This is a genomic window from Streptomyces spectabilis (genome assembly GCF_008704795.1).
Taxonomy (GTDB): Bacteria; Actinomycetota; Actinomycetes; order Streptomycetales; family Streptomycetaceae; genus Streptomyces; species Streptomyces spectabilis.
The window spans coordinates 1,258,774-1,374,116 of the sequence record NZ_CP023690.1 but is presented as its reverse complement, the minus strand read 5'-3'; the positions used below and the strand labels follow the sequence as shown (position 1 = coordinate 1,374,116).

The window sequence follows — 115,343 nt, the reverse complement described above, 5'->3', positions numbered from 1 at the left end:
CGCCGCGTCCGTGCACCATGGAGCGCATGAGCGTCACCATCGACATCGCCGGGCTCCCGCAGGAGCGCATCGTCTTCGGGCCGTCCCCATTGGCCGAGCTGAGCGCCGCCCTGCACGTGCTCTCCGAGCCGGGGCACCACCCGGGCCTGCACGGCTGGGCGACGACGACCACGGCGGGCCTGGCTCCGGACCTGCTGAGCCGGATGTCGGAGGCGGAGTTCCTGTGGCGGTCCACGCGGTCCGACATCCTGCTGCCCCAGGGCTCGATGCCGCCCGCCGCGCTGGCGGAGGAGCTGGACGCGATGGACGGGCTCGACGACGAGACGTACGTCGAGGCCGCTCTGGAGATCAACGCCTCCGGCTGCACGCTGCGCGGGGACGGCGGCGGCTCCCCGCTGGTGGACGCCGCCGCCCGGGACGCCGCCCTGGAGCGGGCCTCCGCGCGCGGCCCCCGGCAGCTCGACTTCGCCCACCACCTGCTGCGGGACCCGGCCGCGGTCCGCACCTGGATCCGGCGCCTCCTGGAGGACTGCGAGGAGGCGTTCTTCGCCGACGTCTGGCAGCGCGTGCGTCCTCAACTCGCCGCGGACGCGCGCGAGAAGACGGAGCTGCTGCGGCGCAAGAGCCTGGCGGACGCGCTCCACGCGGTGTCGCCGACCGTGACGATCCGGGACGACGCGCGAGGGCGGCGCATCCACGTCGACAAGCTGGCCCACGGGCGCACGGAGGCCACGCAGCCGGGCGTCGACCCCGGTGTCACGTTCGTGCCGAGCGCGTTCGGCTGGCCCCACCTGGTCGTGCGGTACGCGCCGGGGTGGCGCCCCGTCGTCGAATACCCGGTCGCCACCTCGGAGGTACGGCCGGGACCCGGCACGTCGACGCTGATGGAGAAGCGCCTGGCAGCGGTGGCCCACCCGGCCCGGATCCGGCTGTGCTGGGCCCTGGCCCGCGCCCCGTACACGACGGGCGAGCTGGCGAAGGGCTTCGGCATGACGGCGCCCGAGGTGTCGCGCCACCTGAAGGCCCTGCGCGAGGCCGGCCTGCTCACCACGCGACGGCACGGGAGGTACGTGCAGTACCAGCTGGACGTCACCGTGGTGGCACGGCTCGGCAGCGACTTCCTGGAGTCGCTCCTGCGGTGAGGCGAGGGCCTCGCCCGCGTCGGCTTCTTCGCGTACGCGACGGGGCGCGGTCGCCGTCGAACGCCATGCCGCACCGTCCCAACGCATCGCCCTCCCCGGGGCGTTAAGGGACCATGAGGCGTGAGCCAGTGTCGGTGAACGCCTTGGGGGCAGGACCATGGCAGTGGAGTACCGTTTGCTCGGGCCGGTCGAAGTGCTGTGGGAGGGCCGCCCCCTGCGGATGGGCGGCCCCAAGCCCCGCGCCCTGCTGGCGGCGTTGCTGCTGCGCGCCGGGCACGTCGTACCCGCCGACGCGCTGGTGGACGTCGTCTGGGGCGAGGAGCCGCCGGAGACGGCCCGGGCGCTGGTCCAGTCGTACGTCTCGGCCCTGCGGCGGGCCCTGCCGGAGGCCCGGCGGGGGGAGATCGAGACCCGCGCCCCGGGGTATGCGATCCGGCCCGAAGCCGGGGCCGTGGACCTCCAGCGGTTCGAGGAGGCGGCCGCGACCGGTCGGCGGGCTGCCGCGCGGGGCGACCACGCCGACGCCGCCCGGTGGCTGCGGGACGCCCTCGCCCTGTGGCGCGGCCCCGCGCTCGGCGGGGTCGGGGAGGTGCTGGCGGGCGAGGCGGCCCGCCTGGAGGAGGCCCGGCAGGCCGTACGCGAAGAGCGCGTCGCCGCCGAACTCGAAGCCGGGGGGCGGGAGAACGAGCTGATCGTCGAGCTCAAGCGGCTCGTCGGCCGCCACCCCACCAGGGAGCGGCTGCGCGGCCAGCTCATGCTCGCCCTCTACCGGGTGGGGCGGCAGGCCGACGCCCTGGCGCTGTTCGAGGAGGGGCGCGCCGTGCTCGCCGAGGAGCTCGGCATCGATCCCTGCCCCGAACTCGACCGGCTGCACGGGGCGATCCTGCGGGCCGACCCCGGGCTGCTGCGGGCCGACGGCGGCACGGCGGCCGCCGACCTCGCCGCGCCGCAGCCGCCCGGCCCGGCGTGGCCCGTGTGTCTGCTGCCCCCGGCCATCGGGGACTTCACCGGACGCAAGGCCGAGATCGCCGAGGTCGTCGAGGGGCTCACCGCACCCCGGGACGCGACCCCCGTCGTGGTGGTGTCGGGACCGGCGGGCGTCGGCAAGTCCGCCCTCGCGGTCAAGGCCGCCCACCTGGCCATGGACGCCTTCCCCGACGGCCAGCTGTACGGCGAACTCCAGGGCACCGGAGCCCCGTTGCCGCCGGGCGACGTCCTCGGGAGGCTCCTTCGCGCGCTGGGCGCGGCGCCGCCCGATGACCCCGCCGAGCGCGCCGACCTGTTCCGCGGCCTGGTCGCGGGGCGCCGACTCCTCCTGGTCCTCGACGACGCGGGCAGCGAGGCGCAGGTGCGGCCCCTGCTGCCGGGCAGCGCGGGCTGCGGCGTCCTGGTCACCTCGCGGGCCCGGCTCGGCGGCCTCGACGGCGTCCGGCGCACCGATCTCGCGGTCCTGGACGAAGGGCGCAGCCTTGAGCTGCTGGCCCGGGTCACCGGCCCCCGGGGCGCGACCGCGGACCCCGACGAGGACGCCGCGGCCCGGCGCATCGTCACCCTGTGCGGCGGTCTGCCACTGGCCCTGCGGATCGCCGGGGCCCGGCTCACCACCCGCCGCCACTGGACGCCCCGCGTCCTCGCCGAACGCCTTGAGGACGAGCGGCGGCGCCTCGACGAGCTGGCCGTGGGCGACCTGGAGGTGCGGGCCAGCCTGGGTCTGAGCTACGCGTCGCTCGACCACGACGCCCGCACCGTGCTGCGCCGCCTGGCCGCCCTCGGGCCGTGCGACATGGCCCCGTGGACGGTGGCGCTGCTCGTCGACGGGGCCGAGGATGCCGCGGAAGAGGTCCTGGAACGGCTCGTCGACGCGCAGCTCCTCGACTGGACGGGAACCGACTCCGCGGGCCAGTCGCGCTATCGGGCCCACGACCTGGTGCGGGTGTACGCCGCGGAGCGCGCCGAGGCCGAGGACACGGCCGAGGAGCACACGGCGGCCGTCGGCCGGGCGCTCGCCGCCGGCCTTCGCCTGGTGGAGCGGGTCGCGGAGGAGGCGCCGTCGGGAATCGTCGTCCTGCGGCCCTATCTCGGCGGAGCGACGAGCGTCAACCGTTCCGCGGGCGGGGCCGCGGCACCGTGGAACGGGACCGGTGCGCGCGGCAGCGGACCGGCCGCCGACGTCGGGGCGGCGACCACGCGGCGGGCGCTCGCCGATCCGTACGCCTGGTTCGAGGCCGAGGCCGACACGCTCGCCACGGCGGTCGAGCGCGCGGCGGCCCTCGGCCTGCACGCCCTCGCCTGTGCCGCGGCGACGGTCCTGTGCTCCTCGTCGTTCGCCGTCGGCAACCGCTTCGACGCCTGGTGGCGCAGCCACGACGCCGCGCTCGCCGCGGCCCGCCGCGCCGAGGACCGCGCCGGTGAGGCCCTGCTGCTCATCGGCCTGGGGCAGCTGCGGTTCGAACAGGACCGGTACGCCGAGGCGCAGGAGTACTTCCGGCAGGCCGAGCCCCTGTGCGCCGCCGTCGGCGATCTGCGCGGCCGCGCGGCCGCTCTCACGGGCCTCGGCGGGAACCTGCGCGAACTGGGCCGACTGGACGGCGCCGACGACGCCCTGAAGGGGGCCGTCGAGGTCTTCCGACGCCTGGGCGACGAGGCGGGCGTCGGCCTCGCCTGCCGGCTCCGGGGCTCCGTACGCCTCGAACTCGGCGACCACGAGGGGGCGACGGCGCTCCTGCACGCGTCACTGCGCGCCTACCGGAGCCTGGGCAGCCGCCGGGGCGAGGCCCTCACGCTGCGCACCCTGAGCCTCGTGCACCGGTCGCTCGGGGCGTACGAGGAGGCCGAGCGGCAGGCCGGACGGGCGCACGAGATCCTCGCGGGCCTCGGCGACCCGCTGATGGCGGCGTACGCCGAACGCGCCCGCGCCAAGGCCCGGTTGAGGCTCGGACGCAACCGCGAGGCGGAGGCGGAGCTGCTCGGCGCGCTCGACGTGTGCCGGGCGTACCGGGACCGGTTCGGCGAGGCCCTGACCTTGCGCACGCTCGGCGAGTGCGCCCTGGCCGACGGGCGGCACCACGAGGCGGAGAAGCGGCTCACCACCGCCGTGCGCCTGTGGGAGGCCCTGGAGCTGCGGCTGCCCCGGGCCAGGACGCTGCGCGACCTCGCGACGGTCCGGGAGGCCCTGGGCGACGGGCGGGGTGCGGCGTCGCTGCGTACGGAGGCGGAGTCCGTGTTCACGGAGTGCGGCGTGGACGCGCGGTGACCGTAGACGCCTCCCGCGGCGGTAAAGCGCTGCAAGGGGCGTTGCGGAGGGATTGCAGCCGACTTGCAGAGGCCTCGGCGAACCTTGGTGACGTCGGAGGGAATCAGCCTCCGGCAGCAACGGGGAACCAACGGGGAAGGACCACCGATGTCCAGCACGACGAATCGCACCACGGCCGCCTCGGCGCCCGGCTCGACCTCCCGCCCGACCACGCCCTTCGTCCGCCGCCCGGCCGTCATGCTCCTCGCCACGGCCCTCGCCGGCGGCGTGGTCGCGGCCGGATCGCTGACCGCGTCCGCGTCGGCCGCACCGGCCTCCCTGCGCGGCACCATCGTCAAGAAGGCCGTCGTCGAGAAGAACGACCCGAAGCACAACCGCGAGGCCGCACGGAACTGCAACTTCTACAGCGGGTACTGGAAGACCAGCGGCGACGACGTCTGCCGCCAGTCGACCGGCGGCGTGAAGTGGCGCTCCAACGAATGGTGCGCCGACTTCGCCCGCTACGTCTGGAAGAAGTCGGGCGCCAGGACGAAGAAGACCACGCCGTTCGCGGGCTCCTTCTACCGGGCCGCCAAGTCGCACGGCACCGGCAAGTGGCACAAGCGCGGCTCCTACGTGCCGAAACCCGGTGACGTGGTGCTCTACGACTGGGACGGCCGCAAGCCGAGCCTCGGCAACAACGGCTGGGACGTCGACCACGTCGGCGTCGTCGTCAAGTACAAGAAGAGCGGCAAGAAGCTGACGACGATCGAGGGCAACACCACCAAGACGGCCAGTGGCGGCGGCAAGGAAGGCGTCTACAAGCGCGCCCGCCACAACACGGCGTCCGGCCGCGTCGTCGGCTACGTCTCACCGGTCAAGAGGTAGCGCCCGCCGTCCGCGCACCGGACCACCGCTCCACGGGGGGTGCCCCGGGGAGAGAGCCGCATCGGCCTCTCCCCGGGGCACGGGCGCGCACCGGCTGCCCGCGCGCGGCACGCCTTGCCCGCGCGCGGCACGACTGCCGTACGCGGCACGACGAAGGACGTGACATGCCCCCGATCATCCTGATGAACGCGCCCGAAGTCGCCCGCATCCCCGTCGCCGAGTGCGGAGAACCCCTGGTGGACCTGCGGGAGTCACCCGTTCTCGACGTGGACCGGCGGCAGGCGGACCCGGACGGCTCCTACGCCATGGTGCGCGAGTCCGTCGCCGCGCGCCTCGCGCGGGCGGCACGCCTGCTGCCCGACGGACTGCGGCTGCTGGTCACCGAGGGATACCGCCCCCTCGCCCTGCAGACCCGGTACTTCGACGCGTACGCGGCCGAGCTGCGCCGGGCCAACCCGCACTGGCCGGACGACCGGCTGCGCGCCCGGACCAGCCGCTCCCTGGCGCCTCCCGAGATCGGGCCGCACGTCGCCGGGGCCGCCGTGGACCTCACCCTGTGCACCGCCGACGGCCACGAACTCGACCTCGGCACACCGGTCGACGCCAGCCCGGAGGCGAGCGCCGGAGCCTGCTACACCGACGCCCCGGACATCTCCGGCCGGGCGCGCCGCAACCGGCTCGTCCTGTGTACGGCACTCACCACGGCGGGTCTTGTCAACTACCCCACGGAGTGGTGGCACTGGTCCTACGGCGACCGCTACTGGGCCCTGCTGAGCAGAGCCCCGACCGCCCGGTACGGCCCGGTGTGAAGGGGCCGCGCCCCCCGTCGCGTCAGAGGGCGAAGCCGCCGTCGATTCCCAGGACCTGGCCCGTGATGTACGCGGAGCGGCTGGACACGAGGAAGGACACGAGGTCCGCGACCTCGTCGGGGGTGCCGGGGCGGCGCAGCGGGATCCTGTCGAGCTGCTCCTTGCGTCGCGCCGCGCCGAGGCCCTCGGTCATGTCCGTCGTGATCATGCCGGGTGCCACGCAGTTGGCCCGTACGCCGAAGCGGCCGAGCTCCTTCGCGGTCGACTTGGTGAATCCGATGATCCCGGCCTTCGACGCCGCGTAGTTCGACTGGCCGATGCTGCCGTGGACGCCCGCGACCGAGGAGACGGTGACGATGGCGCCGTGGTCGTGCCGCATGAGCGAGCGCGCCGCGGCACGGCAGATGTGGTAGGTGCCGTCGAGGTTCGTGCGGACGACCGCTGCCCACTCGTCCTCGGCCATCCGGGCGAGCAGCTGGTCGCGTACGACGCCCGCGTTGGCCACGACCACGCCCAGCGGCCCGAGTTCGGCCTCCGTCTCGGCCACGAGGTCCTCGGCCTGCCCCGGGACCGAGACGTCGGACTTGCGGGCGAGCACCCGCGCCCCGGCCCGGCGGGCCTCGGCCGCGACCTCGTCGGCCCTCTCCGGGCTGGACAGATAGCAGAAGGCCACGTCGAAGCCGTCGGCCGCGAGGCGGAGCACGACGGCCCGCCCGATGCCGCGCGATCCGCCGGTCACCACCGCGACCGGCCGCTCTCCCCCGGCCATCAGGCCGCCCCGACCTTGGCGGAGACGATCCGGTGGATGACGGTGAGCGTGGTGAGGGTCTTGATCTCCTCTTCGTCGATCTTGATGCGGTACTTCTTCTCGATCTGTACGGCGACTTCCATGGCGGTGAGGGAGTCGACGTCGAGTTCGTTCTTGAGGTCGGCGTCGTCGGTGACGTCGTCGAGGGGGAGTTCGAGTTCCTCGGCGACGAGCGCGCGCAGGTCTTCGAGGTCGACGCCGGCTGTCCGGTTGCCTGACACGTTGCGGTCCCTTCCGTCCGTTGATGCCCGCTCGGGTGATTCAAGTGACTCAAGTGATTCGGGTGACGGGGTGTGGTTCAGACGACGAGTGCTTCTCCGCCGTCGACTCCGATGACGTTTCCGGTGAGCCACGACGAGTCGCTGGAGGACAGCGTGACGATCGCCTCGGCCACGTCCTCGGTGCGGGTGAGGCGGCCGCCCGGATTGACGTCCCGGCAGTGGGCGATGAGCTTCTCACTGCCCGGGATCTTCCGGAGCGCGGGGGTGATCGTGGTGCCGGCCCGGATCGCGTTCACCGCCACGCCCCGGGGGGCGAGTTCCACCGCGAGGTGGCGGACATGGGCCTCCAGCGCGGCCTTCGCCGCCGATACGGGCGCGTAGCCGGGCAGCACCCGGGTCCCGCCCGCGCTGGTCATGGCGAAGACCTTCGCCCCGCGCGGCAGCAGCTCCGCCCTCACCAGGTCCTGGATCCAGTACACGAGGCTGTGTCCCATCACCTCGACCGTCATCGAGAGCTGCTGTGGCGAGACCTCTTCCGCCCGCTCCTCCTGGTCGTCCGGGGCCGGGAGGAGGTTCGTCAGCGTCCCGTAGGCGACCGAGTGCAGGACGACCCGGAGCCCGGCCCCGGACGTCAGGTCACGGATGACGGGGACCAGCTCCGCGCGGGCGTGCTTCGCCGCGACGTTGCGGTTGAAGAAGTGGGCCTCGACGCCCAGTTCGCCCAGGCTCTCGGCGTACCGCTCCGCCTGCTCCCGGCCCTCGGCCAGGTCGAAGTGCACCCCGATGATGTGGCAGCCCGCACCCGCGAGCGCCCGCGCGGTCTCCCGGCCCATGCCGCTGGAGACGCCGAAGACCAGAGCCCAGGATCCTTTGAGGGGCACGAACATCCCTTTCCTCCCTGCCGATCGGTGCCGAGACGGTCGGCGGCCGTGGTCATCGGGGCGCGACGGTCAGCTCGGCGCAGGCGAGCGTGCCCTGGGCGGAGGCCGCAAGGACCGCGCGCCGGGCGGGGGCCGGGTGCTCCTGCGCGAACAGACCCAGGACGCGCCGCAGCGGGGCGAGGCAGCCGGCCTGCGCCGGGGACGGGACGACGACGACCTCGCACGCGCCGCCGAGGCGGTCGAGCCACCGGGCGGCGGCCGCGCCCACCGGGGAGTCGTCGAGGACGGCGTCGATCCGGCCCGGCGGGTCCTCGCCCACCAACGGGCCGAGGACGGCGGCTGCGTCGGCCGCCGCCGCGCCGGGATCCAGGAACGCGCCGCGAGCCCTGCACGTGCCGTAGCGCGCGCTCGCCCCCGCCGCGGGCTCGCAGTGCAGCACGACGGCGCCCGCCTCCGTCCGGGGGCCGGTCGCCTGGGAAGGCGAGAGGGCCTCCTCGACCGCGCCCACGAGCACCGCTGCCGCCCGGCCCGCGGCGACGGCGCGGGCCGCGATCCGCAGGGCCTCGATGCCCGCGGTGACCGGGGAGTTCACGGTGAGGTTGAAGCCGGTGATGTCGTGCTCCATCGAGAGGCGGCCGGCGAACGAGCTCATGGCGATGAAGGGGCTGCTGGACGGCGACATCGCGTCGGCGCCCTCGCGCATGATCGTGTGGTCCAGCTCCTCCAGCAGCGCGGCACCGGTGTTGTTGACGGCCACCGCCGCGGCCCGGAGGTTCCGCTCGGTCCGCGCGAACCGGTCCCCGGCGTCGCCGACCGCGAGCCTCGACGCGGCGAGGAGGTACTTGCACGCGTCGGGCAGCCGCCGGTAGCCGCGACCGGGCAGCGCCACGTCCGCCCGGAACCAGCCGGGGGACACCTCCACGGCCGGTGCGAGCGCCCCCTCGGGCCCCAGGACGCCCGGTGCCACGATCCCCAGTCCCGCGACGGCCAGTTCACCGGTGTTCACCGTGCCTCCTGCGGGGCGACGTCCCGGACGACGAAGGACGTGTTGTTGCCGCCGAACGCATAGGTGTTGACCAGGACCGCGGGCGCGTCCAACGGCACGGAACGCTCCTGCGGAAGCCAGACGTCGCACTCCGGATCCTGGTCGATCACGACGTTCGCCGGGCTCTGCCGGTGACGCAGCATGAGCGTCGCCGTGAGGCAGGCGAACGCGCCCGCCGCACCGGTCGTGTGACCGATCATCGCCTTGAGCGAGAAGAGGGGCAGCTCGCGCGTCCGCTCGCCGAACACCCGGTGCAGGGCCCGGCTCTCCACCACGTCGTTGAGCGGCGTTCCCGTTCCGTGGGGAATGACGCAGCCCACGTCGGCGCCGCTCACGCGGGCGTCGGCCAGCGCCTCGGTCATCGCGCGCACGACCTGGTCGCCCGAGGGGTCGGGAGCCGTCGGATGGTAGGCGTCGCAGCTCCAGGCCGCACCGGCCAGCTCGGCGTACGGCCGGGCGCCGCGCCGCCGGGCGTGCTCGGCCGCTTCGAGCACGATCATGGCCGAGCCGTCGCCGAACATCGTTCCCGCCCGGTTCCGGTCGAACGGCCGGCAGCGCACCGGATCCGCGGCTCCCAGCCGGTTGAACGCGCCGATCCCCGCCCGCGTGATCCCCTCGGCCCCACCCACCAGGACCGTGGCCGCCTCACGCGCACGGATCATGTCAAGGGCGATCGTGAGCGCGTAGCCACTGGCCGAGCAGGCGTTTCCCACACTGGTCAGCGCCGCCCGCGAGCCGATCGCCGCTCCCACGACAGCGGCGGCGGGCGTCAGGGTGGTCCAGGCCGTCCGCCCCGCGCTGCGCCGGACCTCCTGCATGTCCGCGTTGCCCAGCTCCACCCCGAGCACCACGGGCACGGCGTCGCGCGTCCCGTACGCGAGGCCGGCGTCGGTGAGCGCCTGTTCGGCCGCGGCGACCGCGAGGCGCGGGCTGGTCCCCAGCTCCGTCCCGGCGTGGCTCGCGGGCTTGGCGGGCACCTCCGCCCGGTCCACCAGATACATCTTCGTCGTCCGCATGTTGAGGTGCGGCAGCGGCACCTCGGCGGGCTCCCCGCCGCCCGCGAGCAGCCCGGCCCAGTGCGCGGCGACCCCGGTGCCCAGGCACGAGACGGCGCCCAGGCCGGTGATCACGACGCGCCGGTCGACGGTGAACGGGTCCATGGGGCCCTGGAGCGTGTTCATGTGTCCCTCCCCCGCGGGAGCGTGAGTACCAGTGCCGAGACCGACGTACCGTCGCTCTCCCCGGTCCCGGAGCCCGCGACGGCGAGCACCGCGCCGGCCGCATCGGCCGTGTTGTTCGCGTTGTCAGCGTTGTCAGCGTTGTCCGTGTGCTTCTCGTGCTCCAGTTGCTCCACGGCCAGCGCGCACTGCGCCACGCCCAGCGCGCCCGAGCACCGCCCGAACCGTGCGGTCGGCTCGTCGCCGACGCGTCGCGGGACCGCCGTGGCACCCGCCGCCTCGATGGCGGACCGCTCGTCGTCCGCCCTGCCGTAGCCTGCGATCTCCGCGCGGATCCGCGCACCGCGGCGCGCGGCGTGCGGCACGGGCTCGATCACCAGGGCCACGGCGCCGTCGATCCACCGGCTCCCGCCGGTCTCGCGGTGCAGCCGGGCCACCGCCGGGGTGTCCGGTTCGACGCCGATCACCAGGGCCGCCGTGGCCCGGCCCGCCACGATCAGATTCCGTGCGGCGGCCACGGCGTCGAGCCCGCCCGAAGCGCCGTTGCACAGCGTCAGGTTGGGGCCGCGCATGCCGTGCTCGATCGCGATCCAGGCGGCCGACACGGCGCTCGACAGATGCGGTACGCGCATCGGGCTGATGTCCCTGCTGCGGCCGGTGGCGATCGTCGTGACCAGGTCGCAGACGGGGTCCAGGTTCCCGAAGTTGCTGGAGACGACCACCGCCGCGCCGTCGAGCTCCGGGGCGCCGAGGAGCCCGGCGTCCTCAAGGGCCCGCCACGCCACCCGCACCGCGAACCGCGACGACCGGTCCTTGTGCCGCATGCCCCGCCCGGCGAGCGCGGTCGCCGGGTCGAAGCGGGGACCCGCCACCGCCCAGCCCACACCGGTGATCGCGGTCCGCACGGCGGCCGGAGCACTCATCGCCCCGCTCCTTCCACGATCGCCACGGCGTTGATCCCGCCCATGCCGACGGCGTGCACCTGCGCGGTGCCGAACGGCCCCGTGGCCGGCCGGCCGGACACGACCCGCAGCTCCCCGGCCTCCTCGATCGGGTCGGTGAGACCGCTGATCGCGGGCACGGTCCCGGAGCGGATCGCCTCGAGCGCCACGACGAGGTTGAGCAGCCCGGCCCCGCCGGAGATATGGCCCATGCCGCCTTTGATCGCGGTCACGAGCGGGCCGGGATCAGCGGCCTTGAACACGTCCCTCAGCGCGACCGCTTCGGCCAGGTCGCTCTGCGCCGTGCCGCTGCCGTGCACGATCACCAGGTCGATGTCGTCGGGGGCGACCGACGCGCGCCCGTGGGCCTCCTCGACGGCCCGGACGATCCCCGCGGAGTCCGGCGCCGTCGGGTGGGCCGCGTCGCAGTTCATGCTGACGCCCAGGACCCGGCCGTGGATCCGGCCGGGGTGCGCACCGGCGCGCCGCAGCACCACCGCCACCGCGCCCTCACCCATCACCATGCCGCGCCGGGACCGGTCGAAGGCGCGGATCGTGTCCGGCGGCGGGAACTGGATCCGGTCGAACCCGCCGAACGAGCTCTCCGGGATCGAGTCGGTGCCCGCCACCACCACCGTGTCCGCCTCGCCGAGGGCGATCAGGTCGGTGGCCATCCCGAGCCCGTACAGCGAGGCCGCGCAGGCGCTGGCGACCGTGGTCACGTCGCGCAGGCCGACGGCGGCGCGCAGAGCCGCGGTGAAGTGCAGGTCGGCGGGGGAGAGGGCGCCGCCGTACCGCCACCACAGCTCGGCGGTCCGCAGCTCCCGGTGCGTGGTCCCGACAAGGACCGGAAGACCGGGGTCCGGGTGCGGCAGGCCCGCGTCGGCCAGGGCCTCCCGGACGACGCGGACGAGCCAGCGCGTCGCCCGCAGCGGTTCGTCCACATCCGGGCGCGCCCGGTCCGGCACCTCGTACGCCGCCTTCGCGCGGTACTTGGACGTGTCGAAGGCCGTGAGCGGTGCCGGTCCCGACCGACCGGAGCACAGCGCGCGATGGATACCGGCGACGGTGTCCCCGAGGGCGCAGAGCGCGCTCATGCCGCTGATCTCCCAGCTCATGTCCCGCCGCCTTCGCCGGAGCGGTGGCGGAGCCGGAAGCGGGCCAGCTTCCCGTTCGCGGTCGCCGGGAGCGCGTCGATGACCTCGACGCGCGACGGCCTCTTGTACGGCGCCAAGTCCGCGCGCAGCGCCGCTCGCACCGCCTTGCGGGCCCCGTCCGGGCGGCCCGGGTCCCGCGCCACGACGTACACCGTGGCCTGTTCGAGCCCGGAGGCGTCGGCGCTGCCCACGACCGCGCAGTCGGCGACCTCGGCGACGCCCCGGACCACGCGCTCGATCTCGGCGGGCGCGATCCGGTAGCCGCCGAGCAGCAGCATGTCGTCGGCGCGGCCGACGTGGCGGATGTCGCCGCCGGTCGCGCGGAACGCGATGTCACCCGTGTAGACACCGCCGTCGGCGAACACGCGGGCGGTGTCGTCGGGACGGTGGAGATAGCCGAGCGCGGCCGACTCGGTGGCGAGGTGCAGACGGCCGGGGACCTCGTCGGCGACCGGCCGCCCGGCGTCGTCGCGCAGGGTGGCGGTCACCCCGGGGACCGGGAAGCCGATCGATCCGGGGCCCGCGGCCCCGCCCCTTCCCACCTCGGCGGCGATGACCGTGTGCAGCACCTCGGTCGCGCCGAACCCGTTGACCAGCGGTACGCCGAGCGCTTCGGCGATGCGGTGGGCGAGGTCGCCGGGCAGCTGCTCCCCGGTGGCCACGGCAAGGCGCAGCGAGCCGGTCCGCACCGCCTTGCCCTGCTCGGCGAGGCGCAGCAGCCCGGCGTAGAGCCGCGGCACGGAGAACAGCACCGTCGGCCGGTACTCCTCCAGCGCCGCCGCCACGCCGTAGGGGTCCGCCTGCCCGTCGAGCAGCACCGAACTCGCGCCCGCCGCGTACGGGTACAGCAGCGAGTTCCCGAATCCGTACCCGAAGGACAGCTTCGCCGTCGACAGGACGACGTCGTCAGGGGTGAGCTCCAGCACGCTGCCGAGGCCGCGCAGGACCGCGTGCACCGCCCGCAGGCAGTGCCGTACGCCCCGGGGCCTGCCGGTGCTGCCCGAGGTGTACTGCACGAGGAGCTCGTCGGTGGCGCCGAAGCGGGCCGGTGGCGGCGCGGCGCGACCCCCGCGCTCGGGGCGCGGTGCCCCGGGCCCGGAGTACCGGGTGAATCGGGTGAGCGGCCCGGTGCGCCCGGCCGCGCGTCTGTCCGCGTCGATCGCGGCCAACTCGGCCCGCAGCGCCGCCTCGTGCTCCGGGGCGACGTCGACGTCGGCGAACTCCGCCTCGCTGTCCCGCACGACGAAGCCGATCTCCGCGGCCCTGAGCAGCGGGTGCAGCACGATCGGCACGCACCCGTGCCACCACAGGCCGAGCACGGCGGTGACCGCCGCGACGCGGTCGTCGGAGACGACGACGGCACGGCCGCCGGGCCGCACCCCGGCGGCCCGCAGGCCCCCGGCGTACTCCGCCACCGCACTCCGCATGGCGGCGTAGGTGACCTCACCGACCCGGCGGTCCACGGCGCAGCGCCGGCCGCCGGGACGGTCGAGCAGCAGCAACTCGACCGGGTTCGTGACTCCCGTGGTGGGGTCCATGGCTCATGACACCCGATGCCGATCGCGCAGCAGCCGCAGCACGTCCCCCACGCTGTCCATCCGAGCGGCGTCCGCCGGGGCGAACTCCGCGTCGCAGGCGCGCTCCAGGGCGACGACGAACTCCGCCTTGTGGAGCGAGTCCATGTCGAGGTCCACGTAGAACGACGTGTCGGTCCCGACATCGGCGACGTCGATGTCCAGGACGCCCGCCACCAGCTCCCGCACGTCCCGGTCGGTCAACACGGCACCCTCTTCGTTCTCCTTCACCGTCTGGCCTTCCTGATCGCTTCGGTGACGAGCGACTCGCTCGTCACCGTTCCGGCTTGTGTCAGCGAGACGCGCACGTCGGCGGAGCGTTCGTCGATCGTGTCGAGCCTGGCCTCGGCGCACACGTCGCCGGGGCGCGTCGCCGTCAGATACGTCACGTCGAGGCGGGTCGTGGCGAACACCATGTCGTCCTCCAGGAGGCTGAACATGGCGAACCCGGCGGCCTGGTCGTGCAGACAGGAGACCAGGCCGCCGAAGGCCACGTCCGGTTCCACGCAGAGGTCGTCGGGAATGCGGAAGTGGACCGCCACGAACCCCGGCCGCCACTCCATCGCGGCGACGCGGAGCGAGAGGCGCGCCACATAGGCGGGCACCGGAGTGGTGCCCGCGGCGATCACATCGAGCATCTTCTGCCGCATCGTCACGGCGCCTGACGGCGACGGTCCGTCCACGTGCGCTCCTGCCTTCCCCGTCATGAAGCCGGACCGTTCCTGTCGGCGCCACTGCGGCGCGCGATGAGCCAGACGAGCGCGGACGCCAGCGCGAACGCCGTCACCACCACGACGAGGCCGAGCATCATGTCGGTCCGCAGCGCCGCGTAGTCGAGGTCCGTCAGCTGTCCGTGGAACCCCCGGAAGAACGCGAGCCCGATCACGGCCACGCCCAGGGAGGAACCGAGTTGCTGCGCGGTGGAGAGCGCCCCCGAGACCGCGCCGGAGTCGTCGTCGCGCACCCGGGCCATCACGAAGTTCAGCAGCGGCCCGAGGACGAGCCCCAGCCCCAGACCGGTGCACACCATCGTGGGCGCCATCGCCCACCCGATGTTCCGCCCCGAGCCGTTCAGGGCGAGGGTGGCGATCATCAGCGCGCTGCCGACGACGCAGACGCCACAGCCGACGAGGATCGTGCGGGGCGCGCCGAAGCGGGACACGACGCGCGCCGACCACAGGGACGTGACCGTGCTCCCCACCGCGTACGGCGCCATCGCCGCGGCCGTGGCGAGCGCGCCGTAACCCAGGCCGTACTGAAGGGTGATGGAGAAGTACAGGAAGAACGGCACGACCGCGGAGAAGTACACCAGATACAGGGCCAGGGCCAGCCGGAACGCCGGATCGGCCCACAGGCCCGGCCGCAGCAGCGGGAACTTCCCCCGCCGTTCGAGGGCCGACTCCAGCCGGAGGAAGACCACGAGCAGCGCGGGCGCGCACAGGAGCAGCAGCCAGCCCCACAGCGGCCAGCCCTGGTCACGGCCGATCGTGAGCGGCACGAGCAGTGCGACGAGGAGCAGGACGACGGTGAGCGAGCCCGCGTGGTCGAGCCGCAGACGCAGCCCTTTGTGCGCGGGGACCATACGGGGGGCGAGGGCGATCAGGACGATGCCGACGGGGATGTTGATCAGGAAGATCGGGCGCCACCCGAGACCGGCGACGTCCGCGGAGATGAGCAGCCCGGCGATGATCGGACCTGCGATCGTGGCGCAGCTCACCACCGCTCCGAGCAGGGCGAACGCGCGCCCGCGCCGTTCCGCGGACACCACGATGCGCAGCGTCGCGATGATCTGTGGGTACAGCACGGACGCGGAGAGGCCCTGCCACACCCGGGCGGCGATGAGTTCGCCCGGACCCTGCGCCAGGCCGCAGGCGAGGCTCGCCAGGGTGAAGGACACGGCACCGATCACGAACATGCGCCGTCTGCCGTACAGATCGCCGAGCCGGCCGCCGGTGATGAGCATCACCGCGTACGCGACCACGTAGCCCGCGACGACCAGTTGCACCTCCGGCACCCCGGCCCCGAGGTCGCGCTGGAGGCTCGGCATCGCGACGTTCACGATGGAGGTGTCGGCGAGCAGCATGAAGGCGGCGCCGAGCACGAGCGCCGTCGCCCTCCTCTCCGCCGGCAGGAAGCGGTGGGGCACCTGCGCCGCCGACGTCACCGGGCCGCTCATCCGCGGGCCTCGTGCGGTAAGAGCCGGTGGCGGCGGACCTTCATCGTGCCGGTGAGCGGGAACTCCTCCCACGGCCGGTGCTCGACCCTGGTCCCCTCCGGCAGGCCCGCCTTTGCGCGGGCGCTCCGCCAGCGGTCCTCGTCGACCGGTTTGCCGTCGGCCGTGGCCGCCACCGCCGTGACCGTGCCCCCCACGGCGACGATCACGACCTCGGCCAGCTCCGGCAGTTCGTCGAGCAGGACGTCCTCCGCGCGGAGCGTGCTCGGTACGCCGGGCACCCGGTCCACTCGCCGGTCGTACAGCTCCAGGTGTCCGTCCGGCCTCAGCGCGCCGACGTCGTGCATGGGCCACCAGGCGTCGCGTCCGGGCAGGGGCGGACGGCCGATCATCGACTCGGCGCGCGCGGGGGTGCGCACCTCGATGTTCCCCGGCGTACCGGCGGGAAGCTCCGCTCCGGCGTCGTCCACGACGCGGACCTCCATGCCGGGGAAGGCCGCGCCGACGTCGCGGGAGTGCGGACGCCCCGGCTCCCGGAGGTCGGCGCGCGTGGTCATCAGGAGCGTGACCGGGCCGGTCTCGGTCTGCCCGTAGGCCTGGATGAAGGTCGGGTTCGGCCGCTCCGACGCCTCGAGGAGGGTCCGCAGGGTGCGCGGGTGGATCGCGTCGAAACTGCTGATGTAGCGCTCCACCGTGGTGAACGGGTTCGGCGTCTCGCGCGCCAGCGGCTCCCAGCGCAGGAACATGTTCGGCTGGGCTTCCAGCGTCTCCGGCCGGTACCGCAGGAGCGCCGCGCGCACCGAGGCCGGGTCGGGGGAGGAGATGCCGAGGAACGGCACCCCCGTGTTGAGCGCCGTGAGGAGTCCGGTGGACATCCGTACGTGCACGAAGGACAGGCACTTCGCGCTGATTCCGGTGTAGTCGAGGGAGCGCACCACGCGCATCTGCGGGGCCACGTGGGCGTACAGGGAATCCACCGTGTGCACGAGGAGCTTGGGCGTCCCGGTGGTGCCGGACGAGTGCGTGATGAGGGTCGGGTCCGTGCCGGGACGGCGGGTGACCCGGTGCGCCGCCGGCTCGTTGAGCTCGACCGCCCCCGGCAGCTCGGCGTCGGGCGTGAGCGTGAGGACGCGGGTGACGATCTCGCCCAACTGCTGTTGCCCGGGCCGCAGGACCGCGGCGCCTTCGGTGTCGGTCACCAGGTGGGGCCGCTGGAGTTCCCTGAGGCAGCGCAGGAGATCGGGCGGCTCCATCGCCACCGAGAGGAGCGCGGGCAGCGCTCCTACGCGCACGACGGCGCACTGGATCGCCTGGATGTCGAGGTGGTTGGACTTGACCAGGGCCACGACCGCGCCCGGCCGCACTCCGGCACCCCACAACCGGTCGGCGTAGTCGGCGACCACGGCCGCGAAGTCGCTCACGTCGTCCGGGGCCCGGCAGGCCGAGACCCACGGAGTGTCCGCGCACAGGGGGGTATCACCATGGTGTTCAGCGGCGCTCTCCGCCAGTAGGCCGAGATCTGCGATCGGGAGCACGGCATCCTCCTCCGCTAGGACCACTCTTTTGAAGTAGCACGATCCGGCGTCCCGCGCAGGGAGTGCCAAGGGGAGTTCACCGTCGGCCGGTCGACGACGCACAGATCCGCGCGCCCGGCCAGGACGATGGTGTCGACGTCGGCGGCGGCGACGGAGCCCGCCGCGATCACGGCGAACTCGCCCTTCCGCCCGGCCTGGTTGCGGATCCGGTCCGCGTACGCGTCCCGGTCGTCCCGCGTTCCGGCCACGACGTGCACCGAAGCCGCGCCGTGCGCGGCGAACTCGTTCGCGATCTCCGCGACCGCGTCGGCGTCCGCCCCGGCCGGGAACCACCGCGCGGGAGCGATGCGCAGGCCGACCGGCCGCTCGGCGGGCCACTCGGCGCGGATCGCCCCGAACACCGCGAGCGGACGCCGGAGCCGCTCCCGCAGCGAGGCGCCCCGGCCCCGCCCGGCGGCCGAAGGGGACAGGCACGGGGCGAGCAGACGGTCGGTGGCGCAGTCCAGTTCCAGCAGATCGAATCCGGCGGCGGCGCGCCGGGCCGCGGCGGCGAACGCGCGTTGCAGCGCGCCGAGGGGCTCGGCGGAGCCGTCGGGGCCGTAGTGGCCGAGCTGGACGCCGATCTTCGCCGGGGAGTGCGCGTGGACGAAGTCCACCACCCGCCGCCACCCGGCCTCCTGTTCCCCGGTGTGCAGTCCGGGCCCGTCCGTGCCTGTGGGGGAGACGGCCACCGGGCCGGTCAGGACCAGGCCCGCCCCGGCGAGGGCCGCGCCGCCCAGGTACACCAGGTGGAGGTCGCCCGGCACACCGTCCCGGGCGGGGAACACCTCGTCGGGGCGGACCACGACGCGGTTGACGACGTCCAGGCAGCCGAGCGTGAACGGCTGGAGCATCGGCGGGGTCTCCCGGCCGCCCCCGCCCGCCGTGTCGGCGAACCACCGTTCGGCGCGGGCGACGAATCCGGGGTCGCGGCGGCGCAGGCTGGCGTAGGAGACCCGGCGGCTGCGGGTCAGGAGGTTCACCGCGAACTGCTGCGGGTCCTGGTGGGTGTAGCGGTCGACGTTCTCGAACCACTCCCGGCTGGCCCGCGCGGCGCGCTGGAGGGAGCGGACGGCAGGGCGGCGCTCGGCCTCGTACGCGGCCAGGGCCGCTGCCGCGCCCGGCTGCTCCTGGAGGCTCCTGGCCAGGGCCGACGCGTCGTCCATCGCGAGCTTGGTGCCCGAGCCGATGGAGAAGTGCGCCGTGTGCGCCGCGTCACCGATCAGTACGACGTTGCGGTGCCGCCAGGTCTCGCACCACACCGTGGGAAAGCGCAGCCAGCGCGAGTTGTTCCCGTACAGCTTGGAGCCGTTCAGGATGGTCTTGCACAGCTCGGCGATGATGCCGATCGACCGCTCGTCGCTCTCCCCGGGGGCGGACGGCGAGGCGGCGGCGTCGGCGAACCCGGCCGCGCGCCAGGCGTTCTCGGAGAGCTCCACGATCAGGGTGCCGGCGTGACGGGAGTCGGGGTAGGCGTGGATCTGCAGGGCCCCGCCCGGGGTGTCCACGACGTAGAACGCGAACGAGTCGAGCTCCAGGTCGGTGCCCAGCCAGATGTACCGGCACTTCCCGGTCTCGATCGTGGGCCGGAAGGCTTCGGCGTACCGCTCCCGGACCAGGGAGTTCGCCCCGTCCGCCGCCACCACGACGTCGTGGTCGGCGGCGAGGGCGTCCACGTCGGTGATCGCGCTGCCGTGGCGCACCGGGACGCCGAGCCGGGCGCAGCGCCGCTGCAGGGCCATGAGCAGCGCGGCGCGGCTCACCGCGGCGAACCCGTTCCCGCCCGCCGTGAACGTGGTGCCGCGGTAGTGCACGTCGATGTCGTCCCACCGGGCGAGCATCGGCCGCAGCTCGGACACGACGGCCGGATCGGCGTGCTCGATCCCGCCGAGGGCCTGGTCGGACAGGACCACTCCGAAGCCGAACGTCTCGTCGGGCGCGTTCCGCTCCCAGACCGTGATCTCGTGCCCGGGGCAGAGCTGACGGGCCAACACGCTGAAGTACAGGCCACCCGGACCACCACCGATCACCGCGATCCGCACCCCGACCCCCTGCTCGACGGCGCGTTCATCTAGGCCCCGCGGACCGGAGCCGAGGCCGCCGACGTCGCCAGAACGTCCTGGATCATCTCCGGCGGGACGGTGGCGTCGTCGAACCAGCGACCGCCGAGCGGCCGCGGAACGGGCATGATCTGGTCGTTCGTATAGGACAGGACCTTGCGGTTGTACACGCGGATCTCGTCCCGGAGCGCGGCCGGCAGGCGCTGGTCGAGCAGCAGTGCCCGTTCCATTTCCCCGAGCAACTCCCGCGTCTCGTCGATGGTCCTGAGAACGGCCTTGCAGAATCCGGTGGGGAGCACCCCGTACTCGCCCTTGATCTCCACCAGGCGGGTGATCGCCTCGTACGAGACGTCCTGGAGCCGGCGCCTGTCAAGCCAGCGCGTCCCGTAGTTCAGCCGCCGGTGCCACAGCGGTTCGACCATGGCCCGGCGGTGCTCTTCGAGCGTGCGGTGGTAGATGTGGTAACCATGCTTTTCCGGCTCCTCGAAGAACTGGGACCCGGGGTCGAGGAACGGCACCATCGGGCAGATGAGCGGAAGGGCGGCCCAGCCGCCGAACTTCCGGATGAGGCGCTCGGAGTACGCGATCGTGTCCATCACCGATTGCCGGTCCTGATAGGGCATGCCGATGAAGAACCAGATCATGATGCCTTTCACACCGGCATCGAGGGCGCGGGGTATCCATTCCTCCATCTGCGCCATGGTGTAGTTCCCGCGGCCGGCGGCCTTGCTGATCCTCAGGTCGTGGGACTCGGGGGAGAGCATGATGTAGGAATCCGTTGACTCGCCCATCTTCTTCAGGATGTCGGGCGGTGTCAGGCTGAACTGCTCGAAGTGGACGCTCTTGTATCCGAGCTCTTTCACGGCGTCCAGGTACTGGTGCATCCGCGTGCGGTTCTCGGAGTAGCACTGGAGCGCGTAGATCGAGGTGCGCTTCGCCGCCTCCTTCATGGTGCGGAGCTCTTCGACGACGAGGTCGTTGTCCTTCTGCACCAGGGTCTTGCGGACGCCCATGATGTTGCGGTACGCGAACCGTGACCCGCCGCACCAGCCGCAGTCGTGGGCGCAGCCGGTGTTGGGCAGGGTCATGATGAGCTTGGACGCCGACGGGCCGCCGTCGGCCGCCTCGCGGTAGTACGACCAATCGTTGCGCACGTTGTTGTAGTCGCTGTCCGGCGTGTGCGAGAAGCCGGTGGCGATGACCTCGCCGTCGACCTTGTACAGCAGGTTCGGAATCGAGCGGAAGTCCCTGTCCCCCCGCCGGACCCTGCTGACGAGTTCGGTGACCGGGTCGAGGGTGTCGTATCCCTGGACGACGACGTCGACGCTCGGGTACGCGATCAGTTCCTCGGCGTAGTAGGTCGCCGAGATGCCGCCGAAGATGGTGAGCGCTTCGGGGTGCACCCGCTTCACGAGGGCCGCGAGCTCGACCGAGCCGTGGCAGTGGGCCATCCAGTGCAGATCGAATCCGAAGATCGGTGCCTCGAAGCGGGCCAGGAGCCGCTCTACATCCAATTCGGGATGTATGAGCATGAGTGACGCCATATTCACGATCTGAGTGTCGAACCCGCTGTCGGCAAGGCGCTGCTTTATCGAGAACCAGCCGATGGGATAAATCTCGTAGACCGAGGTGACATTGACGCTGTCGCTGTCGCTCAGATAGGCGAACAGCATGTCGTCACGCTCGCGGAAGTCAAAGACGCTGGGTGCGTGTAAGAGGAAGAGATCGGCCTCGAGCCGCGATGTTGATGGCTGTTCCGTGAGAGTCATTCACGGCCTCCCTGGCTCACCGTTAGCCAGTGCAAGATTCACCATGGTTTCCAGCGGCTGTAAGGTTTGTCAAGAGTCGTACGACTGGCGTCGCAATAGATCTTGATTTTCCGCTTTCCGTCCTGTGCCGTAATGCCCCTGGACGGTTTTCGGCAGGGTGATTTCCGGCATGGAGGAATGGGTGAATCCGCTATTTGCTTCCGTGACGAGCGGAGTTACCGGGTGCGGTGGGCCGTCACCGGGTGTAGGTGCGGATGCGGTAGCGAAGGCCGGAGGTGGAGGACTGCCAGCCCTTGTCCTCGGTGACCTTCCACGTCGGGTCCGGCGTCGGGGCGTAGGTGTCGCCGGCCACCGCCGTGTCGACCTCCGTCACCGACAGCGTCGTGGCGTACCGCATGGCCGCACGGTAGATCTCGCCGCCGCCCATGACCCACGTCTCGGTGGGGGCGTGCGACTCCAGCGGCTCGGCCGCGCGGTCCAGGGCCTCGGCGAGGGACCCGGCGCGCTCCGCGCCTTCGGCCGCCCACCGCGGATCGCGCGTCACCACGACGTTGCGCCTGCCGGGCAGCGGGCGGAACCGCGGAGGCAGCGAATCCCACGTCTTGCGGCCCATCACCACGGGATGACCGAGGGTGGTGGCCTTGAAGTGCGCCAGGTCCTCCGGCAGCCGCCACGGGATGGCGTTGCCCGCGCCGATCACGCCGTCGAGGGTCTGCGCCCAGATCAGCCCGACGTTCATACCGCGACCGGAGCCTTGATGGCCGGGTGGTGCTGGTAGTCCTGCACCTTCACGTCGGTGAAGGCGTAGTCGAAGAGCGACTCGGCCCGGCGCAGCTCGAGGCTCGGGAACGCGAGCGGGGTGCGCGAGAGCTGCTCGGTCACCTGCTCCACGTGGTTGTCGTAGATGTGGCAGTCGCCGCCGGTCCAGATGAAGTCACCCGGCTCCAGGCCGACCTGCTGCGCCACCATGTGCGTGAGCAGCGCGTAGCTGGCGATGTTGAACGGGACGCCGAGGAACAGGTCCGCGCTGCGCTGGTACAGCTGGCAGGAGAGCTTGCCGTCGGCGACGTAGAACTGGAAGAAGGCGTGGCACGGGGCGAGAGCCATCTTGTCGAGCTCGGCGACGTTCCACGCGGAGACGATCATCCGGCGGGAGTCGGGGTCCCGGCGCAGCGTGTCCAGGACCTCGCTGATCTGGTCGATGTGCCGGCCGTCGGGGGCGGGCCAGGAGCGCCACTGCGCGCCGTAGACCGGACCGAGGTCGCCGTTCTCGTCGGCCCACTCGTCCCAGATGGTGACGCCCTGCTCCTGCAGCCAGCGGACGTTCGCGTCGCCGCGCAGGAACCACAGGAGCTCGTACACGATGGACCGGAGGTGCACCTTCTTGGTGGTGACCAGCGGGAACCCCTGCGAGAGGTCGTAACGCAGTTGGTGCCCGAAGACACTCCGGGTACCGGTGCCCGTCCGGTCGGCCTTCGCCGTTCCGGAGGTGAGCACTAGCCGCAACAGGTCTTCGTACTGGGTGTCCGCCACAGCCGAGAAGTCTACTGGCCCCCGAGGTGAGCTCGATGACCATGCCCCGGGGCGTGCCCCGGGCGCGCCGGTCTAGGCGGTGACCACCGACGCGTACACGGGGGCCGCGCGGTGACAGTGGGGCCATGAACACTGTCATGGACCGGGCGGAGATCGTTCTGTGGGTTCGGCATGAGGACGGCCGGTGGTCGGGCAGGGCGGTCTGGGTGGTCGCGCTCGACGGCGACGCGTACGTCAGGTCCGCGTTCGGACGGCGCAGCGCGTGGTACCGGCGGGTGCTGCGGGGCGCCGAGACGGCCGTGGAGGCGGGCGGAGCGCGGGTGCCCGTCGTGCTCGGGGCGGTGGCCGACCCCGAGGTCGTCCGGCGGGTCTCCGGTGCCTACCGCGCCAAGTACGGGCTGAGCTGGCCCGGCCCCGTGGAGTCGATGAACGGGCCCGGGGCCGCGGCCACCACCATGCGGCTAACGGATCTCGGGCAGGTCCCGGAGCTGTCTGCGTGAGGTGAGCCCGAGCTTGCGGAAGATATTGCGCAGATGGGCGTCGACCGTCCGCGGGCTGAGGAACAGCTTCGCGGCCACCTCCTTGGAGGTAGCGCCGTCGGCGACCAGGCGTGCGATGTGCGTCTCCTGCATCGTCAGCTGGTCCGTCGCCTTCGACGCCCGGCTGCGGGCCTGCTCGCCGGTGGCGCGCAGCTCACCGGCGGCGCGCTCGGCGAACGCCTCCATGCCGAGTTCGGACAGCGCCCCGTGGGCGAGGCGCAGCGCGGACCGGGCGTCACGCCGCCGGCCCTGGCGGCGCAGCCACTCCCCGTACAGCAGATGTGCCCGGGCGCGGTAGACGACGAGGGCGCCGTCGTCGAGCAGGGCGATCGCCTCCTGGTACGCGGACTCGTCCCCGGTGACCAGGGCGCGCGCACAGGCCTCCACGCCCAGGCCCCAGGCCTGCCGGCCCGCCTGGGTGCGCTGCCGGAGCGTCGCGTGGGCCGCGGCGGCGGTCTTCGGCTCGCCGCACCGCACGGCCGCCTCGACCAGCTCCGGCAGGGCGAGGCCCGCCGTGCCGACGGCGCCGTACGCGAAGGCCTGCTGTGCCGCCTTCAGCGCGGCCGGGTAGTCGGCCAGGCCGTTGCTGAGCACGGCTGTCGCCCACTGCACGCTGAGGCTCATCCGGTGGTCCACCGACGCGAACAGCGTCAGGGCCTCCTCGCGCCGCCCGCGCAGCGCGGCCAGGTGCAGGCGCGGATAGACCAGCGGGGCCGCGCCGGTGGCGTCGGCGATCGCCTCCTCCTCGGATATCAGCTCCATCGCCGCACCGAAGTCGCCCCGGTGCACGGCCGCGGTGGCCTGCATGGCCAGGGCGATGGGCAACGCGTGGAAGGAGCCCGCCCCGCGCCCGGCCGCGGCGGCGCGGGCGGCTATGCCGTACAGGGAGTCGAAGTTCCACAGCTCGGTGGCCAGCATGAAGCCCAGCGAGGGCCGCCTGGCCCACACCTCGGCGCCGACGTCGCCGACCACCGGCCCGAGGATGTCACCTGCCCTGGCATGGCCGTCGCGGACCAGCCTGATGAGACCGCTCAGGACGGCGGGTGTGCCGGAGGGGGGTGGGAGGGGCGCTTTCGCCCTGGGGGGCGCTGGGGCGGGGCGGGGCTCAGCGGACACCGCCGGGGCGGGTGGCTGCGGGCTGGGGGTCCCTGGGCCGGGGCTCCCCGCGTTGGGTGCCGCCGAGGCGGGGGCTTCCGGGCTTGGCATCCCCGGGCCGTGCGTCCCCGGGGCGGGTGCCGTCACGCTGGGTGTCGCTGAGTCGGATGTCTCCGGGATGGGCGTCTTCGGGCTGGGTGTCCCTGGGGCGGGTGCTTTCGGGCTCGGTGTCCCCGGGCCGGGTGCCGCCGCGTCGGATGTCTCCGGGCCGGGCGTCCCCAGGCCGAGCGCCCCGGAGCCGGGTGCTGTCACGCCCGGTGCCGCTGGGTCGGGTGTTTCCGGGCTGGGCGTTCCCGAGTCGGGTGCTTCCGGGCTGGGGGTCCCCGAGTCGGGTGCTGCCGAGCCGAGTGCTTCCAGGCTGGGTGGCCCCGGGTCGGATGCCGTCACGCCGGGTGTCGCCGAGTCGGATGTCCCCCGGCTGGGCGTTCCCAGGCCGGGTGCTGTCGCGCCGGGTGCTTCCGGGCCGTGCGTCCCTGGGGCGGATGTCGCCGAGTCGAGTGCTTCCGGTCCGGGCGCCGTCACGCAGGGTGCCGCTGTAACGGATGTCTCCGGGCCGTGCATCCCGGGGCCGGGTGCCGCCACGCCGGGTGCCCCCGGGCCGTGCGTCCCAGGGCCGGGCGTCCCCAGGCCGGGTGCCGTCGCGCCCGGTGGCGCCTCCGTGCGTGAGTCCGGCTCGTCCCCCCGCGACGCCTCCCTGACCGCCTCCACCACCTCCTCGAAGCCGCCGAGCAGCAGCCCCATCTCGATGGCGTCCAGGGAGCACTCGCGTGACCAGGCCGGATCGGTGGTCGCCAGGCGGGCGGCGGCCCGCAGCAGGTGTGCCGTCGGGCCTTCGTCGCCCCGGCGGCGGGCGAACGACAGCCTGCCGCGGAGCAGGTCGGCGCGGGCGGCCTGGCCCGGATCGTCGGTCCGCACGGTGGTGAGCAGGTCGGCCGCCGTGTCGAAGTCGCCCACCGAGAGCTTGGCCCGGACCGCGGCGAGGGTCCGCTCGGTGCGCTGGACCGGGCTGATGGTGAGCGCGGCCGAGCGCTCCAGGAAGGCGGCCGCTGCCGCGACACCGCCGCGCTCCTGGGCACGGGTGGCGGAGGCCTCCAGCTCGGCGGCGACCTCCTCGTCGGGCCCCGCGCTGGCCTGGGCGCGGTGCCAGGCCCGCCGGTCCGGGTCGGCGACCGGGTCGGTCACGGCGGCCAGCGCCTCGTGCGCCCCGCGCCGCTCCTCGGGCGTCGCGGCCCGGTACGCGGCCGAGCGGGCGAGGGGATGGCTGAACCGGATCCGGGTGCCGAACTCGACCAGGGGGACGGCCGCCGCGGCCGCAGCGGCGTCGATGCCCAGGAGCTCGGCCGCGCGCCACAGCAGCCCGGGGTCGCCGATCGGGTCGGCGGCGGCCACGGTCACCAGCAACCGGGCCGCCGGTGGCAGGAGTTCGAGCCGGGCCCGGAAGCTCTGCTCGATCACGCCCGGTATCGAGTCGGGCTGGGCGAAACCGCCCGCCATCCCGGCGAGCCCGGCGGTCCTGGGCAGCTCCACGAGGGCCAGGGGGTTGCCGCGCGCCTCGGCCAGGATGCGGGCGCGCACCCGCTCGTCCAACGGCGCGCGGACCGCCGCGGCCAGCAGCGCGCGGGCATCCGATTCGCCAAGTCCCTTGAGCGCGTGGGCGGGAAGCCCGTCCAGCTCGGGCAGCCGGCTCGGCTCGCGCACCGCGAACACGAGCGCGATCGACTCGGCCGAGACCCGGCGGGCGAGGAAGGCCAGGGCCTTGGCCGACGCCCGGTCCAGCCACTGCGCGTCGTCGACGACGCACAGCAGCGGGCGCTCCCGCACGGTCTCCACTAGGAGACCGAGCGACGCGACGCCGACCAGGAACGGATCGGGCGTGCCGGTGCCGAGCCCGAAGGCGACCTCCAGCGCCTCGCGGTGCGGCGCGGGCAACGCCCCGACGCGGCCCGTGACCGGTGCCAGCAACTGGTGCAGCGCGGCGAACGGCAGCTCCATCTCGAACTCCGCGCCGGACGCCCGCATGACGAGGAAGCCGGTCGCGGCCTCCTCCGAGCGCCGCAGCAGCGCGCTCTTGCCGATGCCCGGCTCGCCGCGCAGGACCAGGGCGCCGCCCCGGCCCTCCCGTGCCGCTCGGAGCAGGGCGTCGAGCCGGCGCACGTCGTCCTGACGGCCGATCAGCACATCCGCGCATGTCTCGGGCATGTCCGAAAACCTATGCGGTCGCCGACCTCAGGGGAATCCGGGAAGCCCCCTGATCGCCTAGGGGTTTTCCCACAGAGACACCACGAAGGCGCCTCTCAGCAGGGCTACGTACAGCGTCACGTCTAGGCGATGACTACCGACGCGAGCGCCGACCGTCCGCTGCGAGGGTCGAGCCATGACCCGCACCGCACCGCAACGGACCACCACCATCGGCTGGATGCCGCTGGCGGTGCTTGCCACGGCCCAGTTCCTGGTCGTGCTGAGCACGTCGATCGTGAACGTCGCCCTGCCGCAGATCCGGGCCGGTCTCGATCTGTCGGACACGGGCCAGGCGTGGACGGTCAACGCCTATGTCCTGGTCTTCGGCGCGCTGCTGCTCCCGGGCGGGCGCGCGGGCGACGTCCACGGCCTGCGCCGCGTCTTCCTGCTGGGAACCGGGCTCTTCGCCCTCGCGTCCCTGAGCGCGGCCCTCGCACCCACGACGGCGGTGCTGATCGCTGCCAGGGCGGTGCAGGGCACGGGCGCCGCACTCCTCGCACCCACGGCGCTCGCCCTCGTCCTGACGCTCTACCCCGACAGGGAGCGGCGCGGCACCGCGCTCGGCGTGTGGGGCGCGGTCTCCGGGGCCGGCGGCGCGGCGGGCGTACTGCTGAGCGGGCTGCTCACCAGCCTGTACGGCTGGCGGGCGGTGTTCGTCGTGATGGTGCCCCTCGCCCTGGCCGTCCTGGTGGCCACCCGGCTGCTGGTCGAGGCCGACCGGCCGCGCGGCGGAAGCCTGGACGCGCCGGGCGCGGTGACGCTCACGGCGGGCCTCGGCGCGCTCGCCCACGGCCTGTCGGGCCCGTGGCCGCTCGCGGTGCTCGGCCTGGCGCTGCTCGGCCTGTTCGCGGTGGTCCAGCGCCGCGCCGCGGAGCCGCTCCTTCCGCCGCGCATGAGGGCGGTGGCGGCGCCCAACGTCCTGATGGCCCTGCTGGGCGCGGTGTGGCTCGGCCTGTTCTACTTCCTGCCCCTCTACCAGCAACGCGACCTGGACTACTCGCCGTTGGAGGCAGGTCTCACCCAGCTTCCCCTCGCCCTCATGATCACCCTCTCGTCCTGGGCCACGGGCAGGCTCTCCGGCCGCGCCGTGCTCCCCGCGGGCCTGCTGGTCCTCGGGGCAGGCCTCGCCTGGCTGGCCCGCACCCCGGCGGACGGCACCTTCCTCGTGGACCTGCTCGGTCCGACGCTCCTCGTCGGCAGCGGCCTCGGCGTGGCCTTCGTCCGGCTCACCGCGCTGGCCTCCACAGGGGTCGCGGCCGCCGACAACGGTCTGGCCGGCGGCCTCGTCAACGCCACCCGGCAGATCGGCGGAGCCGTCGGCCTGTCCTTCCTGACCCTGCTGCCCTCCTTCGGCGCGGCCTTCCTGGCCTGCGCCGCCCTGACGCTGCTCCTCTGCGCCCTCTCGGTGCTCCTGACGCGAAAGGCATGACCCATGACCCTCGACAAGCCGTACGTCAGCGGCCACTTCACCCCCGTCACCGACGAGGTCACCGGCCGTGATCTGAAGGTGCGCGGCACCCTCCCGCCCGAGCTGAACGGCCGCTACTTCCGCAACGGCCACAACCCCAAGCCGGGCATCACCCCCACCCACTGGTTCCGCGGCGAAGGCATGATCCACGGCGTGCGCCTCACGGACGGCCGGGCCGAGTGGTACCGCAACCGCTGGGTGCGCACCCCCTTCCTGGACGGCGTGCCGTTCACCGGGACCGAGCTCGACGTCAGCGCCGCCGCCACCAACATCATCTTTCACGGGGGCCGCTACCTGGCCCTCCAGGAGGCCAACCTGCCCTGGGAGGTCGGCGCCGACCTCGACACGATCGGTGTGTACGACTTCGGCGGCAAGCTCACCAGCGCCATGACCGCGCACCCCAAGGAGGACCCGCAGACCGGCGAGCTGCACTTCTTCAGCTACAGCCCCTTCCCGCCGCATCTGACCCACTACGTCGCCGACGCCTCCGGAGACATCGTCAGGTCGCAGGTCGTCGACGGCGCGGGACCCTCACTGATGCACGACTTCGCGATCACCCGCGAGCACGTCGTCTTCATCGACTCGCCGGTGGTCTTCGACCACGCCGAGCACTCCGGCATCCCCTACCGCTGGCACGACGACGTCCCGCTGCGCATCGGCGTGATGCCGCGCGCCGGGGGCAGGACCAGCTGGTTCGAGGTGGCCGACCAGGCCGCGCTGCTGCACGTGGCGGGCGCCCACACCGACACGCGGGGCCGGATCGTCCTCGAAGCGCCGCGCTTCGACCGCTCCGCCTGGGAGAGCTCGTGGAAGTGGTGGGTCGGTGCCCCCGGCTACGGCACCAGCCCCGACGCCGGGTCGACGCTCCACCGGTGGACCGTCGACCCGGCCACCGGCAAGGTCACCACCGAGCCTCTCAACGACCTGGTCACCGAGTTCCCGTCGATCAACGACGCCCGCACCGGGTCGGCCCACCGCTACAGCTACGCCATCGCCTTCCCCGGCGCGGGCCTCTCGGGCTACCACACGGTCAAGTTCGACTCGCTGACCGGCAAGGAGAAGCTGCTCGCGCACGGCGAGGGCCGGATGCCCGGCGAGGCCGTCTTCGCGCCCGCCGCGGGCGGCACCGCCGAGGACGACGGCTATCTGCTCACCATCGTCAGTGACTTCAAGGCCGACGCCTCGGAGCTGCTCGTCCTGGACGCGGGCGACCTGAGCACCGTGGCCGCCGTCGAACTGCCCCGCCGGGTGCCCGCCGGGATCCACGGCCACTGGATCCCCGACTCCGAACTGCCCGCCTGACCCACCCCTCAACTCACACAGACGCCACGGAGGAACCGCCATGACGCACTACCCCACGACCATCGACGAGAAGGCCCCCGTCGTCGCCGACCACACCTTGCGGATCGCCGCGCCGCTGGAGCGGGTCTGGCGGCTGCACACCGGCATCGGCTCCTGGCCCGAGTGGCAGCACGCCATCAGCGAGGCCCGGCTCGACGGCCCCGTCGCGCCCGGCACCACTCTCCACTGGAGGACGGCGGGCCTGTCCATCGACTCCACCGTCTACGCGGTCGACGCCCCGCACCGCATCCTGTGGGGCGGCCCCGCTCACGGCATCACCGGCGTGCACGAGTGGACCTTCACCGAGGACCGCGACGGCGTCGTGGTCCGCACCCGCGAATCCTGGGCGGGAGCCCCGGTCGACGCCGACCGGGACAACCTCGCCGCCGCCCTCGACGGCTCGCTCAAGGAATGGCTCGACGCCCTGAAGAAGACGGCGGAGCGATAGGCGGGCCGGGTGTCAGGGGCCGTAGACCAGCGTCCACTGCTGGTTCGGCCGTCCGTCGGGGGAGTGGATCACGACGGGCGCCTCGTTCGCGCCGCCCCAGGCCCGGTCCGGCTCCAGGACGCGCCCGAAGAGGTTCGCGATGGTCGCGGGCTCCGCGCTGTGCGCCGGGTGGACGTACCATAGCTGGTCCTCGTTGGTGAAGCTGCGGTCGCAGTCCGACAGCCAGGTCGCCCAGCGCTCCGGGCCCTGGGCCCAGCCCGCGAGACACCGGCCGTCCCCGCGGGTCGCGACGTGGTAGGCGCCCCGGCCGTCCGCGATCAGGTCCCAGAGCTGGTACGGCTCCGACGTGCAGTTCCACACCCGCATGCGGTCGTCGCCCGCGGGGAAGCCCAGACAGCGCCCCACCCCGTGGTTCTTGATCTGGAACGGCCCCACGCGCGGGGCCCGTTGTTCGGGGGCGGGGCGGTCGGCGGCTCCCGCCCCCGGTGCGGCGGCCGTCGCGAAGATCGCGGCCAGGGCGGCGGCGAACACGGCCGGACGCTTGTGCGCTCTCATGTGATTCCCCTGTTCGACGGATCCCCGAGGCCGTGAGCGCTCGCCATGGTGCCGCGCGGCGGGCCGCCCGGCCGGGGGCGCGGCCGTCAAACTCCCCGAAGGGATGGCGGGGGAGCCGCCGCCCGGCCGGGAAGCGCTCCGGCGCGCGGGGGGCGGCCCTCTCCGGCGGGCCGGGCCTCGGGCCGTCCTCGGCCTCATCCGAAGGGAATCCGTACGACCGACTGGTTGCCGGTGCCCAGGGTGCTCGGCCCGTTCCCGATGGCGTTCCAGACCTCGACCCGTACCGTGCCGCCGCGCATCGTGCCGTGTTCGCCGGTGGCCGACTTCAGGCCCTGGCCCTGGGTGTAGTGCTCGTACCCCGGCACCGGGTCCGTCGCGAAGTAGCGGTAGGTCTCCGTGCGGTCCCAGGAGCCGTCGCCCGTGCGGTCGTAACTCACCCGCACCTGCTGGCCGTTGGCCACGGTGGAGCCCGCGTCGACGAGCAGGTCGAACTGGGTCGCCCCGCCGTTGTGGGCGCCGTTCACGCCGGTCGCGGTGAACGTCTGCGGGGTGTTGGGGGCGCCGTCGTGGTTGGTGCCGCTCGCCGACGCGAGCGTGGTGGCGGACGCGGTGCCCGTGGCCTCGCCGAGCGTGCCGCCGGGGCGCAGGTGCAGGGTGGACGGCGTGCCGGGGCCGGGGTCGCCGCCCCCGCCGCCGCGCGTCCACACCGCCACGTAGTCGACGAGCATGGACCGGCCCGGCTCCGTCGCCGCGACCGGCGTGGCGCGGCCCGCGACACCGTCGGGGAAGCCGCCGCCCATCGCGACGTTGAGCAGGACGAAGTACCCGGCGTGGCCGGTCATGTCGGCCCACGCCCGGGCGCCCACGCGGTTCTCGTCGACGCTGTGGAACAGCTGTCCGTCGACGTACCAGCGCAGCACGTTCGGGCTCGCCGACCGGTCCCACTCGAAGCGGTACGTGTGGAACGCGGACTGGCACGAGGCGCCCGGGCAGGCGCGGCTCGCGCCGATGCCGTTGGTCTCGTCGCACGGGCCGCCCGGGTTCACGCCGCAGTGCAGCACGCCCCACACGGAGTTGATCCCGTTCACGTTCTCCATCACGTCGAACTCGCCGATCGACGGCCAGTTCCAGTAGTTGCCCCGGTAGGGCGCGCCGAGCGCCCAGAAGGCGGGCCAGTAGCCGAGCGCCTGCTCGCCGGTGACGTTCGGCATCTGGATGCGGCCCTCGATGGCGAGGGTGCCGCCCGCCGGGGCCTTGAAGTCGGCGCGCCGCGTCTCGACGCGGCCGGACGTCCAGTTCCCCGCGCCGTCCCTGAGCGGTGTGATGCGCAGGTTGCCGCCGCCGTCGAGGGCCAGGTTGTCGGGGGACGAGGTGTAGCTCTGGACCTCGCCGGTGCCCCAGTTCGCGGGCCCGCCGGGGTAGTTGTGGCCGGTGTCGACCTGCCAGTTCGCGGCGGAGGGCAGCGAGCGGGCGGGCCCGTCGAAGTCGTCGCTCCACTGGAGGGTCCAGCCGGGGGCCGGGGGGACGTCGGCGTTCGCCGCGCCCGGGGCGAGCAGCGGGGCGGTCAGGCCGAGGGCGGCGAGGCCGGTGAGCAGAGCGGTGCGGAGCGGCCTGCGCGGGAGAGAGCGGAAGGGGGCGCGTCTTGCTCGCATGGGGCACCTCGGAGGGTGGGGGAGGGCGCCCAGTGAGGGCGGCCGGTTCTGAGAGCGCTCTCAGAGTTGTTTAGTTGTGGCCATGCCATGCGTCAATGGGGTGCGCCCGTCAACTTCCCGAAGGCGTACGGGAGTCGGCGCGGGGTCGGCCGTATGGACGGCGTCGCGCCGTGGGCGCTTCCGGGGGTGCCCCCTCAGGCACTTCGGGAAGGGGAAGCGGCCTCCCAGGCGGCCTCGATCATCTGGAAGATCTCGTCGAGGGCGGCGTCCGGATCGGCTGCCTCGCGGGCCAGCGAGTAGGCGTCGACCACGAACCTCGCGATCGTCCTGCAGGCCGTCGCGCTCTGCGCCACGCCGGGGTCGGCGGCGAGCGTCGTGGCCAGCGACTCCGCGTGGCGCAGCCGCATCGACTCCTCGTACTCCCGCAAGGCGCGCGACTCGTTGATCATGCTCCAGATCGGAGTGGTGCCCTCCCCTGTGCAGTGCCGCACCAGGGTCTGGATCTCGCGGTGCAGGGCGGGGATCAGGGGCTGGTCCGGCGCCCGGCCGGCGGCCGCCTGCGTGAGGCGCTGTTCGAAGTCGTCGTCCTGCTCGAAGACCAGGGCCTCTTTGGAGGCGAAGTGGGCGAAGAGGGTGGTGACGGCCACGTCGGCTTCGGCGGCGACCTCTCGGATGCCCACCGCGTCGTAGCCGCGTTCCAGGAAGAGCCGCAGGGCGGCGTCGGCGATCTTCTGGCGGGTGGCGGCCTTCTTGCGCTCGCGGCGGCCGGGCGTGACGGTCATGGGCCGAACGCTACCAACCGCGGAGGCAGTGCGGCCGCAAATGAGTAACCGATATGAAAAGCTAACGGTTAGTCCTATGGCTGCTGCGCCATGGCCTTCTGAACCCGTCACCGCCCAGTCCCACGGTCGGGCGGACCGAGCCCCTCACGAAGTGCCGCTGAAGTACCGGGCACGTACTCTTGGCGGCGTTGACGTGTACTGGAGAGGATGTAACACATGGCTAGGGCTACCGCGCGGCACATCTTGGTCAAGACCGAGACCGAGGCCTTGCAGCTGAAGCAGCAGATCGAGGGCGGAGCGGACTTCGCCGAGCTGGCGAAGAAGCACTCCTCGTGCCCCTCGTCGCGCGACGGCGGGAACCTCGGCTCGTTCGGCCCGGGCCAGATGGTGCCCGAGTTCGACCAGGTCGTCTTCTCGGCTCCGGTCGGCGAGGTCCAGGGCCCGGTGAAGACCCAGTTCGGCATGCACCTCGTCGAGGTCACCAGCCGCCAGGACTGACGCGGTGGACCGGGTCGCGCCGTCGCGGCGCGGCCCGGTCCTGTCGTCGGCCGCGGTCCGGGGCAGTCTCCCGCCCGTGTATGATTTCGGTGCAACTCCGGTGCAGGGCACAGGAGTCACGCGTCTGTGGTCCAAGGAAAGACGCCCATCATCCGATGGGAAATGTAGGTGCAAGGCCTGCCGGGCGCTCCAAGGCGAAGGCCCCCTCGTCGAGGGGGCCTTCGCCGTTTCCGCACGCGCTGGACTGGTGCGCGGCGCGCGGGCGACGGAGCCGGTGACTCCTCACCCGTCGGCCTGCGCCGCCGTCGCGGGCAGTTCCACGGTGACGCGGAGGCCACCGGCAGGGCGCGGGGTGAGGGTGAGCGCCCCGTCGTGTGCGTGGGCGATGGTCTGGACGATCGCCAGGCCGAGGCCGACCCCCGCGTGGTCCGTGTGGATGCGCTCGGTGCCGCGCTGGAACGGCTCGGTGAGCGTCGAGGCCAGCTCCGGGGCGACCGGCTCACCGGTGTTCTCGACGGTGAGGGTGACCGTCCCGGGGCGGACGGCGGTGCGGACCCACACGGTGCCCCCTGCGGGCAGGTTGTGGACGATCGCGTTGTGCACGAGGTTCGTGGCCAACTGCAGCAGGAGCACGGGTGAGCCGACCGCGGGGGCGATGTCCCCCTCGGTCTCGACGGTGACCCCGTGCTTCTCCGCGAGGGGCAGCAGCGTTTCGGTGGCGTCCTCCGCCACGAGGGACAGGTCGACGCGCTCCCGGGTGAAGGACCGCTGCTCGACCCGGCTGATCACGAGCAGTGCCTCGGTGAGGTCGATCGCCCGGGTGTTCACGGTGTGGAGGCGGTCGATGAGTTCGCCGGTGTCGTGGTCCGGATCGGTGCGGGCCACATCGAGGAGCGCCTTCGAGATCGCCAGGGGGGTGCGCAGCTCGTGAGAGGCGTTGGCCGCGAACCTCCGCTGCTCGGCGACGTGCGCTTCCAGTCGTACGAGCATCGCGTCGAAGGCGTCGGCGAGTTCGCGGAACTCGTCGTTGCGGCCGGGCAGCCGGACGCGGTGCGCGAGCGATCCGCTCGTGGCCCTGCGGGCGGCGTCCGTGACACGGGTCAGGGGGGCGAGCATGCGGCCGGCGAGGAACCACCCGCCGACGAGACCGAAGACCAGCAGGAACGCCAGGACGGCGGCCGCCTTCGGAACGAAGGCCTCCAGCAGGGCGGACCGGATGGGGAAAGGACCGCCGTTGGGCCTGTCATCGGGGTTGTAGAGCTTCGCGCGGTCGGGGACGTACCGCAGGAGGAACACCCACACCGCCCCCATCAGCAGGGCGCCGGCCACCATGAGGAACCCCGCGTAGCTGAGGGTGAGCTTGACGCGCACGCTCACACCAGGCTGCCTATCCACGGTCTCGCTCCTCGCGTCCGGTGCCGGGTGCGGTGTCGATGCGGTAGCCGACGCCCGGCACGGTGACGATGATCCAGGGTTCGCCGAGCCGCTTGCGCAAGGCCGAGACGGTGATGCGCACGGCGTTGGTGAACGGGTCGGCGTTCGCGTCCCACGCCCGCTCCAGGAGCTCCTCGGCGCTGACGACACCGCCTTCGGCCGCGACCAGGACGTCGAGCACGGCGAACTGCTTCCTGGTCAGCGCGACGAAGCGGCCGTCCCGGTAGACCTCTCTGCGGAACGGGTCGAGGCGCAGCCCCGCGATCTCCCGCACGGGCGGCCGGCTGTGGGCACGTCTGCGGTCGAGTGCGCGGAGCCTGAGCGCGAGCTCGCGCAGTTCGAAGGGTTTCGTGAGGTAGTCGTCGGCGCCGAGCTCGAACCCGGACGCCTTGTCGTCGAGACGGTCGGCCGCGGTCAGCATGAGGATCGGCATGCCGCTGCCGGAGGCGACGATGCGCTTGGCGACCTCGTCACCGGACGGCCCGGGAATGTCGCGGTCCAGGACGGCGATGTCGTAGGCGTTGACGCCCAGGAGCTCCAGCGCGGTGTCGCCGTCGCCCGCGATGTCGGCCGCGATCGCCTCCAGACGCAGGCCGTCGCGGATGGCTTCCGCCAGGTAGGGCTCGTCTTCGACGATCAGCACACGCATGGAGCCCACGGTACGAGCCCGCCCCTATCGCCGGTGTATCGAAATCCGCATACGCGTCGGCAACGCCGCACTTCCTTGACTGACGGCATGAATCGGACATCGATACCGGCACCGCCGTCAGCACGGACACCGGGGCGCGGGAGGTGGCGGCCCCGTGTCCTCGGCCTGATCCTCGTCATCCTGATCCTCGTCTCCGCGGTGGTCGCCGCGGTCCTCGGCCACCGAGGTGCGACGTCCTCGCCCACGGGGCGCGGTGAGCACCGTGGCGCGCTCGGCGAGGCCGACGGCGTCGTCCCCGACGGCGTGACCGTCTTCGACGACGCGGTTCCGGCCGTCGCCCACCTCGATCCGCCCTTGCTCAAGGCCCTCCGGCGGGCCGCGACGGCCGCCGGGGACGCCGGAGTCCGGTTCTCCGTCAACAGCGGCTGGCGCTCCCCGGCGTACCAGAACGAGCTCCTTCGCAAGGCGATCTCCCAGTACGGCTCCGAGGACGAGGCCGCCCGATGGGTGGCCACGGCGGCGACCTCCCCCCATGTGTCGGGCGACGCGGTCGACATCGGGGGCTCCGCCGCGACGGCATGGCTCGTGAAGCACGGCGCCGGGTACGGGCTGTGCCAGATCTACGAGAACGAACCCTGGCACTACGAACTGCGCCCCGAAGCAACCGACCGCGGCTGTCCGCGCAGGTACGCCGACCCCACCCAGGACCCGAGGACACAGCAGTGACCGGCGAGGAACAAGGACAGACGATGACGCGGGCGAACACGGCGGAGACCCGGCAGGGAAGCCCCGACCGCAGCGACACCGGCTCGGTCGCCGCACGCGCGCGCATCCACCGGACCCTGCGCGGCGCGCTCCGCCCGGAGCCCTGGAAGCGCGGCCTCGTCCTCGCGGCGCTGGCGCTGCTGCTCGGCCTGCTCATGCTGCTGCACGCGCGGATCACGGACCGCGGGGGCCTCGGCAGCCTGGTGGAGACCTTCCTGCCCTGGTTCGGCCTGTTCGTCCCCGTGCTCCTCGCCGGGGCGCTGTGGCGCCGCTCCGCCTCCGCGGTGGCCGCGCTGGTGCTGCCGGTCGTGGTGTGGCTGAGCCTCTTCGGCGGGACGCTCCTCGACAAGTCCCATGCGGGCGGCGACCTCACCGTGGCCACCCACAATGTCGGCGCCGACAACCCCGACCCGGCAGGCACCGCCCGCGACCTGGCCGCCTCCGGCACGGACGTACTGGCCCTCGAGGAGATCACCCCACAGGCGAAGCCCGTGTACGAGAGGGAACTGGCGAAGGGCTACCCGCACCACGCGGTCCTCGGCACGGTCGGACTGTGGAGCAAGCTGCCGCTTTCGGACACCCGGCCGGTGGACATCGAGACGGACTACGGGCCGCTGGCGGACACCAAGCCGGTCGACAGAAGGACGGCCGAGAGCCGGGCGCTGCGCACCACGGTGGCCACGGACCGAGGGCCCCTCGCCGTGTACGTGGCCCACCTCGGGTCCGTACGCGTCTTCCCGAAGACCGGCTTCTCGACGGGCGGCCGGGACAGGAACGCGCGGGCGCTCGGCGAGGCCGTCGCCGCCGAGCGGAACGAGCGGGTGGTCCTGCTCGGCGACCTGAACGGCACCGTGGACGACCGTGCGCTCGACGGCGTCACCTCGCGGCTGCGCTCGGCCCAGGACGCGGCCGGGGACGGCTTCGGCTTCACCTGGCCGACGAGGTTCCCGCTGGCGCGCATCGACCACGTCCTGGTCCGCGGCGTCACACCGGTGAGCGCGTGGGTGCTGCCCGCCACGGGCAGCGACCACCGGCCGGTGGCGGCCGGAATCGACTGGTGAACACCGCGGGTCTCAACCCCGTGGAAGTCGGCCCTGCGCCGGATCGGCTGTCGCGTCCGGGGTGTCCCACCAGGGGCAGGTGTCACGCAAGGTGTACCGGCCCGAGCCCGTGGTCCAGTCCATATAGCCGGCGCAGAAGTCGTTGAGACCGTGGACGAAGGCGGTCACGTCCGGCCGCCGGCCGAGAGAGGTGCGGGCGAGCCGCTCGGTGAGCCGGTCGAAGTTCCGTACTTCGGCGGCGAACATGTCCGAGGCCGTGGCGAGTGCCGCGGGCAGAGCGCACCGCCGGGTACGGGCGATGAGGGTGACGACGTTCTCGGTCTGGTCGCCGCCGGGTCCCAGGTCCTTGTACAGCGACAGGACGTCCTGGGAGAGGGTGGTCCGCCGCATGTCGCTGTCGACCACGGCCTTCAGCGGGGGCTCCTCGATGACGTCGCTCAGATCGATGCCGAGGCTGATCTCGGTGTACCGGTGGTCCATGCGCTGCCCGAGCGAGTAGTAGCGGATGGCCATGTAGTCGTCGATGTCGGTGAATTCGCCGTGGGCCGCCAGGTGGTCGTCGACGCGGGCGCAGCCTTCCAGATAGCGCAGGTGGTCCTCGGCCAGACGGCGGAGCAACGGGGGCGGCACATAGGCCGACAGGCTCTTCCAGACGTGGGCGAACAGCGGCCCCCAGCGCGGTTCGGCCTGTGCGGCCCGCTCGGCGAAACCGGAGTCGAAGCCGGCGGCCAGGCCGGAGAGCAGCCCGCGGCGCCGGTCGGCGTCGCCGAACCCGGGCCGGTTGGCGTCGAAGTCGTCGTCGCCCTCGATGTCGAGGGCGATGATGGTGGTGATGTCCCACAGGCGGCGCCGGTCGCAGACGGGCCACGCGGCCGCCCCGAGGCGGGGATAGTCGGCCGCCATGACCTGCCGTTGCCGCTCGGCGGTGGGAAAGCGGTCGGTGGACAGGAACCACTGGTGCCAGTCCCGCCGGATCTCGCCGTAATGAGGGGACACCCTCATCGGGTACGGGCTGCGCAGGAGCACTCCTTGCGGGACCTCTTCGCGGGAGAACACGCGGCCCATGGGGTTCCTGGCCTTTCGCAGGGAGCTCAGGCGGAGCCCAGGCGGACGGTGAGGCCGGTGCGGGTGGGCTTGCGCCGCTCGTCGGGGGCCCCTTCGGCCCACAGGGAGCGGACGTGGCTGAGGTGGCGGGTCATGCACTTCTCTGCGGCCTCGGCGTCGCCCGCGACCATCAGGTCGAGGAGTTCGATGTGCTCCTCGGCCGAGGGGAGGAGCTGGTCGCTCTCGTCGAGGGCGGTGAGGCCGTAGAGCCGCGAGCGCTTGCGGAGGTCGCCGACGGTTTCGACGAGGCGGTCGTTGCCGCCGAGGGCGAGCAGGGAGAGGTGGAATCGGCGGTCGGCCTCCAGATAGCCGATGAGGTCGTGTTCGCGGGCGGCGCGGACGATCTCCTGCGCGACCGGGCGCAGGGCCTCCAGGTCCGCGCGGGCGGCGGAGCGGGTGATCCGGCCGATCATGGGGACCTCGATGAGGGTGCGGATCTCCGTGTACTGGTCCAGGTCGCGTTCGTTGACCTCGGTGACCCGGAAGCCCTTGTTGCGGACCGGCTCGACCAGGCCCTCGCGGGCCAGGTCGAGCATCGCCTCGCGCACGGGCGTCGCGGAGATGCCGAAGTCCTCCGCGAGGCCCGGCGCCGAGTACACCTCGCCGGGGCGGAGTTCACCGGAGATCAGTGCCGCGCGCAGGGCGTGGGCCACCTGGTCGCGCAGGCGCTCCCTGGTGGTGATGAGGTTGCGCTGCTTGAGGTGGCCCATGGTCGTGGTGTCCCTTCGTGACCGTCGCTCGCGACGACCCGCGTGCGGCTTCACGGTGCTCGCTCGCACCACGCCCACGCGCCGTCGGTCGAGTGGATCACCAGCGTACAATGTCACGTTGTTTTCACGGGGACAGTGCGGGAGTCAAGGTGTACGTGCGGCTCGACGTATAGAACTCGAGTGCCGCGTGCCCCTGTTCGCGCGGGCCGTGGCTGGAGGCCTTGGTGCCGCCGAACGGCAGGTGGAAGTCGACGCCGGTGGACGGGGCGTTGACGCGGATCATGCCGGAGTCGAGCTGGTCCAGGCCGTGCAGGGCGGTGTCGAGCGACGCGGTGTGGACGGACGTGACCAGGCCGTAGGGCGTGGAGTTGGCGATGCGGACCGCGTGCCCCAGGTCGTCGGCGGCGAGCAGCACGGCCAGCGGCCCGAAGACCTCCTCGCGCAGCAGCCGGTGGCCGGGCGGCACGTCCGTGACGAGGGCGGGGGCCGCGTACCAGCCGTCGCCGTGCGGGGCGCGGGCCCGCACGAGTTCGGGAAGCCCCCGGCTGCTCCCGGTCACCTGGTCGCGGGCCCGTTCGTCGATGAGCGGGCCGCAGGCGGTGGCCGGGTCCGCGGGATCGCCGACCGTCACGGACCGCAGCCGCTCGGCGAGGGCCTCGCGCAGCGGGCCGACGGCCGCGCCGACCGCGATGACGCGGCTGGTCGCGGTGCACTTCTGGCCCGCGTACCCGGCGATGGCGGCGGCGAGGTGCGCGGCGGCGGTGGCGATGTCCGCGTCCGGCAGGACGATCGCCGCGTTCAGGCCGCCCATCTCCGCCTGGACGGGGATGCCGCGCGCGGCGGCGCGGGCCACGACGGCCTGCCCGACGACGGTGGAGCCCGTGAAGGAGACGGCGTCGGCCGCCGAGACGACCGCGTTGCCCTCGCTCGCGCCGCCGGGCAGGACCGTGAACACGCCGTCGGGAACGGCCTGTTGGACGATCTCGGCGAGGCGCAGGGCGCAGGCGGTGGCTTCCGGCGCGGGCTTGAGGACGACGGCGTTGCCGGTCGCGAGGGCCGGGGCCGCCTTCCAGCTGGGGATGGCGAAGGGGAAGTTCCAGGGCGTGACGAGACCGGCGACGCCGTGCGGGCGGCGGCGCGTGAGCAGCAGCCCGGCGCCGGTGGCCGGTTCGTGCACGGAGCCCTCGGCCGCGTACGGGGCCTCGGCGTAGTAGCGCCAGATCGCGGCGGTGCGCGCCACCTCCGCGCGGGCCTCCGTCAGCGGCTTGCCCACTTCGCGGACGGCGAGCGCGGCGAGCTCGTCCGCGGCCGCCTCGACGGCGGCGGCGATGGCGCCGAGCGCGCCCGAGCGGGCCGCCGCGCCGCCCAGGCGCCAGCCGGGCTGCGCGGTACGGGCCCGCTCGACGGCGTCGACGGCGGCGAACGCGCCGGGCGCCGCGGCGCGCACCACCACGTCGGAGGGATCGGCCGGATTGCGCGAGACAACCGGGTCCAGGGCGGTGATCACAGCAGGAACCCTCCGGGGAACGGGTCGTCGGGGTCGAGGAAGTACTGGGCGGTGCCGGTGATCCAGGCACGTCCCGTGATGCGCGGCACGACGGCGGGAACCCCGCCGACCTCGGTCTCGGCGACGAGCCTGCCGGTGAACTCCGTACCGATGAAGGACTCGTTGACGAAGTCGCTCTCCAGCGGCAGGGCGCCGCGCGCGTGCAGCTGCGCCATCCGCGCGGACGTCCCGGTGCCGCAGGGGGAGCGGTCGAACCAGCCCGGGTGGATGGCCATCGCGTGCCGCGAGCGGCGTGCGTCGGAGCCGGGAGCGGCGAGGTAGACGTGCTTCACACCCGCGATCTCCGGCTGGACCGGATGGACGGGCCGCTCGTCGGACGCGTTGATCGCGGTCATGACCGCGAGGCCCGCCGCGAGCAGGTCGTTCTTGCGGGTCCGGTCGAACGGCAGGCCCAGGGCGTCGAGTTCGACGAACGCGTAGAAGTTCCCGCCGAACGCGAGGTCGTACGTCACGGACCCGTACCCCGGCACCTCCACCTTGCGGTCGAGGCCGACGCAGAACGCGGGCACGTTGGTGAGCGTGACCGACCTCGCCGCGCCGCCCTCGACCGCTACGTCGACGCTGACCAGGCCCGCCGGGGTGTCGAGCCGCACCGTGGTGACGGGCTCGGTGACCGGGACCATGCCGGTCTCGACGAGGACGGTGGCCACGCCGATGGTGCCGTGGCCGCACATGGGAAGGAGCCCGGACACCTCGATGTACAGCACGCCGTAGTCGGCGTCGGGGCGGGTGGGCGGCTGGAGGATCGCGCCGCTCATCGCGGCGTGGCCGCGCGGCTCGTACATCAGGAGGGTACGCAGATGGTCCAGGTGCTCGATGAAGTGGAGCCTGCGCTCGGCCATGGTGGCGCCGGGGATCACCCCGACGCCCCCGGTGATCACACGTGTGGGCATGCCCTCGGTGTGCGAGTCCACGGCGTGGAAGACGTGACGCGTACGCATGGAAGAAGCTCCCCGGGGTCAGTGGTGGCCGTCGGCGACGGCCTTCTCCGTGGCGGCGCGCACCTGGGCCCCCGCCGCGTCGGACAGCGGGGTGCGCGGCGGCCGGGTGGGGCCGCCGCGCCGCCCGACGATGTCCATGGACGCCTTGATGGCCTGGACGAACTCGGTCTTGGAGTCCCAGCGCAGCAGCGGGTGCAGGGACCGGTACAGCGGAAGGGCCGCCTCCACGTCGCCGGCGGTCGCGGCCCGGTACAGCGCGGCGCAGGAGGCGGGGAAGGCGTTGGGGTAGCCCGCGACCCACCCGACGGCACCGGCCACGGCGAGTTCGAGGAGGACGTCGTCGGCGCCGATCAACAGGTCGAGGTCCGGGGCGAGTTCGGCGATCTCGTACGCCCGGCGCACATCGCCGCTGAACTCCTTGACGGCCACGACGTGGCCCGCGCTGTGCAGCTGGGCGAGCAGGGCCGGGGTCAGGTCGACCTTGGTGTCGAGGGGGTTGTTGTAGGCCACGACGGGCAGCCCCGCCCCGGCCACGTCGGCGTAGTGGGCGCGCACCGCGCGCTCGTCTGCGCGGTAGGCGTTGGGCGGCAGCAACAGGACGCTGCCGCAGCCCTGTTCGCCCGCCTGCTCGGCCCAGCGGCGGGCCTCGGCGCTGCCGTACGCGGCGACGCCGGGCATGACGCGGGCCCCGTCGCCCGCGGCCTGGACGGCGGTGCGGACGACGCGGGCGCGCTCGTCGTCGGTGAGGGTCTGGTACTCGCCGAGCGAGCCGTTCGGCACGACGCCGTCGCAGCCGTTGTCGAGCAGCCAGCGGACGTGCTCGGCGTACGCGTCGTGGTCGACGGACAGGTCGTCGCGGAGCGGCAGCGCGGTGGCGACCATGATGCCGCGCCACGGCCGCTCGGGGGTCCAGGAGGAGGCGGGGGAGTGGGTCGTGGTCATGAAGGGAGCCCTTCTGTGATGTGTGACATTTTATTGAGGGGGGCGGGGCCGACAAGAGGCTTGGAGAGGGGGCGTGGGAGGGCAGAGGAACGGGGGGCGCCCGTCAGTCGGCGTGACCGTCCTCGGCCCCGGGGTGTTGCGTCCTTCCGCCGCCGGTACAGGGCTCCGCGTCCACCGCCGCGAGCACCCCCAGCGGCACCGGCACCGACAAGGGTCTGCGCTCGGGGGACGGCGGCTGCCCCGTGCCCGCCGCGAGGCAGGCCACGGCCGTGCCGCAGACGCGGCCCTGGCACCAGCCCATGCCCGCGCGCGTGAGCAGCTTGACGGTGCGGGCGTCCCGGGCGCCGTAGTCGCCGACGGCCTCGCGGACGCTGCCCGCGGTGACCTCCTCGCAGCGGCAGACGTCCGTCGCGTCGTCGAGCCAACGCGTCCAGCCCTCGCCCGGGGCGTGGGCGTACGCCATGACGTCGGCGAAGGCGCGAAGGCGGCGACGGCGACGCCGCAGGTCGCGCACGCGCGGGCCACCGAGAAGGGCGGGCCTCCCCAGGAGCCGTGCGGCGATCGCGATGCCCGCCATCTCGCCCTCGGTGTACGCGAGTTGGGCGCCGCCGACGCCGCCGGCCTCGCCCGCCGCGTGGACGCCGGGCACCGAGGTCCCTTGCAGGGCGTTGAGCACGAGCGTGTGCGTCCCGTCCGGGGTGCGCCGGGTCGCGCAGCCGAGCCCGGTGGCCAGTTCGAGCTGGGGCACCAGGCCGTGGCCGACCGCGAGCGCGTCACAGGCGATGCGGCGGCCGGTCCCCGGCAGGGGCCGCCAGTCCCGGTCGAGGCGCGAGACGGTGACCGCCTCCACGCGGTCGGTGCCGTGTACGCGGGTCACCGCGCTGCGGACGAGGGGCCGCACCCGGTGCCGCAGCAGCGCCGCGCCATGGGCCGCGCCCTCCAGGAGCTTGTGCGGGTTGGCCAGGAGCGCGCGCGGACTGCGGGCGTACGCGAGGTAGCCCGACGCCTCCACCACGGCGGGCACCCGTGCCCCGGCTGCGGCGAGCGACGCGGCCACGGCGAGCAGCAGCGGCCCGCTGCCCGCCACCACGACCCGGCTGCCCGGAAGCACGAGCCCGGACTTCAGCATCGCCTGGGCCCCTCCGGCGGCCACGACGCCCGGCAGGGTCCAGCCGGGGAAGGGGAGATGGCGTTCGTACGTACCCGTCGCGAGCAGCACCGTACGGGCCCGGACGCGCACGGGCCGCTCCTCGCCCTCGTCCGCCTCGGTGACGGCGTGCACCGCCCACAGGTCCTCGCCGTCGTCGTCGCGTACGACGGTCCACACGTGGTGGCGCGTCAGATGCACCACGGAACCGGCGTCGAGGCGGCGGCGCAGATCGGCGAAGGCGGACCAGTCGTGGTGCAGCGCTTCGGGGCGCGTGGCGCCCAGGGCCGGTTCGGGGTGGCGGTAGTACTGTCCGCCGGGCTGCGGCGCGGAGTCCAGGAGGGCCACGGACAGGCCGAGGTCGGCGGCGGCGACGGCGCCCGCGAGGCCGGCGGGGCCCGCGCCGATCACGGCGAGGTCGTACGGTGCCTCGTGGGCCCGGTGCGGCCGGGCCGTCTCAGACGCCGAGTCCCGCATGCCCGTGTCCTTCCTGCGTGGTGACGGCGTCGCCGGGCCGGGCCGGGACCAGACAAGCCCGCCTGTTCGGGCGGGAGTTGATGGTGGCCAGGCAGTCGTGGCACTGGCCGATGCCGCAGAACGCGCCGCGCGGCCGCCCGCCGACCCGGGTGGTGCGCCAGGCCAGGACGCCCGCCGCCCAGAGCGCGGCGGCCACGGACTGGCCGGGCAGCGCCCGGACGGGACGGCCGTCGAAGGTGATCTCGAACGCGGCGTCGGGGGCGGCGCCGACGAGGTCGGCGGGGGTGCGGTCACGCGTCATGCCCCGGCTCCTTTCCGGATGCGGTGCTCTCGTCGAACCGCTCGGGTCCGAACGGCTTGACGTCCAGGGGGAGTTCGCCGCTGTCGAGCATCGTGGCGACGAGCAGTCCCGTCGCCGGGGCGAGGCCGATCCCGGCGCCCTCGTGCCCGCAGGCGTGCAGCAGGCCCGGGGCGCGCGGATCGGGCCCGATGGCGGGCAGGTGGTCGGGGAGATAGGGCCGGAACCCGGCGTACGTCCGCAGGGCCCGCACCGTGGCGAGCACCGGGAAGAGCCGTACCGCCTGGGCGGCCAGGCGCCGAAGGGCCGCCACCGACAGGGTGCGGTCGAAGCCCACCCGCTCCCGGCTCGCGCCGATCAGGACGGGCCCGGCCGGGGTGCCCTCCACGACGGCGGAGGTCTGGAGCGCGGCCGAGTCGCTGGCGACGTCGGCCACGTAGTCCGCCGCGTACACCTTGCGCCGGACCACGCGGGGCAGCGGCTCGGTGACCAGGACGAAACCGCGCCGGGGCAGCACCGGAAGGTACGCGCCCGCGAGCCGGGCGACCTCGCCGCCCCAGGTCCCGGCCGCGTTCACGACGTGCGGCGCGTGGAGGTCGCCCGAGCGCGTGCGCACTCCGCGCACCCGCCCGCCGGGGGCGGTGAGGAAGCCGGTGACCTCCTCGCCGAGCCGCAGCCGCACCCGCCCGCCGCCCGCGCGCAGCAGGTGGGCGGCGGCGAGGGCGGGCTGCACCTGGGCGTCCTGCGGATAGTGGAAGCCGCCCGCGAGGCCGGGCGCCAGATGCGGCTCCAGGTCGCGCAGCCGGTCGGGCGGCACCTCCTCGGCGGTGACGCCGGACCGTGCCTGGCGCGCGGCGAACTCCCGCAGCGCGGTCATGCCGTGGGCGTCGGAGGCGACGACGAGGCCGCCCTTGGTCTCGTACTCGATGCGCGGCGGCAGGGCGTCGGCCAGCTCGCGCCACAACCGCGTGGACAGCAGGGCCAGTTCGAGCTCGGGTCCTGGCTCCTTGTCCGAGACCAGCAGGTTCCCCTCGCCCGCACCCGTGGTCCCGCCCGCGACGGGGCCGCGGTCGATCACTGTGACGTCGCGTCCGGAGCGGGCCGCGTAGTAGGCGCAGGCGGCGCCGACCACTCCGGCTCCGATGACGACGACGTCCGTGGAGTTCCTCGTGGGCACGTCAGTAATATTTCACATTGCACCAGCCTTGCCAAGGGATCCCGCGCACGGCCCCAACTCGGGCCCATCGCCCCGCCTTTGGTCGCCCGGGCGGGGCCGTTGGCGGCTCAGCCCTCCATGAGGTTCCCCATCCACTCCTCCACCCCGTCCGGTGTGCGCGGCAGGGCCCCGGACATGAGCCGGGCCCCCTCCGCCGTGATGACCAGGTCGTCCTCGACGCGGACGCCGATGCCGCGGAGTTCGGGCGGCAGGGTCTCGTCGTCCGGCTGGAGGTAGAGGCCGGGTTCGACGGTCAGGACCTGGCCCTCCTCCAGGACCCCGTCCAGATAGGCGTCCACCCGCGCCTGCGCGCAGTCGTGCACGTCGAGGCCGAGCATGTGGCCGCTGCTGCACAGGGTGTAGCGGCGGTGGAAGTCGCCCTCGGGGCTCTTGAGGACGCCCCACTCGGCGAGTCCCTCCGCGATCACTCGCATCGCGGCCCGGTGGAATTCGCGGAAGCGCGCGCCCGGGCGCAGCGCGGCGATGCCCGCGTCCTGGGCGGCGAGCACGAGTTCGTACACCTGGCGCTGGACGGGGGAGTAGCGCCCGGACAGGGGCAGGGTGCGGGTGATGTCGGCGGTGTAGAGGGTGTCGGTCTCCACGCCCGCGTCCAGGAGGAGCAACTCCCGGGCGTCCAGGGGGCCGTCGTTGCGTATCCAGTGCAGGACGCAGGCGTGGGCGCCGGAGGCGGCGATGGTCTCGTAGCCGGTGCCGTTGCCCTCCGCGCGGGCCCGCAGGCCGAAGACGCCCTCGATCCAGCGCTCGCCGCGCGGATGGCGCAGGGCGCGCGGCAGGGCGCGGACCACGTCCTCGAACCCGGCCGCCGTGTGGTCGACGGCCTGTTGCAGCTGGGCCACCTCCCAGGCGTCCTTGACGAGTCTCAGCTCGCTCAGGGCGGCGGCGAGTTCGCCGTCCGTGGACGCGTCGCGCCCCGGCGGGAGCGCGCCGAGGCCGTCCAGGCGGGCGCAGCGGATGCCGGTCATGCGCTCGGCCTCCGCGAGATCGGGGCGGCGGCCGACCCAGAACTCGCCGTAGCGCCGGTCCCGGTAGAAGCCGCCGTCGGCGCGCGGCGAGCGGGGCCGCACGTACAGGACCGCCTCGTGCCGGTGCGGCCCGTCCGGCTCCAGGACCAGGACGTGTCCGGCCTGCTCCTCGCCGGTCAGACCGGTGAGCCACGCGTACGCGCTGTGCGGCCTGAAGCGGTGGTCGCAGTCGTTGGAGCGCACCCGCAACTCCCCGGCGGGGACGACGAGTCGCTCCCCGGGGAAGCGGGCGGAGAGGCGCGCCCGGCGGGCCGGGGTGACGTCGGCGGCCGTGAGGCGGAGGTCGCCGGGCAGCGGGCTCGGCTCCCAGGCGTCCGCCATGAACCGCTCGAACTCCGGTGAGACGGGCAGGTCGTGGCTGACCGTGCGGGGAGCCCGCACGGCATCGGCGCCGGTCTTGTCGGGGGTGTTGGTCCTGGCTTCGGACACGGGTGATCCTCCTCGGTCGCGGGCCGGGCCGCCCGCTCGGCGCGGGCGGTCCGGCCGGGGTCGGCGTGGGACACAGCTGGATAACGGAGCGCCTGACCCCTTGTCAGTGCAATTTCACATTACTACGTTACGCGTCACATGGCGTCGGGGGTCCGCATGGGCCTCTGTCGTCAAGTGCCTTCATTCGACGGGCAGTTGAACGTTCGCTGCCGCTGCCCCACCCGCTTTCCCATGACCCCCACCCTGGGAGCTCTCTGTGTTTCCTTCGAGAACCCTGCGCAGATCCCTGCTCACCGCCGCGACAGCGGTGACCCTCTGTGTGACCGCCGCCCCGCTCGGGCAGGCGGACACCCCGGCCGCGCCGGCCGACGCGACGCGGCAGGCCGCCGCGCGCCCGGGGCCCGCCGCGCCCGATCCGCACGACCGGGCCGACCGCCTCGCCAAGGCGCCCAAGCCCGAGGCCCGGCGGCTCCCGGCCCCCGGCGGCCTCACCGACGGGCGCGTCCCCGGCCCCCGCACGCCGAAGCCCGAGCAGCGGACCGCGGCCGCCGGGTGCACGCTCGCCGACCTCACCCGGCTCTCCCCGGAAGCCCTGGCCGACTTCCTCGCCGACCGCGCCGTCACCGCCGACGGCTGTCTGCGCTCGCTCATCTGGACCTGGGACCCGCGCCTGGCCCCGGTGATGTCCGATGCGCACGTCCAGGCCGTCTCCCGGCGCATCAGCGCCCTCGCCGCGAGCCACGACGGCAAGAACGGCAGCCACCTCCTGGAGATGTTCACGTACCTGCACGCGGTGGCGTACCACGACTTCTCCCGCGACGAGATCGACGTCACCGACCCGCCGACCGTCGCGGCCATGCGGGCGGCCGTCGACGCCTTCGGCTCGGCCGCGCGCACCTTCGACGCGACCGGCACGAACGCCGAGACGCTCCGCGAGGCCCTGTACGCGGCGAGCGCGCCTGGCCTGCGCCAGCACCAACTGCCGCTCGTCAAGCGGGTCCTGAAGACCATGGACGCCGACCGCCCCGACACCTACAAGGACCGCTCCTGGGCCGGGTCGGCGCTCGCCGCCCTCTCCCTGAACTACCTGGGCGTCTACCCCGGCAACAAGGACACCGCGTTCCACGCCGCCGTCGCCGCCGACCCCTCCTACCGCGCCGCCTTCAAGGCCTTCGCGGGCCACGCCCACCTGAAGGGCACGGACAACGCCTGGGTGGCGCGCGACGCCCTCCTGGAGTACGGCCGCATGGGCCAGGTCGAGGCGCTCCGCACCGAGATCGTCTCCGGCCTCGGCGGGCTCCTTGACGTCACCGCCCGCACCTTCGGCAACCTCAGCGCGCCGTGGGCGAAGGTCGCCACCTGGCTCGTCGAGTTCGAGGCCTGCGCGCCGTACCAGGTGTGCCGCGAGGACATCGAGAAGAAGCTGTTCCCGCGGACGTACGGCTACGGCAAGCAGGGGACGGACGGGATCGTGGTGCGCCACGCGCTCGACCGCCCCACCGTCGACCAGCTCTACTACGCGAGCCAGCAGGTCAAGGCGCAGTTCCACCGCGTGGTCGGCACTCAGGAGCCGCTCAAGGGCGACACCAACTCCAGCCTGCGCGTGGTTCTGTACTCCTCGCGCGCCGAGTACGAGAACTTCCAGCCCCTCCTGACCGGCCTGAGCACCGACAACGGCGGCATGTACATCGAGAAGGGCGCCACCTTCTACACCTACCAGCGCCGCGTCCCGCAGGACTCCTCGCTCACCCTCGAAGAGCTGTTCCGGCACGAGTACACGCACTACCTCAACGGCCGCTGGGCGGTGCCCGGTTCCTTCGGCGAGGGCCCGTGGTACCAGGGCGACCGGACCACGGCGATGGACGAGGGCACCGCGGAGTTCTTCGACGGCGCCACCCGCGACGACGGCATCAAGGTCCGCAAGTCCCTGGTCAAGGGCATCATCGCGGACACCGCGAACGGCGGCCCGCGCATGAGCGTCAACCAGCTCCTGCACGCCACCTACGACGGCGACGGCTTCCGCTTCTACAACTACGCCGGCACGTTCTTCGAGTACCTGTGGACCGAGCACCCCGGCGAGCTCCAGGAGATGTACCGCCTGCTGCGCAAGGACGACCCGGCGGGCTTCGACGCCTGGCGCGACCGGGTGGGCAGGGACACGCACATCCAGTCCGAGTACGACGCCTTCCTCGACGAGCAGATCGCCAAGGTCGACGACCTGTTCGTGCCCGACACCACGTACGTCCCGGTGGGCGAGTTGCGCGCCACCTCGGTGACCCAGATACGCGACTCCATCAAGGCGACGACCGGCAACACCCCGGAGTGCGCCCCCGGCGGCTCGCAGGACCGCCCGCGCTTCGCCTGCACGGGCCGGATCACGGCCCGTCTGACCGACTCCCAGGACGAGGACCTCGTCTACAAGGACATGTCCGAGACGGTCGACTACTTCATCCTCGACCGGGCCAAGGGCGGTGAGAACAACCTCACCGACATGAACTGCTCCTTCGGCGCCGTGGACGTCTGGACCGACGGGCGCGCCGGTACGGCGGACTTCCGCTGCGAGGGCCCGCTGCGCGGCTGACCCACCGGTCAGCGCGTGAGCAGCCTCGTGACCTGCCCGGCCGTCCAGTGACCCAGGGCGCCCGGACGGGCCGCGAGGTAGGCGGAGACGGCGGCCTCACCCCAGGCCGCCGTCTCCAGGAGCCCCGCGCCCAGGTGGCGCAGATAGGCGCCCGCCGGCGGGTTGAGGACCGCGTCCGCGAGCCGCCAGGGCGCCGTGAAGGTGAGCAGCGGCAGGCCGTCGAGCAGCCCCGGGCACACCAGGGTCTCGTAGCGGCCGTCGCCGAGACGCGCGCGCCCGTCCCGGACCGCCGCCGTCAGATCCAGGTCCGCGCCGGGGCCGCGGTACATCTCCTGGGCGGCGATGTCGGAGAACTGCCCGAGGGTCACCAGGTGGGCCCGCGCGTAGAGGAGCCCTTCGGCGTCCGGGTCGTAGAAGGCCCGCCCGCCCGTCCACAGCGCCGACTCCGTCGCGAAGTACAGGGCGCCCGGCAGCTCCACGGCACGCGAGACCTCCGGCGGCCGCCGGTCGCGGCACCCGGGGTGGTCCCGGGACGAGCCCGGGGGCCTGCCGCCCGCGATGTACGCCATGAGGCGGTCCAGGTGCATGTTCGAGCCGTAGGAGACGTACCAGACGCGCTCCAGGCCCGGGTCGGTGCTCGGCACATGAGGCTCCGTGTGCGGTGTGGTGCTTGTCACCCAGTATGGATCAGGACTGATGGCGGGTTTTCGAAAAGAAGATCGACGTATCCATATACTTCGCTTTGTTCGAAGGGGTGGGGGGCTGGCCTTCGTGACATCGCTCCGCCCTGCCGTTTTCCGCGTCGCAACGCTCGACGCGTCAGAACGTAAGAAGAGGATTCGCATGTCGCGCAAGAGCCTGGTCACCGCCGGTCTGCTCGCCACCGCTCTCACCGCCGCCCTGGCGCCGACCGCGCAGGCGGCGGGCACGGGCACCATCACGCGCGCCGAGTACGACAAGGTCAAGCTCGGCGCGTCCATCGCCAAGCTGCACTCGGTCGCGGGCAAGGGTGCCTGCAAGAAGACCGCGAGCGACAGCTACCCGGGCTACTCCAGCAAGACCTACACGTGCAAGGGGAACAAGCGCTACAGCACGGCGGAGTTCCTCTTCGGCAACGGCAAGCTGGAGATCAAGTCGCAGGCCGGTCTGGACGGCAAGCAGTCCAACGGCAAGATGACGAAGGCCAAGTACAAGAAGATCACCAAGGGCAAGACCATCGCCCAGATGCACACCATCGCGGGCAAGGGCGTGTGCGTGCGCTCCGTCGACTCCCAGGCCAAGGGCATCAAGTCGGCGATCTACACGTGCGAGCAGAAGTCGACGTACGGCGTGGCGTCGTTCTCCTTCACCAACGGCAAGGTCGACGGCCGCAGCCAGTTCGGCCTGCGCTAGGCGCTCCGCTGGGTTGGCCTCGACGGGACGTCTTTTGCCTGCGGGTTCGTTGTGGCTGGTCGCGCAGTTCCCCGCGCCCCTTCGGGGCGCTGCCGCTTGGGCACCGGCCTCACGGCCGTCGCTGGACGAGTGACACCGACGGCGGCACCGGCTCGTCGTCCAGGTGGGCCTCGAAGGTCAGCGGGTGGTCCACTCCGGTGGTCACCCGCTCGCCCGCCGACACCGTGAACGGCACCCGTACGCGGCCGTGCGCGGGCACCCTGACCTCCGCCACGCGCCGGGGCGTCACCGACCAGCCGGTGGGCGGTCGCGCGGTGAGCGTGACCGTCCGCGCGGTGGGGTTGAAGTTGTGGACGGCGAGGTGCATCCGGGTCCTCCCGCCCAGGCGGTAGCCCAGCGGCGGCTCGGCGTCGCCGTCGGCCTTGTTCGGCGCCGCGTCGGCCGCCGCGAACCGCTGGTCGAGCACGATGTGCTCGGCCGGGGACAGCGGACGAGTCCGGGTGCGGCCGTCGCCCGCGGGCGGCCTGGGCCGCCGGGTCGGGGGAGCATCGGTCACCAGGTAGAGCGGGTCACGGGACGCCCGCACGCGGACCGTTCCCCGCCGCGACCGGGGCGGCGTGCCCAGGGCCGCGCCCATGATGTCGTACACGCGCGTCGGCCCGTCCGGCACCGGCACGTTCACGGACCTCGGCCGGGGCGCGCACACCACCGTCACGGTCCGGCCCGCGCCGTCGGCGAAGACGAAACCGGCCGCGCGCGGCAGCAACTCCTCCACCAGGCCGACGAAGTTCGCCTCGCCGAGGAGCGCGGTGAGCGCCGCGTACGCGTTGAACGCGGGTAGCGGCTGGAAGGCCCGGCTGAACAGCGCGAACGACACGCCGTCGTCCGTGCACGGCGGCCCGCAGAACCAGAACTGCCGGTCGGTGCCCGCGGCCAGGCTCTCCACCGTCGAAAGCACCAGATAGCGGGCCTGGGTGCGCTGAGTGGCGTACGCGGGATCGGCGCCCGGCACCGCGGGCAGGAACGCGCCGCACTCCGTCATCCACATCGCCGTCTCGCGCCCCGGCACCCTGAACCGCTTCCGCAGCTCCTGCTGGTCCTCCGGCGCCGACGACGGCTCGGGGTCGGGGTCGTCGAGCGGCGGATAGCCGTGGAAGCTCCACACGTCGGCGTACCGCACCACGTCGTTGCGGAGCATCAGCTCCTGGAAGAGGCCTTCCTGCGCGATGCCCGGGAGCACCACCGGGGGCGCGTCCGGCTGGTCCGCGATGCCGAGTGCCGCCGCCTTGACGTACGCGGCGTGCTGGTCGCCGGTGCTCGCGGTGGCGTCGACGTCGGGCTCGTTCGAGAGCTGGAGCGCGTCGGCCACCACGCGTCGGCCGCCACGCCCCGCGAGATGGGCCGCGTAGCGGTAGGCGTCGCGCAGGTCGCCGGGCAGCGGTACGGACGTCTTCGTCAACGCCCAGTCGGGCGGCGGCGAGACGACCTCGACGACCTTCAGGCCGTGGTCGTGGAACGTGGCGAGAGCGGTCTCGTACGGCTCCTTGGTGAACGGGCCGTGCGGGGCGCGCTGCGCGGCGGGCCAGGCGCCGCCGTCGCGGACCTGGCCGACGCCCATGGCCGCGAGAGCCGCCGCGAGCGCGGGCAGCCGCGCGGGCGGCACGAGCGCGTAGGTGGCGACGTTGACGCCGAAGCGGTTCGCCGGACCGCGCACCGCCCGCCGCTCCGGCAGCCGCGCGAAGCGCCCGGTGACCGTGGCCTTGGGGTCCGCGTCGAGGGCCGCGACGGCGCGGTAGGCGCCGGGCGGCAGCGCGGGCAACGGCAGTTCGGCGCCGACGGCGCCTGCCGGGACGCGCACGGAGCCGGACGCCACCTTCTTCGAGGAGTGGTCGAGCAGGCGGTACGAGACGCTCAGCGCCCGGGGCGCCGCCGCGTTCAGCTCGAACGCGAGGGTCGCGTGCTCGTCGTCGCGATAGTGGCCGAGGTTGTCCGCCGGGTCCCCCGCATGGCCCCGTACGCGCACGGCGCGCAGCCCGACCGGGACCGGCGTGAGGGTGAACTCGTCCAGGAGGAACCGGTACCCGGTGTACGTGTCCAGGACGGTCGGCCCCTCGACGGTGAACGTGAGGGTGTTGGCGCCCCGGCGCAGCTCGACGTCGCCCAGCGTGGCCCGGGATAGCTCGCCCCACGCCTTCGGGGACTCGTACCAGTGGGGCTGGGAGTGGGCGAGCGGGATCGGCGCGGCGTCGTTGACGGTCAGCCGGAGGTACGAACCCGGCTGCTCGGCGTGCGGCTGCTCCACGGGGACGGAGGTCACCGCTGTCAGCCGGTACGGCCCGTCCTTCGGGACGTCCACGGTGTACGTGGCGTACCAACCACCGCGCGCGGGAGGCGCCTTGGCGGTCCCCAGGGCCAGATAGGCGCCGCCCGAGGCCCTCGGGTCGCGGGCGACGGGGATGGTGGTGCGGGTGGGGGACTCGCCGCGCACGGTGATCGCCCTGTTCTCCGGCGCGCTCTTCGGTGCGCTCTTCGGCGACGGGGCCGCGGTGCTCGCGCGGGTCGCGGCGGACGCCGTCGCCAGGGCCAGTCCGGCGGCGATGCCTGCCGTGACGGCGGTACGTCGGTCGATGCTCATGGCTCCAGCACATCGCGCCCGCTGCGGGGGCGCGTCCTGCGCGGGCAGGGCCTTGCCGTCGACCTGTTGACCGGTGACTTCTCCACCCAGGGGTGGAGAAGGGCGCCGGTAGGGTCGCGGTGTGGGACGGGGATCTGTGGGACGGGGATCAGGGGGTGCCGTCGACGCGGCGATCCGACGTGACGCAGTGGACCGGGGGCCGGGCGTCGCCGACGCGGCCCTCCCCGCGCTGCTCCTCACCGGGCACGTGATCACGGTGGTCCTGGGCGCCGTCCTCGGCGCGGACCGCGCCACGGCCTGGCAGTCGGCGCTCGGCATCCTCGCGGTGCTCGTGTCGGCGACGGCCCTGACGTGGCGGGTGGCGGCACCAGTGCCGGTGTTCTGCGCGGCGCTCACCGCCGACGCGGCGAGCCGGGCACTGCTGCCGGAGACCGCGCTGACGCCCGCGCTGCCCGCCGCGGTCTGGGTCGCGCTGTTCACCCTGTCGGTACGCCGCCCCGCGCGGCTCGCGCTGCCGGGAGCCGCACTGGCCACCGCCGCAACGCCCCTTCCCGCAGGGGGCGGTGACGTCACAGGTCCACTCCTCGACGACCTGCTCGCCGGCGCCCTGCTGCACCTCGCGATCGTGCTGGGCGGGCGGCTGCGCGCCCACCGCAAGGACCGCCACGCCCGGCTCCTCGCCCGCCTCGCCGACCTGGAGGGCGAACGCCGGGCCGCGGCCGACGCCGAACGCGAACGGCTCGCCCGCGATCTGCACGACACCGCCGGACACCACCTCACCGCCATCGCCGTCCAGGGCGCGGCCGCGCTGCGGCTCGTGGACACCCGCCCCGAACTGGCCGGCGAGGCCCTCAACCACGGCGCCGCGGTGGGCCGCGACGTCCTGGCCGCCCTGGGCGAACTCGTCGCGGTGGTCGCCGACGAGCCGGGCGACGGGGCCCTGCACGAGGTCCTGCCGCCGCTGTGCGCGGGCCTGGAACGCCTCGGCGTGCCCGTCACCCTCGACGTCCGCGGCCGCCCCCGCGCCCTGCCGCCCGCCGTCCGCGTGACCGCGTACCGCGTCGTCCAGGAGTCGTTGACGAACGCGATGCGGTACGCGGCGGGGGCGCCGGTCGTCGTCAGCGTCCAATACGGCTACGGCGATGTGACGGTCACCGTGACGAACGGAGCGGTGCGGAAGCCCGAGGCGCCGGGCTCCGGCCTCGGCACCGGCCGGGGCCTCGCGAACCTCACGGAACGGGCCGCGTCCGTCGGCGGCCGGCTGACGGCGGGCCCGGGGGAGCGCGGCGGCTGGACCGTCCGCGCGACCCTGCCGACGCGGGCGCCGGGCACCTGGTGGCCGAGGGCGGTGGACGCGACTCTGCTCACCGCGTGCACGGCGGTGCCGCTGCTCACCACCGCGCGGCACCCGAGCCCCGGCGAACTGTGCGCGCTTTCCGTCCTGTTGACGGTCCACGCGGCCCCGTTGCCGGCGCGCCGCCGGGCCCCGGCGGCGGCCCTCGCGATGTCGCTCGCGGTGTCCGTGGCCTGGGCGACGGCCACGGTCGCGGGCGCCCTGCCCTTCGCCTGGCTGGCGGCGCTCGGCTTCGCGTGGACGGCGGAGCTGGCCGCGCTGCACGCGGTGGGCGCCTACGGCCCCGCCCGCGCGACCTGGCCCGCGCCGGTAGCGGTCGGCGTGGTCGGCGGCGCCGTACTCGGCCTGGCGGTGGTGAGCGACCCGGCCGAGTCGGCGGGCCTCGGCACCGCGGCCCTGCTCACGGCCCTCGGCCTGGTGGCGGTCCCGTGGCTGCTGCCCGTCTGGGCGCTCGGCCTGCTGACGCGTGCCCGACGGGGCGACGGCGGACGCTGGGAGCAACGCGTCCTCGACGCGATGGCCGTACGCGTCGGCGAAGCGGTGACCGACGAACGCCACCGCGTCGCGACGGGCCTGCACGGCACGGTCGTCGAGCACACCACCCGCCTCGTCCGCCACGCCGAGGCGGGCCTGTCCGCGCCGGACGACCGTCGCGCAGCCCTTACCGGGATGACGGACGCGGCCCGCACCGCCCTCACCGGACTGCGGACCCTCCTCGACACGCTGGACGCCACCCGGCTTCCTTAGAGCCGGTCCTCGACCCCGGCTCGCGGCCGCCCTCACCGAAGCAGCCGGCGCCCGAACCATCACCACCGGGCCTCCGGCCACGGGCATCGCCCGCCTCCTCGACGACGAGGAGCCCAGGCCCTCGCCGAGGAGCGCGCCGACACCAACCCGGACGAGCTCCCTCCGATGCTTGACCGGGAATTCGGTGGCGGGCGTTCCCGGGCGGGAACTAAGGTCCCGATCATGTACTCGGTCATTCACAACCGCCACTCCCTGCGCATCCGCTCGGCATCCCGGACTCGGTGCTGACCCGAGCGTTCGTCGGCACCCGGTCATCCGCGCACCGTTCACCGACCGCCTCAGGATGACGAGGGATTCTTCATGCGCACCACCTCACACCCCACCTTTGTGTTCGTTCCCGGTGGGTCCAGCAACGCCCGGGCCTGGGGGCCGTTGCAGAACGAGCTGGCCCTGTGCGGGTACCGCTCGTACGCCGTCGACCTGCCCGGTCACGGCGACCGTGCCGACCACCCGGCCGCCTACTACCAGCAGCCACAGGACCCGGCAGCACTGGCCGCCGCCCCTTCGCCGATGCGCGGCATCACCCTGCGGGACAACGTGCGCCACGTGGTGGACGTCCTGCACCGGCTTGCCTCGTCGGGGCCCCTGGTCCTGGTGGGCAACAGCTTCGGCGGCCTGACCGTCACCGCGGTCGCCAACGCCGTGCCTGAACTCCTGGACCGCGTCGTCTACCTCTCCGCCGTCTGCCTCAGCGACCCGGCCATGGTCACCGGCGTGTGGGACGTCTTCGACGACAACCTCCTGGACGCCGCGGCGGCGCGGGTCACCGTGCCGCTGACAGACACTCAGGGAGTCGTACGGTTGAACTGGCGTGCGGCACACGCCGATCCCGGTCTGTTCGCCCAGCTCAAGGACGCCGTGATGGCAGACTCCATCGACCATCAGTTCCGGATGCTCCTGGACTCCATGGACCCGGACGAGAATTACGCGGTACTGGAGCAGGGCGCGGTGGCTGTGCCCGGACAGTGGGGGAAGGTCCCGCACACCTTTGTGCGCCTGTCCGCGGATCGGAGCATTCCCCCGGCCGTGCAGGACTACATGATCCGCAAGGCGGACGCGCTGACGCCCCAGAATCCGTTCGACGTCCGCACGCTGGACGCCTCACATGTCGGCTACTTCAGCCGCCCGCAGCTCTTCTCGGAGCTGCTGGCCGACCTGGACCCAGCAGTACCGCTGCGCTAGGCCTGCCCACCCGGCGGCGGCTTCCTGCCGCCGCCGGGCCGGGTTTCAGCTCGGGCATGCGTGATCATGACCGGATGGACTCTCGTTTTCTTGGCATCCCCGAGTTGGTCGACGTACCGACCGTGGCAGTCGTAGTCGACGTCATGCGTGCCTTCACAGTGGCTGCCTGGGCCTTCGGTCAAGGGGCGGAACGGATCGTTCTTGCCGAGTCGCTGGACGAAGCGCTGGCGCTCAAGGCCCGTCACCCGGAGTGGGTGACGCTCAAGGACGGCCCACCCGCGCCCGGGTTCGACACCGTCAACTCGCCGGGCTTCCTGCGGTCTGCCGACCTCGGCGGGCGAACCGTTGTGCAGAAGACCACGGCAGGGACGGTCGGCGCCCTCGCGGTCAAGGAGGCGTCGCTGGTGCTGTGCGCCGGCTTCGTCGTGGCGGAGGCGACAGCCCGGCTCTTGCGTACGCGTGCGTGCGACAGCGTCACGTTCGTGGTCACTGGCGAGGACGGGCAGGCTGACGAGGACCTGGCGTGTGCGCAGTACATCGCTCGGAGGGCCACCGGGGCCGGGCCGGATGCCACTGAGTTCCTCCGGCGCGCCGGCGAGTCACGTGCCGCCGCCGAGTTGACGGAGGGCGTGCGTGAAGGAGCCCATCCCGATGACGTCGCACTCTGCCTTGAGCTCGACCGGTTCCCCTTCGCCATGGTGGCGACCTTGGAAGACTCACTCATGGTTCTCCGCGCGTGCGCCGTGCCATCACTGACCGACGAGGCTCCGGCCTGATCGCCGGAGGGCCGGCAAGCCTGATGCGCGCTGAACTCGCCGAGGCGCTGGCCATCACCGAGGACGCCGAGCACCCCTTCGCCCCGCTGCGAGCCGACCCGTTGCAGCAGGCAACTCCGGCTTCTACGCCGTGATACGCAGGGTCATATCGTCCACGATGAGGGAGAGCCCCGCCTCGAACGCCGATTCCGGATCGATCAGTGGCACGTCGGCCAGCAGGACCGAGGCGGCGACTGGAGGCTCCCCTGACCCTGAGCGCGTTACGGTCTGGCGGCCCGCCAACGTCTTCCTTGCGGTGCACGGCATGCGTCCGTACTCGGGTACTCCGAACGCGCCCAGGCTCTGACGGAGTTCCCGCCCGTGGCAGCCCGTTGAGTCGGGAACGGCCGGAGAAGTCCCCGTCGCTCAGCGGCTAAACCGGGCGGATGTCCGTCCTGCCGGACGCCAAGGCGTAGCGAGCTGTCAACGCGAGGGAGATCACTCGTCGCCTCCGCCGCGCCGCAGTGGTCGTCTTCTAAGGTCGTTTTCATGATGATTGACACGGGTAGCACCGGCCTGCTCTTCGACGCCCTCCGGGCGGACGCTCTCACCAGCCCGGATCAGCTGCGCGAGCTCTACGAGCAACCGAATCCGAACGCGCTGCGCAAGCAGATCGACCACCTGACCGACCAGACCCGCGCGCTGATCGGCTGCTCCTCCCTGGTGTTCATCGGCAGCGCCGATGCCGAAGGCAGGGCGGACGTGACGCCACGCGGCGGCCCCGCCGGCTTCGTCTCCGTGCTGGACGAGCGGACCCTGGTGATCCCCGACGCGACCGGCAACAAGCGGCTCGACACCATGCACAACGTGCTGCAGACCGGACGCGTCGGCCTGCTCTTCCTCATACCCGGCCGCCCGACCACGCTGCGCGTCAACGGCCGTGCCTGCGTCTCGGCCCGCCCGGAGCTGCTCGCGCAGCTCACGCCCGTCGGCAAGCCGCCCGTATCCGCGCTGGTCGTGCAGGCCGACGAGGTCTATCCGCACTGCCCCAAATCCCTGATGCGCGCCCATGCGTGGCAGCCGGACGAGTGGGTGCCCGCCGACGCGCAGCCGGCCAGCGCCGAGGTGACGCTGGCCCAGCTGAACCTGCCGGGCCTGACGATCGAACAGATCGAGGAGATCGAGCGGGAGTCGCTGCGCCTGCGGTACGAGTGAGTCGGACGCGTCGTCTCGCGGGCATCGTCCCGTCGTGGGCGGCGCGCCGTCCGGCCTCCCGGTCGAGGTGCTGGGGACGACGGTGGCCCGGGCCGTCGAGTGCTCCGCTGCGGGTTCTTCTCTCCTGAGGTCTTGACAACTCTATTGGTCTGGACCAACTTTGCGCGCAATAGCGGTGGCCACCGTCGTCGCCAACGTGCTTCACCTCTTCCCCCCAGGAGGCACCCCGTGGACCGTGTACGCCAGGACAGACCCGGCGTCCGCCGGAGGACCAGCGCGGCGATGGCGGTGGGTGCGGCCGCCGCGCTCGCCGTCACCGTGCTCGCCGCGCCCGCGCAGTCGGCGGACACCGACGCGGCCGACACCAAGGCTGCGAGCACCCGAGCGGCGGACGTCAACGTCGCCAAGAACGCCGGTTTCGAGGCGGACCTGAGCAACTGGACCTGCGCCGCGAACAGCGGCGTGGCCGTCACGTCCCCCGTGCACGGCGGCGCGAAGGCGCTCAAGGCCACCCCGTCCGGCCAGGGCACCGCCGAGTGTTCCCAGATCGTCGCGGTGAAGCCGAACTCGACGTACAAGCTGAGCAGTTGGGTGCAGGGCAGCTACGCCTACCTCGGCGCCCGCGGCACCGGCACCACCGACGTGTCGACCTGGACGCCGTCCGCCTCGTCCTGGCAGCAGCTCTCCACCAGCTTCACCACCGGCGCCAACACCACCTCGGTCACCGTGTACACACACGGCTGGTACGGGCAGAGCGCGTACTACGTGGACGACGTGAGCGTCTTCGGGCCCGACGGGGGCGGCGGCCCCGACCCGGTCGAGATACCGCCCGTCCCGGCCGGCCTCGCGGCGGGCACGACGACGCCCACGTCGGTGGACCTGTCCTGGACCCCGTCGTCCACGGCGACGGGGTACACCGTCTACCGCGACGGCACGAAGGTCGCCTCGGCCGGCGGCGCCTCCACGACCGTCACCGGGCTCGCGCCGGAGACCACGTACAGCTTCCAGGTGAGCGCCTCGAACGCGGCGGGCGAGTCGGCGAAGTCGACGGCGGTGTCCGTGACGACCCCCAAGGGCGACGGCGGCGGCGACGGCACCGTGCCCCGGCACGCGGTGACCGGCTACTGGCAGAACTTCAACAACGGCGCGACCGTTCAGAAGCTGCGGGACGTGTCCTCGCAGTACGACATCATCGCCGTGTCGTTCGCCGACGCCACCCCCACCCCGGGGCAGATCACCTTCAACCTGGACCCGGCCGTCGGCTACGCCTCCACCGCCGACTTCAAGGCGGACATCGCCGCGAAGAAGGCCGCGGGCAAGTCCGTGATCCTCTCGGTCGGCGGCGAGAAGGGCACCATCTCCGTCAACAGCGACGCCTCCGCGACGGCGTTCGCCAACAGCGCCTACGCGCTGATGCAGGAGTACGGGTTCAACGGCGTCGACATCGACCTGGAGAACGGCATCAACCCCACCTACATGTCGAAGGCGCTGCGCCAGCTCTCGGCGAAGGCGGGCCCGAAGATGGTGCTCACAATGGCGCCGCAGACCATCGACATGCAGTCCACGTCCGGTGGCTACTTCCAGACGGCGCTGAACGTGAAGGACATCCTCACGGTCGTCAACATGCAGTACTACAACAGTGGTTCGATGCTCGGCTGTGACGGCAAGGTCTACAGCCAGGGCAGCGTGGACTTCCTGACCGCGCTCGCCTGCATCCAGCTGGAGGGCGGCCTCGACCCCTCGCAGGTCGGGATCGGCGTCCCGGCGTCGACGCGCGGCGCGGGCAGCGGTTACGTGGCCCCGTCGGTCGTGAACAACGCCCTCGACTGCCTCACCCGCGGCACCGGCTGCGGCTCCTTCAAGCCGTCGAAGACGTACCCGTCGCTGCGCGGCGCCATGACGTGGTCGACGAACTGGGACGCGACGGCGGGCCACGCGTGGTCGAACGCCGTCGGCCCGAAGGTCCACGGCCTTCCGTAGCGAACGAACGCCCCGGAGGGACGGCCCGGCCCGAACACGGCCCGGTCCGCCCCTCCGGCCATCGCTGTCTCGGACACCTTCAACCGGCCCGAGCAGAGCCCGACACGGCCTCAGCCCACCTTGAGCGACCAGGTCGCCCTTCCCTTCGCCTTTGGCTGCATGGCACCGATCACGTTCCGCTGCTCCTCCGGTGACGTCGCTTCCGCGAAGCGCTGCTGGGCCTCCTCGACGCTCAACCCGCCCTGCCTGGCCTTCACGCTCACCTCGTCCGACGTCCAGTGGTGGCCGCTGCTGGTGGATCCGTGTGGTCAGCGAGCATGGCTCCTTTGAGGCCGGTGTCTGTCCTAGGGCGTGTCCGATGGGTCGGCGTGGAGCAAGGAGCGGCGTCTGGTGCGTGCGATCGCAAGGCGCCGGAATGTTCTCGTAGCGGAGCTACTAGAGCATTCCGGCAACGCGGCGAGCGTGCGTGCCAGGCGTCGCGACGCCGCGCCGACCCATCGGACACGCCCTAGGGCGCCGGGCCGTGCAGCAGGGCCGGAATCGCTGTGCGATGCGCCGTCTGGAGCGTCTGGAGTCTGTGCGGTCACAGAGGACACTGCGCCGCGAGGCCAAGACCGCGTACGCCCTCGCGTCCTTCAGGGACGACCGCGTGGGAGGCGACGGCGGTCTTCTCTGGGGGGGGGGACCGTGTGGCGCGAGGCGAGTGGAGACCACTTTGTGCAGCTCAGCGCCGGTGCCGGAGGCCCTTGCGTAGTGTTCTCCCGCGGGGCAAATCAAAGGCGGTCATGGTCAGGGCTGCATAGGCTCCCTCCATGCCAAGCTCAGAACTGCAGAGGATCAACGCCTTCCTATCCGCCTTCGCCCGTCGGCAGGCCACGCGTATCGTCGATCTCCCTGGCGGCTTCGCTGTGTATGACGACGCCTTCTTCCATTCCCGCGCGAACAACCAGGTGATCATCGATACGGCCGTCGACGCCGAGGCGCTGCCAACGATCGCGGAGGAAGCACTGGGCCACCTGCCACACCGACTGATCTCCGTCCTGGACAACGAAATCGGGATGGCGTGTGCAGAGCCGCTGACCCGGGCCGGATACACCCACTCTCTCTACGCGGTCATGCTGCACGAAGGCCCGGTGCCAGCCGGCAGACCCGCGGTGGAGGCGGACCTCGACGCGATACGTGATCCACTCACCCGGCGATGGCGGGACCTCCTTCCGGACGTCGACAACGAGGTCATACGCCACCTTGTCGACCGACGCGAAGCTCGCCGGCGTGGGGCAGACATCGTTCGCTTCATCGGTGCCCGCACGGAGGAAGGCGACGTCGCCTCATGGGCCGACCTCTATGTGGATCCGGCAACTGGCACAGCCCAGATCGAGGACCTGATCACCTCGGAGGCCCATCTCAGGCGTGGTTACGCCGACGCCGTCCTGACCACCGCCCTGAGCATGGCTGCCGATGAGGACTGCAGAACCCGGTTCCTGACCGCCGATGCGTCAGACTGGCCGCGTCAGTGGTACGAGCGTCGCGGCTTCTCCGTCATCGGCCACTCGCACTGCTTCGAACGCGGTTGAGGGGAAAGTAGCGGTGTCATGCCGGTGATCCCCTCGGCCGGCACTGACAACGACCGCACGAGGATTGTCAGCCGCGTTGGCCCCCCTCGCGGCATCGAGATCGGATCGGGCTTCCTCCAACGCGGAGGTCAGTTCGACGTTGTGCTGCTCCAGCTTCGTGATCTTCCGCTGGAGCTCGTCGATGTCAGCCGGGGCTCCGAGTCCCGACTCCTGCCATGCCTGAGCTCCCAGGGCCTGCGACAGTCGTTTCTCCAATCTCCAACCGTTGAATGCGGGCGGCCAGGCGGCTGTTGCGGGCCTGGGCGCTGGCGAGGTGCCCGCACATGCAACTCCATGCGGCACCCAGGTCGCGGGTGACCGCTACGGCGACCTCTTCGAGGAGAAATGGCAGGATGGCCGCATGGCGACGCATCAGCCGTGGACGGGGCTTCACGGGGACCTCCTCGCGGCGAAGGCCTCGGTGTACGACCGCTGCGGTTTCGCCTGCTCACTGCCGGTGGCCGAGCCGGAGAGCGCCGAGTACGCCGCGTGCGCGTTCACGCTCGACAGCCGCTCGGTCCGCTTCCGCGTGGCCAAGACGACCCCGACGAAGGCGGGCCAGTTCGTCACGGTGTGGCAGCGGTCCGCAGAGGGACCGATCCGGCCCTTCGACGCCGACGACGGGGTGGACCTCTTCGTCATCAGCAGCCGCGACGACGACGGCTTCGGGCAGTTCGTGTTCCCGCGCGAGGTGTTGTGCGAGCGCGGCGTCGTCTCGCGCGGCGGTTCCGGCGGGAAGCGCGGATTCCGTGTCTATCCGCCGTGGGTGACCACGACCAGCCGACAGGCGGGCGGCACCCAGGCGTGGCAGGTCGACTACTTCCTGGACCTCGGCCGTGACGGCCCCGCCGACCTGACGCGCGCTCGCACCCTCTACCACCCGAGACAGTCAGCAGGACGTGTCAGCGGCGAGCGGTGAGAGACCACCAGGCCGGCCGATTCCTCTGCACGGTCCGCCGGGAATCGCCGACCGGCTCGCTGGCTTCCTCAGCAATACGCCTGTCCGCAGCCCGATCGAAGCCGCCTTCGCCGTCGCCGAGCTGTCCGACGGGCACGGGGCGACCGTCGGCTCGATGCGGCTGACCAGCCGGGCGGTGGCACACGGGATGCCCGCCGAGGGGTGCGACGTGCTGCTGTGCGAGGCCGAGTGCGACCGGGCACCGGCCGAGGGTGAACCGGCGCACCACACTCCCGGCGCCACCTTCGCCATCGGCCGGGCCGAGTAGGACAGAAACTGACCTGTATGAGTTCTAGGGTCGGTTCCGTCACCTAGGGGCCGCGGCCGACCGCCGCGGTCCGGCAGGCCGTCGCGAAGGAGCGAGATCGATGAACCGCACCGCACCCGAGGGATACACCAACGTCGCGCCCTGGGTGGTCACCGACGACACCGGCGCTCTGCTCGACTTCGTCGCCGCCGCGTTCGACGGGGAGGAACTGGCGCGGGTGCCGGTCGAGGACGGCACCATCGGGCACGGTGAGATCCGGGTCGGCGACACGGTGGTGCTCGCCTTCGACCGGCGGCCCGACTGGCCGGTGATGCCCTCGCTCCTGCGCGTCTACGTCCCCGACGCGGACGCCGCCGTGGCCGCCGCTGTCGCGCACGGCGCGCGGGTCGTCACCGAGGTCTCCGACAGCGCCTGGGGCGACCGCGGCGGCCGGGTGCGCGACCCGTTCGGCAACATCTGGTGGGTGGTCAGCCGCCAGGAGGACGTCGCGCCGGACGAGGCCTGGCAGCGCATGTCCGAGCCGAAGTACGCCGAGTCGATGCGGGCGGCGCAGCAGACCCTGGACGCCGAACTCAGCGGCCGGGAGCAGGGCTTGGCGAGCGCGCCGCTGCGCCCGCGCGACTGAACTCCGGTACTCCTGCCACGCGTCGCGCCCGCCCTCATCGAGGCGGCCGCCGTCGCCGAGCGTGGCCTGCCCGCCGAACGGCGCGATCGAGACTCTGCCGAGCGGTGGGAGGCAGGGCACCCTGCGGGCCATGACAGAGCGATTCTCCTTCGGCCGGCGTGTGCGGTTCCACCGAAGACGTCGTGGCCTTCTGCAGAGGGAACTCGGGGCGCTGCTGGGCCGCTCGGAGGACTGGGTGTACCGCGTGGAAGCCGATCGCATCCCCGTGAACAACGTAAGGATGCTCTCGGACCTGGCTGAGGCCCTCCGCGTCGAGGTGCGGGACCTTGAGGACACCCCGATCCCCGGCGGCGGCGGAAACGGCGGAAACGGCGGAATCGCCGGTATCTACGGAAACGATGGAGGCAGCCTCTCCGCCATCAGGTCGGCCCTCATGCGTTCGCGGCGGCTGAGCGGCTCCCTGTACGTAGCCCGTGAACCACCGAGGCTGGAACGCCTGGGCGCAGAAGTCGATGCCGCTTGGGTGCGGTTCCAGGCGTCCGCATACGAGCGACTCGCTGAAGATCTCCCGGCTCTGCTGGCGGATGCTCGACTTGCCACCTGCGAGCACCGGTCGGGCCGGGAGAGAGGTCAGGCCTTACGGCTCTTTGCTCTGGTGTGCCACGTCGCGGCAGTTTTCCTCCGTAACGTCGGCGAGACCAGTCTGGCCTGGACGGCAGCCGACCAGGGAGACGTCGCGGCGGGTGAATCGGGGGACCCAGCCGTGATGCTGGCGCTGCGTCGGTGCGTGGTTCACGTGCAGCTCGGGTCCGGCATGGCGGCCGAGGCGGTGGAGGTGGCGCTCCAGCCCCTGGAGGGCTTGGCGCAGCGCTGGCTGCGATCCTCACCGGTGGCGTTGTCCCAGCACGGAACGCTCTGCCTCAATGCGGCCGTCGCCGCAGCGCGTGTCCCTGACCGGTCCCTGGCCGATGACTTGTTGGCGCAGGCGCAGCGAGCAGCCGATCGTCTGGGAGCCGACGGCAATGTGATGTGGACGTCCTTCGGCCCGACGAACGTCGAGCTGCATCGCCTGGCGCTGGCTCTCGAGTTCGAGGACGGGCAACTGGCCGTGGATCTGGCATCCCGTCTGCGGCTGGGGAGGGACCTGCCGCTGGAGCGGCGCGCACGAGCGCGGCTCGACGTCGCGCGGGCCTTCGAGGAGGCCGGCAGGACCGATGAGGCGGCAGATCAGCTGAAGCGGGCGTTCAGAGCCGCCCCCGCGCAGATACGGGCGCATCAGCTCGCCCGCACCTTGGCGGGGCGCCTGCACAGACAGAGCGTCCGGCGGGACGTTTACGAACTCGCCCTGGCGCTCGGCGTGCCCGCCTGACAGGCACCTCCTGAAGAAGACGACAGCAGACCCGGAAATCTTTTCCGGGTCTGGCCTGTCCCTGTGCTCTACGGTCCCTTCTCGCAGTCAGTGCCTCGTACTGACCAAGACCGGTCGGTGGCCCTCGTGGTCCTGGCGGCGGCCCGGCGCGGGTGGCTCAACGACAAATCAGCAGATCGTCGGAGATTGGCGCAAACTCAAGGCACCCCAGGAATGGGCGGCGGACTCACTGTCCGCCTCCTGAACCGGAGATGGGCCGGACCGGGCCGGCTGCGGTAGATCTCATCAAGGATCCCTGAGCCTTCTCCGGTGGCTGAAGAAGAGCGCAGCGGTGGCTCTCAGCGCAAGGCTCAAGAGCAACGTCCGTAGTCACCATCGCCTGCGTCACATACCGTCCCCAGAACGCGGAGCGCCTTCCGGCCGTTACGCAGGACTTCGGGGAAGCGCTCAAGCCTGATGAGGGCGGTGGATTCCGGGACCGAGCCATGGCACTCCCGCACTCTCACCGCGTTCGGACTACGTACCGCGACCCACAGTGAGGACGGCGATGAAGATACGGAGAACAACGGTCTCAAGACCGAAGTGGCACAGACTCGGCAAGGTGGCACTGAGCGGCGCGACGGCCGCCGCCATGACCTGGGCCGTGGTGACCGGCGGCCCGTCGGGCACACCTGCCACCGCGGACGCGCACACCAAGGTGCCGGGAGCCCCCGTGGCGGACGACGCCCCCGGTTTCGCCATCGAGTACTTCGCCTATCCGCAGGCCGACAAGATCCGGGCGGAGAAGGGCATCACCCTCAAGCGGGGTGACGGTCACATCCTGCTCGCCGACTGCGCCGGCGGGCCGGGTCTGCTGGAGGTCTGGGCCCGCGCCAAGGAGAAGATCTGCTTCCGGGTCACCGGCAACTCCGGCCATCTGAGCCTGGAGATCCCCTCGGTCTTCGGGGTGAAGGGCAACGACTACGCCACCCGCGTCGACATGACCGCGGGCAGCGAGCGCAAGAGCTTCGACATCACGAAGAACGCCTGGACCGGGGTGGGAGAAAGCGCGGACGAGCAGGGCCGCGACTTCATGCTCATGGAGATCAGGACCGCCAAGTAGCGGCCGCGCCCCGCCTCTTCGCTCGCACGGCTCCGCATACCGAGCGGCCCGCCCGCGCCTGTTCTTCACGCCGAGGGGCCCGCCCGAGTACGTCCGAGGCCGTGCCACGCGCCTCCCGTCCGATGCCTGTCGACGGGCTCGCCCTTGCCCACCTCGTAGCAAGGAACCACGTCATGTCTCTCACCAGACCCCTGCGCTTCGCCGCGCTGGCCACGGCCATGATCGCCGGGCCGCTCGCGCTCAGCGCCGCCGTCCCCGTCGGTGCTGTCTCCGGCACCGGCACCACCAGCCCCGCCTACTCCTTCGCCGCGCGCCTGGACATCGGCGACGGCGAACGGGCCTGCTCCGGCGCGCTGGTGGACCCCCGCTGGGTGCTCACAGCCGCCTCCTGCTTCGTCGACGCCCCCGCATCGGGAACGACGCCCCCGCCGGGCAAGCCCGCGAAGAAGACCGTCGCCACCGTCGGCCGCACCGACCTGACCGGCACCGGCGGACTCGTCACCGAGGTCGTGGAACTCGTCCCCCATCCCGGCCGGGACCTCGTCATGGCCCGGCTGGCACAGCCCACCTCCGGGATCGCCCCGATCGCCTTCGCCAGCACCGCGCCCGGCGCGGGCGAGACCCTCAAGGCCGCCGGATACGGCCGCACCAAGACCGAGTGGTCCCCGCTCACCCTGCACACCGGCTCCTTCACGGTGGACACCGTCCAGGACGGTCAGGTGGCCAGCACCGGACAGGACGGCGCCGCGGTGTGCGCGGGCGACACCGGCGGCCCCTTGATCAGGGAGAAGGACGGCAAGGTCGAACTCGTCGCCGTCAACAGCCGCTCCTGGCAGGGTGGGTGCTTCGGGCAGGAAGCGACCGAGACGCGTACCGGTGCCCTGTCGGGGCGGGTCGACGACGGCGCGGCTCAGGAGTGGGCCCAAGAGGCGCGGGAGCGTCTGCGCGAGGTCGTGTCCATGGCCGACATCAATGGAGACGGCGCGGACGACCTGGTGATCCAGGGTGCCGACGGCGCCATCACGGTGCGCACCGCGGTGAAGAACTTCACGCCGCAGCCGGGCAAGGCCGCTCACCGGTTCTCCGCGGGGGCCCATTGGAGCGCCGGTTGGTCGAACTTCCTCGGCCGCCCTGGTCAGGGTCGTCTGTACTTCGGTGACATCAATGGTGACAACAAGGCTGACCTGATCGTTCACGGCACGGACGGGAATGTGTCTGTGCGTATCAACAAGGGCACCTATTTCGATGGTGGTACGCATTGGAGTGCGGGTTGGTCGAATTTCCTCGGCCAGCCTGGTCAGGGTCGTCTGTACTTCGGTGACATCAATGGTGACAACAAGGCTGACCTGATCGTTCACGGCACCGATGGGAATGTGTCTGTGCGTATCAACAAGGGCACCTACTTTGATGGTGGTACGCATTGGAGTGCGGGTTGGTCGAACTTCCTCGGTCACCCCGGCAAGGGCCGTCTGTACTTCGGTGACATCAATGGTGATGGCCGGGCTGACCTGATCGTTCACGGCACTGACGGGAATGTGTCCGTGCGTGTGAACAAGGGCACCTATTTCGATGGTGGTACGCATTGGAGTGCGGGTTGGTCGAACTTCCTCGGTCACCCCGGCAAGGGCCATCTCTACTTCGGTGACGTCAACGCCGACAAGAAGGCGGACCTGGTGGTCCACAGCCCGGACGGGAAGGTCGGCGCCCGCCTGAACACGGGCACGTACTTCGCCACCGCTCCGGGCGACGACTGGATCTGACGCGGGCCCCTGTCCGCCGCAGCAGTTGAGGGAGCTCACCCCACACACCAGCCCTGCGTGCCCTGTGCGCGCTGCCGGGCACCGACCTCGAAGGACTCACCCCTGTGGACACCACGTTATGGAGCAGACGGCGCGTGCTGGCGACCCTGACGGCCACCACGGCCGTCGCCGTCACCTCGAGCCTCGTCCTCAACCCGCTGGCGGCCCGCGCCGACACCCCGCCGACCGGCGGCGACGAGGGCGACCCGTTCAGCCTGCCCGACACCGACCGGGCGAAGGTCGTCAAGGCGTGGCTGCTCGGAGGAAAGGCGGTCCGCGCCGCCGCGGAGACCGCGCTGAGCGGCCCGGACGCCGACGTCCGGACGTTCCTGGCCGTCGGCCTGCCGCACGCCACCGCGGAGGACAACCGCGTCGCCATCCTCAGCTCGCTCGCCGGGGGCGGCAAGGGCACCCGGCGCGAGGCGGGCGCGGCGCTGGACGCCGGCGACGCCACCATCGCCGCATTCCTCGACGGCGGTTTCGAAAGCGCCCTCACGGAGGACCTGCGCGTCGCCACCACGACCGTGATGGCCGTCGGAGGCAAGGCCGTCAACCGCGACGGCGACGCGGCCCTGAAGGCAGGCACCCGGACCGCCCTGGAGTCGTTCCTCACCGACGGCCAGCACACGGCCCGCCAGGAGGACATGCGCTTCGAGGCGTTCACCCTCATGCGCGAGGCCGGGCCGGAGGTGCGCAAGTACGCCGACCGCGCCGTGTCGGGCACGGCGGCGGACGTCGAGTGGTTCCTCGACACCGGCCAGCACATCGCCCGCGCCCGCGACCAGGAGTCCGCCACCATCGAGGAACTCGTGGCGGTGGTCGAACGCGAGGGCAAGAAGGCCGACGCGAAGACGAAGCAGGCCGAGGAGGCCGCCGCCCGCGCCCAGACGGCCGCCGAGAAGGCCAAGGACGCGGCGGAGAAGGCCGCCGCCGAGGCCAAGGCGGCCCAGGACGACGTAGTGAAGTCCGGCAGAGCCGCGCGCAAGGCGGCCGAGTCGGCCAAGGGCGCGGCCAACTCCGCCCGGGTCGCGATCCGCGCCTCCCACGCCGCCGTTCAGGCCTCGCGCCGCGCCGCCCACGCCTCCACCGCCGCGAGCCAGGCCGCCGCCAGCGCGGGATCCGCCGCCGCGGCCGCCTACGGCGCCGCCATCGCCGCCTCCAAGGACGCCTCTCGCGCGGCCGCCGCCAAGAACGCCGCCGTCGCCGCCCGCAACGCCGCCGCCAAGGCCCGCACCGCGGCCAGGGCCGCCGACCACGCCGCCACGGCCTCGGCCCAGGCCGCGGGCGCCGGGTCGGCCGCCGCGTCCGCGGCGCGCAACGCCGCGGCGGCGGCGAACGCCTCGGCCGCGGCCGCCGACGCGGCGGGCAAGGCGCAGGCCCTGGCGGCCGAGGCCCGCCGCCAGGCGCAGATCGCGCACACCAACGCCACCATCGCCACCAACGCCGCGGGCACCGCCCAGGCCCTGGCCAACAAGGCGGCGCAGGCCGCGCGTACCGCCCGTGACGCCGCCAACAGCGCGGCGGGGCACGCCGACAGGGCCGCGGACGCGGCCGAGTGGGCCGCCAAGTACGCGGGCCAGGCCGTGGAGTACGCGAAGAAGTCCACCGAGTTCGCCAACGAGGCGACCAAAGCCGCGAACACCGCCACCGAAGCCGTCACCAAGGCCGTCGAGGTGGAGAAGCAGGCGCGCGAGGCCGAGTGGCAGCGCCTGGACGAGGACATGAAGCAGGCGATGGAGGAGTCCCGGCTGCTCGTGCGGATCGAGGAGCAGGAGCGGGAGGAGGTCGCCAGGAAGCGCACCCAGGCCGATCAGCTCTCCCAGGCCACCAAGGACCTCATCGCCCAGGCCGAGGCGGCCCTGAGGGCGAGCGACGGGAACCTCGCCGCCACCCTGGGGCGCAAAGCGGCCATCGCCCTGATGAACGCTCCTGGTGGCTGGTCACGTGAGGCCGCGCGGTTCGCCCTGTGCGGTACGGACGCCGACCTCCATGCCTGGATCGACACCGACCGGCAGCTCGCCCAGCACCAGGACGACAGGGAGACCGCCCTCTACCTGGCGCGGATCTCCACCCCGGACGTCGCCGACGCCGCGACCAAGGCCGTGGAGAGCGACGCCCCGGACGCCGCCACGACGTTCCTGAGCACGGGCGTCGTGGAGGCCTCCGCCACCGACAACCGCGTCACGATCACACGTATTCTCGCCGGAGGGCCCGGCAGCGCGGTGACGAAGGCCGCGAACGAGGCGCTGGACGCGGGCACCGCCGGGGCGCTGCACGAGTTCCTCGGCGCCGCCTACGAGGCGGCGCAGCAGGAGGACGACGCGGTGGCCACCGCCGCCGTCATCGCCTCGGCCGGTCCGTACACCAAGGCCCACGCCCAGGCCGCGATGGAGGGCCCGGCGTGGATGCGCCGCCGCTTCCTCGCCACCGTGCGGTACAGGACCGCGCAGCTCGACCACGACTCCGCCGCGCACATCGCCGCCGTCCAGGGCGCGATCGCCGCCTCCATGAAGATCGCGCACAAGGCGCAGGAGGACGCCGCCCGCGCCCAGGAGGCGGCGGCCAGGGCCCGTGACGCGGCGTCGGAAGCGCTGGAGTGGGCGGACAAGGCGAAGAAGTCGGCGACGCAGGCCGCGCAGTACGCCAAGGAGGCGGACGCGAACGCCGACGCCGCCGACAAGTCGGCCAGGGACGCCCAGGCCTCGGCCGACAAGGCGAAGCAGGCGGCCGCCACCGCCCGTACGGCCGCGCGTACCGCCAACCACTCCGCCAACCGCGCCATGGACGCCGCCCGCCGCGCGGTGGCCTCCGCCAACGCGGCGCAGGAGTCGGCCACGTCGGCCCGCGCCTCGGCGATCCAGGCGGGCAAGGACGCGCGTACGGCGGCGGTGGCCGCGAGCCAGGCGCACCAGATCGCGGCGGCCAAGCGGAAGGCCGAGATCGCGGCGGCGATGAGGAAGGCGGCCGAGGACGCCCGCCGGGCACGGGCGAGCGGGCAGAACCCTGCCGACACCCCCGACAACGACGACTTCGACGATCTCGTCCCCCAGTGGAAGCTCGAGGCCAGGCGCTATGCGGATGCCTTCAACGCCCTCGGGATCCTCACCGGCCTCGCCTCTGCCGGGCTCGGCGTCGCCAGCCTGTTCCTGCCCATCGCACCCGTCACGGCCCCGCTCGCGGTCGGCTTCGGGATCGCCTCCCTCATCTTCACCGGGGCCAACGTCGTCTTCACCGGCCTCGGTTACGGCTGGACGAGCCGCAAGTTCTTCACGTCCCTCGCCGGCGGAGGTCTGGCCCTGCTCACCTTCGGCCAGTCCAAGTGGATCGGGGCGGTCGGCGGCGGCAGGGCCGTGACGAAGGTCTCGCAGTTCGGGCACGACCTCATCTCGCCGGTCACGAGCTGGCTGACCTTCTGACGCCCCCGGCGGGCCTCTCGGCGGGCCGGTCGCGCCGGTCGGTCGTCAGGCCCCGCCCACCAGCGTCCGGATGAGCCGTTCCACCTCGTCCTGCGGATCCGCCGCGGCCATCCACCCCGTCATCAGCAGATGGTGCAGGGTTCCGACCAGGGCGAGGGCGACGGACGCCGTGTCCGTGTGCCGCGGCACACGCGCGAGGCGCTGCTCCTCGCGCAGGTACGCGTCGATCGACCGCTGCACCACGCCGAGGCCGGGTGCGCCCGCCCGCCACGCCTCGCGGATCCGCAGGGTGGCCGCCGTACGGGTCACGGCCAGTTCCACGACGGCGGGGTCCAGGGACAGGAGCGCCGCCGCCACGGCGGCGAGGTTGTCGGCCACCGTGGCGGTGCCCGCCCGGCCGGGGAGGCCCTCGGCCTGAGCCGCGGCGCGGGCGAAGCGGTCCAGGCAGAGTTCGGCGACGAACTGGTCGAGCCCCGCGAAGTGCGTGTGCAGCACGCCCTTGGCGCAGCCCGCCTCCTCCGTGACCGCCCGGCTGGTCAGGGCGGCCGCGCCGTCCCGGGCGAGCACGCGTTCCGCGGCGTCGAAAAGGCGTTCTCGCAGATCGGGGATCGCGACTCCGCGCGGTGACATCAAGTCCCTCCCAGGACAAGGCGATTGCCAGTATGGGCGTGCGCCCATACTATTTGGGCACTTGCCCATTCTAGGGTGCGGGGCCGCACCGCTGGAGGTCATCTCGCATGCACGGCATCGCCAACACCGCCCAGGCACAGGCATGGAACGGCTACGAGGGCGCCCACTGGGCCGCCCACCAGGACCGCTGGAACGCCGTCAACGGCGGCTTCGACCGGCCGCTGCTCGACGCCGCCGCCCTCCGCGCCGGTGAACACGTCCTGGACGTCGGCTGCGGGGCCGGAGCCACCACCCGGCTCGCCGCCCGCGCCGTCGGGCCGGGGCGCGCGCTCGGCCTCGACCTGTCCGCGCCCATGCTGGAGCGCGCCCGGGCGCGGGCGGCCGACGAGGGCGTCGCCAACGTCTCCTTCGAGCACGGCGACGCCCAGGTCCACCCGCTCGCCCCCGACTCCTTCGACGTGGCCATCAGCCGCTTCGGCGTCATGTTCTTCACCGACCCGGTCGCCGCGTTCACCAACGTCGCCCGCGCGCTGCGGCCCGGCGGCCGGGTGGTCTTCCTCAGCACCGCCGAACCCGAGGGCACCGAGTGGCTGCGGGCCTTCGGCGCGCTCGACGACATCCTGCCGCTGCGGGGGTTCGGCGCGACCGGAGGGCCGGGCATGTTCTCCCTGGCCGACGCCGGCACCGCGACGGGCCTGCTCACCGCGGCCGGGTTCCACGACGTACGGGCCGAACGCGTCCAGGCGTACGGGACCTGGGGCCGCGACGCCGAGGACGCGGCCCGCTTCATGCTCGAATCGGGACCTGGCCGCCATCTGCTGGAGCAGGTCGACGCGGACGCGCGGGCCCTCGCCCACGTGCGCCTCGCCGAGCGGCTCCGGCGCCACGAGACCCCCGAAGGCCTCCGACTGCGCGGCGCCGGAAGGCTCCTGACGGCCCGTCGCCCGGCCTGAGTCAGGCCTGGGTCTCCCGTGCCGCGGAGGTGAAGGACATGTCCGGGTAGCGGTCGCCCGCCACCTTCTCCGCGATCGGCTCCAGGAGCGCGAGTTCCTCCGGGGCCAGCGTGATCCTGGTGGCCGCGGCGTTCTCCAGGAGGCGGCCGCGCTTGCGGGTGCCGGGGATCGGCACCACCGCGAGGCCGTGCGCCTCGGCCCGCTGCTGCACCCAGGCCAGGGCGATCTGCGCGGTGGTGGCGCCGCGCTCGGCCGCGATCTCGCGCAGGGGCGCCAGGAGTGCCGCGTTCGCCGTGGCGTTGGCACCGGTCAGGCGCGGCATCGACTGGCGGAAGTCGTCGCTGGACAGCTCGGCGCCCGCGTCGGTGAAGGCACCCGTCAGGAAGCCGCGCCCGAGCGGCGAGTACGGCACGAAGGCGACCCCGAGCTCGGCCGCCGCGCCCACGACGCTGTACTCGACGTCCCGGCTGAAGACCGACCACTCCGACTGCACGGCCGTGATGGGGTGCACGGCGTGCGCCTCGCGCAGCTCGGCACCGGTGACCTCGCTCAGGCCGAGGTGCTTGACCTTGCCCGCCCGCACCAGTTCGGCCATGGCGCCGACGGACTCGGCGAGCGGGACCGCGGGGTCCCTGCGGTGCATGTAGTACAGGTCGATGACCTCGACGCCCAGGCGGCGCAGGCTGCCCTCGACGGCCTCGCGGATGTAGGCCGGCTCGTTGCGGACGGTCCGGTGGGCGGGGTCGTCGGCGCGGGTCTGGATGCCGAACTTGGTGGCCAGGGTGATGTGGTCGCGGTGCGCGGCGACGAACGGCGCGAGGAACTCCTCGTTGGCGCCGGTGCCGTACATGTCGGCCGTGTCGATGAGGGTGACGCCCGCCTCGACGGTCGCCTTCAGGGTGTCGCGGGCCGCCGCGTCGTCCGTGTGCCCGTAGGCGGAGCTGATGCCCATGGCGCCGAAGCCCTGGACGCCGACGAGGGGGCCGCCGGTGCCGAGGCGGACCGTGGCGATCGGTTCGATGGAGGTGTTCATGGTGGCGCTCAGGCCCCTTCCGGCGCACGGCGGGCGCCCGAGTAGAAGTCGATTGTGGCGTCGAGGACGGTCAAGGCGCCCCGCAGCTCGGCGCTGATCGTGTACGCCACGGGGGCGTTTTCGGTCACCGTCATGACGATCACGCTAAAGCGTTCGAGTGCACTCGAAGCAAGCGGTTTGCGCCCGGGGCCTGCTGCGCGGCCCCGGGCGTCACGCCGTGGTGCCCGGCGTGACCAGTCCCGACTCGTACGCGAAGACGGCGGCCTGGGTGCGGTCGCGCAGGGCCAGCTTGTGCAGGATCCGGCCGACGTGCGTCTTGACGGTCTCCTCTGCGACGGTCAGGGCCGTGGCGATCTCCGCGTTGGACAGGCCCTGGGCGACCTGGACGAGGACTTCGGTCTCGCGCGAGGTGAGCCGGTCGACGGCCGCGCCGGTGGGCCGCCTCGCCGCCGGGCCGGTGCGGGCGAACTCGGTGATGAGCCGCTTGGTGAGCGCCGGGGACAGGAGCGCGTCGCCGCGGGCCACCACCCTGATGCCGTCGGCGAGCTCCAGGCCGGAGGCCTCCTTGAGAAGGAAGCCGCTCGCCCCGGCGCGCAGCGCCTCGTACACGTACTCGTCGAGGTTGAAGGTGGTCAGGACCAGGACCTTCGCCGACGAAGTGGGGTCGGCGGTGATGCGCCGGGTCGCCTCGATGCCGTCGAGGCCGGGCATGCGGATGTCCATCACGACGACGTCGGGCCGCAGTTCCGCGGTCCGGGCCACGGCCGCGGCGCCGTCCTCGACCGCGGCCACGACGGCGAGGTCCGGCTGGGCGCCGAGCAGAACGGAGAAGGCCTCGCGCACCATGGCCTGGTCGTCGGCGATCAGCACGCGGATCGTCATGCGGGGGAGTCCTTGTCCGTGGTGGGGGCCGGGGCGGGGCGCACCGGAAGGACGGCGGTGACCTCCCAGCCCCCGTCCGGCAGCGGCCCGGTGACGACGTCGCCCGCCAGCATCGCGGCACGTTCGCGCATGCCGGTGAGGCCGTGGCCGCCGCCGGGCGCGGGGACCACGGCCCGGACGGCGGGCCCGTTGGTGACGCGCAGCCGCAACGCGGTCGGCGCGTAGCGGAGTTCGACCTCCGCCCCGGCGCCGGGGGCGTGGCGCAGAGTGTTGCTGAGCGCCTCCTGCACGATGCGGTACGCCGAGAGCTCCACCCCCGGCGGCAGCGGCCGGCGGGCGCCCTCGACGCGGGCGGCGACGGCGAGCCCCGCCGCGCGCACGTGCGCGAGGAGCGCGTCGAGCTCGGCGAGCGAGGGCTGAGGCGCGGTGACCGCCGCGCCCTCGCCGGGGGCGTCGGCGCGCAACAGGCCCAGCAGGTGCCGCAGTTCGGCCAGGCCCTCCAGGGCGTTGGCGCGGATCGAGGCGAACTCGGCGGCGAGCTCCGGCGGCGGGTCGGGGACGCGGTAGGGCGCCGCGTCGGCCTGGATGGAGATGAGCGACAAGTGATGGGCGACGACGTCGTGCAGCTCGCGGGCGATCCGGGCGCGCTCCTCCAGGACGGTGCGCACGGCACGCTCCCGCGCCGTGGCGGCGATCTGCGCGGCGAGCCGGGCCCGGTCCTCCCTGCGCCCCCGGGCCACGCCGCCGACCAGGACCGCCACGGCGAACAGCGTGAGGCCGAAGAGCACGAGGTCCCACGATCCGACGGTGCCTCCGGTGAGCTTCAGGACCACCCCGACCGCGGCGCCGATGCCCGCCGCCACGGCCGCCGAGGTCGGCCGGACCCGAAGGGCGAGCAGGAAGAGCGCTCCTGCCTGCACGGTCCAGGCCCACACCTCGTTGGCGGGCGTGGGCGGATGGGCCACGGCGATGACGACGAAGAACGCCGTCGAAAGCCACCACGCGGGCACGGGGCGGCGCAGCGCCACCGGCCAGCAGGCCGCGTGCCCGACGGCCAGGAGCCGGGCCGGCGGATCGGCGCCGGTCGCCGCCACCGCGACGGCGGCGAGGACGACCAGGGTGTGCGGCAGCCACCGCAGGCCGCGCGGCCAGGACCAGGGCGGCAGCGGCAGGGGCCGGGCGCTCGACAGGTCGTCGCGCAGCCCGCGGACCGTGGGCCGGGCCGCCGCCGGAACGGCGGCCTCGTGCGGGGGGTGAAGCGGAGGGCGATGACGGGGCATGGCGGGCGTCCTCGGGTGGTCGCCGTGCGGGAGGGCGGGGCGGGCGGGGCGGGAGCACGGCTGTCGGCGCGCCCGGAAGGGAGGCTACGGGGCACCGGCCCGGCCCCGCGTCCCGCCAGCGGGCCATGTCGTCCGTAGCTCCGCAGAGGGACGGCGCCCCCCCGGCCCTCGTCAGTTCGGGCTGTCCGCCGACGGCCCCGCCGCGAGCCCGGCGAGGTAGTCGTCCAGGAGCTCGACCTGGTGCTGCGGCGAGAACGCCGCCGGGGCGAACAAGGCCTGCACCACCAGACCGAGCACGAAGGACTGCGCGCCCGCGGCGATGCGCGCGGGGTCACCGGCGGGCAGTTCGCCGCGCTCCTGCGCCGTGGCGACCAGCGCGCACAGCTTGTCCCTGCTGCGCGCGTACTTGCGTGCGTACTCCTCGCTCAGGCCGGGGTCGGCGAGCGCGGTGTCCCAGGAGGACACCCAGATGCGGTTGCTGTCGGTCGCCTCGGCGGTCAGCGGCAGGACGCCGAGCAGCGCGGCGCGCACGGCCGCGAGGCCAGGGCCCCCGGCGCGCCGGGGGCGGGCCGCGCTGCGCCGGTCGAGCAGGTCGAGGGCGTGCGCGACCAGGTCGCGCTTGGCCGGGAAGTAGTGCGTGAGCAGGCCGGTGCTGGCGCCGAGCTCGGCGGCGACGGCGCGCAGGGTCAGGCCGCCGAAGCCGTGCGCGGCGAGCACCCGCCAGACCGCCTCGGACACGTCGCGGCGGCGGGCCTCGTGATCTCCCTTGGTGCGTGGCATGCTGCTACGGTACATAGTCATAACGAGTGTTGTGTGAATGCGAGGTCTTCATGTTCGCCCTCCCGCTGCGGGACGACGTCCGCCTGTGCCCGCTGGAGCCGTGGCACGCCGAGGAGTTCGCCGCCCATCTGGACCGGGCCCGCGCGCACATCCGGCCGTGGGTCGGGGCGGCCTTCGTCACCGACGACCTCGACGGCGCGCGTGCCACCCTGCGCCGGTACGCCGAGCGGCAGGCCGCGGACGGGGCCCGCCTGTACGGCATCTGGCGCGACGGCACGCTGGTCGGCGGCGTGATGTTCGTGAGCTTCGACGCCGCGTCGGGCGCGTGCGAGATCGGCTGCTGGCTGGAGCCCGCCGCCGAGGGGCACGGCCTGATCACCCAGGCCTGCGAGACCCTTCTCGACTGGGCGTTCACCGTCCGGGGTCTGCACCGCGCGGAGTGGGTCTGCCGCGCGGACAATGAGCGCAGCGCGGCGGTGGCCAAGCGGCTCGGCATGACGCTGGAGGGCGTGCGTCGCGCGTCGTGGCCGTACGAGGGCGAGCGCTACGACGCCCAGCAGTGGGCGGTCCTCGCCCCGGAGTGGCGAACTCGGAGCGTGTGACCGGCTGCCGCCCCGGCTGTCGGAACCGGTCCCGGCCGTCAGAACCGGTCCGGGCTGTCAGAACCGGTCCGCTCCAGTCGCGGAACCATGCCCGACCGACCGGTCTTGTCCGTATCGATGGCGGTTCGGGCAAGGCTCGGTGGAGAGTCGGGAACGCACAGGCTTCCGGTTCTAGCGTGGACGGCCCGCAGGGGGTGACGGCGGAGCGTCGGCGGGGGAGTGGGGTGATGCCGTGGAGTGGTCCCAGCCGTCGGAGAGCCTGCGGCTTGCGGTCGTCCGCGCCGACGACCGGGTCGTCATCCGCGTGGCCGGCGAGCTGGACGTCTCCTCGGCCTCGGTGCTCGCCAAGACCCTCGACCGCGCACGGGAGGCGTGCGACCTGGTCGCGCTCGACCTGAGCCGGGTGACCTTCTGCGGCGCCGCAGGTGTCGACCTCCTCCTGGACGCGCAGGACCAGGCCGCCGCCGCGGGCGGCGGCCTGACGGTGACACGAGCCCACAGCGCGGTGCTGCGCCCGCTGGAGATGTGCGGGGGCGCGGAGGCGGCGCGCCTCGTGCGCGGCGTGCGCACGGCACCCCTGGCACCCCACGAGCGCAGGCGGCGCTGCTCGCTGCTGTCCGAGGCGCTCTCGGTGGCCCTGCGGATCACGGGCGCCCCGATGGGCAACGCCCAGCTCCTCGACCCCGCGGTCGGCGCGTTGCGCATCATCGCGCAGCACGGGTTCGAGCAGCCGTTCCTGAGGTTCTTCGAGACGGTGGACGACCGGGAGACCGCGTGCGGGGTGGCCGCCCAGGACCACGAGCCGGTCTTCGTCGACGAGGTGGCGCACTCGCCGGTCTTCCTCGGCACCCCGGCCCTCGACGTCCTGCGGGACGCCGACGTCGGCGCGGTCGCCTCGGTGCCGATCCTGTCCCGCGCCGGCGCGCTGATCGGCGTCGTGTCCGTCCACTGCCCGGGGGCCGTGGTGTGGCGGGACGACCGGCGCCAGGCCTTGGAGGGGCTGGCCCGGGCATCCTGTCTGATCTGACCGGGCGGTCGCCGGGGCGGCAACGGCGGGGCGGGGAAGCCCGGTTGGCCGGATCGCGATCCTCGCCACCGGCCGCACGAGTTAGGGTTACCTAAGTTGCATGGTCGTCCGTGCGGCGAGGCACGCGCGACCCGACCGGAAGGGGAGTGACGGTGGCGGACACGAACGGTGAGACCCAGAGGGCGAGCGCCGAGGACCGCGGGCGCGTGGTCCAGCTCGTCGTGGGGAGCCTGGCGGCCCAGACCCTGCGGGCGGCCGTACGCCTGCGGGTGGTCGAGATCATCGGCGACAAGGAGCGGCACGCCGCCGAGGTGGCCGCCGAAGCCGGGACGCAGCCGGGGGCCACCACCCGGCTGCTGCGCGCCCTCGCGGCCCTCGGCATCCTTCAGGAACGCGCCCCCGACTCCTACGCGGTGACCCCCGCGGGCTCCCTCCTCGATCCAGGGCATCCCGACTCGCTCGCGGCCCTGGTCGGCATCTTCGCCGAGCCGGTGATGCTCCGCGCCTGGGAGCACCTGGACGAGGGCGTGCGGACCGGCGGGACCACCTTTGCGTCGGTCTTCGGCAGGGACTTCTTCCCCTACCTCAAGGAGCACCCGGAGCTGTCCGCGCTGTTCAACGAGGCCATGAGCCAGAGCACTTCCGCCACCGCCGCCCAGCTGCCGCACGCCTACGACTTCGGCCGCTTCACCACGGTCGCCGACATCGGCGGCGGCGACGGCACCCTGCTGTCCTCGGTGCTGCGCGAGCACCCGGGGCTCTCCGGCGTCCTGTACGACACCGAGGAGGGCCTGGCGCAGGCGCCGGGGACGCTGCGGCGCCACGGCGTGGAGGACCGCTGCTCCCTGGAGGTCGGGGACTTCTTCCGGTCGGTGCCGGGGGGTGCCGACCTCTACCTGATCAAGAGCATCCTGCACGACTGGAACGACGACCAGGCGGTCACCATCCTCGGCCACTGCCGCGCGGCCCTCCCGCCCGGCGGACGCGTGCTGATCGTGGAACCCCTGCTGCCCGATGCGGTCGCTCCCGAGCTGGCCGGGCTCTATCTGAGCGACCTCAACATGCTCCTGAACGTGGGCGGCAGGGAACGCACCCGCGACGAGTTCGCGGAGGTGTGCGACCGGGCGGGCCTCACCGTGACCTCGGTGACGCCGCTCGGGGAGGGGAACACGTTCTGCCTGATCGAGGCGGCGCCCGCCACCGGCTGACCGGGCCCGGGGGCCGCGCGTAGTCTTCCCGGCGTACGGACGCCAGCGGGACGGGACCGAGCCGGGGGGCGGGGCATGACGGTACGGGTGGTCGTCGTGGACGATCAGGCGGTGGTGCGCGCGGGCTTCGCCGCCGTCATCGACGCCGAGCCGGACCTCACGGTCACGGGTCAGGCCGCGGACGGCGCGGAGGCCGTCGAACTGGCCCGCGCCCACCGCCCCGACGTGGTCCTGATGGACATCCGGATGCCCGGCACGGACGGCCTCACGGCGACGCGCCTGCTGACCGCCCTCGACCCGCCGGTACGCGTCCTGGTGCTGACCACGTTCCGCCGCGACGAGTACGTGTTCGCCGCCCTGCGCGGCGGCGCCTCCGGCTTCCTCCTGAAGGACTGCGAACCGCAGCACCTGGTCGACGCCATCCGCACCGTCGCCGCCGGCGAGGCCCTGCTCGCGCCCGCGGTCACCCGTCGGCTCATCGACGCCTTCGCCAGCGGCGCACTCTCCGCGCGCCCGCGCCCCGACGGCCGCCTCGACGCCCTCACGCCGCGCGAGACGGACGTCCTGCGCGCGGTGGCCGGGGGCCTGAGCAACCCGGAGATCGCCCAGGCCCTCGGCATCGGCAGGTCCACGGTGAAGACCCACGTCAACGCGATCCTGGCCAAGCTGTCGCTGCGCGACCGGGCGCAGGCCATCATCCTTGCCTACGAGGTCGGCCTGGTGAGCCCGGACGCGAACGGCACCTAGGTCAGAGGCTGGTGCGGAACGGCCCCGTCACCTCGTACGTGATGCCGCCGCTGCTGGAGCCGGAGGTGCCGCGCTGCGAGGAGAAGTACAGGCGGTTGCCCGCGGGGTTGAACGCGGGCCCGGTGATCTCGGACGAGGACTGGCCGGTGATCCGCAGGAACGGGGCGACGACGTCGGAGGGCGTGATGATGCAGATCTCCATGTTGCCGCCGTCCTCGGCCACGTAGAGGTCGCCGACCGCCGCGGCCGTGACGTTGTCCACGCCGGTCAGCGGGGCGCCGCTGACGTTGTCGTCGTACACGACGGCGAGGGTGTTGGCGGCCGCGTGGTAGGCCCAGACGCGGTTGTCGCCCTTGGTGGTGAAGTAGCAGATGTCGGCGCGGTAGTGGCAGCCCTCGCCGCCGTTGAAGACCTTGGCGCCCGACACCTGGTAGCGCGTGGCGGTGGGGCTGCCGTCCGGGTCGGGCACGGTGGCCCACGACAGCGCGCCGCCGGTCTCCTTGAGCACCTGGAGGGTGCCGGACGACAGGTTGCCCCAGGTGGTGGGGACGAACCGGTAGAAGCGGCCGTCGGACTTGTCCTCGGTCAGGTAGACCACCTTGCGGACCGGGTCGGCGGCGGCCGCCTCGTGGTTGAACCGGCCCATCGCCGGACGCTGCGCCGCCGGGTTCACACCCCACGGGTCGGTCTCGTAGACGAAGCCGGTGTCGACCTCCTCGCACGACAGCCAGGTGTTCCACGGGGTGGCGCCGCCCGCGCAGTTGCGCTGGGTGCCGGACAGGATGGCGTAGGCGCCGGTGATCTGGGCGGCGCTGTTGAACTTCACCGCGCCCGCGCCGCCCTGGCCGCTGCCCATCTCGGCGTTGGACACGTAGATCCAGCCCGAGCCGTCGGCGAAGCAGGCGCCGCCGTCGGGCGCCTGGTGCCAGGTGTGGTTGGTGCCGGACACCTTCTGGGTGGAGCGGGCTATGACCCGGCTGGTGAAGCCCGCAGGCAGCCGGATGCCGTTGGCGTCGGCCGTCTGGAGCGCCCCGTAGGGGCTGGGGCCCGGCAGGGCGGGGTAGGCGGCGGCCTGCCGCCACAGCGAACCGGAGAAGGCTGCGGCTCCGGCACCCAAAACGGCGGCGCGCAGCACGGTACGGCGTTCCATGTCGACTCCTTCGTCGCACGGGGGACTGAACGCCGTGGACAGTAGGGCCGCCGAGCCGGGGTCGTAAGTCTCCGGAGAATGAACTGTTTTCAGCCACTGGGCGAATGGCGATCACGTGGTGCGGAAGCGCCGGGCCGACCTTAGGGTCGGCCCCATGGTCACTGCCGACGACGTACGCGCTCTCGCTCTCGCCCTGCCCGGCACGGAGGAGAAGGCGGCCTGGGGGCAGCCGACCTTCCGGGTGGGCGGCAAGATCTTCGCCGCGCTCGCGGACGACGACGCGTCGATGGGTGTCAGGTGCCCGCGCGAGGAGCGGGACGAGCTGATCGCGGCCGAGCCGGAGAAGTTCTTCGTCAGGCCCGGACACGACGACCGTTACGACTGGCTGCGGGTGCGCCTGAGTGCCCTGGCGGACGAGGCGGAGCTGCGGGACGTCCTCGCGGACGCCTGGCGGCAGCGGGCGCCGCGGCGGCTCGTCGCGGAGCATCCCGACCCCTGGGCGTAGATACCCCTGCGCATGGATACCCCTCGGGGGTACTTGACGGGCCTCGATCTCGGCCCGTAGCGTCCTCCATGTCGACGGCGGATACCCCCTCCCGGTATCCGCCCCCGTCTACTCAGGAGGCCCACCATGTGCACCACGTCCGCGACTTCGCAGAGCGCCCCCGCCACGCCCGCCGTCGTCCGCGCGGGCGGCGACGGTTCGCTGCCCGACTGGCATCTGCGGGGCGAGTGGTTCGACGTGTGCAGCTGCTCCCTTCCCTGCCCCTGCACCTTCGCCCAGGCTCCGACCCACGGGGACTGCCTGTTCACGCTCGTCTGGCAGATCCACGAAGGGCACTTCGGCGACGTGCGCCTGGACGGCCTCGGCGTCGTCGCGCTCGGCGAGTTCACCGGCAACATGTGGGTCGGGGACCCGAACGCCACCATGAAGGTGATGCTCTACATAGACGCCAAGGGCGACCGGGCCCAGCGGGACGCGCTCCAGCAGGTCTTCGCCGGGCACGTCGGGGGCTGGCCGGGCGAGTTCGGCTCCCTCATCAGCGAACTGCGCGACGTCCAGTACGCCCCGGTCCGCTTCGACGCGGCCGAGGACCTGTCGTACTGGCGGGCCGACGTCGGCGACAAGGTCGCCGTCGGGGCCGTCGCCCTCACAGGCCCGACCGCCGATCCCACCCGCCGCGTCCAGCTCGTCAACGCGCCGGGCGCCGAGGTGGGGCCCGGCCAGATCGCCACCTGGGGCGTGGTCGAGAGCGACCACGCGGAAGGCTTCGACTTCTCCCACGCATACCGGGGCGGCTCCAGCAAGCACTTCCCCTTCGACTGGCGCCCCTGACCGGCGCGGGACTCCCGCGCCGCGCCACCGGGTCGAGGTGAATCCTTTCGCGCCGCCCGTGCCTCTCTAGCATGTGCGGACAGCAGCGTCGGCACAGGAACCGGAGGTTTGTCGTGATCATTGGTGCCGTCGTCGTCGCGGCTGTGCTCATCTGCGCGTGCACTGTCATCGTGCGGCGTCAGCGGGGGCGATCCCGTGGCTGACTTCACATGGCCCGGCGATCAGTTGATCGCCGCTGCCCAGAAGGGTGACGTCGAAGCCACAGCCGCCCTGGTGACCGGCTCGCACCCGCATGTGCGGCGGTTCGCCCATTCGCTGTGCGCCACGCCCCAGGACGCCGAGGACGCGGCGCAGGAAGCGCTGATCATCCTGTACCGCAAGATCGGAATGCTGCGGGCCTCCGGTGCGCTGGCGTCGTGGATGTTCCGCATCGTCCGCAACGAGTGCCTGCGGCGGGCGCGACTGACGCTGCGCAGCCACGGCCCGGTCCCGGACACCGTGGTGCCGTCGTTCGAGGACGAGGTGCTGCAACGCCTGGAAGCGGGCCGGGTGGCGACGGCGATCGCCGCCCTGCCCGCCGACCAGCGGCGTGTGCTGATCCTGCGAGACGTCCAGGGCTACAGCGGACGGATGGTCGCCGACGCGCTCGGCCTCAGCACCGCCGCGATGAAGTCGAGGCTGCACCGCGCCCGTGCGGCGGTGCGCCAGGCCTTGCAGGGAGCACCTGGTCCCCTTCCGGGGGCCGGCGATGACTGACCGGCGGAGCTTCGCCAGCACGTCGCTGCCCCGGCACTTGGCGCGCGGAGCGCTGGGATTCGGCGCCTTGGCCGGTTCGGTCCTCCTCATCCCGGTGGTCGGGCCGGTCAGCCTCCTGCTGGCACCCCTGGGGCTGCTCGCCTTGCGCGGCTGCCCCCTGTGCTGGGCGATCGGGCTGCTCCAGACCCTCTCGAACGGCCGACTGCGGCGTTCGTGCGGGGACGGTCGCTGCGAGCTGACCGTGGCCCGGCACGCCCCGCCACACGGGGGCGCCCGGGACGTGTCCCTCGCGCCGGGCCCACCCCGACGCGACTCTCCACCGGGCCGTCCCGGTGACATCCACCAGCGGGGAACCGCCTAGGAGTTGCTCCACCCGGCCGTGCCGGAATACACGTCGACCAGGTCCACCACGAAGACCAGGGTCGAGCCCGCCGGGATCAGCGGTGAGGGCGACTGATTGCCGTAGCCGAGGCGCGGGGGAACGATGATCTCGCGCCGACCGCCGACCTTCATCCCCCTCACCCCCCGGTCCCAGCCCTTGATGACCCTGCCGCCGCCCAGGGCGAACTTGAACGGCTCCCCCCGGTCCCAGGAGGCGTCGAACTCCTTCCCGGACGCGAAGGTCACCCCCACGTAGTGGACCCTGACCACCATGCCCGGCTTCACCTCGGGGCCGTCCCCGACGACCAGGTCCCGGACGGTCAGCTCGGTAGGGGCGTCACCCTCCGGAACGTCGACCTCGGGCTTCGTCAGTTCACTCATCGCGGCCTCATCACTCCCTGTCGAAAGCCCTCGCACGGACCAGTGTGACGCATTGACCCCTCAGCTCCGTCGCGGTTGCATGCTGGGGCCCTCCGGTGGGCAGCCGGGGGCGACACCTCTTTCTGACTGGGGGGAAAATGAAGAGAAACACAGACCGGAGCACCACCAGACGCGTGCGGTGTGCGTTAGGCGCGGCGGCGGTGGTGGCGTGCGCGGTCACCACGGCGCTGCCAGGAGCCGCCTCGGCCGAGCCCGCGGGCGTCGCGCGGGACCGCGGGGCCGGTGTCGAGAGGATCAGTGTCGCGGCCGACGGCAGTCAGTTCGACGGCGATTCCACCGGTGGCGCGATCACGACCGACGGGCGCCGCATCGTCTTCTCGGCGGGAGGCGAAAGGGTGTACCTGCGCGACGAGCCGTCGGGGCAGCTCAAGAACGTGGGCAGCCACCCGATCGCCTCTCCCGTGATCAGCGGTGACGGGGAGTACGCCGCTTACTGGGTGCTGTTGTTCAGGGACACCAAGGTCAAGCTCGCTCAGTGGACCGCGGGCAGTTCGATCGGCCTGAACTGCGATGCCCTCAACTGCAGTCAGCCGTCGCTGAGCGGGGACGGCCGCTACGTCGCCAATGTCGCCACCATCGGCCGACCGTCCTCCACCCAGCGCATCGACGTATGGGACTGGCAGGCCAACACCAAGCAGGAACTCGCCTGGTTCGGCCACACCGCGCCGTCCCGGCCGTCCATCAGCGGTGACGGCCGCTTCGTCGCCTACCAGGACGGCAAGGCCAAGGACGTCTTCCTGTGGGACCGGGACCACGGCTCCACCTCCGACCCGATCGAGGGCCCGTCGAAGGAAGCGACCATCGTCCAGATCAGCGAGGACGGCAGCAAGGTCGTCTACCTCGCGGGGTCCGACACCTACGTCCACGACGTGAGCGCGGGCACCGCCCGGCGAGTGCCGGACGTCAAGGGCCTGGCCATCGACCCCACCGGCAGCCATCTGCTGTACGCACCGAACGACCCGGCCGGACCGTCGCTCATGCTGCGCGACCTGCGGACGGGCACCGACCAGGTCGTCTCGGACCAGCCCGCCTCGGCCGGGGTCGACGCGGTCAGCGCCGACGGGCACGACGTGGTCTTCCAGTCCACGGCCGACGACATCGTGCCCGGTGACACCAACGGCAAGTCCGACGTGTTCGTCCGTCGCCTCTCCTGATCACTTCTCCGGCGGGGGAGGGGTGCTTCAGGCGTCCCTGCGGTACTGCGCGGGCGACGCCTTCGTGGCGTCGTCCTCGTACGACCCCGCTGTGCCCCGGTCCACGTGGAAGGTGGTCAGCGTGGTGACGGGGGAGCGCGGGTCACGGCGGTCGCCGACCACCCGCATGTGCGCGCTGAAGCGCTCCGGAGTCACCTCGTACACGTCGTAGCCGTACCGGTTGCCCTCGAAGTACTTCAGGTGCGGGTTGGCCTTGCCCATCACGGGCCCGTTGGTGGCGTTCCACTCCGCGGAGTACGCGCCCGACGTCACCGAGTGCGCGGTGAACTCCGTGCCCACCAGCGGCGAATCGGGCACGTCGAAGTCGGTACGGACGTCGTCGACGAACGCCGAGTGCCAGTCGCCGGTGATGACCACCAGGTCCTCCAGGCCGCTGCCGTGCACGTGCTGGAGGACCTCCTTGCGCTCGGCGAGGAAGCCGTCCCACTGGTCGGTGAACATGTACGAGCCGCCGGGCCTGCCGCGCAGCTGGCTCAGCATGATCGAGTTGGCCCACACGTGCCAGGAGTCCGGAGCCCTGTCGACGGTCTTCTTCAGCCACGCCTTCTGCTCGGCGCCGAGGATCGTGCCGTCCGGCAGGTTCTGCGCCGAGCGGTACGACCGCAGGTCGAGGACGGTGAGTTCGAGCAGGTCGCCCCAGCGGCGCACGCGGTGGATCTCCGGGTCCGGCAGGGCGGACCCGCCGAACGAGTCGCGGTGCGGCATGTGCTCGAACCACGCCTGGTAGGCGGCCGCGCGGCGGCGCATGAACGGCGCGCCGCCGCCGGTGCCGCTGTAGTCGTTGACGACCTCGTGGTCGTCCCACGTCAGGAACCACGGGTGCGCGGCGTGCGCCTCGCGCAGCGACTTGTCGCCCTTGTAGAGGGCGTGCCGCTTGCGGTAGTCGCCGAGCGTGAGGATCTCCGGCCCGTCGTGGTCGCGCACGTGCTTCTCCGGCACGCCGCCGACCTGCCCGTGCTCGTAGATGTAGTCGCCGAGGTGGACCACGAAGTCGACGTTCTCCCGGGCGATGCCGCGGTGGGCGGCGTAGAAGCCGTCGTGGAACGCCTGGCAGTTGGCGGCGGCGAAGGTCACCTTCTTGACCCGGCCGCGCGGCGCGGTCCGCGTCCGGCCGACCCGGCTGGTCCTGCCGAGCGCCTTGAACGCGTACCAGTAGTGGCGGCCCGGGGCGAGCCCGCCCACCGGCACGTGCACGCTGTGCCCGAGCGTCGCCGACGCCGGAGCCGTCCCCCGCGCGACGACGTGCCGAAGGCGGGCGTCCTTGGCGACGACCCACTCGACCTCGACGACCTCGGGGAGCCGCTGCTCGGCGGCCAGCGGCTCGGGCGCGAGTCTGGTCCACAGGAGCACCGAGTGCGGCTGCGGATCACCGGAGGCCACGCCGAGGGTGAACGGCGCGGGGTCGTACTCCGCGCCGAGCCGCTCGGCGGCCTCGCGGGCCTGCGCGGGCGTGAGGCCCGCGGCGAGCGGCCAGGCGACGTTCAGCGCGCCCGCGGCCGCTGCGGCCTTCAACAGGTCACGGCGGTTCACGGTCATCAGCGGCCTCCGGCGGGCTTGGGTTCGAGAGTGAGGGAGACGGCGTCGGCGTAGCCGTCGTTGGAGGTGCCGCCGCCGCTGCGCGTGAACACCAGGAGGACCCGCGCCGAGCGCGCGCCGGGCGGCACCTGGGCCGCCGCCGTGCGTTCGAGCAGCGCCGTACGGCTGCCGCGCTCGGCCGCGCTCACGGGTCCGAGCACGCTGAGGGCGACCGGAGTGCCCTTGGCGTCGCGGAACTCCACGGAGAGGCGGGCGCCGTCCTCCTGCCCGGCGTAGCCGCCGAGCCAGGCGGTCACGGCGTAGCGCACCTTCCCGGCGTCGACGGCACGGCGCCCGGTCGAGCCGCTCCGGGGCAGGGCGATGTCCTGCACCAGGGCGGTGCGCGGGCTGTTGCCGCCCGAGAAGAAGCGGCTGCCGCGCCGCGCGGGTCCGGGGTCGGAGGCGGTCGGATAGCCGCCGCCCAGGCTGTACGGGACGAGCGCCGGGGCTCCTTGGACGACCTTCCAGCCACGCACGGTCGGGACGGGCTCCGCGCTGCCGCCCGCCCCGCTCTCCGCGTCGCCGTTGACGACGAGATTCACTCGCGCCTCCTGTTCTTGGGTGATGTGGGCGCGGTCAGCCCACCAGTCCCGTGTGAACCAGGAGAAGCGTCATGGCGAATTCTGTTACCACCGCGGGGCCGCGGAAGCGGGACGTCCGGAACCCCGCCGGCTACTGCCCCGGCTCGCGGTACGTCCGACCGCCCCGGCGCGGCAGCGCCGCCGGTACGTCGTCGGCGGTCGCGACCGTCTCCACGGCGAGGCGCAGCTCCGCCCGGACGGTCGCGGACGACAGGTCCAGATCCAGGAGGCGGCCGCACTCGCCCAGCCAGGTGGTGAGGGTGGTCCGGTGCAGGGTCAGCTCGGTGGCGGCGGGCGCGGTGCGGCCCCGGTGCGCGAGCCAGCAGCGCAGCGCGATGCGGAGCCGGGGGTCGAGGGGTCGGAGCAGGCCGGACGCCCAGCGCCCCGCGTGCTCGGCGCTGAGCAGGGCGGCGGGCAACGGCGGGGACGGCAGCAGGGGTTCCGCCGCCGCGGCCGGCACGGGGGACGCGGGGGCGCGCAGCGCCAGGAGCGACTGCGCCTGCACGGTGGGGTGGTCGAGGTCGGCCGCGAGCAGCAGGCCGATGCCGCGCAGACGGGAGCGGACGGTGCCCTCGGACACGTCGAGGGCCGGGGCGGCGGCCTGCGCGGAGCCCGAGCGCAGCCAGGCCTCCAGGGTCCGCCGCTCCCTGCTGTCCAGCGGCTGGAGCACGGCCGCGGACCAGGTGACGAGGCGGTCCGTCGGTATCACGCGCAGCAGCCCGTGCGTCCCCAGGCCCGTCACCGAGGTGAGGCGGCCGACGGACGTGCCGTTGCGCGTGCCGCCCGCCTCGGTCCAGGCGGTGACGAACATGTCCAGGGGCGCGGGGGCCGCCGCGCCCCCGGTCAGCTGGTGCCGGTCGGCGATGCGCGCGACGAGCGCGAGCGTCGGATGGCCGGCGTCGGCACGGGGCAGGTCGCGGGCGCCGTGCAGCGCGACGACGGTCAGCTCCGCCCCGTCCAGACTCACCAGCGTGCGGGTGCCGTTCGCCGGGTCGGGCTGCGTCGCCCGCCACAGCGCCTGGTGGGCGCTGTGCAGGGCGCGCCCGTTGAGGCGGTACACGGTGGCGTGCGTGGCGGTCTCGCCGCCGAGCACCTCGGCGGCCAGGCGGTGCTGGCCGCGCAGCAGCAGGCGCAGCACGGCGGTGTGCACGCGCTGTTCGGCGCCGCGCGTCTCCTCAGCGTGCCGGGCCCGCAGCCGCAGCAGGTCCAGGGAGCACTGCGTGACGAGCGCGGTCAGGGGCGGGGCCGCTGCCACGCCGGGGCAGACGACGAGGACGGTGCCCTGCGCCCCCGGCACCTGATGGACGGTCACGTGCGGATACGCCTGGGGGTGCCCGGCGGCCCGAAGCGCGGCGGGCCCCGCCGAGTCCGGGGTGGCGTGCACGATCCCGACCCCCGGGTCCACGAGCGCCGCCCAGCCGTCGGCCAGGGCGGCGACCTCGGCGACCAGCGTCGCGCCGGAGCGGGCCGCCGCACGCGTGAGCCGCCGCACCACCTGCGCGTGCTCCACGGCGGACGGGGCCGGAGGCCGCTCGGGGTGCGGCTCGCGGCCCCCGCCGTGCGCCGTCACGGTATCCGCGCGACGCCACCCCACCCCGCGCGCGCGGTGAGGGTGCCGGTGGTCGCCTCGGGCCGCCAGTGCGGCCAGGACACATAGCCGGGCTCGACCAGCTCCAGGCCCTCGAAGAACGCGACGGTCACCTCCGGCTCACGGAAGATGTACGGAATCGCGCCCGAGCTGTTGTACTCCTCCTGCACCTCGCGGTGCTTGTCGTCCGACGCGGTGGAGTGGCTCAGGGACACATAGCTCCCCGAGGGGAGCCGGGCCACCAGGCGCCGCACCAGGCCGAGCGCCTCCTCCCACTCCACGATGTGACCGAGCACGTCGTTGATCACCAGGGCGACGGGCCGGGACATGTCCAGCGTCTTGGCCGCGCCCGCCATGATCGCGTCCGTGTCGCGCATGTCCGCGAGGACGTAGTCCATCGCCCCCTCGGGGGTGCTCCTGCCCATCGCCTGGACGTGCAGGAGCACGAGCGGGTCGTGGTCCACGTACACCACGCGGCACTCCGGCGCGACGCGCTGGGCCACCTCGTGGGTGTTGTTGGCCGTGGGCAGCCCGGCGCCCACGTCCAGGAACTGCCGAATCCCGGCCTCCTTGGCCAGCCAGGTGACGGTGCGCACCAGGAAGCCCCGCGACTCCTGGGCGAACGGCTCGATCAGGGGGTACTTGTCGCGGTAGGCGTCACCGGCGGACTTGTCGGCCTCGTACCAGTCCTTGCCGCCCAGCCAGTAGTTCCACACGCGCGCGCTGTGGGCGACGGACTTGTCGATCTCGTCCCACCGCGGCGGGAGCCTCATCGGTTCGGTCATGACAGGTCCAGTACCTCTTTCGACTTGTCGGGGTGGAGCGCGGTGGCGCAGGAGTAGTCGAGGAGCAGACGGTAGGCGGTCACCGTGTCGGGCGCGTCCCAGACGTCGGCCGTACCGGCCAGGCCGCCCTCCCTGACCACGTGGTCGGAGATCTCCGGCACCTCGACGCGGAACAGGGTGAGCGGCGGTTTGCCGGTCAGGGCGTGCGGGGGTCCGTCCAGCGGGTGGATCTGCAACGTGACGTCGGGCCGCTCGGCCACGGCCCGCAACACCTGGAGCTGCTCGGCCATGATGCCCGGCGCCCCCACCCGGGTGTACAGGGCGGCGGCCGACATCACGGCCCAGATGCGCGTCTGCTGGGTGCGGAGCCGCTCCTGGCGCTGGATCAGCAGATCGGTCCTGCGGTCCTTGGCCGCGGGGGACAGGTCCGGGCGCAGCACGTCGTCGACGGCACGGGCGTAGGACGGCGTGCGCAGCAGAGCGGGAACGAGCGCGGGCTCCCACGTGCGCACGATTCCGGCCGCGGACTCCACGCTCATCAGGTCGAGCTGCCACGGGTCCATGACGGCGCGCCAGGGGTGCCACCACCCCGGGGCGTTGGCACTCGCCAACTTGCCCAGGAAGTCGTCGGTCTCCGCCCGCGCCGCCCCGTACGCCGCGAGGAGCGCGGAGACCTGGCCCACGTCGAGGGACGTCTGGGCCTGCTCGATCCGGCGCACGGTGGCGGGGTGCGCGCCGAGCGCCGCCGCGGCTTGCTTCAGCGAAAGCCCCGCGGCCTCGCGGAGGACCTTGAGCCGGGTGGCGAGCACGAGGTGCGCGACGGTCCGACCGGATCGTTCGCGAGCCACGCGCCCCTCCTTCCGACAGTCTCCGTAACTTGTGGATAGTGCACACCTTGTCGCTTGCAATCCCCGGACGCAACCCGTTGAGTAGGTGCTGTGGTGAAGCGGCCGGGACAACCGGGGCGGACAACACGTCGTGCGCACGGGGGAGTTACGGGGGAGATGACGTGCTGACGCTGGGCGCGCTGGTCGGCAGGATCGAACTCGAACTTGCCTTCGCCGGAGGCGTCGCCGCCGCACCGCACGAGGCGGTCAGGGTCGCGGGCCTTGCGACCCTGACCCTGCCTCAGCTCCTGGAGGGCGAGCCGCAGCGGCGTCTGGAGCCCGGCTCCCTCGTCCTGCTCACCGAAGTGCCGTTCCGGCTGCGGGGCCGCGCGGAGGTCGCCCTGGAGACGCTCCTGGAGCAGCTGGCCCTCGACCGGTGCGCGGGCCTCGTGGTGAGCGTCCTGTCCGGTGCCCACCAGCCGTTCTCCCTGACGGTCCGGGAGGCGTCCGCCGCTCTCGGCATCCCGCTGCTCATCACCACCGCGCCCCCGCGCACATGGGCCGAAGCGGGCCGCGACCTCACCGCCCGCCGCCTCGCGGACGTGGAGTCCCACGCGGGTCAACTCACCACTCTCGTCCAGCAGTTGCCCACCCGGGCCGGTGACCCAGAGGCCATGCAGCGCATCGCGGACTGGCTGGCTTGCGCCCTCAAGGCAGAGGTCCTCGTCAGCGACCCGGGCGGCGTCCTCGCGGCCTCGCCCGAGACCGCCGCCGAGGCCCTGGCCGAGGCGTTCCTGCGCGGCCACCGCGAGGGCCTCGCACGCGACCGGTCACAGGGCCCGCACACGCGGCTCTTCCCCCTCGCGTCCTCGTCGGCGGGCGAGGCCCGGCCCCTCGCCGCCGCGGTCGGCGGCCTCCCCGCGGCCGGTGCCGCGGCCGCGGCGGACGACGGGAGCACCGTACTGGCCGTCGCCCGCCGCTCGCCCTCCTTCGACGAGGCCGACCTGCGGCTCATGCGGCACGCCGCGCGCCTCCTCGGCCTGCTCGACCAGGCGCGGCGCGAGCACCGCGCCGCCGCCGACGCCGCGCACGCGGCCCGTACGGCGGCCGTGGAGCTGCTCCTGGACGCCGAGGTCGACAAGGCGCGCAGGGTCATGGCGACCCAGGCGCCGGGCCTGCTCACGCCGGACGCCGTCCGCGTCTTCGTCGTCGACACCCCGCAGGACGAGCGCGACGCCGTGCTGCGCCGGTGCGTCGCCGGTACGGCGGGCCGCGCCCTGGTCGTCGCCGATCCGCGCGAGGACCGCCGGATCCTGGTCGTCGAGCCGATCCGGCCGCGCCGCACCGGCGACGCGGTGGCCACCGAGCTGACCCGCCTGGTCGCAGAGCTCGGCGCCGACGCCTCGCTGGGCGGCAGCGGCACGCACCCGATGGTGATGGTCGCCGACGCCCTCCAGGAGGCCATCACCGCGCAGCGGTTCGCCCTGCGCCGCCCCGACGCGGTGGCGCTGTCCGCGCAGAGCACCGACCTGGTCAGCGTGCTCCCGAGGGACGCGGCGCGGCGCTGGGCCCGGGGGCTCCTCGAACCGCTGCTCCGGCCGGACGCGCAGTGGGAGCAGATGCGCGACACCCTGCCCACCGCCCTCGCCTACCCCTACACCGTCGCCGCCCGTCGGCTTCACGTGCACCGCAACACCGTCAGGCGCCGTGTCGCCAAGGCGGCGGAGCTGCTCGACATGGACTTCACGACCGTCAGGGACCGGGCCACGGCCGGGCTCGCGCTCGACCTGCTCGCCGAGCGGCAGCGGCCCGAGCGGTCCCTCACCCTGGTCGGCGGCGCGACGCCCACCCTGGAGGCGCTCCTGGCCTCGCCCGAGGCCAGGGCCTGGGCGGACCACCTGCTGTGCGGAGCGCGCGGCGACCGCCGGAACCTGCTCACCACCGCCGCCGTCTGGCTGGCGCACGACGCGCACGTCGAGCCCACCGCACGGGCCCTCGGGTTCTCCGAGTTCACCGTCCGCTCCCACCTGCGCGCCCTGGAGAGTCACATGGCCCGGGACCTCGGCTCCCTCGGTGGCCTCCGCGACCTCCAGTTCTCCCTGCACATCCTGGCCGGGGAGGTCGGCGTCACGGACGCGCGGGGCGACTTGTGCACGACGCCGTGACCCACGGGCAGCGCCCCGGAGCATCGGTGTGGTTCACGAGGCGAATTCCGTGGCCGGTTCGGTGGCGTAGCGGCTCATCGTCCGCAGGTGCTCCTCCTCCGTCAGGCCCCGGCCGTCGGCTGCCGCGTCCTGGAGGTCCCGGAAGTACTGCACGTACAGGGACGGTGTGAACGTGCTGAGCATGACGGCCGGTTCGTCGGTCACGTTGGCGAAGGTGTGCGGGGCTCCGGGCGGGACCGTCACGAACGCGCCCGCGGGCACGTCGTGGTCCTGCCTGCCGACCGTGAAGCGCACCGTGCCGGAGACGACGTAGAAGCCCTCGTCGTGCAGGGTGTGGCGGTGCTGCGGAGGTCCGGGCGTGTGCGGTGCGAGGACGGACTCGGTGCACCCGAGGCGGTGCCCGGTCCCGGTGCCGTCCTCCAGGACGCGCATGCGCGTGGTGCCCAGGACGATGGTCTCGCCCTCGCCCGGACCGACGACGGTCACGGCGGGGCCGGCGTCGGGCTCGCCGGTGTTCGGTGCGCCCGCGGTCTTCGGTGTGTCTGTCATGCGTCGATTCCACCGCCGGGGCGTCCGGGGTGTCCAAGACCCCTTCCGTCTCCTCGATACCCCCTGGGTATCGTGACGCCATGGAGCTGCGCACGCTGCGCTATTTCGTGGCGGTCGCCGAGGAGTTGCACTTCGGCCGGGCCGCCGCCCGGCTGCACATGAGCCAGCCGCCCCTGAGCCGGGCGATCAAGCAGCTGGAGACCGAGTTCGGCGCCGCCCTCTTCGACCGGTCGTCCGCCGGTGTCGGGCTCACCGGCGCGGGATCGGTGCTCCTCGACGAGGCGCGCGCCCTGCTGGAGCGGGCCGACCGGGTGCACGCCCGGGTGGCCGCGGCGGCCGGTACGGCGACCCTCACCGTCGGCATCCTGGGAGGCGGCGCCGACCCGGCGGCGGCCCGTCTGGCCGGGGCCTTCCGGGGACGGCACCCGCGCGTGGAGGTCCGCGTCCGCGAGACCGGCCTGACCGATCCCACGTGCGGGCTGCACGCCGGGCTCGTCGATGTCGCCCTGACCCGCGGGCCGTTCGACGAGACGGGTCTCGCCGCCCGGGAGCTGCGGGCCGACCCGGTGGGCGCGCTGCTGCGCGCCGACGACCCGCTGGCCCGCGGCGACCGCCTGAACCTGGCCGACCTGGCCGACCGCCGCTGGTTCCTCTTCCCGCAGGGCACCGACGGCGTCTGGCAGACGTACTGGAACGGCGGCGCACCGCGCGAGGGCCCGGTCGTGCGCGCCGTCCAGGAGTGCCGGCAGGCCGTTCTCTGGAACGGCACGGTCGGCATGACGCCCCTGGGCCACGAGCCGGGCCGGGGCCTCACCGTGGTGCCGCTGGTCGACATGGAGCCCAGCCGCGTTCTGGTGGCCTGGCGCGCGGGCGACGCGAACCCGCTGATCCGTTCGTTCGTCCGGATCGCCACGGACGCGTACCGCCGCTGAGTTCGCTCGTAGTTCGCTCGCGGTTCGCCTGTCGCGCCCCGCGTTCCGATGTTCTCCGACATTCCTTCCGTTTCTTGAGAACCACCCGTGTCAGGATCACGTCTCACGGGAGCACGCATCGGTACGTTCAAGGGACAGGCACATCGAGTGACAGGCATATCGAGGGTGGGGGCGGCGGCGATGGCCGCCGTGCTGTCCGGCGCGCTGCTCACGGGCGCGGCGGCAGCCGACACGGGGGCGCGGCCGGACGGCACCGCGACGGCGGGCGCCAAGACCGGTCGGGGGGACCGGACGGGGAAGACGACGACGGTCACGCTGATCACCGGCGACCGGGTGGTCGTCGCTGCGGACGGCGGTGAGGTCGTCCGGCTCATCCGCGGCAAGGGCCGCGAAGAGGTCACGATCGCGGTGCGGCGCGAGGCCGGGCACGTGTTCGTCGTGCCGCAGGACGCCCAGGCCCTGCTCACCGCGGGCAGGCTCGACCGGCGGCTCTTCGACGTCACGCAGCTCGTCGAGGACAAGTACGACGACGCGCACCGCACCTCGCTGCCGCTGATCGTCGGGTACCGGCCGGGCAGGGCCAACAGCTTCCGGGCGGCCGACACGTTCAAGGGCCACGCCCGCGACCGCCGTGACCTGCCCGCCGTCGGCGGCGAGGCGTTCAGCACGCCCAAGTCCGACGCCACGGACCTGTGGTCGGCGCTCACCCGCGGCACGGGCGGCCGTGCGAACGTCCACGCCACCGCCGCCCCGGCCGTCGGGCGCATCTGGCTGGACGCCAAGGCCCGCCCCACGCTCGACAAGAGCGTGCCGCAGATCGGCGCCCCCACCATGTGGCAGGCCGGATACACCGGCAAGGGCATCAAGGTCGCCGTCCTGGACACCGGGGTCGACCAGACGCACCCGGACCTCAAGGGCGTCGAGGTCCTGGAGAAGAACTTCACCGGGGCCCCCGACGCCAAGGACCGCATGGGCCACGGCACCCACGTCGCCTCGACCCTCGCGGGCTCCGGCGCCAAGTCGGGCGGCAAGCGCAAGGGCGTGGCACCCGGCGCCCGGATCCTCGACGGCAAGGTCATCTCCGAGGAGGTGGGCGCGGGCTACGACTCCGACATCATCGCGGGCATGCAGTGGGCCGTCGACAGCGGCGCCAAGATCGTCAACATGAGCCTCGGCAGCCTGGACACACCGGGCACCGACCCGATGGAGGAGGCCGTCGCCCGGCTCTCCGGCAAGGCCCTGTTCGTCGCGTCAGCGGGCAACGAGGGGCCCGAGGCGGGCACGCTGACCACGCCCGGCAGCGCCCCCGAGGCCCTCACGGTCGGTTCGGTGGACAAGCGGGACCGGATCGCGGAAACCTCCAGCCGCGGCCCCAACGCCGACGGCGTCGCCAAGCCCGACCTCACCGCCCCCGGCGAGAACATCACCGCCGCGGCCTCCACCGACGGCCCCGCCGCGGCCGACGGTTACGTCGCCATGTCCGGCACCTCGATGGCGGCCCCGCATGTGGCCGGTTCGGCCGCGCTGCTCCTCCAGCAGCACCCTGCCTGGACGGGCACGCAGCTCAAGGCCGCGCTCACCGGCTCCGCCAAGCCCAACGCCAAGCTCAACCCGCACCAGCAGGGCGCGGGCCGCGTGGATCTGACGCGCGCCGTCACCGCCTCCGTCGTGAGCTCGCCCGGCACGGTCGCCTTCGGCACGCAGGCGTGGCCGCACAGCGACGACAAGCCGGTCACCAAGACCGTCACCTACCGCAACTACGGCACCAAGCCGGTCACCCTCGCGCTGTCCACCACCACCGTGGACCCGGCGGGCCGCCCCGGCCCCGCCGCCATGTTCACCGTCAAGGACGCCAAGGTGACCGTCCCGGCGGGCGGCAGCGCTAAGACCACCGTCACCGTCGACACGAAGCTCGGCACCGCCGACGGCGCCTACGGCGGCAGCCTGCTGGCCGCCGGGGACGGCCAGTCCGTGCGCACGGGCCTGATCGTGGAGCGGGAGGTCGAGTCGTACGACCTCACCTTCCGGCACCTCGACACCAGCGGCGCGGGCGCGTCCACGTACGTCACCACGCTCACCGACCCCGCCACGCAGAAGAAGTTCCAGGTCCCCTACAGCCAGGGCAAGGCCACGCTGCGGGTGCCCAAGGGCACCTACGCGCTGGAGAGTTCCGTCTACGGCCCGGGCGACAGCCTCTCGGTCTTCGTCCAGCCGAAGCTGACGGTGGGCGCGGACAAGGCGATCACGCTGGACTCGCGCAAGGCCAAGCCGTTCGCCGTCACCACCCCGGACAGGACCGCGCGCCGCACGGAGGCGAGCGTCAGCTACGAGGACCAGGCCGGCGCGATCGCCGGAACCTGGAACCTCACGGGCCGCACCGCCATCCGCACCGCCGGGCTCGGCGGGGGCTCGCCCACCTTCAACGCCCAGTACAGCGGCGTCTGGAAGGTCCCGGGCACGAAGAAGGTCGACTACCGTCTCGCCTTCAACCGCACCGGCACCTGGTTCACCGGCCTGAAGCACGCCGCCACCAAGGCCGAGCTGGCCGAGGTGAAGGTCGGCCTCGGAGCCTCCGCCGCCCGGCGCAAGGGCACCCTCACCGCCACGCCGATCGGCGCGGACGGCTACAGCCCCACCGTGCCGTCGCAGGCCACGCTGAGCCTCCCGTCCTCCGGCACGAGCTACGTCACCACCAAGGACGTGCGCTGGAGCTGGGCCATGGGGCAGCTCGACGACGCGGGCGGCCTGAGCATCGGCTACGGCGCGGACGTGGTCACGTACAAGGCGGGCAAGCGCTACACGCTGAACTTCAACACCGGCGTGGTCGGCCCCGACCTGAACGCCGACGAAAGGCAGGGCGCGCTCCGGGCGGGCAACTCCATGAACGCCTACGTCCAGCTGTTCAGCGACGGCGCGGGCCACTCGGGCCAGTCCCCCGTGACCAAGGGCTCCACCCGTCTGGAGTCGGGCGGCCGCCTCATCGCGAAGGGCGAACCGGGCGCGGTGAACGCCGAACTCCCCGCCGCCTCCGCCCCGTACCGTCTGACCATGGAGGCGAGCCGTCCGGTCAAGGAGACCACGACGAGCACGAAGGTGGCCGTCGCCTGGACCTTCACCTCGGCCAGGACGCCGGACGAGCCGCCCACCGACCTGCCGCTCTCGACCGTGCGCCTCGCGCCGAAGCTGGCCCTGAACGGCACGGCCCCGGCGGGCGGCACCCTGACCGTGCCGCTGAAGGTGGCCGGGGCGGCCGCGGCCAAGGACAAGATCGCCAAGCTGACCGTCAAGGTCTCCTACGACGGCGGAAGCACCTGGAAGTCGGCCCCCGTCACGACCGACGCCAAGGGCGCGCACTCGGCGAGCGTGCGCCACCCGGCGGCGGCCAAGTCCGTGTCGTACCGGGTGTATCTGAAGGACACCGCGGGCAACACCATGACCGAGACGATCTCCAACGCCTACCACCTCGTCCGGTAGGCGCCGCCCCCATCCGTAAAGGCACCGCGCGCCGGGTCACCTCGGCGCGCGGGCCGGATAGCGGTGGAAGCCCCGGCCGCTCTTGCGGCCCAGATGACCGTCGGCGACCAGTGCACGCAGCCCCTCGCAGGGCTGGAAGCGCTGGTCGCCGGTGCATTCGAGCAGGACGTACAGCGTGTCCACGATGGTGTCAAGGCCGATCAGGTCACCCGTGGCCAGCGGGCCCATGGTGTGCCCGAAGCACTCCTGGAAGATCCGGTCGACGGTGGCCGGGTCCGCGGTGCCCTGCTGCACCACCGTCGCGGCCTCGTTGACCGTGAGCATGAGGACCCGGTTGGAGACGAAGCCGGGGCCGTCGTGGACGACGATGCCCTTCTTGCCGATCCCCGCGAGCAGGGCGAGGGCGGTGTCCAGGGTCTCGTCGGAGGTGCGCGGGCCGCGGACGACCTCCACGGCCTCCTTCATCGGCGCCGGGTTCATGAAGTGCAGACCGAGCACCCGCTCCGGCCGCGCCGTGCGCGCGGCGAGCCGCTCGACCGGGATGGCCGAGGTCCCCGTCGCGAGCACCGCGCCGGACGGGCACACCTCGTCCAGTTCGCGGAACAGCCTCTCCTTCAGCGGGATGCGCTCCGGCGCGCAGTCGAGCACGAACCGCGCCTCGGCCAGGTCCGCCAGGCGCGCGGTCCAGGTGACCGCCGCGAGCGCCCGGTCCATCGGGACGGCAGCGGGCGCCTCGCGGACCATCCTGGCCAGCCTGATGCCGTCGCGGAGCCGCCCCGGAGCGGTGGCGCGGGCGGCGTCCTCGGGGTCGACGGTCACCACGCGGTGTCCGGCCTCGACGAGGCACTGGGCGATGCCCACCCCCATCGTCCCGGCGCCGACCACGCCGATGACACCGCTTCCGGCACTGTCCTGAGGCATGGGAGTCTCCGTCTTCCGGTCGACGTCGTTCATGGGGTGACCACCCGTACCGGGTGCTTGCGGGCGGGCGGCGGGGCGTCCGGGTCGACGGCCAGGGTGATGCGGTCACCGGCGTCCTCCACCACCTCGAAGCCGGCGAAACGGAGCGTGACCAGCATCTGCCGGTTGACGCCGGTGGGGACGAACTCCGCGACCGGGCGGCGGCCCGCCGCAAGGGACCGCGCGACGATGTGGTCGATGAGGACCGCGCCGACGCCGCGCGACATCACCCGGCAGGACATCAGGAGCAGTTCGAGCACGGTCGCGTCGTCCCGGAGCGAGGTGACTGCGAGCCCGATGGTGCCGTAGGAGCCGAAGCGGTCCGTGAGACCGGCGACGAGCACCTCGTGCCCGGGGTCCTCGCACAGACGGCGCAGCTCGTCCGGGCCGAAGGTGCGGCCGGTGGTGTTGAGCTGGTGCGTGCGCACGGTCAGTTCGTGCGCCCGGGCCAGGTCGGCTCCTGTGGCCCGCCGGACCGTGAGGACCAGGTCGAGTGAGGCCAGGAACGCCGCGGGCACTCCGGTGTGCTCGGCCTCCGCGGCCTTGCGCCGCCGCTCGGTGCGGTACAGGTCGCGCCGCCGCGCCGACTCCTGCGTCACGAACCGGGGCGTGAACTCCGCGTACGAGGTGAGGAGTTCGGCCTCGTGCGCCCGATAGCAGCGCACGTCCGGCAGCGCGGCGGCCACCTCGGCCCGCTCCACCGCGTCGTTGTCGATGAACGCGACCGTGTCGAGCCCGATGTCCAGCTCGGCGGCGATCCGCTCGACGGCCCCGGACTTGGCGCCCCAGCCCACCTCCAGGACGGTGAAGAGGGTGTCGAGCCCGTGCGCGGCCAGATGGGCGGCGGCGACGGCGTGCTCGCCGCGGCTGGCCACCGCGTGCAGGACCCCCCGCCGGTCCAGGGCGCGCACGGCCCGCACGGCGGCCGGGAACGGCTCGGGCGCGTCGCCTTCGAGGGCGACCCCGTCCCACAGCGTGTCGTCGAGGTCCCAGACCAGGCACTTCACCGTCGGCTCCGCGGCCCGCGCGCGGCCCGCGCCGGGCTCGGCAGCCGTTCCGTCCCGCGCTCCGCCGGTCCCCGCGCTCACCGGTGGTCCCCCTCTCGCTCCGGCCGCCGCGGGGCCGCCCGGTGTCCGTGGGCCCGCAGCAGGTGGTCGGCGATGTGCAGCTCGGACACCTGGGCCGAGCCTTCGATGATCTCCATGACCTTGGCGTCCCGGTAGCAGCGGCCCACCAGGCTGTCGGGGGCGCAGCCGGCCGCGCCCAGGACCTGCACCGCGCTCCCGGCCACCGAGGTGGCGGCGCGCGCCGCGGCGTACTTGGCGGCGACGGTCTCCGCGACGGCGTCCGGGTCACCGGCCGCGCGCAGGCGGGCGGCCCGCAGGCACAGCTCCCGGGCGGCGCGGCCGTCCACCACCGCGCGCCCCAGGAGCGAGCGCACCTGCTGGTGCTCGGCCAGGACCACCCCGCCCTGCGCGCGCCGCACGGCGTGCTCGGCGGCCGCCCGCAGACACGCCTCGGCCATCCCGACGCAGCCCCAGGCCACCGTGAACCGCCCGTGGTCGAGCGCGGTGCCCGCCACGTGCGACAGGCCGAACCCGGGCGGCGCGACCGCGTTCTCGGACGGTACGCGCACGGCGTCGAACCGTACGTGCGCCAACTGGGCGGCGCGCAGGCCGAGCTGGCCGCGCACCGGCTCCCGCCGCACGCCGGGCCGGTCCGCCTCGACGAGCACCGCGGCGGTGCGGCCGTCCGTGCGGCCCAGGACCAGGAACACGTCCGCGACCTCGCCGAAGGTGATCCAGCGCTTCTCGCCGGACACCGTGTACGTGTCGCCGTCCCGCTCGACCGCGGTGGTCACGGCTCCGAGGTCGCTGCCCGCCGCCGCCTCCGTCGCGGCGAAGGCGGCGGTCAGCTCGCCCCGGGCGAGCGCGGGCAGCCACCGCTCGCGCTGCCCGGCGGTGCCCCAGCGCAGCAGCGCGGCACCCACCATGCCCTGCACGGTGACCAGGGCGCGCAGCGAGCCGCACACGCCGCCGAGCCGGGCACACACCTCGCCGAGCTGCTCGGGCGCGGCGCCCAGTCCGCCGTGGCAGGGCGGCAGATCGGCGCCGAGCAGCCCGTCCCGCGCGAGCGCGCGGCGTACGTCGGCGGGCAGTTCGCCGCGCGCGTCCCAGGCGGCGGCGTCCCCGCGGACCGCGTCGGCGAACCGCGCCGCCAGGTCCGCGGGGTCGGCCGCGGTCGTGCTGGTCACGCCGCCGCGCCCCGGCTCGCGGCCTTCGCCAGGACGAAGTCGCGCAGCCTGCCGAGGGTGCGGAAGTGGTCCAGGTCGAGATCGTCGACGGTGACCTCGATGCCGTAGCGCTGCTCCACGAAGTTCACCAGCTCGATCGCGAACAGGGAGGTCACGAGGCCGAGGGCGAAGTAGTCCTCGTCCGGGCCCGGCTCCCGGCCCAGGGCGCCGGTCAGATACGTGCGCAGCCCCTCGGTCACGGCCGTCGCGTCGACGGCCTCCGTTGCGTTCGATGTGTCCATGCGGGCCCCTCTTTCTCACAGGTAGTGGGTCGTGGCGCCGTCGCCGATCTCCACCAGCAGCAGGCTCCAGGCGGCGACCGGGCTCGCGCTGAGCAGCACCGCGCGCTGCCCCTCGGCCAGGCCGCCGCGGTCGAGCTCCGTGCGGAGGTTCAGCAGGACGTCGTTCGGGCCGAGGTGCCCGTACCGGCGGAGGTTGTCGAAGCAGGTCGTGCTGATCTCGATGCCGAGGGCCTCCTCGGTGAACCGGAAGGTGCCTTCGGAGAGGTTGTGGCTGAGGTGGCGGGAGATGTCCCCGGGCGCCAGGCCGTTGCGGTCCAGGAGGCGCCGGTGCAGCTCGCGCAGGCGGATGCGGGACTCCACGGCGAGCCGGAAGGAGTACTGCGGGATGTCGCGGCACTCCTCGCGCCAGCGCGCGCTCGGCCGGTCCCGGTAGTCCACGCGGAACAGGTCCCAGTGGTCGCCGTTGGTCTCCTGCACGATGTCGAGCACGCGGACCGGGCCGCGGCGCGAGATCACCGCGGCGGCGCCGCCGTCGCCGCTGACCGTCACCGGATGGCGGTAGCGCAGGGGCGTGGGCGGCTTGCTGCCGTGCACGACCAGGACGTGGTCCAGGTCCCCGTCGGCGGCCAGCAGGCCCCGGGCCGTGAGCAGCGCCGGGGTGAGCGACACACAGCCGAGGCCGCCCACCGAGAAGGTCAGCGCGCGCTCCGCCCCGAGGAGCGCCTGGAGCCGGGTGGCCGCCGAACTCATCAGGGTGTCCGGGACGCGCGCGTCGATGAGGACGAGCGCGCCGAGTTCGGCCGCGGTGAGGTCCGCGTCCGACAGGGCCTGCCGGGCCGCGCGCACCGCCAGGTCGAACGCGGTCAGCGACTCGTCCGCGCGGACCTCGTCGATGCCGAGGCGCGCACAGGTCTCCCGCTCGCCGTCGCCGAGTTCCGCGAGCCCCGGCAGGTCCGCGACCGCGAGGACCCGGTCCGGCTGGTAGCAGGCGGCCGCCCTGATGGCCGTCGCCGGGGGCACTCAGCGGCCCTCGTCGGCGGCGAGTTCGGCGAGCGCCTCGACCAGGTGGTCGGCGAAGGCCTCCATGTCGGCGGCGGCGACCGAACCGCGGTGGATCACGCCGAGTTCGAGCGCCCCGCCCAGGATGTGCGTCTCCACGACGATCGGCACCTGGGTGAGCAGCGAGTGGGGCACGGCGACCAGGGTCATCGGCCGGGGCCGCACGTACGGGCCGCCCAGCTTCGTCAGGCCGTCGTTGCCGCTGGCCACGTGCTCGACCAGGACCGGCGGCTCGGACAGCGCGCGCACCCCCGCCACCGCCGGGGTCGCGGGGCTGAGGTGGCGCAGGACGCCGTAGCCGATGCCGTCGTTCGGCACGGAGCGCAGGGCGGTGTCCACGCCCGGCAGGGCGTCGGCGACCCCGGCGCCGGACGGGACGCGCAGATGGGCCGGGAAGAGATGCGTGAACCAGCCGACCGCGTCGCTCCGGTCCCCGCTCCACAGCGCGTTCGGGGAGCTGCCCATGCCGACGGTGCTCAGGAACGCGTCGGGCTCGCCGCGCCACCGGGACCAGGCCACGGCGACCGCGGCGAGCGCCGCGCTCTGGCCGGTGGGACCGGACTCGGTGAGCCGCGCCGCGACCCGGTCGGCGGCGACCCGGCGGCGCACGAGGCCCGCGGGCGCGTCCTGGGGGCCGTTCTCGGGCACGGGCCGCGCTCCGGCGCCCGCGCTCAGGACGCCCTTCCAGTACGGCAGTTCACCGGCCAGCTCGTCGGACGCGGCCATCGCGCGCAGCAGGTGCGTCCACGCGCGCCAGGCGGCCCGGCGCGGCGCCGCCGGGGCGTCGCCCGCGAAGGCCGCGTTGAGGTCCTCGACGAGCGGTACGAACGACGTGGAGTCGAAGACGAAGTGGTGGACCGCGAGGACGATCACACCGGGCCGGTCGGCACCCCGGTCGTAGAACCTGGCCCGAAGGACCGGGCCGCGCCCCGGGTCGACGTCCGCGAGCAGTTCGTCCAGGTCGGCCTCCAGATACGCCTGGAGCTGCTCCTCCTCCAGCGGCGGCAGCACCCGGTGGTCGACGACGCGGGCGCCCTCCCGCTCGGCGCACTCGATGCGCCAGCCCAGGCTGTTGTGCCGGAACCGGTAGCGCAGCGGCTCCTGGACCTCGACGAGGCGGTCGAAGGCCGCGCGCACCGCGTCCGCGCCGATGCCCGGGGCCGTCTCCAGGAGCAGGGGCGTGACGAAGTCCCGAGCCCCGTCGCGCGCCGTGGCGAGCAGGGCCTGCACCAGGGGCGCGGGCGGCACCGGCTCGCGCGGCGCGGACGCGGACGCGGCGGCGACGGGCCGGGGCGCGGCGTCGGGGACGGTGCCCTTCGCCGCGACCGCGGCGAGGTCGCGCAGGGTCGGATGGCTCAGCACGTCGTGCGGGGTCAGCGGCAGACCGGCCCGGGTGGCCCGCGATGCGATGCCCACGCTCAGCAGCGAGTCACCGCCGATGCGGAAGAAGTTGTCGTCCGGCGCCACCCGCGCGACGCCGAGCAGGTCGGTCCAGATCCCGGCGAGGACCCGCTCGGCCTCCCGCCCGGCGTCGTCGAGGACCGCCCCCGGGGTCACCGCCGTGACCACCGCCGTCAGTTCGTTCGTCGTGTCGCGGTCGGCCATGTCCCTCTTCCTCATCGTCCGGCGGTCGAGCTTTCCGTTGCTCGTGCGGGGCAGTGCGGCATGGCGCAGGACCCGGCCGGGCACCATGTACTCCGGCAGCGCCCCGGCCGCCCACCGGGTCAGCTCGGCCTCGCCCGGCACGTCGTCGCCCGCGACGTGCGCCACCAGGAGCGGGGCGCCGGAGGGCCGGTGCGCGGCGTGGACGAGCGCTTCGCGTACGCGCGGGTGCGCGAGCAGCGTGCGCTCGACCTCGGCCGGTTCCACGCGGTGGCCGCGCAGTTCGAGCTGGTCGTCGGCGCGGCCGTGGAACTCCAGGGTGCCGTCGGCGCGGACCAGGGCCAGGTCACCGGTGCGGTACATCCGCGCCCCCGGCTCGTCCGCGAAGGGGTCGGCGACGAACCGGGCCGCGGTCGGGCCCGGCCTGCCGTGGTAGCCGCGGCCGACGTGGGCGCCCCCGGCGTAGACCTCGCCGCGCTCGCCCCGCGCCACGGGGCGCAGGCGGGAGTCAAGGACGTGGACACGGACGTTGGGCAGCGGCCTGCCGATGTCCGGGACGACGTCGGGGGCCGCCCCGGCGTCGGCGACCGGGCCCCCGGTCACGCAGAAGGCGCACTCGGTCGGCCCGTAGATGTTGTGCACCGCGAAGGGCGTCCGGCGCGGCGGACGCACCCGCAGCCGGTCGCCGCCCGTGAGCACCAGGCGCAGGCCGGGAGCGGGCTCGTCGGGCAGCTCCGCGAGGACCGTCTCGGCCAGCGGCGTCGGCATGCAGGCCACGGTGACGCGGTGCTCGGCCAGGTCGCCGAGGAGCTTGTCCGGGGTCTGCAGCGGGTCCGCGACGAAGTACAGCGCGGTGCCGTGGTACAGGGCCGCCATGACCTCGAACATGGCCATGTCGAAGCCCGCGGCGGCCAGTTGCGCGACGCGGTCCCCGGGCCCGATCCCGAACGTGTCGCCGTACCACGTCAGGACGTTGAGCAGCCCGCCGTGCTCGACCTCGCAGCCCTGCGGGCGCCCGGTGGAGCCCGAGGTGTGGACCACGTACGCCAGATTGCGCGGGCCCGCCCGCAGTGGTGGCGCGCCGTCCCCGTCCGGGCCCGCGTCCGTGTCCGGGCCCGGCTGCGCCACGGCGTCGGCGATGCGCAGGACCGGGACGCCCTCGGGGACCGTGATGGTCATGCCCTCGCCCAGGACCACGGCGGCGGCGCCGACCCCGGCGAGCACGGACCGCACCCGGCGCTCGGGGACGGCCGGGTCGAGCGAGGCGACGGCCGCCCCCGCCTTGTGGACGCCGAGCCAGCCGACCACCAGGTCGGCCCCGCGCGCGGCGAGCACCGGGACGACGCCGTCCGGGCCGACGCCGTGCGCGACGAGCCGCCGGGCGAGGCGGTTCGCGCGCCGGTCGACCTCCTGGAAGGTGTGCTCCCCGGCAGCGTCGATCACCGCGACCTCGTCCGGGCGCCGCGCGGCGTGCTCCTGGAAGACCTCACAGACCAGGCGCGTGTCCGGGAGCGCGCGGCGCTCCCCGACGAGCAGGGAGGACTCGACGCCGCCGGTCCCGCCGAGGAGCGGCGCGAGGTCCGCGAGCGGCCGGTCCGGGTCGCTCATCACGGCCTCGGCGATGCCCTGGAAGAGGCCGACCAGGCGGTGCGCGGTCGCGGCGTCGAACAGGTCGACCGCGTACTCCAGGTACGCGTCCATGGGGCTGTCGTCCTGGTCGTACAGGCCGAAGGTGAGGTCGAACTTGGCGGTGCCCGGGGCGACTCCGGAGACCCCGGCGAGGTCGCCCCGCAGGGCCACGGGGCGCAGCCCCTCCAGGTCCAGGGACGCGGCGACGGTGTTCTGGTGCGTGTAGCAGACGGTGAACACCGGATGCCGTGACGGGTCGCGGTGGCCGGCGTCGGCGACGATCCTCGCGAACGGGATCTCCTCGTGGTCCAGGACCCCGGTGGCGGTGGCCGCGCACCGCGCGACCAGCTCGCGGAAGCCGATCCCCGGATCGACCTTCGTGCGGAACGGCAGCAGGTTGTTGAAGTAGCCGATCAGGTCGTGCGTCGCGGGGTTGAACCGGCCCGTCGTCGCCGCGCCCACCACCACGTCACGCCGGCCCGCCCACAGGTGCAGCAGGGCGTCGACCACGGCGAGCATGGTGACGAAGCTCGTGGTGCTCTCGCCGACGCTGAACGCGCGCAGGCGCCGGGCGAGTTCCTCGTCGAGCGCGAACTTCACATAGCCGCCGCGGTACGACTGCGCGGCCGGGCGCGGCCGGTCGAGCGGCAGCTCGGGAACGTCCAGGTCGCGCAACTGCCGACGCCAGTACGCGAGCCCGCGCTCCATGCGCTCCGCGTCCAGCCACCGCCGCTGCCAGGCCGCGAAGTCCGCGTACTGGACGGGCAGTTCGGGCAGCTCGGCCCGGCGCCCGGCGATCCGGGCGCCGTAGCAGGCGGACAGCTCGCGGAAGAACACGGCGGGGGCCCAGCCGTCGAAGGCGATGTGGTGCACGGTGTGCAGGACGACGTGGTCCCGCTCGGCGACCCTGACCACCACCGTGCGCAGGAGCGGGCCCCGCCCGAGGTCGAAGGGCGCCGTCGCCTCCGCCGTGATCGTGCGGGACAGCTCCTCGGTGCGCCGCTCCTCGGGCAGCGCGCCGAGGTCGACGAACTCCACCTGTGGCGCGGCCGTGTCGGCCACGGCGTACGGACGGCCGTCCTCGTCCAGGATGCGGGTGCGCAGCACCTCGTGCCGGTCCACCACGTCGCCCAGGGCGCCGCGGAACGCGCCGAAGTCGAAGTCGCCGACGTAGCGGGTGTTGGCGGGGATGTTGTACAGCGGGCTGCCCGGGTTCAGCCGGTCCAGGTACCACAGCTGCTCCTGGTTGAAGGAGAGCGGCAGACGGCCGGGGCGCGGCAGCGGGGTGATCGTCCAGTCGTCCCGTCCGGGGCTCGTCGCGCGCACGGCGTCGATGCGCGCGGCGAGGGCGCGCAGGGTGGGGTTCCGGTGCAGGTCGGCGAAGGTCAGACGGGCGCCGAAGCGCTCCTCGGCCGCGCGCAGCACGGTGATGCCCGCGATGGACGTGCCGCCCAGCTCGAAGTAGTTCGAGCCGGGGCCGACCTCGTCGGCCTTGAGGACGTGCTTCCACAGCGCGGCCAACTCGGCCTCGGTGGCGCCCGGTTCGGCCTGCCGCGCCGGTACGGGCGACGGGGCGGGCGCGGGCTCCGGTGCGTGCGTCGGCAGCGGCCCGCCCGGCGGCAGACACCAGCAGGACACCGCGTCGGCGTCGAACGGGTAGGTCGGCACCTCGATGCGGCGGGCCCCGGTCCCGGCGTAGTACGCGTTCCAGTCGATGTCCGCGCCGAGCGCGTAGAGCCCGGCGAGCGCGGAGAGCACGCCGTCCCGCGTGGGGTCGGCGTAGAGGCGGACGACGGGCAGCTCGGGGGCCACCCGGGAGATCTCCAGTGCCAGGGTGCCGTCCGCGGCCAGCTCGACCACCACGGCGCCCTCGTCGACGAGGCCGCGCGCCGCGCGCCGGAGCCCGGCCTCGTCGACCTGGCTCGTGATCGGCGTGTCCGCGGCCGCGCGGCGGGCCTCGTCCGCCGTCGCCGGGCGCTGCGCGGACCGCACCGCGAGGTTGCCGACGCCGGAGCCGACCAGGCGTGCGGCGGACAGGCCGAGGGCGCGCGCGAGGCGGTGGCCCGCGAGCTGCCGGTCGAAGAGACGGGCGCCCGGCGGGCCGTCGTCCGTGCCGCCGTCGGCGTCGGCGAGTGCGGGGAAGGCCGCGCTCAGGGCCGCCCAGGTCCCGTCGCCGAGTTCGGCGTCGCCGGAGAAGAGCAGCACGAGGGGGGCCGCCGCGGCCGGTTCCCGCTCGGCGTGGGGCGCCGCGCGCAGGGCGGCGGCCAGCTCGCGGCGGTCGCGTGCGGTGCCCGCCCAGCGGTACGGGTGGTCGTCGCGGCCCCGGTTCAGGGCGTGGGCGATGTCGGAGAGCCGGTGCCCGGTGGAGTCGAGGAAGTCGGCGACGCGCTCCGCGTAGGCGGCGAGCGCCCGGGGGGACTTCGCGGAGAGGGTGACGAGCTCGGTCCCCGGCTCCGGCGCGGCGGGCGCGGGCGGCGCGGCGGGCGGCTCCTCGACGACGGCGTGCACGTTGGTCCCGGTCAGGCCGAAGGAGCTGACGCCCGCCCGGCGGGGCGTGCCGGGGGCGGGCTCCCAGGCCCGCGCCGCCGCGTCGACGCGGACCGGGCCGCTGAAGTCGATCAGCGGGTTGGGCGCGCTGAAGTTCGGGTTCGGGTAGCGCGTGCCGTGCCGGAGCCCGGCGAGGACCTTGAGGAGTCCCGCGATCCCCGCGGCGTGGTTGATGTGGCCGATGTTGCCCTTGATGCTGCTGATTCCACACGGTTCACCGGGCCCGGGCCCGGGCCCGGCCCCGGCTTCGGTGAAGGCCTGCCGCAGCCCCTCGGCCTCGATCACGTCGCCGAGCCGCGTGCCCGAGCCGTGGCACTCCACGTAGGCGGGCGGTGCCCCGCCCGCCTGCCGCCAGGCCTCGACGATCGCGGCGGACTGGGCCCGGGCGCTGGGCGCGCTCATGCTCGTGGCGCGGAAGCCGTTCTGGTTGACGGCGACACCGCGCACCACGGCGTGGACGTGGTCGCCGTCGGCGAGCGCGTCGGAGAGCCGCTTGAGCACGACGAGCCCGCCGCCCTCACCGGCGGTGGAGCCGTCCGCGGCGGCGTCGAAGGGGCGGCACACCCCGTCGGCGGACACGATGCCGAGCAGGGGCACGTAGTCGCGCTCGCGGATCAGCACCGGATACAGGCTGAGCCCGCCCGCGACCGCCAGGTCCGCCCGCCCGTCGCGCAGCTGGTCCACGGCGACGGCGAGCGCCGTCAGGCTGCCGCTGCACGCGGTGTCCACGACGAGGGCGGGCCCGGCGAAGTCGAAGAGGTAGGAGATCCGCGCGGCCGTGGCCGACGGGTGCGAGCCGAGGACCTGCTGCGGGTCGTCGTCCGGGTACAGGCCCGCGTAGTGCGGCTCGGGCGCGCTGAGAACGACGGCGGTCCGCGAGCCCTTCAGGTCGCGGGGCGCGTAGCAGGCGTTCTCGATGGCCCGGTGGGCGAGCTGGGCGGTCATGCGCTGGTGCGGGTCCATCAACTCGGCCTCGCGCCGCGACAGGTCGAAGAACCGGTGGTCGAAGAGGTCGATGCGGTCCAGATAGGCCAGGGGGAGGTAGCCGGCGTCCGCGGGCGCCCCCGCGTAGTGGGCCCGGTCGCGGCCCGGCGCGCGGACGCTGACCCGGCCTTCGAGCAGGTTGCGGTGGAGGGCGTCCAGGTCGTCGGCGTCGGGCAGGGCGAGGGCCACCCCGATGACCGCCACGGCCTCCCGGCCGGAGGGGCTCGGGTGCGTCATGGCTCGTACCTCATAGCTCGTACCTCGTTTCGTAGGAGGGTTCGCCGAGAGGGCGGCCGTCGACCAGGCGGGCCATCGCCTCGACCGTGGTGTGCTCGAACAGGGCGCTCAACGGCACCTCGCGCGGGCCGAGTCCGGCCAGGCGGCGGCTGAGCGCGAGGAGGGAGAGGGAGGTCCCGCCGGCCTCGAAGAACTTCTCGTGCACCCCGACCTCGTCCCGGTCGAGCAGCTGCGCCCAGATCGCGGCGACCGCCCGCTCGGTGTCCGTGCGCGGCCGCACCGGGGCGGTGGCGGAGCCGGTGCCGGGTTCCGGGGGAGCGGGCAGGGCCCGGCGGTCCACCTTGCCGTGCGGGGTGAGCGGGAAGGCGTCGTGCGCGACGAACGCGGCGGGCAGCATGTACGGCGGCAGCCGCCGGGCCAGATGGGCGCGCAGGCCCTCGGGGGCGAGGGGGCCGACGGGAGCGGGAGGGCCCTCGGCGGCGGCCCCGGCGCCCGTGGCCCGCCCGCCGGGCTCCGCGTGCCCGCTCGGCTCTGCGGCCTGCCTGCCGGGTTGCCCGGTCCGCTGGCTGGGTTCCGCGGTTTGTCCGCCGGACTCCGTGACCTGCCCGCCGGGTTCTGTGGCTCGGCCGCCGGACTCTGCGGTCTGTCCGCCGGGTTTTGCGGTCTGACCGCCGGGCCCCGTGACCTGCTCTCCGGACTCCGCGGCTTGACTGCCGGACTCCGTGACTTGTTCGCCGGGTTTTGCGGTCTGTTCGCCGGACTCCGCGGCTCGACCACCCGACTCCGTGACCTGCCCACCGGACTCCGCGGCTCTACCGCCCGACTCTGTGACCTGCCCGCCGGGTTTTGCGGTCTGTCCGCCGGACTCCGTGACCTGTCCTCCGGATTCCGCGGCTTGACTGCCGGACTCTGTGACCTGTCCGCCGGGTTTTGCGGTCTGTCCGCCGGACTCCGTGACCTGTCCTCCGGATTCCGCGGCTTGACTGCCGGACTCTGTGACCTGTCCGCCGGGTTTTGCGGCCCGATCGCCGGGCCCCGTGACCTGTCCTCCGGATTCCGCGGCTTGACTGCCGGACTCTGTGACCTGTCCGCCGGGTTTTGCGGCCCGATCGCCGGGCCCCGTGACCTGCCCTCCGGACTCCGCGGCTTGACTGCCGGACTCCGTGACCTGTCCGCCGGGTTCTGCGGCCCGACCGCCGGACTCCGTGACCTGCCCGCCGGGTTCTGCGGCCCGACCGCCGGGCCCCGTGACCTGCCCTCCGGACTCCGCGGCCCGACCACCGGCCCCCGCGGCCGGAACGACGTGGGCGACGAGCCGCTTTCCGCCGCCGCCCGGGCTCTCCCGGGCGACCACGACCGCCCCGCCCACCCCCGGATGCGTCAGGAGGGCCGCTTCCACCTCACCGGGCTCGACCCGGTAGCCGCGGACCTGCACCTGGTCGTCGACGCGCCCGCGGAACAGCAGCTCGCCGTCCGCCGTCCACACCACAACGTCCCCGGTGCGGTACATGCGCGCGCCGGGCGCGCCGAACGGGCAGGCCACGAACCGCTCCGCGGTGAGCGCGGGTCGCCGCACATAGCCGCGCGCCAGGCCCGAACCGGCGAGGTACAGCTCGCCCTCCACGCCGGGCGGCACGGGGCGCAGCAGGTCGTCGAGCACGTACGCGCGCGTGTTGTCGAGGGGCCGTCCGATCGGGACCGTCGGGCCGAGCCGGTCGGCGGCGGTGAACCGGCGGCAGGTGGCGAACACCGCGGCCTCCGTCGGCCCGTACCCGTTGACGACGACGGCCTCCGGCCGGTCGCGCAGCAGCCGCGCCACCGTCTCCACGGGCAGCGCCTCGCCGCCTGCCCACACCTCGCGCAGCCCGCCGAGGCAGTGCGGGTGGGCGTCGGCGAGCAGGGACAGCAGGCCCGGCGTGAGGAGGAGCGCGGTCACCCGCCGCTCGGTGATGACCGCCGCGTACGTGTCGACGTCCAGCCTGCCGGCGGGTGCGAGGACGATCGTGCCGCCGTTCAGGAGCGGCACCCACAGTTCGTAGACGGCCATGTCGAACGTCGGCGTGTTGTGCAGCAGCACCCGTTCCTGGGCGCCGCCCGCCCAGACCCGGTCCGCCGCCAGGTCCACCACGGCGCGGTGGCCGACCCCGGAGCCCTTGGGCAGGCCCGTGGACCCGGACGTGTGGATGACGTAGGCGAGCCGGTCCGGCCGTCCCCCGTCCGGCAGGTCGTCGTCCGCCTCGCCCGCCACGGCCGCGACCGTGTCCGGGGCGTCGACGACGAGGCGCGGCCAGGGGCCGTCGGGCAGGTCGGCCGCCACCCGGGACGCGGTCACGAGGAGCGCCGGGCGCGTATTCCGCAGCAGCGACGCCAGGCGCTCCGGCGGATGGTCGTGCGCCAGCGGCACGTACGCGCCCCCGGCCTTCAGGACGGCGAGCACCGCCACCACGTACTCCGGGGACCTCGGCACGGCGAGGGCCACGGCCGACTCCTGCCCCACGCCGTGCCGCACCAGGACGCGGGCGAGCCGGTTGGCCCGCGCGTTCAGCTCCCGGTACGTCAGTGACGCGTCGCCGGACACCACCGCGACGGCGTCCGGCGCGGCGGCGACCCGCCGTTCGAAGAGCGCGGGGACCGTCACCGGCGGGGTGGGCGCCGCGGTGTCGTTCACCTCGCGCAGCAGGTCCCGCTCGGTGTCCGTGAGCGCGTCCAGGGCGTCGAGCCGCACCCCGGGGTCCGCCGCCAACCGGCCGACGAGACGCGTGAACCGGTCGGCCAGCGCCTGCGCGGTGCTCCGGTCGAACAGGTCGGCGGCGTACTCGACGAGCCCGTACAGGCCCTGCCCCGGCTGCCGGTCGCCCGGCGACGGCTCGTCGACCTGGAAGAGCAGGTCGAACTTCGCGGTCCCCGTCACGACCGGCTCCGGGGCGGCCTTCAGCTCGGCGAGTTCGATGTCGCCCAGGCCCCGCTGCCAGGAGAACATCACCTGGAACAGGGGGTGGTGGGCGGTGGAGCGCTCCGGGTTGAGGTCCTCGACGAGCCGCTCGAAGGGCAGGTCCTGGTGGTCGTACGCGGTCACGGCCTTGTCCCGCACCTGCCGGACCACGTCGTCGAACGACGGGTCGCCCGACAGGTCGGCCCGCAGCACCCAGGTGTTGACGAAGAAGCCCACGAGGTCCGCGAGGCCTTCGTCGGTGCGCCCGGCGATGGAGGAGCCCACGGTGAGGTCGTCGCCGCCGCCCATCAGGTGCAGCAGGACCGCGAGGGCGGACTGGAGCACCATCGGCACGGTCGCGCCGTGCGCGCGGGCCACGTCGTCGAGCGCCGACCGCACCTCGGGAGCGAGCCGGAACGCGACGGTGTCGCCGCGGTGGCTGGCCACCGGCGGCCGCGGCCGGTCGGCGGGGAGCCGCAGTGGCTGCGGAGCACCGGCCAACTCATCGCGCCAGTAGGTGAGTTGGGTCGAGAGCAGGCTGTCGGGGTCGGTCTCGTCGCCGAGCAGTTCGCGTTGCCACAGGGTGTAGTCCGCGTACTGCACGGGGAGTTCGGCCCACCGGGGCGGGTCGCCCCGGCGCCGGGCGGCGTAGGCGGCGGCCAGGTCGCGGGCCAGGGGCCGCATGGACTCGCCGTCGGCGGCGATGTGGTGCAGGAGCAGCACCAGCACGTGCTCGTCGGGGGCGCAGCGCAGCACGCACACCCGGACCGGAAGCTCCGCCGAGAGGTCGAAGCCGCGGCCCACCACCTCGGACACCGTCGCGGTCACCGCGTCCGGCGCGACGTCGCGCACGGGCACGTCGAGCACGACGTCGCCCGCCTCCACGACGACCTGCGCCGCCACGCCCCGGTCGTCGGTGACGAACAGCGTGCGCAGGCTCTCGTGCCGCCCCACCACGTCCCGCACCGCCGCCGCGAGCGCGGGCACATCGAGGTCGCCACGGAGCCGGACCACGAGCGGCAGATGGTACGTCGGCAGCGGTTCGAGCGCGTCGAGGAACCGCAGGCGGTGCTGGGCGAACGACAGCGGCACCCGGGCGGGACGCGCGTCGGCCCGCCGCAGGACCGGTCGCGCCGACCGCGCCTGCGCGACCGCGTACCCGGCCAGGCGCGCCACGGTCGCCGACGCGAACACCACCCGGATCGGAACGTCCACGCCCAGAGACGTACGCATCCGGTTGGCGAGCCGGGTGGCCAGCAGGGAGTGCCCGCCCAGGTCGAAGAAGCTGTCGTCGATCCCCACGGGCGCGGCCCCGACGTTCTCCGCCCCGAGCACCTCGGCGAACAGCGCGCACAGCAGCCGCTCCTGAGGGGTGCGCGGCGCCCGGTAGGCCGTGGTGCGGGCCGGTTCGGGGCGCGGCAGCGCCGTGCGGTCGAGCTTGCCGTGCGGGGACAGGGGGAGCCGGTC

Annotated in this window: 93 protein-coding genes and 1 pseudogene (1 of these 94 running past the window's edge); 39 read left to right on the top strand and 55 right to left on the bottom strand. The window is 73.4% G+C overall.

Translation table 11 applies throughout. The annotated features are described in order from the left end of the window. Positions 1-26: 26 nt before the first annotated feature. From CP982_RS05300 to CP982_RS05285, 4 genes are all read left to right on the top strand, one after another. Positions 27-1,142: a DUF5937 family protein gene (locus tag CP982_RS05300; RefSeq protein ID WP_150509411.1), complete on the top strand. Its 1,116-nt coding sequence runs from the start codon at positions 27-29 to the stop codon at positions 1,140-1,142. Positions 1,143-1,299: 157 nt separating this feature from the next. After that, the gene (locus CP982_RS05295) at positions 1,300-4,395 is read left to right on the top strand and encodes an AfsR/SARP family transcriptional regulator (protein WP_150509410.1); all 3,096 of its coding nucleotides are present in this window, start codon (positions 1,300-1,302) and stop codon (positions 4,393-4,395) included. 147 nt (positions 4,396-4,542) lie between these two features. Continuing rightward, positions 4,543-5,262, top strand: a complete 720-nt coding sequence (locus CP982_RS05290) for a CHAP domain-containing protein (protein WP_150509409.1) — start codon at positions 4,543-4,545, stop codon at positions 5,260-5,262. Between the two features lie 164 nt (positions 5,263-5,426). Further along, positions 5,427-6,071, top strand: coding sequence for a M15 family metallopeptidase (locus tag CP982_RS05285; protein WP_150509408.1), 645 nt, complete (start codon positions 5,427-5,429; stop codon positions 6,069-6,071). A 22-nt stretch (positions 6,072-6,093) separates the two neighbouring features. On the opposite strand, the gene fabG is transcribed toward CP982_RS05285, so the two are convergent. The 16 genes from fabG to CP982_RS05205 all read right to left on the bottom strand — a co-directional run bounded on the left by fabG (position 6,094) and on the right by CP982_RS05205 (position 22,985). Further along, on the bottom strand, positions 6,094-6,840 hold the full coding sequence (gene fabG / locus CP982_RS05280; RefSeq protein ID WP_150509407.1) for a 3-oxoacyl-ACP reductase FabG: 747 nt from the start codon (positions 6,838-6,840) through the stop codon (positions 6,094-6,096). Continuing rightward, complete coding sequence (locus tag CP982_RS05275; RefSeq protein WP_170316367.1) at positions 6,840-7,100, bottom strand: acyl carrier protein; 261 nt, start codon at positions 7,098-7,100, stop codon at positions 6,840-6,842. Before CP982_RS05275 ends, fabG begins: the two co-directional genes overlap by 1 nt. A 77-nt stretch (positions 7,101-7,177) precedes the next feature. Then, positions 7,178-7,987 (bottom strand): SDR family oxidoreductase, encoded by an 810-nt coding sequence (locus CP982_RS05270; protein ID WP_150509405.1) that lies wholly within the window; start codon positions 7,985-7,987, stop codon positions 7,178-7,180. Between the two features lie 46 nt (positions 7,988-8,033). Beyond that, complete coding sequence (locus tag CP982_RS05265) at positions 8,034-8,987, bottom strand: beta-ketoacyl synthase N-terminal-like domain-containing protein (protein ID WP_170316366.1); 954 nt, start codon at positions 8,985-8,987, stop codon at positions 8,034-8,036. Then, a complete protein-coding gene (locus CP982_RS05260) occupies positions 8,984-10,207 on the bottom strand; it encodes a beta-ketoacyl-[acyl-carrier-protein] synthase family protein (RefSeq protein ID WP_229878854.1) in 1,224 nt (407 codons plus the stop codon). Before CP982_RS05260 ends, CP982_RS05265 begins: the two co-directional genes overlap by 4 nt. Further along, positions 10,204-11,127 (bottom strand): beta-ketoacyl synthase N-terminal-like domain-containing protein, encoded by a 924-nt coding sequence (locus CP982_RS05255; protein WP_150509403.1) that lies wholly within the window; start codon positions 11,125-11,127, stop codon positions 10,204-10,206. The genes CP982_RS05260 and CP982_RS05255 overlap by 4 nt, the downstream gene beginning before the upstream one ends. Continuing rightward, on the bottom strand, positions 11,124-12,263 hold the full coding sequence (locus tag CP982_RS05250) for a beta-ketoacyl-[acyl-carrier-protein] synthase family protein (protein WP_150509402.1): 1,140 nt from the start codon (positions 12,261-12,263) through the stop codon (positions 11,124-11,126). The genes CP982_RS05255 and CP982_RS05250 overlap by 4 nt, the downstream gene beginning before the upstream one ends. Further along, positions 12,260-13,840 carry a class I adenylate-forming enzyme family protein gene (locus CP982_RS05245; RefSeq protein WP_150509401.1) on the bottom strand — a complete coding sequence of 527 codons (1,581 nt, stop codon included), beginning with the start codon at positions 13,838-13,840 and terminating at the stop codon, positions 12,260-12,262. Before CP982_RS05245 ends, CP982_RS05250 begins: the two co-directional genes overlap by 4 nt. A gap of 3 nt (positions 13,841-13,843) precedes the next feature. Then, positions 13,844-14,107: an acyl carrier protein gene (locus CP982_RS05240; RefSeq protein ID WP_184924771.1), complete on the bottom strand. Its 264-nt coding sequence runs from the start codon at positions 14,105-14,107 to the stop codon at positions 13,844-13,846. Beyond that, a complete protein-coding gene (locus tag CP982_RS05235; RefSeq protein ID WP_170316365.1) occupies positions 14,104-14,559 on the bottom strand; it encodes a PaaI family thioesterase in 456 nt (151 codons plus the stop codon). The genes CP982_RS05240 and CP982_RS05235 overlap by 4 nt, the downstream gene beginning before the upstream one ends. A gap of 20 nt (positions 14,560-14,579) precedes the next feature. Beyond that, on the bottom strand, positions 14,580-16,052 hold the full coding sequence (locus tag CP982_RS05230) for an MFS transporter (RefSeq protein WP_150509399.1): 1,473 nt from the start codon (positions 16,050-16,052) through the stop codon (positions 14,580-14,582). Then, entirely contained in the window at positions 16,049-17,470 is a 1,422-nt protein-coding gene (locus CP982_RS05225; RefSeq protein ID WP_170316364.1) for a class I adenylate-forming enzyme family protein, read from the bottom strand. Before CP982_RS05225 ends, CP982_RS05230 begins: the two co-directional genes overlap by 4 nt. Before the next feature lie 128 nt (positions 17,471-17,598). Next, positions 17,599-19,665, bottom strand: a complete 2,067-nt coding sequence (locus CP982_RS05220; protein ID WP_150509397.1) for an oxidoreductase — start codon at positions 19,663-19,665, stop codon at positions 17,599-17,601. Positions 19,666-19,694: 29 nt separating this feature from the next. Then, entirely contained in the window at positions 19,695-21,452 is a 1,758-nt protein-coding gene (locus CP982_RS05215) for a B12-binding domain-containing radical SAM protein (RefSeq protein ID WP_150509396.1), read from the bottom strand. Between the two features lie 235 nt (positions 21,453-21,687). Then, on the bottom strand, positions 21,688-22,191 hold the full coding sequence (locus CP982_RS05210) for a dihydrofolate reductase (RefSeq protein WP_150509395.1): 504 nt from the start codon (positions 22,189-22,191) through the stop codon (positions 21,688-21,690). After that, complete coding sequence (locus CP982_RS05205) at positions 22,188-22,985, bottom strand: thymidylate synthase (protein WP_150509394.1); 798 nt, start codon at positions 22,983-22,985, stop codon at positions 22,188-22,190. Before CP982_RS05205 ends, CP982_RS05210 begins: the two co-directional genes overlap by 4 nt. 125 nt (positions 22,986-23,110) lie before the next feature. Here CP982_RS05205 and CP982_RS05200 point away from each other — a divergent pair, with 125 nt between their 5' ends. Beyond that, on the top strand, positions 23,111-23,485 hold the full coding sequence (locus tag CP982_RS05200) for a DUF2255 family protein (protein ID WP_150509393.1): 375 nt from the start codon (positions 23,111-23,113) through the stop codon (positions 23,483-23,485). On the opposite strand, the gene CP982_RS42420 is transcribed toward CP982_RS05200, so the two are convergent. Further along, the gene (locus CP982_RS42420; protein ID WP_229878853.1) at positions 23,447-26,878 is read right to left on the bottom strand and encodes a LuxR family transcriptional regulator; all 3,432 of its coding nucleotides are present in this window, start codon (positions 26,876-26,878) and stop codon (positions 23,447-23,449) included. The genes CP982_RS05200 and CP982_RS42420 overlap by 39 nt on opposite strands. Positions 26,879-27,053: 175 nt before the next feature. Between CP982_RS42420 and CP982_RS05185 the strand changes: the two genes are divergently transcribed. Genes CP982_RS05185 through CP982_RS05175 form a run of 3 tightly spaced genes read left to right on the top strand, consistent with a single transcriptional unit; the run spans position 27,054 to position 30,174 of the window. Then, a complete protein-coding gene (locus CP982_RS05185; protein ID WP_150509392.1) occupies positions 27,054-28,346 on the top strand; it encodes an MFS transporter in 1,293 nt (430 codons plus the stop codon). 3 nt (positions 28,347-28,349) lie between these two features. Next, positions 28,350-29,687, top strand: coding sequence for a carotenoid oxygenase family protein (locus CP982_RS05180; RefSeq protein WP_150509391.1), 1,338 nt, complete (start codon positions 28,350-28,352; stop codon positions 29,685-29,687). 40 nt (positions 29,688-29,727) lie between these two features. Continuing rightward, positions 29,728-30,174 carry an SRPBCC family protein gene (locus tag CP982_RS05175; protein ID WP_150509390.1) on the top strand — a complete coding sequence of 149 codons (447 nt, stop codon included), beginning with the start codon at positions 29,728-29,730 and terminating at the stop codon, positions 30,172-30,174. 12 nt (positions 30,175-30,186) lie between these two features. On the opposite strand, the gene CP982_RS05170 is transcribed toward CP982_RS05175, so the two are convergent. The 3 genes from CP982_RS05170 to CP982_RS05160 all read right to left on the bottom strand — a co-directional run bounded on the left by CP982_RS05170 (position 30,187) and on the right by CP982_RS05160 (position 33,163). Beyond that, on the bottom strand, positions 30,187-30,729 hold the full coding sequence (locus CP982_RS05170) for an RICIN domain-containing protein (RefSeq protein WP_150509389.1): 543 nt from the start codon (positions 30,727-30,729) through the stop codon (positions 30,187-30,189). Positions 30,730-30,923: 194 nt separating this feature from the next. After that, positions 30,924-32,381 carry a glycoside hydrolase family 16 protein gene (locus tag CP982_RS05165; protein ID WP_150509388.1) on the bottom strand — a complete coding sequence of 486 codons (1,458 nt, stop codon included), beginning with the start codon at positions 32,379-32,381 and terminating at the stop codon, positions 30,924-30,926. Between the two features lie 194 nt (positions 32,382-32,575). Beyond that, positions 32,576-33,163, bottom strand: coding sequence for a TetR/AcrR family transcriptional regulator (locus CP982_RS05160; protein WP_150509387.1), 588 nt, complete (start codon positions 33,161-33,163; stop codon positions 32,576-32,578). Between the two features lie 216 nt (positions 33,164-33,379). On the opposite strand from CP982_RS05160, the gene CP982_RS05155 reads away from it, so the two are divergent. Further along, a complete protein-coding gene (locus CP982_RS05155) occupies positions 33,380-33,661 on the top strand; it encodes a peptidylprolyl isomerase (RefSeq protein WP_144001533.1) in 282 nt (93 codons plus the stop codon). A 282-nt stretch (positions 33,662-33,943) separates the two neighbouring features. Here the strand turns inward: CP982_RS05155 and CP982_RS05150 are convergent, their stop codons facing one another. Both CP982_RS05150 and CP982_RS05145 read right to left on the bottom strand, forming a co-directional pair. Then, positions 33,944-35,056 (bottom strand): sensor histidine kinase, encoded by a 1,113-nt coding sequence (locus CP982_RS05150; RefSeq protein ID WP_189719302.1) that lies wholly within the window; start codon positions 35,054-35,056, stop codon positions 33,944-33,946. Next, on the bottom strand, positions 35,049-35,744 hold the full coding sequence (locus CP982_RS05145; RefSeq protein WP_150509386.1) for a response regulator transcription factor: 696 nt from the start codon (positions 35,742-35,744) through the stop codon (positions 35,049-35,051). The genes CP982_RS05150 and CP982_RS05145 overlap by 8 nt, the downstream gene beginning before the upstream one ends. 87 nt (positions 35,745-35,831) lie before the next feature. Here CP982_RS05145 and CP982_RS05140 point away from each other — a divergent pair, with 87 nt between their 5' ends. Together CP982_RS05140 and CP982_RS05135 are read left to right on the top strand one after the other, a co-directional pair. Then, the gene (locus CP982_RS05140) at positions 35,832-36,470 is read left to right on the top strand and encodes a M15 family metallopeptidase (RefSeq protein ID WP_150509385.1); all 639 of its coding nucleotides are present in this window, start codon (positions 35,832-35,834) and stop codon (positions 36,468-36,470) included. 23 nt (positions 36,471-36,493) lie between these two features. Then, complete coding sequence (locus CP982_RS05135) at positions 36,494-37,570, top strand: endonuclease/exonuclease/phosphatase family protein (RefSeq protein WP_150509384.1); 1,077 nt, start codon at positions 36,494-36,496, stop codon at positions 37,568-37,570. Positions 37,571-37,582: 12 nt separating this feature from the next. On the opposite strand, the gene CP982_RS05130 is transcribed toward CP982_RS05135, so the two are convergent. From CP982_RS05130 to CP982_RS05090, 9 genes are all read right to left on the bottom strand, one after another. Then, a complete protein-coding gene (locus CP982_RS05130; RefSeq protein ID WP_150509383.1) occupies positions 37,583-38,635 on the bottom strand; it encodes a terpene synthase family protein in 1,053 nt (350 codons plus the stop codon). Positions 38,636-38,661: 26 nt separating this feature from the next. Further along, the gene (locus CP982_RS05125; protein WP_150509382.1) at positions 38,662-39,384 is read right to left on the bottom strand and encodes a GntR family transcriptional regulator; all 723 of its coding nucleotides are present in this window, start codon (positions 39,382-39,384) and stop codon (positions 38,662-38,664) included. A gap of 124 nt (positions 39,385-39,508) precedes the next feature. Further along, positions 39,509-40,891 carry an aldehyde dehydrogenase family protein gene (locus CP982_RS05120; protein ID WP_150509381.1) on the bottom strand — a complete coding sequence of 461 codons (1,383 nt, stop codon included), beginning with the start codon at positions 40,889-40,891 and terminating at the stop codon, positions 39,509-39,511. Beyond that, positions 40,888-41,892 (bottom strand): proline racemase family protein, encoded by a 1,005-nt coding sequence (locus CP982_RS05115; protein WP_150509380.1) that lies wholly within the window; start codon positions 41,890-41,892, stop codon positions 40,888-40,890. The genes CP982_RS05120 and CP982_RS05115 overlap by 4 nt, the downstream gene beginning before the upstream one ends. Before the next feature lie 18 nt (positions 41,893-41,910). After that, the gene (locus CP982_RS05110; protein ID WP_150509379.1) at positions 41,911-42,834 is read right to left on the bottom strand and encodes a dihydrodipicolinate synthase family protein; all 924 of its coding nucleotides are present in this window, start codon (positions 42,832-42,834) and stop codon (positions 41,911-41,913) included. A 103-nt stretch (positions 42,835-42,937) separates the two neighbouring features. Then, positions 42,938-44,458 (bottom strand): FAD/NAD(P)-dependent oxidoreductase, encoded by a 1,521-nt coding sequence (locus CP982_RS05105; RefSeq protein ID WP_150509378.1) that lies wholly within the window; start codon positions 44,456-44,458, stop codon positions 42,938-42,940. After that, positions 44,439-44,759: a (2Fe-2S)-binding protein gene (locus CP982_RS05100; RefSeq protein WP_150509377.1), complete on the bottom strand. Its 321-nt coding sequence runs from the start codon at positions 44,757-44,759 to the stop codon at positions 44,439-44,441. The genes CP982_RS05105 and CP982_RS05100 overlap by 20 nt, the downstream gene beginning before the upstream one ends. Next, positions 44,749-45,933 carry an NAD(P)/FAD-dependent oxidoreductase gene (locus CP982_RS05095; protein WP_150509376.1) on the bottom strand — a complete coding sequence of 395 codons (1,185 nt, stop codon included), beginning with the start codon at positions 45,931-45,933 and terminating at the stop codon, positions 44,749-44,751. The genes CP982_RS05100 and CP982_RS05095 overlap by 11 nt, the downstream gene beginning before the upstream one ends. A 107-nt stretch (positions 45,934-46,040) precedes the next feature. Beyond that, positions 46,041-47,396 (bottom strand): aminopeptidase P family protein, encoded by a 1,356-nt coding sequence (locus CP982_RS05090; protein WP_229878884.1) that lies wholly within the window; start codon positions 47,394-47,396, stop codon positions 46,041-46,043. Between the two features lie 304 nt (positions 47,397-47,700). Here CP982_RS05090 and CP982_RS05085 point away from each other — a divergent pair, with 304 nt between their 5' ends. Next, on the top strand, positions 47,701-50,025 hold the full coding sequence (locus CP982_RS05085) for a collagenase (protein ID WP_150509375.1): 2,325 nt from the start codon (positions 47,701-47,703) through the stop codon (positions 50,023-50,025). Positions 50,026-50,033: 8 nt separating this feature from the next. Here CP982_RS05085 and CP982_RS05080 read toward each other — a convergent pair whose 3' ends face one another. Next, on the bottom strand, positions 50,034-50,612 hold the full coding sequence (locus CP982_RS05080) for a histone deacetylase (RefSeq protein WP_150515322.1): 579 nt from the start codon (positions 50,610-50,612) through the stop codon (positions 50,034-50,036). Between the two features lie 256 nt (positions 50,613-50,868). Between CP982_RS05080 and CP982_RS05075 the strand changes: the two genes are divergently transcribed. Beyond that, complete coding sequence (locus CP982_RS05075) at positions 50,869-51,417, top strand: hypothetical protein (protein ID WP_170316363.1); 549 nt, start codon at positions 50,869-50,871, stop codon at positions 51,415-51,417. 109 nt (positions 51,418-51,526) lie between these two features. On the opposite strand, the gene CP982_RS05070 is transcribed toward CP982_RS05075, so the two are convergent. Then, complete coding sequence (locus CP982_RS05070; RefSeq protein ID WP_150509373.1) at positions 51,527-54,052, bottom strand: hypothetical protein; 2,526 nt, start codon at positions 54,050-54,052, stop codon at positions 51,527-51,529. A 187-nt stretch (positions 54,053-54,239) separates the two neighbouring features. Between CP982_RS05070 and CP982_RS05065 the strand changes: the two genes are divergently transcribed. The 5 genes from CP982_RS05065 (at position 54,240) to CP982_RS05045 (ending at position 61,345) form a co-directional block, all read left to right on the top strand. Next, positions 54,240-56,153 carry a sensor histidine kinase gene (locus CP982_RS05065; RefSeq protein WP_170316362.1) on the top strand — a complete coding sequence of 638 codons (1,914 nt, stop codon included), beginning with the start codon at positions 54,240-54,242 and terminating at the stop codon, positions 56,151-56,153. Positions 56,154-56,513: 360 nt separating this feature from the next. Continuing rightward, positions 56,514-57,395: an alpha/beta hydrolase gene (locus tag CP982_RS05060; protein WP_150509371.1), complete on the top strand. Its 882-nt coding sequence runs from the start codon at positions 56,514-56,516 to the stop codon at positions 57,393-57,395. Positions 57,396-57,469: 74 nt separating this feature from the next. Continuing rightward, complete coding sequence (locus CP982_RS05055) at positions 57,470-58,171, top strand: 2-phosphosulfolactate phosphatase (RefSeq protein WP_150515321.1); 702 nt, start codon at positions 57,470-57,472, stop codon at positions 58,169-58,171. A 528-nt stretch (positions 58,172-58,699) separates the two neighbouring features. Then, positions 58,700-59,365 carry a pyridoxamine 5'-phosphate oxidase family protein gene (locus CP982_RS05050; protein WP_150509370.1) on the top strand — a complete coding sequence of 222 codons (666 nt, stop codon included), beginning with the start codon at positions 58,700-58,702 and terminating at the stop codon, positions 59,363-59,365. Positions 59,366-59,593: 228 nt separating this feature from the next. Then, a complete protein-coding gene (locus tag CP982_RS05045; protein WP_372503330.1) occupies positions 59,594-61,345 on the top strand; it encodes a chitinase in 1,752 nt (583 codons plus the stop codon). A 110-nt stretch (positions 61,346-61,455) separates the two neighbouring features. Here CP982_RS05045 and CP982_RS41560 read toward each other — a convergent pair whose 3' ends face one another. Next, positions 61,456-61,602 carry a hypothetical protein gene (locus CP982_RS41560; protein ID WP_170316361.1) on the bottom strand — a complete coding sequence of 49 codons (147 nt, stop codon included), beginning with the start codon at positions 61,600-61,602 and terminating at the stop codon, positions 61,456-61,458. 555 nt (positions 61,603-62,157) lie between these two features. On the opposite strand from CP982_RS41560, the gene CP982_RS05040 reads away from it, so the two are divergent. The 8 genes and pseudogenes from CP982_RS05040 (at position 62,158) to CP982_RS05005 (ending at position 72,495) form a co-directional block, all read left to right on the top strand. Further along, positions 62,158-62,919, top strand: coding sequence for a GNAT family N-acetyltransferase (locus CP982_RS05040; protein ID WP_150509369.1), 762 nt, complete (start codon positions 62,158-62,160; stop codon positions 62,917-62,919). Positions 62,920-63,319: 400 nt separating this feature from the next. After that, on the top strand, positions 63,320-63,877 hold the full coding sequence (locus CP982_RS05035; RefSeq protein WP_150509368.1) for a MepB family protein: 558 nt from the start codon (positions 63,320-63,322) through the stop codon (positions 63,875-63,877). A gap of 16 nt (positions 63,878-63,893) precedes the next feature. Next, a pseudogene (locus tag CP982_RS05030) lies at positions 63,894-64,160 on the top strand (MBL fold metallo-hydrolase); the annotation flags it as partial. Between the two features lie 124 nt (positions 64,161-64,284). After that, entirely contained in the window at positions 64,285-64,809 is a 525-nt protein-coding gene (locus CP982_RS05025) for a VOC family protein (protein WP_150509367.1), read from the top strand. A gap of 130 nt (positions 64,810-64,939) precedes the next feature. Further along, on the top strand, positions 64,940-66,178 hold the full coding sequence (locus CP982_RS05020; RefSeq protein ID WP_184924765.1) for a helix-turn-helix domain-containing protein: 1,239 nt from the start codon (positions 64,940-64,942) through the stop codon (positions 66,176-66,178). A gap of 631 nt (positions 66,179-66,809) precedes the next feature. Continuing rightward, positions 66,810-67,280, top strand: coding sequence for a hypothetical protein (locus CP982_RS05015; protein WP_221514671.1), 471 nt, complete (start codon positions 66,810-66,812; stop codon positions 67,278-67,280). Between the two features lie 173 nt (positions 67,281-67,453). Next, entirely contained in the window at positions 67,454-69,040 is a 1,587-nt protein-coding gene (locus tag CP982_RS05010) for an FG-GAP-like repeat-containing protein (protein ID WP_150509366.1), read from the top strand. Between the two features lie 104 nt (positions 69,041-69,144). Then, positions 69,145-72,495 (top strand): hypothetical protein, encoded by a 3,351-nt coding sequence (locus CP982_RS05005; RefSeq protein WP_150509365.1) that lies wholly within the window; start codon positions 69,145-69,147, stop codon positions 72,493-72,495. A 45-nt stretch (positions 72,496-72,540) separates the two neighbouring features. Here CP982_RS05005 and CP982_RS05000 read toward each other — a convergent pair whose 3' ends face one another. Continuing rightward, a complete protein-coding gene (locus CP982_RS05000) occupies positions 72,541-73,125 on the bottom strand; it encodes a TetR/AcrR family transcriptional regulator (RefSeq protein WP_150509364.1) in 585 nt (194 codons plus the stop codon). Positions 73,126-73,232: 107 nt separating this feature from the next. Between CP982_RS05000 and CP982_RS04995 the strand changes: the two genes are divergently transcribed. Further along, positions 73,233-74,078, top strand: coding sequence for a class I SAM-dependent methyltransferase (locus CP982_RS04995; protein ID WP_150509363.1), 846 nt, complete (start codon positions 73,233-73,235; stop codon positions 74,076-74,078). Between the two features lies 1 nt (position 74,079). Here the strand turns inward: CP982_RS04995 and CP982_RS04990 are convergent, their stop codons facing one another. The 5 genes from CP982_RS04990 to CP982_RS04975 form a co-directional block, all read right to left on the bottom strand. Beyond that, on the bottom strand, positions 74,080-75,111 hold the full coding sequence (locus CP982_RS04990) for an aldo/keto reductase (RefSeq protein ID WP_150509362.1): 1,032 nt from the start codon (positions 75,109-75,111) through the stop codon (positions 74,080-74,082). An 8-nt stretch (positions 75,112-75,119) separates the two neighbouring features. After that, positions 75,120-75,245: a hypothetical protein gene (locus tag CP982_RS42940; protein ID WP_260422686.1), complete on the bottom strand. Its 126-nt coding sequence runs from the start codon at positions 75,243-75,245 to the stop codon at positions 75,120-75,122. 76 nt (positions 75,246-75,321) lie between these two features. Continuing rightward, positions 75,322-75,993, bottom strand: a complete 672-nt coding sequence (locus CP982_RS04985) for a response regulator (protein WP_150509361.1) — start codon at positions 75,991-75,993, stop codon at positions 75,322-75,324. Further along, positions 75,990-77,273, bottom strand: coding sequence for a sensor histidine kinase (locus CP982_RS04980; RefSeq protein WP_150509360.1), 1,284 nt, complete (start codon positions 77,271-77,273; stop codon positions 75,990-75,992). The genes CP982_RS04985 and CP982_RS04980 overlap by 4 nt, the downstream gene beginning before the upstream one ends. A 171-nt stretch (positions 77,274-77,444) precedes the next feature. Further along, positions 77,445-78,053: a TetR/AcrR family transcriptional regulator gene (locus tag CP982_RS04975; RefSeq protein ID WP_184924762.1), complete on the bottom strand. Its 609-nt coding sequence runs from the start codon at positions 78,051-78,053 to the stop codon at positions 77,445-77,447. Positions 78,054-78,103: 50 nt separating this feature from the next. Between CP982_RS04975 and CP982_RS04970 the strand changes: the two genes are divergently transcribed. From CP982_RS04970 to CP982_RS04955, 4 genes are all read left to right on the top strand, one after another. Beyond that, complete coding sequence (locus tag CP982_RS04970; RefSeq protein WP_150509358.1) at positions 78,104-78,655, top strand: GNAT family N-acetyltransferase; 552 nt, start codon at positions 78,104-78,106, stop codon at positions 78,653-78,655. A 232-nt stretch (positions 78,656-78,887) separates the two neighbouring features. Beyond that, positions 78,888-79,682 (top strand): STAS domain-containing protein, encoded by a 795-nt coding sequence (locus CP982_RS04965; RefSeq protein ID WP_150509357.1) that lies wholly within the window; start codon positions 78,888-78,890, stop codon positions 79,680-79,682. Positions 79,683-79,834: 152 nt separating this feature from the next. Next, positions 79,835-80,890: a methyltransferase gene (locus tag CP982_RS04960; protein ID WP_150509356.1), complete on the top strand. Its 1,056-nt coding sequence runs from the start codon at positions 79,835-79,837 to the stop codon at positions 80,888-80,890. A gap of 75 nt (positions 80,891-80,965) precedes the next feature. Continuing rightward, entirely contained in the window at positions 80,966-81,637 is a 672-nt protein-coding gene (locus CP982_RS04955) for a response regulator (RefSeq protein WP_150509355.1), read from the top strand. Between the two features lies 1 nt (position 81,638). Here the strand turns inward: CP982_RS04955 and CP982_RS04950 are convergent, their stop codons facing one another. Beyond that, positions 81,639-82,787, bottom strand: coding sequence for an alkaline phosphatase PhoX (locus CP982_RS04950; RefSeq protein ID WP_150509354.1), 1,149 nt, complete (start codon positions 82,785-82,787; stop codon positions 81,639-81,641). A 154-nt stretch (positions 82,788-82,941) separates the two neighbouring features. Here CP982_RS04950 and CP982_RS04945 point away from each other — a divergent pair, with 154 nt between their 5' ends. The 4 genes from CP982_RS04945 (at position 82,942) to CP982_RS04930 (ending at position 85,240) form a co-directional block, all read left to right on the top strand. Further along, on the top strand, positions 82,942-83,292 hold the full coding sequence (locus CP982_RS04945; RefSeq protein WP_150509353.1) for an MmcQ/YjbR family DNA-binding protein: 351 nt from the start codon (positions 82,942-82,944) through the stop codon (positions 83,290-83,292). Between the two features lie 126 nt (positions 83,293-83,418). Then, entirely contained in the window at positions 83,419-84,123 is a 705-nt protein-coding gene (locus CP982_RS04940) for a DUF1326 domain-containing protein (RefSeq protein ID WP_150509352.1), read from the top strand. A gap of 195 nt (positions 84,124-84,318) precedes the next feature. Continuing rightward, the gene (locus tag CP982_RS04935) at positions 84,319-84,879 is read left to right on the top strand and encodes an RNA polymerase sigma factor (RefSeq protein ID WP_150509351.1); all 561 of its coding nucleotides are present in this window, start codon (positions 84,319-84,321) and stop codon (positions 84,877-84,879) included. Further along, entirely contained in the window at positions 84,872-85,240 is a 369-nt protein-coding gene (locus CP982_RS04930; protein ID WP_229878851.1) for a hypothetical protein, read from the top strand. Before CP982_RS04935 ends, CP982_RS04930 begins: the two co-directional genes overlap by 8 nt. Here CP982_RS04930 and CP982_RS04925 read toward each other — a convergent pair. Beyond that, a complete protein-coding gene (locus CP982_RS04925; RefSeq protein ID WP_150509350.1) occupies positions 85,237-85,641 on the bottom strand; it encodes an FKBP-type peptidyl-prolyl cis-trans isomerase in 405 nt (134 codons plus the stop codon). The two genes, CP982_RS04930 and CP982_RS04925, sit on opposite strands and share 4 nt — an antisense overlap. Positions 85,642-85,814: 173 nt before the next feature. Between CP982_RS04925 and CP982_RS04920 the strand changes: the two genes are divergently transcribed. After that, positions 85,815-86,855, top strand: a complete 1,041-nt coding sequence (locus CP982_RS04920) for a WD40 repeat domain-containing protein (protein ID WP_150509349.1) — start codon at positions 85,815-85,817, stop codon at positions 86,853-86,855. Positions 86,856-86,882: 27 nt separating this feature from the next. Here CP982_RS04920 and CP982_RS04915 read toward each other — a convergent pair whose 3' ends face one another. From CP982_RS04915 to CP982_RS04895, 5 genes are all read right to left on the bottom strand, one after another. Next, positions 86,883-88,451, bottom strand: coding sequence for an alkaline phosphatase D family protein (locus CP982_RS04915; RefSeq protein ID WP_150509348.1), 1,569 nt, complete (start codon positions 88,449-88,451; stop codon positions 86,883-86,885). Beyond that, complete coding sequence (locus CP982_RS04910; protein WP_150509347.1) at positions 88,451-89,032, bottom strand: phosphoesterase; 582 nt, start codon at positions 89,030-89,032, stop codon at positions 88,451-88,453. Before CP982_RS04910 ends, CP982_RS04915 begins: the two co-directional genes overlap by 1 nt. Before the next feature lie 130 nt (positions 89,033-89,162). Then, on the bottom strand, positions 89,163-90,641 hold the full coding sequence (locus CP982_RS04905) for a helix-turn-helix domain-containing protein (RefSeq protein WP_229878850.1): 1,479 nt from the start codon (positions 90,639-90,641) through the stop codon (positions 89,163-89,165). Then, positions 90,638-91,444 (bottom strand): SAM-dependent methyltransferase, encoded by an 807-nt coding sequence (locus CP982_RS04900; protein WP_150509346.1) that lies wholly within the window; start codon positions 91,442-91,444, stop codon positions 90,638-90,640. Before CP982_RS04900 ends, CP982_RS04905 begins: the two co-directional genes overlap by 4 nt. Beyond that, positions 91,441-92,292 (bottom strand): helix-turn-helix domain-containing protein, encoded by an 852-nt coding sequence (locus CP982_RS04895; protein ID WP_150509345.1) that lies wholly within the window; start codon positions 92,290-92,292, stop codon positions 91,441-91,443. The genes CP982_RS04900 and CP982_RS04895 overlap by 4 nt, the downstream gene beginning before the upstream one ends. Positions 92,293-92,453: 161 nt before the next feature. On the opposite strand from CP982_RS04895, the gene CP982_RS04890 reads away from it, so the two are divergent. Then, positions 92,454-94,436, top strand: coding sequence for a helix-turn-helix domain-containing protein (locus CP982_RS04890; protein WP_150509344.1), 1,983 nt, complete (start codon positions 92,454-92,456; stop codon positions 94,434-94,436). 33 nt (positions 94,437-94,469) lie between these two features. Here CP982_RS04890 and CP982_RS04885 read toward each other — a convergent pair whose 3' ends face one another. Beyond that, entirely contained in the window at positions 94,470-94,985 is a 516-nt protein-coding gene (locus CP982_RS04885; RefSeq protein WP_150509343.1) for a cupin domain-containing protein, read from the bottom strand. Positions 94,986-95,065: 80 nt separating this feature from the next. Between CP982_RS04885 and CP982_RS04880 the strand changes: the two genes are divergently transcribed. Continuing rightward, positions 95,066-95,917 (top strand): LysR family transcriptional regulator, encoded by an 852-nt coding sequence (locus tag CP982_RS04880; protein ID WP_150509342.1) that lies wholly within the window; start codon positions 95,066-95,068, stop codon positions 95,915-95,917. 180 nt (positions 95,918-96,097) lie between these two features. Further along, positions 96,098-99,391 carry a S8 family peptidase gene (locus tag CP982_RS04875; protein WP_150509341.1) on the top strand — a complete coding sequence of 1,098 codons (3,294 nt, stop codon included), beginning with the start codon at positions 96,098-96,100 and terminating at the stop codon, positions 99,389-99,391. A 36-nt stretch (positions 99,392-99,427) separates the two neighbouring features. Here CP982_RS04875 and CP982_RS04870 read toward each other — a convergent pair whose 3' ends face one another. The 7 genes in view from CP982_RS04870 to CP982_RS04840 are tightly spaced (at most 29 nt apart) and all read right to left on the bottom strand, a layout consistent with a single transcriptional unit that may run on beyond the window. Beyond that, complete coding sequence (locus CP982_RS04870) at positions 99,428-100,312, bottom strand: 3-hydroxyacyl-CoA dehydrogenase family protein (RefSeq protein WP_150509340.1); 885 nt, start codon at positions 100,310-100,312, stop codon at positions 99,428-99,430. Between the two features lie 29 nt (positions 100,313-100,341). Beyond that, positions 100,342-101,439, bottom strand: a complete 1,098-nt coding sequence (locus CP982_RS04865) for an HAD-IIIC family phosphatase (protein ID WP_170316359.1) — start codon at positions 101,437-101,439, stop codon at positions 100,342-100,344. Continuing rightward, positions 101,436-102,605, bottom strand: coding sequence for an acyl-CoA dehydrogenase family protein (locus CP982_RS04860; RefSeq protein WP_150509339.1), 1,170 nt, complete (start codon positions 102,603-102,605; stop codon positions 101,436-101,438). Before CP982_RS04860 ends, CP982_RS04865 begins: the two co-directional genes overlap by 4 nt. Next, a complete protein-coding gene (locus CP982_RS04855; RefSeq protein ID WP_150509338.1) occupies positions 102,602-102,886 on the bottom strand; it encodes an acyl carrier protein in 285 nt (94 codons plus the stop codon). The genes CP982_RS04860 and CP982_RS04855 overlap by 4 nt, the downstream gene beginning before the upstream one ends. 15 nt (positions 102,887-102,901) lie before the next feature. After that, positions 102,902-103,906, bottom strand: coding sequence for a ketoacyl-ACP synthase III family protein (locus CP982_RS04850; RefSeq protein ID WP_150509337.1), 1,005 nt, complete (start codon positions 103,904-103,906; stop codon positions 102,902-102,904). Then, the gene (locus CP982_RS04845) at positions 103,907-110,944 is read right to left on the bottom strand and encodes a non-ribosomal peptide synthetase (protein WP_150509336.1); all 7,038 of its coding nucleotides are present in this window, start codon (positions 110,942-110,944) and stop codon (positions 103,907-103,909) included. It abuts the gene before it with no gap. 10 nt (positions 110,945-110,954) lie between these two features. Then, positions 110,955-115,343: the 3' portion of a non-ribosomal peptide synthetase gene (locus tag CP982_RS04840; RefSeq protein ID WP_150509335.1), read on the bottom strand. The gene runs 11,589 nt beyond the window's last position; 4,389 of the gene's 15,978 nt are visible here — the last part of the coding sequence; its start codon lies beyond the right edge, outside the window; it ends in the stop codon at positions 110,955-110,957.

What these genes read in the sequence shown, in the direction of transcription:
- CP982_RS05300 (WP_150509411.1), top strand. Translation starts at nt 27, where the DNA reads ATGAGCGTCACCATCGACATCGCCGGGCTCCCGCAGGAGCGCATCGTC.
- CP982_RS05295 (WP_150509410.1), top strand. Translation starts at nt 1,300, where the DNA reads ATGGCAGTGGAGTACCGTTTGCTCGGGCCGGTCGAAGTGCTGTGGGAG.
- CP982_RS05290 (WP_150509409.1), top strand. Translation starts at nt 4,543, where the DNA reads ATGTCCAGCACGACGAATCGCACCACGGCCGCCTCGGCGCCCGGCTCG.
- CP982_RS05285 (WP_150509408.1), top strand. Translation starts at nt 5,427, where the DNA reads ATGCCCCCGATCATCCTGATGAACGCGCCCGAAGTCGCCCGCATCCCC.
- fabG (WP_150509407.1), bottom strand. Translation starts at nt 6,840, where the DNA reads ATGGCCGGGGGAGAGCGGCCGGTCGCGGTGGTGACCGGCGGATCGCGC.
- CP982_RS05270 (WP_150509405.1), bottom strand. Translation starts at nt 7,987, where the DNA reads ATGTTCGTGCCCCTCAAAGGATCCTGGGCTCTGGTCTTCGGCGTCTCC.
- CP982_RS05260 (WP_229878854.1), bottom strand. Translation starts at nt 10,207, where the DNA reads ATGAACACGCTCCAGGGCCCCATGGACCCGTTCACCGTCGACCGGCGC.
- CP982_RS05255 (WP_150509403.1), bottom strand. Translation starts at nt 11,127, where the DNA reads ATGAGTGCTCCGGCCGCCGTGCGGACCGCGATCACCGGTGTGGGCTGG.
- CP982_RS05250 (WP_150509402.1), bottom strand. Translation starts at nt 12,263, where the DNA reads ATGAGCTGGGAGATCAGCGGCATGAGCGCGCTCTGCGCCCTCGGGGAC.
- CP982_RS05245 (WP_150509401.1), bottom strand. Translation starts at nt 13,840, where the DNA reads ATGGACCCCACCACGGGAGTCACGAACCCGGTCGAGTTGCTGCTGCTC.
- CP982_RS05230 (WP_150509399.1), bottom strand. Translation starts at nt 16,052, where the DNA reads ATGAGCGGCCCGGTGACGTCGGCGGCGCAGGTGCCCCACCGCTTCCTG.
- CP982_RS05215 (WP_150509396.1), bottom strand. Translation starts at nt 21,452, where the DNA reads ATGACTCTCACGGAACAGCCATCAACATCGCGGCTCGAGGCCGATCTC.
- CP982_RS05210 (WP_150509395.1), bottom strand. Translation starts at nt 22,191, where the DNA reads ATGAACGTCGGGCTGATCTGGGCGCAGACCCTCGACGGCGTGATCGGC.
- CP982_RS05200 (WP_150509393.1), top strand. Translation starts at nt 23,111, where the DNA reads ATGAACACTGTCATGGACCGGGCGGAGATCGTTCTGTGGGTTCGGCAT.
- CP982_RS42420 (WP_229878853.1), bottom strand. Translation starts at nt 26,878, where the DNA reads ATGCCCGAGACATGCGCGGATGTGCTGATCGGCCGTCAGGACGACGTG.
- CP982_RS05185 (WP_150509392.1), top strand. Translation starts at nt 27,054, where the DNA reads ATGACCCGCACCGCACCGCAACGGACCACCACCATCGGCTGGATGCCG.
- CP982_RS05180 (WP_150509391.1), top strand. Translation starts at nt 28,350, where the DNA reads ATGACCCTCGACAAGCCGTACGTCAGCGGCCACTTCACCCCCGTCACC.
- CP982_RS05175 (WP_150509390.1), top strand. Translation starts at nt 29,728, where the DNA reads ATGACGCACTACCCCACGACCATCGACGAGAAGGCCCCCGTCGTCGCC.
- CP982_RS05170 (WP_150509389.1), bottom strand. Translation starts at nt 30,729, where the DNA reads ATGAGAGCGCACAAGCGTCCGGCCGTGTTCGCCGCCGCCCTGGCCGCG.
- CP982_RS05165 (WP_150509388.1), bottom strand. Translation starts at nt 32,381, where the DNA reads ATGCGAGCAAGACGCGCCCCCTTCCGCTCTCTCCCGCGCAGGCCGCTC.
- CP982_RS05160 (WP_150509387.1), bottom strand. Translation starts at nt 33,163, where the DNA reads ATGACCGTCACGCCCGGCCGCCGCGAGCGCAAGAAGGCCGCCACCCGC.
- CP982_RS05155 (WP_144001533.1), top strand. Translation starts at nt 33,380, where the DNA reads ATGGCTAGGGCTACCGCGCGGCACATCTTGGTCAAGACCGAGACCGAG.
- CP982_RS05145 (WP_150509386.1), bottom strand. Translation starts at nt 35,744, where the DNA reads ATGCGTGTGCTGATCGTCGAAGACGAGCCCTACCTGGCGGAAGCCATC.
- CP982_RS05140 (WP_150509385.1), top strand. Translation starts at nt 35,832, where the DNA reads ATGAATCGGACATCGATACCGGCACCGCCGTCAGCACGGACACCGGGG.
- CP982_RS05135 (WP_150509384.1), top strand. Translation starts at nt 36,494, where the DNA reads ATGACGCGGGCGAACACGGCGGAGACCCGGCAGGGAAGCCCCGACCGC.
- CP982_RS05130 (WP_150509383.1), bottom strand. Translation starts at nt 38,635, where the DNA reads ATGGGCCGCGTGTTCTCCCGCGAAGAGGTCCCGCAAGGAGTGCTCCTG.
- CP982_RS05125 (WP_150509382.1), bottom strand. Translation starts at nt 39,384, where the DNA reads ATGGGCCACCTCAAGCAGCGCAACCTCATCACCACCAGGGAGCGCCTG.
- CP982_RS05115 (WP_150509380.1), bottom strand. Translation starts at nt 41,892, where the DNA reads ATGCGTACGCGTCACGTCTTCCACGCCGTGGACTCGCACACCGAGGGC.
- CP982_RS05110 (WP_150509379.1), bottom strand. Translation starts at nt 42,834, where the DNA reads ATGACCACGACCCACTCCCCCGCCTCCTCCTGGACCCCCGAGCGGCCG.
- CP982_RS05105 (WP_150509378.1), bottom strand. Translation starts at nt 44,458, where the DNA reads ATGCGGGACTCGGCGTCTGAGACGGCCCGGCCGCACCGGGCCCACGAG.
- CP982_RS05100 (WP_150509377.1), bottom strand. Translation starts at nt 44,759, where the DNA reads ATGACGCGTGACCGCACCCCCGCCGACCTCGTCGGCGCCGCCCCCGAC.
- CP982_RS05080 (WP_150515322.1), bottom strand. Translation starts at nt 50,612, where the DNA reads ATGCACCTGGACCGCCTCATGGCGTACATCGCGGGCGGCAGGCCCCCG.
- CP982_RS05075 (WP_170316363.1), top strand. Translation starts at nt 50,869, where the DNA reads ATGTCGCGCAAGAGCCTGGTCACCGCCGGTCTGCTCGCCACCGCTCTC.
- CP982_RS05070 (WP_150509373.1), bottom strand. Translation starts at nt 54,052, where the DNA reads ATGAGCATCGACCGACGTACCGCCGTCACGGCAGGCATCGCCGCCGGA.
- CP982_RS05060 (WP_150509371.1), top strand. Translation starts at nt 56,514, where the DNA reads ATGCGCACCACCTCACACCCCACCTTTGTGTTCGTTCCCGGTGGGTCC.
- CP982_RS05055 (WP_150515321.1), top strand. Translation starts at nt 57,470, where the DNA reads ATGGACTCTCGTTTTCTTGGCATCCCCGAGTTGGTCGACGTACCGACC.
- CP982_RS05050 (WP_150509370.1), top strand. Translation starts at nt 58,700, where the DNA reads ATGATGATTGACACGGGTAGCACCGGCCTGCTCTTCGACGCCCTCCGG.
- CP982_RS05040 (WP_150509369.1), top strand. Translation starts at nt 62,158, where the DNA reads ATGCCAAGCTCAGAACTGCAGAGGATCAACGCCTTCCTATCCGCCTTC.
- CP982_RS05035 (WP_150509368.1), top strand. Translation starts at nt 63,320, where the DNA reads ATGGCGACGCATCAGCCGTGGACGGGGCTTCACGGGGACCTCCTCGCG.
- CP982_RS05025 (WP_150509367.1), top strand. Translation starts at nt 64,285, where the DNA reads ATGAACCGCACCGCACCCGAGGGATACACCAACGTCGCGCCCTGGGTG.
- CP982_RS05020 (WP_184924765.1), top strand. Translation starts at nt 64,940, where the DNA reads ATGACAGAGCGATTCTCCTTCGGCCGGCGTGTGCGGTTCCACCGAAGA.
- CP982_RS05015 (WP_221514671.1), top strand. Translation starts at nt 66,810, where the DNA reads ATGACCTGGGCCGTGGTGACCGGCGGCCCGTCGGGCACACCTGCCACC.
- CP982_RS05010 (WP_150509366.1), top strand. Translation starts at nt 67,454, where the DNA reads ATGTCTCTCACCAGACCCCTGCGCTTCGCCGCGCTGGCCACGGCCATG.
- CP982_RS05000 (WP_150509364.1), bottom strand. Translation starts at nt 73,125, where the DNA reads ATGTCACCGCGCGGAGTCGCGATCCCCGATCTGCGAGAACGCCTTTTC.
- CP982_RS04995 (WP_150509363.1), top strand. Translation starts at nt 73,233, where the DNA reads ATGCACGGCATCGCCAACACCGCCCAGGCACAGGCATGGAACGGCTAC.
- CP982_RS04990 (WP_150509362.1), bottom strand. Translation starts at nt 75,111, where the DNA reads ATGAACACCTCCATCGAACCGATCGCCACGGTCCGCCTCGGCACCGGC.
- CP982_RS42940 (WP_260422686.1), bottom strand. Translation starts at nt 75,245, where the DNA reads ATGACGGTGACCGAAAACGCCCCCGTGGCGTACACGATCAGCGCCGAG.
- CP982_RS04985 (WP_150509361.1), bottom strand. Translation starts at nt 75,993, where the DNA reads ATGACGATCCGCGTGCTGATCGCCGACGACCAGGCCATGGTGCGCGAG.
- CP982_RS04980 (WP_150509360.1), bottom strand. Translation starts at nt 77,273, where the DNA reads ATGCCCCGTCATCGCCCTCCGCTTCACCCCCCGCACGAGGCCGCCGTT.
- CP982_RS04975 (WP_184924762.1), bottom strand. Translation starts at nt 78,053, where the DNA reads ATGCCACGCACCAAGGGAGATCACGAGGCCCGCCGCCGCGACGTGTCC.
- CP982_RS04970 (WP_150509358.1), top strand. Translation starts at nt 78,104, where the DNA reads ATGTTCGCCCTCCCGCTGCGGGACGACGTCCGCCTGTGCCCGCTGGAG.
- CP982_RS04955 (WP_150509355.1), top strand. Translation starts at nt 80,966, where the DNA reads ATGACGGTACGGGTGGTCGTCGTGGACGATCAGGCGGTGGTGCGCGCG.
- CP982_RS04950 (WP_150509354.1), bottom strand. Translation starts at nt 82,787, where the DNA reads ATGGAACGCCGTACCGTGCTGCGCGCCGCCGTTTTGGGTGCCGGAGCC.
- CP982_RS04945 (WP_150509353.1), top strand. Translation starts at nt 82,942, where the DNA reads ATGGTCACTGCCGACGACGTACGCGCTCTCGCTCTCGCCCTGCCCGGC.
- CP982_RS04940 (WP_150509352.1), top strand. Translation starts at nt 83,419, where the DNA reads ATGTGCACCACGTCCGCGACTTCGCAGAGCGCCCCCGCCACGCCCGCC.
- CP982_RS04930 (WP_229878851.1), top strand. Translation starts at nt 84,872, where the DNA reads ATGACTGACCGGCGGAGCTTCGCCAGCACGTCGCTGCCCCGGCACTTG.
- CP982_RS04925 (WP_150509350.1), bottom strand. Translation starts at nt 85,641, where the DNA reads ATGAGTGAACTGACGAAGCCCGAGGTCGACGTTCCGGAGGGTGACGCC.
- CP982_RS04915 (WP_150509348.1), bottom strand. Translation starts at nt 88,451, where the DNA reads ATGACCGTGAACCGCCGTGACCTGTTGAAGGCCGCAGCGGCCGCGGGC.
- CP982_RS04900 (WP_150509346.1), bottom strand. Translation starts at nt 91,444, where the DNA reads ATGACCGAACCGATGAGGCTCCCGCCGCGGTGGGACGAGATCGACAAG.
- CP982_RS04885 (WP_150509343.1), bottom strand. Translation starts at nt 94,985, where the DNA reads ATGACAGACACACCGAAGACCGCGGGCGCACCGAACACCGGCGAGCCC.
- CP982_RS04880 (WP_150509342.1), top strand. Translation starts at nt 95,066, where the DNA reads ATGGAGCTGCGCACGCTGCGCTATTTCGTGGCGGTCGCCGAGGAGTTG.
- CP982_RS04875 (WP_150509341.1), top strand. Translation starts at nt 96,098, where the DNA reads ATGGCCGCCGTGCTGTCCGGCGCGCTGCTCACGGGCGCGGCGGCAGCC.
- CP982_RS04870 (WP_150509340.1), bottom strand. Translation starts at nt 100,312, where the DNA reads ATGCCTCAGGACAGTGCCGGAAGCGGTGTCATCGGCGTGGTCGGCGCC.
- CP982_RS04855 (WP_150509338.1), bottom strand. Translation starts at nt 102,886, where the DNA reads ATGGACACATCGAACGCAACGGAGGCCGTCGACGCGACGGCCGTGACC.
- CP982_RS04845 (WP_150509336.1), bottom strand. Translation starts at nt 110,944, where the DNA reads ATGACGCACCCGAGCCCCTCCGGCCGGGAGGCCGTGGCGGTCATCGGG.